This window comes from Mobilicoccus massiliensis (assembly GCF_000826525.2).
Lineage (GTDB): Bacteria > Actinomycetota > Actinomycetes > Actinomycetales > Dermatophilaceae > Mobilicoccus > Mobilicoccus massiliensis.
The window spans coordinates 166189-281531 of sequence record NZ_LN651326.1; the positions used below are offsets into that span (position 1 = coordinate 166189).

Consider the following 115343-nt stretch of genomic DNA (forward strand, 5'->3'; position numbering starts at 1 on the left):
GGGCGTCTCCGTGGGAGTTGGTCAGTTGGGGATGCGTCAGGTGACGGTGTGTCAGGTGAGGGTGAAGCCGGTGTCGGCCGCGTGGTCGAAGGCGTCGTCGATCGCGACGACGTGTCGCCCGGCCGCGGCGAGGAAGGATGCGGCGATCGAGGCCCGGTAGCCGCCGGCGCAGTGGGCCTGCCACTCACGGGCCGCTCCTTCCGTTCGGTCATGGCGATCGTATACCCCTGGGGGTACCCTGCCGAGTTCAGTTCAGGAGGGCAGGGATGTTCTGAGCGGCGATGCCGAGCGCGACGACGACGAGCAGGGCGATGAAGGCGAGGTTGAGAACTCGCTGATCCACGCGGCCCGACAGTCGTGCGCCGAGGAGCGTGCCGATGACGGCGAGGACGGCGAATGGACCGATGACGCCCCAGTCGAGCGGGAGGCCCTGGGCGGCGCGCGAGGCGAGCGAGATCGCCGAGTTGACGGCGATGACGAGCAGCGAGGTGGCGACGGCGCTCGTCATGGACAGGCCCATGACGAGCGTCAGGGCCGGCACGATGACGAATCCGCCTCCCACGCCGAAGAACCCGGTGAGCAGGCCGACCACGGTCGCGGCAGCGACCCGGGCCGGCCAGCCCCGACTCCTGCTCTGCGCTGGGGCGCTCGACATCCGCTTGCGGATCATCACTCCGGCGACGACGAGCATGAGTGCGGCGAACGCGACCATCAGCACGGGTCCCGGCACGGTCGCCGACAGCCGCGAGCCGACCAGGGCGCCCACCGCGCCGAGCACGCCGAAGGTGAGCCCGTCGCGGATGTGGACCCGGCCGGCGCGCAGGTGCGGCACCATGCCGACCAGCGCCGACAGGCCGACGATGACGAGGGAGCCGGCCGTCGCCGCCCGTGGGGACTGACCCACGAGCGTGGTGAGGATCGGGACGGTGAGGATCGCCCCGCTACCACCGAGCGTGCCGAGCAGGATGCCGACGGCGAGAGCCAGCGGCAGGATCCACATGTCCATCAGCAGGCCATCGGGTTCGCTGCGGCCCAGGCGCCGTATCCGCCGATGAGGTCGGAGACGTCGGTGAAGCCGGCGTGACGCAGGTAGCTCGCGGCGACGTTGGAGCGCCATCCGCCGGCGCAGTTGACGATGACGGGACGATGCTCGTCGAGTTCATCGAGCCGGCGGCTCAATTCGGGCAGGGGGATGTTGACGGCGCCGGGGATGACGCCGCCCGCGACCTCGCCGGGGCCGCGCACGTCGACGAGCTGAGCGCCTGCGGGAAGGGACTCGAGCTGGTCCGCGCGCAGGCGGCTGGACTGCTCGGCCCTCTGCGGGTGGGCGACGAGATGCTCATCGAGGTCGGGCAGGTAGCCGACCACGTGGTCGTAGCCGATGCGGGCGAGACGGGTGGCGGTCTCCTGCTCTAGCCCCTCGGGGGCCACGAGGACGATGCGCTGATCGGGGGCGAGGAGCATGCCGACGGTCTCGGCGGTGCGGCCGTCGACCGGCACGCTGACGGAGCCTCGCAGGTGGGCGGCGGTGTACTCGTCGGCCGGGCGGGTGTCGAGCACGATCGCGCCGTCCGTGATCGCGGCCGTGAGATCCGCCTCGTCGAGGGCGGGGACGGTGTCGTCGAGCAGCGTGGCCCGCTGCTGCTTGTTGAGGGTGGCGTTGAAGGTGAAGTAGGAGGGAGCGCTCGGCTGACCTTCGGTGACGACCGCGACGAAGTCTTCCTCGCTCATCGGCCGACAGGCGTAGTTCGTGCGGCGCTGTTCGCCGATCGTCGACTGCTTCTCGGTCGAGAGGTTCTTGCCGCACGCCGATCCGGCGCCGTGGCCGGGGAAGACGCGGACGGCGTCGGGGAGGGCCATGAGCTTGTGCTGGACCGAGTCGTACAGCTTGCGGCCGAGCTCGTCGGCGGTCGCGCCGACGGAGGCGAGCAGGTCGGGGCGACCCACGTCGCCGATGAAGAGGGCGTCTCCGGTGAGGACGCCGTAGGCGACCTCGTCGTCGGCGTGCTCACGGACGAGGACGCTGATCGACTCGGGCGTGTGGCCCGGGGTCGCCATGATCTCGAGCGTCACATCGCCGAGGCCGATCCGTTCACCGTCCTTCAGCGCACGGAACTCGAACTCGGGCGAGGCGGCCTCGCCGTACCCGATCCACGCGCCGGTCTTCTCCGCGAGCTCGAGGTGGCCTGAGACGAAGTCGGCGTGGAAGTGGGTGTTGATGACGCCGACGATCGTCATGCCGTGCTCGGCGACCTCATCGAGGTAGTCGGTGACATCGCGGCGCGGGTCGACGACGACGGCCTGCTTCGTCGTCTCGTCACCGATGACGTACGACGCCTGCGACAGGCAGTCGAGGTAGTGCTGGGTGAAGAGCATGCGTGCGTCCCTCCAGGGGATGGCCGCGTGCTGTGGTGGGTCGCGGCGTGACGACAACACCCAGTAGAGCATACCCCCGGGGGTATGTGCCACCGGGCGGCGGTGAGCCACCTTCGCGGGATCAGTGCGCCCTGCGGGGCGGCAAAAATCACGAGCGTTGCCACATCGGCCCCCGTACCGTCGACGCATGAACCTCGTCATCAGGCGGTTGGCGCCGGAGGAATGGCAGACCTACCGGCAGGTGCGGCTGACGGCCTTGCGTGATTCGCCGTCGGCGTTCTGCGCCACCCTCGGTCAGTCGGAGGCGTACCCCGAGCAGACCTGGCGCGACTGGTGCACGCAGCCGTCGTGGTTCGCGTTCGTCGACGACGAACCCGTCGGCATGGCGCGCACCTTCCGCGACGAGCACCGCGATCTACCGATCCTCGTCTCGATGTGGGTGTCCCCGGCGGTACGCGGCACGTCGGTCGCCACCGACCTCGTCCGCTGCGTCGTCGACCAGGCCCGCGCCGACGGGGATGACGGGGTGCTCCTCGACGTCATCGACACCAACGCGCGGGCCCGGGCGCTCTACGAACGAATGGGATTCACGGAGACCGGCGCCCGCGAACAGCTTCCCGACGGCCGGGTGGAGGTGAGGATGGAACTGATGTTCGCTTGAACCCAGGCAGGGACAACAACTTCGCACGCCTCCGTGCCGGAATTACGCGCCACCGTGAAGGTGGCGAACACCAGCGCCAGGTTCGGATCCCACTTCATGCGGGCCTCGCCGGAATTACGCGCCACCGTGAAGGTGGCGAACACGTCGCGTTCTGCGTTACGCCCCGCAGGAAGTCGTTGCCGGAATTACGCGCCACCGTGAAGGTGGCGAACACGGCCGACAGCCTCGTCGCGCACGCCCAACTCCTCAACGCCGGAATTACGCGCCACCGTGAAGGTGGCGAACACCGGCCGCGGCGTAGATCGTCGCCAGGCGCGGGTCATAGCCGGAATTACGCGCCACCGTGAAGGTGGCGAACACCCGACGAGCGCGCCGGTGGGCGCACAATCCCCTCACTCCGCCGGAATTACGCGCCACCGTGAAGGTGGCGAACACCTTGGGACGGCATGGGACAAGCTGCCTGCTGGTGGTGCCGGAATTACGCGCCACCGTGAAGGTGGCGAACACTTGTCGGGCTTGGCCTCAGAGGCGATGACCTTGGCCTGCCGGAATTACGCGCCACCGTGAAGGTGGCGAACACCTCGTGATGATCTGTCATCAATCCTCTCCTCTCGTGCCGGAATTACGCGCCACCGTGAAGGTGGCGAACACCCGCGGAAGGGTGGTCGGTGACCGTGGAACACCCCCAGGCCGGAATTACGCGCCACCGTGAAGGTGGCGAACACAGGTCCCGAGACTCGTCGGGCTCTACCTGCAGTGGAACACCCCCAGGCCGGAATTACGCGCCACCGTGAAGGTGGCGAACACCCCTCCGACTGCGGCGTGAGCCGCTGGAACATCGTCTTGCCGGAATTACGCGCCACCGTGAAGGTGGCGAACACGGAGATCCCGCACCGCGAGGCGCTTCACACCGGAGCGGCCGGAATTACGCGCCACCGTGAAGGTGGCGAACACGAGGGGCGACGGGTGCCGCCGGCCTATCGGCTCACCCGGCCGGAATTACGCGCCACCGTGAAGGTGGCGAACACCGAGCAGGGCCTGTCCATCCGCGAGATCAGTGCCCGGATCGGGCCGGAATTACGCGCCACCGTGAAGGTGGCGAACACCACGCCGCTACGCCCATGACCACACGCCCCGCGACTGACCGCCGGAATTACGCGCCACCGTGAAGGTGGCGAACACCCGTCGCCACCGCGACCCCGATGGGCGCGTCCCTGTCGCCGGAATTACGCGCCACCGTGAAGGTGGCGAACACGGGACACGGCCTCGAGCTGGTCCAGTGGGAGGCCCGCGAGCCGGAATTACGCGCCACCGTGAAGGTGGCGAACACCGACGTGCCAGCGTCGGAGCCCCGCAAGCCCGCGTTGTTGCCGGAATTACGCGCCACCGTGAAGGTGGCGAACACTCTGCGACGAGTGCCTGACGGATGCCCTGAGCCGGGGCCGGAATTACGCGCCACCGTGAAGGTGGCGAACACCGCCGACCTCCTGCGGGAGCCCGGGGCCCGGGTCGCTCTCGCCGGAATTACGCGCCACCGTGAAGGTGGCGAACACGTTCGGGGATTTCGCGCGCATTCGTGTGACGATGCGCCGCCGGAATTACGCGCCACCGTGAAGGTGGCGAACACCGCCTGGTAGTGGGTGGATGCCAGCACGGAGATGTCTTCGCCGGAATTACGCGCCACCGTGAAGGTGGCGAACACCGCGTCTGTACGCGGCGGCGACGATGACCCGCGCCGAGGCCGGAATTACGCGCCACCGTGAAGGTGGCGAACACATCAGATAGGTGACTTTCATCTGCGCCGCGTTGGCTTGGCCGGAATTACGCGCCACCGTGAAGGTGGCGAACACAGGTCCCGAGACTCGTCGGGCTCTACCTGCAGGGATGCGAGCTGACGCGAGAGGTCGCGCGCAAGCGTGCGTTGATGTCCACTGTTCACGTGTCAAGATGCGGCCCACGGGGCCCTGACCTGCGCGCGAACCCTCCTGCGGGTGACGGGCAGCGCGCGGCCCCTCGCAGCTACACGACGAAGGGCCCCGCTGAGGGGAGGCGACGCGACTTCCCGATCACCTCCATGCGCTGCGTCCCAGGCACCCCCAGGTCGATCACGACCACGGAGTCGTCGCTCAAGTCGAGGAGACCTAGAAGGTCTTGCCGCCACGAAATGAGTTCCGCTCCGCTGAGGTCGCAGAGGAAAACCGAGTACTGGAGACGTTCGCCATATGCCTCCATCACCTTCGCAACCCGCCGCAGACGTTTGTCCTCGGCGATGTCGTAAGCGATGAGGTGGCGTCGGCGTGCCATCAGCGCGTCACCACGGGCACGTAATCGTCGATCTCCCCCACCATCGCGGCCGCCAGAACCCGCGCCTGAACCTCGAAGACCCGTCGGTAGGAGAGCCTGTACTTGTAGACCGGGTGGGTGAGCTCAGACGTCACGCGGCGCTCATACGCAGCGGTCACCTTCTTTCGGCCTTTGGCCGTGAGCTGGACGCCGATCCCCCGCCGGATGAAGTCCGACTCCGTGACCTCGTTGTTGTTGAACACCGAGATCGTCACCGAGTCCGCCACGATCGGCCTGAACTCCTCCATGAGGTCGAGCGCCAGCGACGGCCGCCCGAATCGAGGTCGATGCAGCACCCCGAGGTAGGGATCCAGACCGACCGCCAGGCAGGCCACCACGAGATCCTTGACGAGCAAGGCGTAGCAGTAGCCGAGCACGCAATTGACGGGATCAGGCGGGGGCCGCTTCTCGCGTCCTTGTGCTTCGAACGCGGACCTGATTCGCGGATCGGCGAGCATGCGGGAGAACGCGTCGAAATAGAGCCGCGCCGCCGCTCCCTCGATCCCGAGCAGGTCCGGATAGCGCGGTATCTCGACCGCCCGACGCGCGAGGTCCATCATCGCTGCTGCAGTCGCCGCCTCCACACCCCCACGAGAGAGACGACGCAGCAGCGTCCGCTGGTTGCGGATCTTGGCGTGCACCATCCGAGCCGCGAAGCGTCCGCCTGTCGCGTGCGCGATCACCTGTCGCCGGCGAAGTTCGACGTTCTTGTGCGGCTGTCCGGCCGACCACCCGTTCAGCCACCCACCGGTGCTCAGATACAGAACCGGGGCACCCGCTCCCCACAACCGTGTCAGCGCCTGTGTCGAGACCTGAACATTCCCGAAGACACACAAGGACTGAACGTCGATCAAGCGCAGATCGGCCGACTTCTCGCCATCTTTCGTTACGACGATGCGGCCTCCCCGCGCCGAGACCATCGATCCAGGCTCGGTCACGTACACCGGGCGCGAGTCTGGATCTCGCGGCAAGATTCGCCGCGCTGCCGTCTCCTTCCGGGCGAGAAGCACGTTGATCTCGTCCGGCAGACACAGCCCGGCGAGCGAGCAGCGCGTGCACTTTGCGCTGTCGATCAAAGGCAAGGGCGGCCGAATGCGTGCCGCGACTTCACGGCCTTCCTGAACGACCGAACGAAGCTCGTTCTTCGCCTCGTCGGTCCACGGCACCTCCACGCGGCGGTGAGTTTCGGCGTAGCTGATCACGCCATGCGTCACGACGTACCCCGCCGCCTCCAACAGCGCACATTGGGCCAGCGATTGGATTCGATCCGCGGGCCACGGAACTCCGTCGCGATCCGGATGGCCCCGCTTGTAGTCCACCGGCGAACAAGTGCCGTCGGTGTGGTCGACGCGGTCGACGACACACGTCAGCCCCCAGTCCGCGTCCGACAGGGCCACCGACCGCACGGTCTCCGGTGAGACGCCCTCCGGTGGAGCCAAGGCGCCGTGACGCGCATCGACATCACGATGTACCCAGCGCCCGTGCTCGGTGTCGTCGCTCGCCTCCCACTGACGATCCACCCACTCGAGATAGAAGAGTCGAGGGCAGTAGACGAACTCGTTGAGCATCCGCGCGGGCACCAGCGTGGGCACGTCCGACATGACCTCACCCATGTCTCCCGATCGGCACGAAAAGGCCGAAACCGAAGTGGCTCATCGCCCCGAGGGAGACCGGGCCGGGGAGACCGGGCTCGACACGCAACCGCACCATCGCTTGATAAGCAGGGTCGGCCATGCCGCGCGAGGCTCGGGCCGAGCCGGGCAGCAGCCACCGATTGCGTCGATAGCGCGACGCCCACCGGTTCGGATAGCTCGAGTCGACAACCTCGACATCGACGAGAGAGTGGCCGTCGAGAAACGCCCGCCGATCCCATTCCCGACGAATGTCATCGGCCACGAACTCGGGCATCGACTGCCGACGATGCCGATGGCGCGTCGTCAGGTACGGCGTCGCGGACACCCATTCGGTCGCATCGCGCCCGACGATCTCCGGGAGCACGTCGGCAGCCGACCCCATCCCGACGAGGTGCAAGTCTGCCGGCACGTAGCCCTTCGGCTGGTAGCCGCGACTGCGAAACAGGCCGGTCTGGCCCTGGTATCCCCGAACAAGAGGCAACACCCACGATTCCGGGATGCCGCTCGGGATCCAGACGGCGAGATCCTGAACGACGCGATGCCGCGGCACCTCGACGGCGACCCCCCCGCCTGCGCCGGCACTCCACGAGAAGCACTGGGAGCCCGTGCCCTCGAGCCAGAGCCAGTGCGCCGACTCGTGCCGCCGGAACTGTGTGGGCCTCCCGACGTTGCCGCCGTCACGAGGCAGATGCCCGCTGAGCACCGCATCCACCACGCCTGCGTCCTCAGCGGCCTTGAGGCGGCCGGCACGCAACGCCTCCGCAGCCCAGAGCCCGAACTCGGCGCGAAACGGGATCGGTCCGTGCACCCGCCAGCGAAGCGCCTCGATGACCGACCCGCCCTGCGACGGAGTGGGCCCCGTCTCCGGGAGGCGCCGAACATCCGGAGACCGCACCGGGCTCGTGTACGCCACCCACCGGCTGCCTCGAGGACGCAGCATCTTGGCAGCCCGCATCTCGTCCGGCAGTCGCTCGAGCTCCTCCCGGGTCGTCTCCTCGGTGAGGCACAGCACGCGATGTGCTCCTGCGGGATCAGGGACGCACCAGCCCGCATCATCCAAGCGGTCGCCGCCTACGTCGGCGTCGACGGCAAGACGGGCGTCACACACCGACTCGGCTCGGCCCAGGTACGGCAACGCTCGGACGAGGCGATCGAGCGTCTCTCGCGTCCGATCGTCGATGTCCGCGTCCCAGTGGATGAGGACCTCGGCGCGAGGGTCGACGTATACGGAGGCATCGAGCGTCATCGTCGTCTCCCGCTTCTCACCGCGCAGGTCGGCGGTCTGGGGTAGGTAGTGACGCGTGTGCTCTGACGTGACCGGAGGCAGCCAGTACCTCGGCGGCTCCCGGAGAACGTCGAGGACGGCGTCGACAGCGTCCTCCGGCAGGTCGGACGTTCTCGTGTACCAGACGGCGAGCAGCGCGCGAGCGAGCCGCCAGGGCGACGGCGGCCACTCGACATCGCCGCTGTTCGGCGCGCTATCCCAGCTTGTGGCGTGATAGTGACCGTGCGGGAACCGCACGGCGATCGTGACCGGCATCTCAGGTCGTCTCCGCGCGAACCTTCTTCGACCGGGCACTCTTTCCCGAACCCCGACGCACCGTCGTCATCTGCCCCAGCCCGTCGCGGGCGCCGTCGATCGCCGTCCGAAGTCGCGCCGTCGCCTCGTCGAGGCTCGTCAGCTCGATGCCATCGGTCTCGATGCCCCCGTCGACGACCTCGAATTCGCAGGCCGTACGCAGCCGGAAGCCGCCGAGGCCGAAGAAGGACGCCAGTTCGAAACCGATGATCGCCTCGAGGAGCTCCGTCTCGGCGTCCGTCAGACCGTACGACCGCAGCTGGGCATGGTCGACGGTGACGTACGCCGTGATCTCGCGAGCGGTGTACTCGACGCGGTGGTGCGGCACCATGCCGTAGCCGGTGTCGGCGTGGCCACCCGCGGTGTCGACGCGGTCGGTCTTCACTCCACCCGACACGGCGGGGGCGACGTCGGTCGCGTCGATAAAGGCGGTGACGGCCCGGGCGATCTTCGGCTGTCGCGGCCAGCCGTCACTCTGCTTCTGGGCGAAGAAGACCCCGTGCACCAGCGAGAGCGGGTCCAACTCGTAGACCCCCCGCGCGAGCCGTCGGTGATCCAACGGTTTGGACGCCTCGAGGCCGAGACGTGCGGGCAGCCACTGAGCTCCGGTCTGGCCGGTCTCCTCGACGGTGCCGTCCATGATGTACGCCGAGGCGAGTCGATGGGGTTCGATGCGCGACGCGGTGACGAACTCGCCGTCGGCGTCGACCACCTGGACGTAGGGGATGCCGTCGAACGTGTCGACCTGCGTGTCCGTGGCCTCGTTCCAGGTCGTCTCCTCCATGCGATTCGCCATCGACTGCGGGGATTCCACGTGGAGGCACTCCTGCCAGTCCGACTCGCCGACGGGGCGCCGGAACAGCGCCGCGCCGAGATCCGGAAAGCCGGTGGGCTGGAAGCGGTCGCCCGAAGCGGGCTTGAGCCGGATCTTCAGGTGACTCCGTGGCGGGAGGGTCATGACGAGACTCCTTCGTGGTCGAGGGGGTGAATTGAGCCGTCCGGGTTTGGATCGGGGGCGCCCGTCGGCGCGAGGTCTCCGGCGGTCGAATGCACCACGCCGAGGTGGTGCAGACCTGCGATCGAGACGGGGCAGAGCAGGGCCGCGGCGAGGCGAGTGCCCAAGCGGAGGTCATGGTTCGGGACCATCGGCGTCGTCATCGTGACGCGCCGCTCCGATCCGAGGCGCGACGGCGTTCGGTCCTCGCGCTCGGTGGCAGCGGTCCGTCGAGGTGCGATGCGCGACCGGTTGAGCAGCGCGACCGCGTCGGTGACGACGTCGCGGACGCGGCCCGCCCGCAGTCGCTGGGCCCACCCCTCCGGCCACGACTGGCGTGAGCGGGGCGAGAGGTCGTCGGCAGAGAACCCGGGAAGGAGGATCTCGCCGGAGGCCACGGCGGCGAGCGGAGCCAACGCCAGATCGGGCACGTGACGGTCCTGGCGCGCCCGAGTCGGCACGCGCCAGCCGGTCCAGTCGAGCGCGAGGCAGGCATCGAAGGCGTGCGCGAGCCGCGTCTCGTCGAGGTCGCCACGGACCCATCGGGTCACGTCACTCGGGCGGCATCGATACCCGTGATCGGCGACGAGACGCACGCCTCGCCCGGCGCCCCTGGAGCGGCCCGAGTGGGCGTCGCGCCAGACGGCGACGTCGGCGAGCACCTCGGGCAGCGGACGGACGCCGTAGCCGCGGACCGTCGGTCGGTGCCACTCGCGATCCCGGCCATGCGGCGCCTCTCCGACGAGGAGTCTCCGCATGGGCGCCCGATCACCGTCCCCCTCGTCGATCCAGGCCGAGGCCAAGGTCGCCGCTACTCGGTGCTCGGGTCTCTCGTCCAGCCACGGCGCCAGATACGCCGCGGCATCCACAGCACGCGGCTGCCGCGCCACCCCCGTGATCTCGTCGACTTCTCTGTCGGACAAGGCCGCCGAGTGCTCGCGTGCGGTGAGGGCAGCGAGCCAGTCGACGAGGTGACCACGCGCGGACTGGGGGTCATCGGTGGACACGAACGCCATGTGCAATAGGTCGAGCTCGCGGCGTTGCTCCTCTGCGCGCCCCGACGCGCCCCGGAGGAAACCCCTCATCCGCGCTTCGACCGGGAGCGCGATGTCGATGCCGAGGCGCGGCGCGACGTGGACCTGCTCTCGCAGGGCGGCGACGAACGCGAGGCCGTTGCGCTGGACGATGGCGTAGCGGCAGAACGACTCGATCCGACTGTCGACCCCATGCGATCGGGCTGCGGCATACATCCCTGCAGAAGTCGTCGGCGTGCGTCCACCCCAGGAGGCGCGAGCCTGACCGAACAACTGTGTGAGCTCTCGATGCCGCAACGGGCGGCCCCACAGCGGCGCCCAGAACTCCCCGCGGCCCTCCTCCGCGCTGCTGCCGGCCGTCGGTCCGATCGCCGACGGCTGCACCGTGAACGGCACCGCGGCATAGGAGTACGCCCCCCGCCCTGCGGATCGCGCCAACGATGCGGCCAGGTATCCGCATGCCTCGACCATGAGGACGTAATGCCAGGGATTGACGAGCGCCTTGTCTCCAGCGCTGAGCGTCCAGGTGCTCGGTGAAGGGGTTGCCTGTGGGTCGAACTGGCCGGCGTTTCCGGGTTTCAGTGGCACCGGCCGGTCGGCCGTCAACGCGTCGGTCGCCCAGGCCAGCGAGGTCGCGGGCTTGGCCCCGAGTTCGGGGATGACGTCGAGGAGCCGCTGATGGAAGTTGGACGAGAACTCGAGCCTGCCGTCGTTGCCGCCCGTGCCGTAGACGCCAGGAAAGTGCAGACGCTCCTCCCCCACGACGACGACCGCATCCAGCCACGGCAACGCCGGCTCCGGCACTTCGTTACGGAGGTCGATGACGAGACGCCGCTTGTCTTTGACGTCGGTGGCGCCTTCGGGCAGATGACGGGCCGTGACGGCGCGAACTGCCTCGTACGCGTCCTCGAAGGCCGCCAGCCGAGGCGAGTCGGTGGCCACGATGCGTTCCAGCACCTGCCGCTGGTTCTTGTCCTTCGGTTTGAAACCGCTACCGCCGTTCCACGGACTGAAGGCGGGCGTGGGTCGGTACTCCTCGACGAGGAAGTCGCGTACGTCGTCGAGATCGGTCTCCATGTGCAGGGTTCGTCCCGACCACCAGGTACGAACCTCGGGATCGGCCTGTTCGGCCACGACGCGTGCCAGCCCCAGCCCGGCGAGGTACGTGAGCAGGGAGTCGGCCCGGAGCCCGGGGAACGAGTGGACGGGCATCAGGCGGTCCTCTCCGGGGTGGGGCGGGCGCTGCTCGCGCGCCAATCGCTGACCCGCGTCACGGTCTCGAGGTAGGCGAGCCGGAAGGGTCCGAACTCGTCGAGCAGGTCGGCGGCGAGGAGGCCCCACGAGTCACCGCCCCCGGCGAAGAGGGAGAGATCGGCTTCAAGGCCCGGCAGCGACAGTTCTCCGAGATCGAGGTCCGGAAGCCATTCGCCGTCGACGATTCCGAGCAGCATCGTGCCGTCTCGGCCGTCACTGACCGGGTCGCGCGGAGTCACGCGCAGCACGCCGTGGTGTGCCCCGACGAGGTAGTCGACCAGGGGGTGCCGGTGGTCGGGGACGCCGAGGCGGCTCAGGAGTGCTCGTCCCTCCCGCGAACGCAGGTAGAGCACCGACGCGAGTTCGTGCCTGAACACCGGACGTCGCCGCTCGAGCTTGTGTCGCTTCGTCGCCAGCTCCAGCACCGTCCCTGATTCCCTCACCGGGTCGGCACGGACGACGAGTCGCCGTACGCGGTGGGGTCGTTGCTGGGGTTCGTCGTTCGGCGCCCCGTCGGTGGTGCCCGCATTGGGGTCACGCTTCTTGGAATCCTGCTCGTCGCGCGGGGCCTTGGCGAGCAGCCCGTCGGGTGGTTCATGACCCTGCTCGTGCTGCCCATTCGCGTCCGTCCCGATGCGACGCAGCGCGCTCTGCCATCCGGGGAAGCCCTTGCCGAGGTCGTGCGTCTGGACGGCTGCGGCAACGGCAGCGACGACGTCGTCATCCAATTCGGGCCTCGGGAGGCCGAGCCTGCGCTGGATGTTCTCGGCCTGCACCCGGGCTTCGGCCAGGTGGTCATCGAGGCGTTGCCATCCCGCTGTGAACGAGGCGGGGTCGGACGAAGCCTCGTCGGCGCTGGTGTCGGTCGGTTGGTCCGACTCGGTCTTCTGCGAGTTCGTCTCGTCGTCACCGGACCCTGAGGCGACCGGCACGTCGGTGTGGATCGGTGTGACGCGCGCCCTGAACGCCGCGTCGAAGCCGAACGTGGTGTCGTAACCGCCTGAATCCCGGTCGACAAGAACGAGGTCCTGCGGACGCAACGACGTCCGCGACGTGGCCCCCACCCAACGCTCGGTGAAGGGGTCGTAGATCCACGCGCGCACCCCCGCTCGACCCAGCAGCTTTCGCAACGCGCCGATCGACACCGACACCCTCCACTGCGGATCCGGCCTGGCGAGAACGGTGTCGAGCATGAGGGTCGCGGGATCGATCCACGCCACCTGGATGTCGGTGTCACGATCAGCGCGGATGTAGCGACTCACGTCGAGATCGCCGCCGCTGAGGTCGGGCGAGGTGTCGAAGAGTTGGACGAAGTCAGGGGCGCGAAGGATCGACAACGGTTCTGGCGCCTCGGCCACGTCGGTGCCGAGCAGATCCTCGGACGTCACCGCCCGGCCTTCGAGCTGGGTCAACCGGTCGATGGACGCCATGACGTCGGCGGCTTCGTACGGTTGCGGCTTGCCACGGTCGAACCAGTAGAGACGTGCAGTCGTCTCCTCGCCTGCACCTGCGAGTCCTGCTCGATTGCAGCGGCCGGCTCGCTGGCACACCGACGACCACGGCGCGGCCTCGGTGATGAGGGTCGTGGCATCGAGATCGACACCCGCCTCCACGGCCTGCGTGGCGACGACGATCGTGCCGGGTGTGCCGTCGAGGAGCTCGCGCCCCTTATCGCCGGTCAGGGTGCGGAGCCGGTCATTGAGCTCCTGACGCTCACGGCCGCGGAACCGGGAGTGGACGAGAAGGAGGTCGGGGCGGTCCGCGCGCGTGGTGAGCTGCTTGGACAGCGCCTTGTGAACGGCGACGGCCTCGTCGACGCGGTTGACGACGACGAGGGTCAGCGTGCCGACGCGGTGTTGCTCGAGCGCATGTTGCGCGATTACTGCATCCGTCGTCACGTCGTCGAGGCGGGTGATCCGGCGTGTTCCGGCGAGCCGACGCGCAAGTGGGCCACGTCGGTCGTCGGCCGCCAGGCGGACGAGTGACGAGTCCGCCATCGGATAGGGGTTGTCGACGGTGGCGAGGTAGGTGGAGTCCACCGTGGCGGACATGCAGGTCAGGCCGGTCGGCTCCGCGGTTCCATAGCGGCGCTGAAACGCTGCGATCTGCCGCGTCGTGCTCGTGGCCTGGCCGGCGAGCTGGATCTCGTCGACGACGACGTGCGCACCGTTGGTGACGAGAGCGAAGTCGATCGGGTATGTCCGGCGGCTCGCGCCGTAACCGCGAAGGAGTTGACGGGACACGATCTGATCGACGGTGCCGACGACGACGGACGCCGAATCCATGGCGACTCTCCACCCGGAGACGTCCTCGGCCCCCAGCGACCCACCCATGAGTTGGAGGACGGGGAGTTCGTCGTGCAGCCCGAGACGGTCGCGCATCGCGATGACCTCGTCGGTCACCGACTCGACGAGAACCCGCATCGGCAGCGCGTAGACGAGACGCCGAGGGGTCGCCGCTCGGACGGCAGGGTCGGGGTGAAACAGCCTGCGATACATCCACCCGCCCACGGCCGCGAAGGTCTTACCTGCGCCGGTCGGCACTTCGAGCACGTCCGGCAGCCCGTCACGTGCGACGGCGGCCTGGTAGGCGTACGGCTCGCCGTCCTCACGGCCGGTCGCGAGACGGAAGAAATCGGTGAACTCCATCGGCCACCTCCTGGATGCCATCCCAGCACACAGCAGGGTCGAGATCGGCGGATCGCTTCAGAGAGAAGGTCGTTGGTCACTCGCCTCAACCCAGCCAGGGCCGACGGCGACACAGAGGCATCGCCACCGACGAGCCGGACCCTCTAGGACCGGCCCCCACGCTCACCCGCATCCGACGCTGGATACGACGTAAGCGGGGGCTCTGCCGCGCGGCAGGAGATCCTCGCAATGAAGGGGCGTCAGCAGCATTGGGCCCGGACAGGTCGATCCGGTCGAGGTGCGGATGGAGCTGATGTTCGCGTGAATCACGCTCGATACGCGAACAACTCCGCCCCGTCCTCGCCCCGCACGACGGCGGACCGGGTCGTCGTCTCGAGCTCGACCGTGATCGACCCGTCGCCGTGACGGGCGCGGGAGCGGTAGACGAGGCGTTCGTTGCTGACCTCGGCCGTCTCGGTGATCGCGTCGACGAGCCAGGGGTGACGGCGACGCACGCCGATGAGGCGTTGGTGGATCTCGTACATCCAGCCGCCGAGGGCGAGGTCGTTCGGGGAGTCCGGAAACACGGGGCGCACCTGGTCGTCGCCGCTCCACCCCTCGGTCTTCTCGCCGGCGAACGCGTGCTCGTCTCCGTAGTAGACCGAGGGGATGCCGGCGACGGTCAACAGGATCGTCACGGCGAGGACGGCGAGCCCTTCGTCGCCCACCTTGGTCGCGATGCGCGTCGTGTCGTGGTTGCCGACGAACGTCTGCGGCACGAAGTGCTCGACGAACTCGCCGTGCCGGGTGAGCGACCACGCGAGCTCGTGGAAGTTGGTGTCCAACAGGCTGCTCCAGATCGCCTTCCACAGCTCGTACTGCGTGAGGGAGTCGATGGTGCTGCGCCGCACGATGTCGACGTAGTCGCCGTGGATGACCTCGCCGAGGAACCACGCGCTCGGGAACTCCTCGCGCACCCGCGGCAGCACGCGGGCCCAGAACTCCGGCGGCACCGCGTACGCGGCGTCGAGGCGCCACCCGTCGATGCCCCGGCGAAGCCAGTGCAGCATGACGTCGACGACGAGCTGCTCGACCACCGGCGAAGAGTGATCGAGCGCGACGAGGCCGCCATGACCCTCGAACGTCGCGTACTCCGGCTCGACACCCGGCGCCCACTCCTGCGGCCACGTGAGATGGAACCAGTCGGCCTCGGGCGCACTCGGCCCCTGCTCGAGCACCCGCTGGAACGCCGGGTGTTCGCGACCCACGTGGTTGAACACACCGTCGAGGACGATCCGCAGGCCCTTCTCCTTGGCCGCGGCGATCAACGCGTCGAGGTCGGCGTCGTCGCCCAGCCGCGGATCGAGCCGGAGGTAGTCGGTCGTGTCGTACCCGTGGGAGGTCGACTCGAACACCGGCCCGAGCAGCAACCCCGAGCAGCCGAGGTCGACCGCGTACGGCAACCAGGAGGTCAGATGCGGCAGGCGGTGCGTCGTCTCACGCGAGGTCACGTCGCGGATCGGCGCCCCGCAGAACCCCAGCGGGTACACGTGCCACCAGATCGCGTGATCCACCCAATCGACCGAAGAACGTTGCATCGCCCCATCATCGCAACACCGCACCGCCCGCGCCCCACCGACCGTACGGCGCAGTAACGAGGACCGGGCACGAAGAGCACGAGCCTCGGCGTCTCCTGCCATCATCGATATATGGCGGCCCCGGACGTTCTCGACGAGCTCTACGGAGCCGACCTCGCCGAGTTCGTCGCCACCCGCACCCGGCTCGCCAAGGACGCACGCGAGGCGGGTGACCGTGACCTCGCCGCGCGGATCACCGCGCTGCGCAAGCCCACGGTCGCCGCATGGGCCGTCAATCGGCTCGTGCGCGAGCGCCCCGTCGAGATCGAACGGCTCCTCGACCTCGGACGACGAATGCGCCAGGCCCAGGCCTCCCTCGACGTGGCCACGATGCAGTCGTTGCGGCGCGAACGTGACTCGACCCTCGAATCCTTCACGCGGGCGGCCGGGTTCGTCGCCGACGCCGGCGGACACGGGTTGAGCGTCTCCGCGAGCGATGCCGTCCGCGCGACCTGCGTGGCGGCCCTCGCCGACGAGAAGGCGGCCGAGGCCGTCGCGAGCGGCGCTCTCGTGCGCACCCTCGACTACGCCGGGTTCGGTGAGGTCGACCTCGACGACGCCGTCGCCGAGGGTTTCATCGCCCCGGCCCGACGCGCGGCGCCGGCCCACGAGCAGCAGATCGACACCACCGATGAGTCGGCGACCGCCGTGGCCCCGGGTTCAGGGGACGCACCGCACCCACCCGAGGAGACCGCCCCGGACACGTCGACCGAGCGCAGAGCACGCGACGACTCCGCCGCTCGGCGCGCACTGCGACGACGTCTCGAGGAGCAGGTGACCCTCGCCGATCACGAACTCGCACGCGCGTCGCTCGTCGTCGCCGACCGCGAGCAGAAGGCCGAGAAAGCGGCCGCCCGGGTCGACGAACTCGCCCGCCTGCTCGACGCGGCCCGCGACGAGGCGGCCCGCAAGGAGGACGCGGCGCAGACCGCCCGCGACGATCGGGATGCGGCCTCCGAGGCCTACGAGCAGGTCAGACGCCGCCTCGGCGACCTGCCGACCGTGTAGCTCGCCCATCAACGCCTCGGCGCGAACCCGGCAAGCGCGGATCCCGATGTCGCACAGCCGAGCTCCCACGCCTCGCGGTCGCGGCACGGACCCACCTCGACGTCACCTCCCTGGCCCTGATCGTTCTCCTGCGGGGCGCCGGAACGTCACCCTGCCTTCCTAGCGTCCCCGGGAGTACCACGACTCGGACGCCGATCGCACGTTCGTGCCACTCCAACAACACCGGGTCGGGGGTACGGCCACCCTTCGACCAGCTGAGGACTCCTGCCATGACCGAACAGATCGACATCGACGACATCAGCAGCAATCCGAGCCCCAACCGCCACTTCGGCGAGGTGCTCGAGGCCAACATCTCCCGCCGCAGCGTCCTCGGCGGGACGATCGGCGTCGCGGCCGTCGGCTTCTTCGCCGGCGCCCCCATGGCGCAGGCGGCCACGGTGCCCGCCACGACGACGACCTCCCTCGCCGCCGACAAGCACCGTCGCCCGCTCATGGGCTTCAAGTCCGTTCCGGTGAGCAAGGACGACACGGTCCACGTGCCCGAGGGCTACACGGCCGAGGTCCTCATCCCGTGGGGCACGCCCATCCACTCCGGCGGCCCGGCGTGGAAGAAGAACGCGGCCAACACCAGCCGCGACCAGGCCGTGCAGGTCGGGTTCAACCACGACGGCATGCACTTCTTCCCGTTCGACACCCGCGGCCGCATGAAGAGCCGCGGCGGCAAGCACGACAACAACGGCGCCGGCCTGCTCGTGCTCAACCACGAGTACACCGACCCCGCGCTGCTCACGCCCGACGGCCTCGAGGGCGAGATGACCCTCGAGAAGGCCCGCAAGCACCAGCACGCCCACGGCGTCACCGTGATGTCGGTGCGGCAGAAGCGCGACGGCTCCTGGGCCCACGGCGACTCCCCGTTCAACCGTCGCATCCACGTCAACACCCCCGTCACGTTCTCGGGCCCGGCGGCCGGCGACCCGCGCCTCAAGGCCAAGACCCCGCCCCGCGGCACGCTCAACAACTGCTCCATGGGCCACACGCCGTGGGGCACCTACGTGACGTGCGAGGAGAACTGGAACCAGTACTTCGGCACCACCGCCAAGGACCACAAGGCCACCGACGAGGAGAAGCGCTACGGCCTGCCCACCGGCGGCACCGAGTACCGCTGGGAAGAGGTCGACGAGCGCTTCGACATCGTCAAGGACCCCAACGAGCAGTACCGGTTCGGTTGGTGCGTCGAGATCGACCCCTTCGACCCCGACTCCACGCCCGTCAAGCGCACCGCGCTCGGCCGCGTCAAGCACGAGAACTGCTACTTCGCGGAGTCCCGCGGCCGCGTCGTCTCCTACAACGGTGACGACCAGGACGGCGAGTACATCTACAAGTTCGTCGGCTCCTCGCCCTGGCGTTCGGTGCGGGCCCGCGGCAAGAGCCCCCTCGACGAGGGCACCCTCTACGTCGCCCGGTTCGACGAGGACGGCACGGGCGTCTGGCTGCCCCTCGTCTTCGGCCAGGGCCCCCTCACCAAGGCCAACGGGTGGAAGGACCAGGCCGACGTGCTCGTGCGCACCCGTCGCGCCGCCGACGCCGTGGGCGCCACCAAGATGGACCGCCCCGAGTGGATCACCGAGAACCCCAAGACGGGCCACCTCTTCTGCACCCTCACCAACGGCAAGTCCGGCCCCAGCCCGGCCAACCCGCGCAAGCCCAACCCGTACGGCCACATCATCCGTTGGATGGAGACCGGCGGAGACAAGACCGGCACGACGTTCGAGTGGGACATCTTCGTGCTCGCCGGCGACCCCACCAAGGACCCGATGGTCAACATCAACGGCGACGCCTTCGGCTCCCCCGACGGCCTGTGGGGCGACCCGCTGGGCCGCCTCTGGATCGAGACCGACGTCTCCAACTCCACGCAGAACATCAAGGAGTACGAGAACCTCGGCAACAACCAGATGCTCTGCGCCGACCCCCACACCCGCGAGATCCGCCGGTTCCTCACCGGCCCCCGCGGCTGCGAGATCACCGGCGTCAGCGCCACCCCCGACCTGCGCACGATGTTCGTCAACATCCAGCACCCGGGCGAGGAGACCAAGGCCTGGGGCAAGCCGACCCCGGCGAACCCCAACGCCGTGAGCTCCTGGCCCGAGCACGACAAGTCGAGCCGCCCGCGCTCCGCGACGATCGTCATCCGCCGCAAGGACGGCGAGATCATCGGCTCCTGACGTCGCTGATCGACCACACGACTCGACGTCGCTCACGTCACTGACGTCGGCGCACCGGAGGCGGACCCCCACGGGGGTCCGCCTTCGTCGTGTCGTAGGTCGGTGATGCCGGGTCGCGGGGGCGTACGTGGTGCCCGCCCGCGACGACCCGTGCCGACGTCGCGACCGAGGGTCAGCCGCCGGCCGCGGCGAGGCGGGCGAAGCCCTCGTCGAGACTCACCCGCGGCGTCCAACCGAGTGCGTCGCGGGTGCGGCGCTGGTCGAACCAGTGCGCGGTGGTGACCTGCTCGACGAGAAAGCGCGTCAGCGGAGGATCGTCGTCGTCGCCGAGACCGAAGCGATCACGCACCGCGGTGAGGACGTCGACCGCGCTGCCCGCGACGAGCGCGAGTCGCGTCGGGATTCTCCGAGGCTCGGCGTCGGCACCGCCGGCGCGGGCCCAGGCGGCGAAGATCTCCGAGACCGGGCGCGGCTCTCCGTTGGTGACGACGAACGCCTCACCACGCACCTGCTCACAGCGGTCGAGGGCGGCCACGAATGCATCGACGGCGTTGTCGACGTACGTCGTGTCGACGAGTGCGGCCCCCGACCCGATCACCGGCAGCCGCCCGGCCTGCGCCCGACGGATGACGCGGGCCACGAGCTGGGTGTCACCCGGCCCCCACACGAGGTGCGGACGGACGACCGTGACCGCCGGGCCGCGGCCGTCCCGTCGCGCTCGGGCGTCGGCCGCGAGCGCGATGCGTTCGGAGATCGCCTTGCTCCGGGCGTACGACCCGCGGGCCCGCTCGGGGTCGGCCGGGCCCGCGCCCTCGCCGACGATGGACGCTCCCGCGTGCGCGACCGACGGACTCGACGTGTGGACCAGCCGCGGCACGTCATGACGGACGCAGGCTTCGACGATCGTGCGTGTGCCGACGACGTTGGCGCGCACGTAGTCGGGCCACGCGCCGGTGACGTTGACCTTGGCCGCGAGGTGGATCACCGCCTCCTGACCGGAGACGGCCCGCGAGACGGCATCGGCGTCGGCGACGTCTGCGAGCACCTCGTGCACGCCGATCTGCTGCGCGAGCCCGCTCGTCCGCCGCTGCAGGACCGTGACCTCGTCACCTCGTGACGCGAGAGCACGCGCGACTCCCCCGCCGAGCATCCCCGATGCGCCGGTGACGAGGACCTTCATCGCTCGCTCCGACCGGCGAGGACCGACTCGGCCCACGCCGCGAGTTCGGCGCGGTCGATCTTGCTCTGGTGGCGGATGTCGACGGGCATCGCGGCGCGTACGAGCACCGCGGCGACGGGCACTCCCGCGAGCGCGCGCACCTCGTCGGCGAGTTCGTCGCCCGCGAGGACCCGGCGCGGGTCGCTCTCCCGCTGCGTCACGGCCTCCTCGTCACCCACGGTGACGACCACGACGATCTGCTGCACGCCGGCGGGCCCGACACCCACGACCGCGGCCGAGCCGACCTGCGACGACGTCTCGACCCGCTGCTCGATGCCGACCGGGGTGACCGGCCCGCGCGGGGTGTGGACGACGTGGACCCGGCGGCCCTCGACCCACAGCCGGCCGGCGTCGTCGAGGTGACCGACGTCGCCGGAGCGGTGCCAGCCGCGGGGATGGTCGGCCGCGGCGTGGTCGACGGCCCAGAGCTGGTCGTAACGGTCCTTCATGTGGGCGGCGCGCACGCAGATCTCCCCGGTCACTCCGGGCTCGGTGGTCAGCGGGCCGTCGCCGTCACCGTGCTCACGGGCCAGGGGGGCGATCGCGATCGACACCCCGTCGAGCGGCACACCGACGCACACGCCCTCCTGGGTCTCGCCTGACTCCGCGATCTGTTCGAGCTCGGCGAGCGTCACGTCGGAGACCGGCAGGCACTCGGTCATGCCGTACGGCGTGTGCATCTCGGCGACGGGAAAGACGCTGCGGAGTTCCTGGAGCAACGTGAGCGGCACGGGCGCCCCGGCCGACATGACGATCCCGACCCGTGAGAGCGCCGTGCGCTGGGCCTCGTCCACGTCGGCGGCCGTGCGGAGCACGTTGCGCAGCGCGGCCGGTGAGGCGAAGACCGTCGTCGCGTCGGCGGCGCGGATCGCGTCGGCGAGGGCCGCCGCGGTGAGGGTCGACGGGGCCGTGACCTGCATGTCCGGCACGATGCCGGCCACTCCGAGCGCGGCGCCGTAGAGCGCGAACGGCGCGAAGGCCGCGCCGAGACGATCCCCCGGGCGGAGCCGGTAGATGTGGCCGAAGCCGCCGATCTGCGCACGGATCTGGTCGACGGTGTAGACGACGCCCTTGCTCGGCCCGGTCGCACCGGAGGTGAACAACACGGCCGCGTCCGACGATCCGGCGCGGCCGAGTGCGCCGAGGTCGCCCAGCCGCTCGCCGTGCCCGGCGAGATCCCGGCCTCGGGCGATGAGCTCGCGCAGCGACGACTGCACGCCGAGCATCCGCCGCACGGCGCCCGGCATCTCACCGGCGAGGAATCGCGCTCCCGGCACCCGTAGCGCCGGCAATGCCGTGATCGCCTTGGGAATCCCGATGATGTGGTCCGTGCCCGCGCCACGCAGAGCACGGCCCATCGCCGGCAGCCCGAGCCCGGCATCGGCGACGACGAGAACCGCCCCCGCGCGCCAGCACGCGTAGGCCGCGGTGGTGAGGTCGATGCCCGGCTCGACGAGCAGACCGACGCGATCGCCCGGACGCACACCCGCCTCGCGCAGCCCGAGCGCGAGGTGCTCCACCGTCTCCTCGAGCTGCCCGAACGTCACCGAGGCGACGGTCTCGCCTCCACGGATCTCGGCGACGCACAGGGCGTTCGGCTGCTCGCGCGCCATCTGCGTCAACCCGGCCCACGGGCAGCCGGACGTGCCGACGGCCCAGGCCGCCGGTGGGCGCTCCGATGCCGCTCGCGGGTCACCGTCGCTGACCTCTCCGTCGACCCGCGTGCGAACCCACGTCGCGATGTCGGTGGCGGTGCGCGGTGCGTCCTCGAGCACGAGGTGGGAGGCACCTTCGTAACGGTGGACGTCGGCGTGCGGAAGGCGTCGCCGCAGGTCGCGCAGATGGTCCTCGGAGAACACCGGGTCCTTCGGGCCGCGCAGCAGCAGCGCGGGCACCCGGGTCTCGGCCGGTTCGGCGCCGAGTGCGGCGAGGCCCTCGGCGAGCTCGGCCATCGTCGTCCGCGTCGCATCGGCGGGGTCGGCCGGGATGTCCGCGACGAACTGACCGACGAACTCGCGCTCGGCCCGGCTGCGGTAGGGCGCGGCGTAGGCGCGACGCACGACCCTCGGTGGGCGCGGGCTGCTCACCGCCGTCGCACCGCGGACGAAGGTCGGGGTGTCGACGGTCGCGGCTCGCAGCAGCCCCGCGACCACCGCGAACCGGAGGGGAAGCGGCAGACCCGCCTGGAAGTCGTGCCACACGGTCGTGTTCGCGAGCACGAGCCCCGCGAGCCGGTCGCGGTGCCGCAGCGCCCACCCGCTCGCCACCATGCCACCCCAGTCGTGACCGGCGACGACGACGCGATCCCCCAGGTCGAGCGCGTCGGTGAGCCGCGAGAGGTCCTCGATGCGGTGTGCGAGGGTGCGCGGCGCGCTCATCGACCCGTGTGGCCGATCGGAGAACCCCATCCCGAGCTGGTCGACCGCGACGACTCGCCAGCCCGGCGGCGCGGCCGCGAGCAGCCGTCGCCACAGGTACGACCACGTCGGGTTGCCGTGAATCGCGAGCAGAGTGCCGCGGGGCCGCTCTCCGGCGTCCTCCGTCTCGGCGTGGGTGTCGAGCAGATGCCACGTGCGTCGGATTCCGTCGGCGTCGGGCGCCTCGACGAGTCGCGACCACGACGGGTCGATCCCCGGCATGCCGACGAGCCGGGCTCGGATCGCCTCGGCCCGATCCGCCGCGGCCTCCGACGGTCGGATCACCAACGCACCTCGGTCATGGAGGTGTTGAGGCCGGAGCCGATGCCCATGAGCAGCACACGATCGCCCTTGCGCATCTTGTGCTGATACATCCCGAGCGTGAACGGGAGCGCGACCGGCCCGATGTTGCCGTACGTGTCGACGGTGACGGGGAACTTCTCGGCCGGGAGTTTGAGGGTGTCGCACAGGCACGCGATGTGGGCCGTCGAGGTCTGGTGGGCGACGTACCAGTCCATCTCCTCCCAATCCCACTCGCCCTTGGCCTCGGCCCAGGCGTCGGTGGCGAGCGAGAGCCCCTCGACGAACAACTTGCTCGCGTCGGTACGCATGCCGTCCATGCCACCGATGCACAGCTCGTGATGCTCCGTGCCGGCGCGCGTGATGCCGCCGATGATCTGGTGCCCCTCGGGGTGCCGGTCGGAGCGGCCGAGGACGATGCCGACGGCGCCGCTGCCGAGGGTCATCGTGGCGAACGCGTCCTTGACGTCCTGCCGGCTCCCCCCGTCGACGAGGCGAGCGATCGAGGCCTCCTGCATCTGCCGAGCCCCTTCGGAGGCGACGATCAACGCGTACTCGATCTGACCGGCGTCGATCATCGTGCCCGCGATCTGCAGGCTGTTGACCACGCCGAGGCACGCGTTGGTCACGTCGAACGCGATGCACGAGCGGGGCAGTTCGAGCTCGGCGTGGACCATCGCGGAGATGCCCGGCTCGAGGTGGGGGCGCGTGACCGAGGCGTTGACGATCAGCCCGATGCGATCGGCGTCGATACGCGCGTCGGCGATCGCCTGACGGCCGGCCTCGACGGCACCCCTGGTGTAGTCCGCGTCCTTCGGGAACCAGCGACGCTCCCTGACGCCGGCGAGGCGCTCGATCTGCCCGGCCATCATGCCGGTGGTGTCGTAGGCGGGCTGCAGTAGCTCGTCGAGATGGTCCGAGGTGACGACCTCGGGTGCTTCGACCGTGCTCACCGAGAGGATCGAGCAGTTGGCAAGACGGTACGAGGCGTTCTCGCTCATGGAGTTCCTTCCGAGGGCTGAGCCGGCTTGGGAGGCCGAAGGTCTGCGATCCTAACGGTCGAGGCTGGGCCTACGCTCGGCGTACGCAGGCCCCCGGCAGCCCCGCGGGCTCAGGTGCCCGGGCGCAGGGTGAGGTGCTCCACCGCACCCCAGTCCTGCTCGCGGGTGCTCATCGGCACGTACTCACCATCGCGCCACCGCGGCAGCATGTCGTTCGCGTGCGGGTGGAACGGGCTGCCGCCCTGACCGAGTGAGCCGAGGAACCGGCTCGCGTCGGGATCGGCGAGGTCGACGATCTGCCGATAACCGGGCCCGTTGCGGTTGTCGAGCCGGGTGTTGTCGGGCCGTGCGGGGTCGACCGTGTCGGTGCCGCCATCGGTCGCGATCGAATACGAGAAGACGCGTCCGAGCACGGGGATGCCGGCGAACGCGCCGTGGTCGTGGACCGAGTGATGCACCGAACCCCAGGTCCACCTCTCGATCGGGCCGCGTCGCGCGGCGAGATCCGAGGTCGTCTGCTGCAACGTGCGCGAGAGGGCCTGCGCGCACGTCGTCTCGCCCGTCGCGGCGTCGGGGCAGAACACCCCCTGATCGAGTTGCGACGACACCGCCCGGCTGTGGGTCCGCATGTGCTCACCCAGCTCGTCGGTGGCAAGGCCGCGCAGCCGGAACAGCCAGGCCTCGAAGATCGCCGCCTCGACGGAGTCGCCGGACTCCACACCGTCCCACGCCCGCAACCGGTCGAGCGCCGCCCGCCCGAGATCGTCGCGGGGCTCGGTGGCGAGGAGACGCTCGCGCAGGTCGAGCCACGGCCCGCTGCGCACGTCGACCTGCATCGCGGCCATGTCGTCAGGGCCCAGCCCACGCCCACCGGCGTCGTGCTCGCGCTCCTCGAGCAGATCGAGGATGCGCTGCGCCCGGTACGGGTCGGCCCACACCCGCGGCCCCGCGAGCACCGGCGCATCCGAGTCGAGTGGCACCACGTTGTTGTTGGCCGTGACGATGCGACCCTCCGGCGGGTCGACCACGTGTGGGGTGTCGTCGAACTCGACGTAACCGCGCCACTCGTGCGAGCCGTCGCCGGGCACCGGCAGGTTGCCCTCCCACGTGCGAATCGGCAACTTGCCCGGGGCGACGTACCCCGTCGAACCCGACGTGTCGGCGAGCACGAAGTTCTGGCTCGGGGAGACGTACCGCTTCAACGCGGTAACCGCGTCGTCGACGGTGTGCGCGTAGTTGAGTCCGACGAACGCGTCCATCGTCGTGTCGCCGGGGTCGAGCGCCACCCAGCGCAGGGCGAGCGTTCGCGGCGCCCCCTTCGCGCCCGCGACCTCCGGTGAGTCGGAGACGCCGACGTCGCTGACGATGGGCCCGTGCCGGCTCGACCTCACCGTGATCGGCACGTCGGCGCCACCCTTGACGCGGATGACCTCCTGCCGCGACGCCAGCGGCGTTCCCTCGGGCTCGACGTAGAGATCCTGCACGTCGGCGCCCACGTTGGTGACGCCCCAGGCGAAGGACGCGGTGCGCCCGATGACGATCGCGGGCAGGCCGGGGATGCTCGCGCCGATCGCCCGGAGGTTCTCGCCCTGCACGTCGGCCAGGTACCAGAGCATCGGGGAGTTGAGCGCCAGATGCGGGTCGTTGGCGAGCAGCGGCATTCCGCTGCGGGTGTGGGTGCCGTCGAGGACCCAGTTGTTGCTGCCCTTGCCGGGCGCCGGTGCCATGCCGAGCTCGGTGACGGCGCGCACCGACGCGGCGCCCGCCTCTGCCACCGCGGTCGCCTCCGCACGGGCGGCCGGGGTGTCGACCGGACCCCGCCGCGCTGCGGCCTGTCGCAGGTCGGCGGTCGAGAGGATCGTCGGCATGTCGGACGTCACCGGCGGGTACAGCGCCTCGATCCCGGCCTGGCCGGCCCGGCCGAAGGCGCGGGAGGCGGCGATCTCGTCGACGTAGTTGGTCGCCAGGTCCAAGGACATGAGCTGGCTCCACGACACCGCGTCGACGTCGGTCCACGGCTCGGGCGTGATGCCGAGGATGCGGAACTCCGGAGCCGGGGCGGTGTGCCCCATGGCCGCGTTGACCCCCGCCGTGTAGGCGGAGACGAGCCCCCGAGTGCGTGGCTGCAGCGCCGGCAACGCCTGCGCGGCAACCCGGTGGAAGCCCATCGTGCGCAGGAATCTGTCGCTCTCCACCGCCGCGGAACCGAGCACCTCGGCGAGTCGCCCGGCGGCGATGCGGCGCTGGAACTCCATCTGCCACGCCCGGTCCTGCCAATGCACGAACCCGAGCGCGAACACCGCGTCCTCGTCGCTCGTCGCACGGATGTGCGGGATGCCCCACTGGTCGCGGGTCACCTGCACCCCGGCTCGCAACCCGTCGACCTGCACGTCTCCGGTCGCCGGCCGGTTCTCGTGCCGCAGCCACCCGACCGTGACGAGCCCGAGCACGACCACGACCGCGAGGAGCGTCGCGAGCCCTCGCAGGAGAAGGGAACCGATGCGATGTGCGCTCACGCGCTGATCATGACAGCCAGGTCCGACAATGCCGCTCGCTGCGGCCGACGAAGGAGGCCGTCCCGGTCGCAGCGGCGTGTGGCAGAAGCCGCCGGTCCGACCTCGAGAGGGGCCCGAGAGGGGCCCGAACAGGCACCGTCACCGCTCCCCGGCGAACTCTCGTCGGCCCGCCTGCCGTCAGAGCCGCGTGAAAGGGCCTGTTCGAACGGCGGGCGCGTCTTCACGGGCCCCGCGTCCGCCTGACGGCGGTGGGGGCCGCCCCGGATCGGGACGGCCCCCACCTTTCGTCGGGCGCGTGATCGGCGCGTCGTCGGCGCGCGGTCAGCGCTGGGCCGGCGAGGCCTGTTCGCCGGTCTTGGTGACGAACTCGTACTCGTCGCTCTCGGCCATCTCGAGCGCGAGCTCACGCCGCAGCGCCGCACGCTCCAGGCGCAGCATCTGCCGGTGTTCGCGGTGCAGTGACCGAAGGATCGACGCACACATCGCGATCATCACGAGCGAGAACGGCGCGGCGACGAGGATCGCCATGGTCTGAAGCGCGCCCAGCCCGTCGGTGAGCGCCCCGCCCGTCCAGCCGACGTAGAGCAGGACCGCCGCGATCGCGCCCTGGAGCACGCCCCAGAACACGCGGATCCACACCCGCGGCTGCGGGTCGCCGCCCGCGCTGAGCATGGAGACGACGAACGACCCCGAGTCGGCGCTCGTCACGAAGAACACGACGAGCAGCACGAGGAACAGGCCGATGAGCACCGACGCGCCCGGCATCGTGCGCAGGACCTGGAAGAGCGCGCCCTCGGTCTCGACGGTGCCGTCCGCAGCGATGAGGCCACCCTCGGTGAGCTGGCGGTAGATCGCGGTGCCACCGAGGATGGAGAACCAGCCGAACGTCAACAGCGTCGGCATGAGCAGGACCCCGAGCACGAACTCGCGCACGGTGCGGCCGCGCGAGATGCGCGCGATGAAGATGCCGACGAACGGCGACCAGCTGATCCACCAGCCCCAGTAGTACGTCGTCCACGCCCCCAGCCAGGTCTCGCCCGGCTCGCCGCGATACGGCAGGGTGCGAAAGCTCATCTCGATGAAGTCCGACAGGTAGGTGCCGAGGTTCTGCACCGACTCCCGCAGGATGAACAGCGTGGGGCCGAGCACGAGCATCGCGATCATGAGGCCGGCGGCGAGCAGGAGGTTGCCGTTGGACAGCCACTTGATGCCGATGTCGAGACCGCTGACGACCGAGAGCAGCGCCAGCATCGTGATCCCGGCGGTGAGCACGAGGATGACGCCGATGCCGGTCTCGCCGATGAGGCCGATGTCGGTCAGGCCCGTCGTCAACTGGACGACGCCGAATCCCAGCGAGGTCGCGACTCCGAACAGCGTGCCGACGACCGCGACCACGTCGACGAGGTCACCGAGCCAGCCCTTCATCCGGCGGCCGAACACGGGCTCGAGCGCCCAGCGGATCGACACCGGGTACCCCTTGCGGTGCACCGAGTACGCGACCGCGAGGCCGACGACGACGTAGATGGCCCACGCGTGCAGACCCCAGTGCAGGAAGGTCGTCGCCATGGCGTTCTGCGCGGCCCCGGCGGCGTCCGCGTTCATCATCACGTCACCCGGCGGGGGTTCGGCGAGGTGGTTCAGCGGCTCGGCGACGCCCCAGAACACGAGGCCGATGCCCATGCCCGCGGCGAACAGCATCGCGAACCACGAGAGCACCCCGTACTCGGGCTCCTCGTCGTCGGGGCCGAGCTTGATGTCGCCGTAGTGGGACAGCCCGCAGTACAGACTGAAACCGACGAACGCGGCGACGAGAATGACGTAGTACCAGCCGATGCCGTTGACGACGCTGGTGTTGATGCTCTTGAGGACCTCGTTGAACCACTGCGGCACGATCGCCGCGACGGCCACGAAGGCGAGGATGATGAGGCCCGCGGGCCCGAGCACGGGCCAGTATGCGCGGTGAGCCCGCGCCGGAACCGATGACGGTGGCGTCGACGATTCGGGGTCGGACGACCCGGTCGGGGTGGTCGGTCGGGAACGTTCTGCGGGTGTGGCAGAAGGCATGGTCCTCCTCGGCGCCCGGCGGCGGGCGATCGATGAATCGGATGTGGCCTCCGGTCGGAGGCGTACGGGCGGCGCATCGTCGCCGCGGGACGGGCGGCGAGACGCTCACGTGGCCACGACTTGGTCGGGCGTCCCAGCGTCCCCACCGTACGCGACGATGTACCGACGCGTACGCAGCGGGTCGCCGCCCGCAGTCGCCTACTCTGATCGAACGAAGCCGCGACCTGCGGTCTGCTCTCGATGACTGCCGAGGACCACCATGCCCACCGAAGTCACCTCCATGACCCGTGACGAGTGCTGGGAATCGCTCCAGCGCGAGGAGTTCGGGCGCCTCGCGTACTCCCTCGACGGTGAGGTCAACATCGTCCCGATCAACTACGCCGTCGACGGCTCTCGCCTTGTGTTCCGTACGGCCGAGGGCAGCAAGTTGCTCGCGATCCTGCGCGGCGGCACGGTGGCGTTCGAGATCGACGCGATCGGCGAGGAATGGGCCACGAGCGTCATCGTGCGGGGTGAGGCGGTCGAGCTGCCCGAGGAGGAGGCCCGGTGGGCCGACCAGCTTCGTCTGCGGCCGTGGATCCGTTCCGACAAGCAGCACGTCGTCGCCATCACGCCCGCGGAGATCTCGGGGCTGAGGTTCCGGGTCCACAAGCCGTGGACGTCGATGTTCCCGCGACCCTGAGTTTCCACAACCTCGAGTGACGACCCCTCCGTCGAGGGGTGCCTGTGGACGACGATCCCGGCGTCCGACGCGAGGGACGAGGCTGATTCCACGCCCCGTCCGTACGCGAAGGACTCCCCATGACGCATGGCCGCACGCGCACCGCTCCCGTTCGATCGCGACCGCTCGCCCCCTCGCGCGCACCCGTGCGCGACGGGCGGACCCATCGCAGGCGGGACTCCGGTCGAGCCAGGCGACGACGACCATCCCGAGGAGCGTCGCCGGCCGCCCTGCTCGGCGTCGTCGTGACCGCGGTCGTCGCCCTGCTCGTGCTCGGTGGCGCCAGGCTTGCGGGCGCCGGGCCGGAGGACTCGCGACCGTGCGCCGAGCTCGCGGCCCGCTACGCCGACCAGGTGCCCACCGGCTGGCGCCTCGACTGCCTGGCCGAGCTGCCGGAGTCGTGGCGGGCCGCCGCCGGTGATCGGCCGGCCGCCTCGATGAGCGATCGCGACGAGCGGCGCATCGTCGTCGTCGAAGGGCAGGACCGGGCGTACACCGAGGCCGCGATCGCCCATGAGATCGCGCACGCCGAGGCGTCGTCGTGGCCCGCGCGGCTGCGGGTCGCGGTGGCGCAGGCGATGGGAGCGGCCCGATGGGCGGTCGCCGGCGATCCAGCGTCGGCCGTCGAGGTGTTCGCCGAGAGCAGCGTGCGATGCCGCGGGCTGCCGACGCACTCCGCTCATCCGCTCGTGCCGTGCGACCTCGTCGAAGCCGCACGCACCGCGGGAGGAGCCGTCGCCCCGCTGCCGGTCACCGGCACGCACCCGACATCGTGAACCGGCACAGGCGGGTGTTCCCGGCCCGCAGGGGCTCAAAAGGGCGAGACCCCTCAGAAGATGCGGTAATCGGCGCGGATCGCCTTTTGGATCGCGGTGTAGTCGGCCATCGGATCCTGGCCCAGCACACCGGCCCACAGCGGAACGAGATCCTCCTGGTAGCGGTGGCCCTCCCCGCCGGGCACCCGCACCGAGCGCGGCATGTCGCTCGCGATCTGCGCGAACGTGACGAACGGCAGCCACCGCATCTCGCTCGTCACCTTGGGACTCGCGCGTTCTCGCAGCCAGTCGGGCTCGCGCCACATGAGATCCCACGACCACCACACGATGGGGTCGGTCGGGTTCTGGGCGAAGCCGATCCTCGGCGACCGCCACGGCCCGAGGGGGCGGCCGTAGAAGTCGTTGACCGCGTTCTGCCGTTCGGTGATGAAGCGGATGTGGCGTCCGTCGTCGACGACCGGCGCGACCTCGGGCGAACCGGGGCGGCGGTGGCTCGTGAGCTCCTCCCACATCCGGCTCGAACGCGGCGTACCCGTCCACATCGCCCCGTCGACTCGGGCCAGCAGGTCGGCCTTGTCGCGGAAGACCGCCTGGCCGCCGTAGGCGCCGAGGGACTCCCCGCCGATGTACAGCTCGGGTCGACGGTCGGCCGGAAGACGGCGCACCTCGGCCTCGACTTTCTCGAAGAGCACCGTCGCCGCCCGCTCCGCCGTGACCTTGTCGGTGATGTAGGCGAGCGCGCTCGGCAGATACGTGTACTGCATCGAGGCGATGGCACTGTCGCCTCCGGTGAGGAACTCGACGGAGCTCGGATGCCACTCCGGGATCCATCCTTCGCCAGCGGGCATCATCACGACGAGCACCGATCGGTCGAACGCGTCGGTTCTGTACAACTCGGCGACGACCGCGTCGGCGGTCTGCTCGAGGCCGCGACCGCTGTGCATTCCCGCGTAGACCCGGATCGGGTCCTTGGCCGGACGACCGGTGACCTGCGCGATGCGCGCCCGGCGCGGACCGTCGGCGACGACGGCCTGCCCCTGGCGGCCGAGGGAGTCCCAGGTCTCCGGCGAGCCCGGCCCACCCGAGCGCGTCGCCTCCTTCGGTGGGTGTCGACCGGGCGGGGTCTCGGCGTTGACCTGCACGGCCTTGCGGGTCGCCGATTCGACGAAACGGGCGAACAGCACGTCGTTGGACACGAAGACGACGAGCCATACGACGATCACGAGGGAGATCGCGCCGGAGACGAGGCCCGGCAGGAACGGTCGAGACAGGCGCCCGAGGAGTCGCCACAGGCCGCGCAGGGCCCTGAAGCAGAGGATGAGCACCGAGAAGAGCACGGTTCCGGCGACGACCCCGAAGAGGTGGTCCGTCACCGGGAACGGCTCGGCCCCGATCCGCCGGGCGATGTCGTCCTGCAGCAGGATCCCCCGCCGCACGCCCTCGATCACACCGATGCCCAGGGCGACGAGCAGCAACCGCCCCACGATGCGCGCCGCGCCGGCCCGCATCTGCACCATCAGTCCGGTCGCTCGCGCGAACGCCCGGGCCAAGGCGGTCAGTAGGGATCCGAGTGCGTAACCGAACGTCATCCCCAGGCCCAGGGTGAACGCCGAGACCCACCAGGGCCGAGGAATGAAGCTCGGCGAGAGAGCGGCCAGGCCGAGGATCACCGCACCCACGAGGCCCGGCCACGGCAGCCGTGCGGCCACGAGTCGCCCGTCGCCAGGCCGGGGGCGGGGTCGCGGCAGGGTGATGAGGCGACCCGGGCGTGCCCGGGCCGGCGTCACCGCCGACGAGCCGCCCCGTTCCGTCGCCTGCTGCACGCGAGCATTATCGCGTCCGTTCGGCGAGAGCAGAGACCCGATGGCAGGTCACGTCCATCCCGACGGCGGGCGACGATCAGGTGAACGTGGGTGGGCGCGATCCCGTGATCCGGCAAACCCCCAGGAAGCCGTGCCTACACTGACCACGGACTCGGGAGTCGGCCGGGCGCATCGCCGGCCTCGACCGCCGACATAGCCGCGGCACAGGGGAGGAGACGGCTCTGTTCATCGCCACTGCCGTCGCGCTCGCGACCGTCGCCGCGGTCTTCTTCGCGATCGGCGCCACCGTGCAGTCCCGTGCCGTCGGCCGCGCGGTCACCGACGAACAGCAGCGGTCGCAGAGCCGACCCGACCAGCGGGTCGTCGGCGGACGGGCGATGTTCGCGCTGCTGCGCAACCCCACCTGGCTCGCCTCGGTCGGCATCATCGTGCTCGCCGGGCTGCTGCACGCCGTGGGCCTCGCGCTCGCCCCGATCTCCATCGTCCAACCGATCGGCGTGCTCGCCATCCCCTTCGCGATCCTCATCTCCGCCCGCCGACGCCGTCAGGCCCCGGCAGGCACCGTGCTGCTCGCCGTCACCGTGACGGTGCTCGCCGTGCTCGCCTTCGTGCTCGCAGCGGCGAGCGACGGCAAGAACGCCGAGCGCATCGACGCCGTCGAGATCGCCTGGTCCAGCCTCGGGATCGGCCTGTTGGCCTGTGTCCTCGCCGTGATCGGCTCCGTCGGCCCGATGTGGTCACGCTGCCTGGCGTGGGCGTCGGCGGGCGCCGTCGTCTACGGCCTGGCCTCCGCGATGCTGCGCACCGACACCATGCTCATCGCGCAGGGCGACCTGCTGTCGTTGCACGTGTTCGGCTACACCTCGGCCGTCCTCGCCGCCTACGCCATCGGCGGTTGGCTCGTCCAACACGCCCACGCCAACGGCCCTCCGGCCGTCGTCCTCGGTAGCCTGACCGTGGTCGACCCCATCATCGCGGTGCTCTTCGGCATCGCCTTCCTCGGCGAGGGTGCGCATCTCGCGCCACTGCACGCCGCAGTCATGGCGATATCGGGAACGGTGGCAGCGGTCGGTGTCCTGCTTCTGGCCCGACACCACCCCGAAGGTCACGAGCCTGACGACGTCGCCGGGCCGCCCGTCGCGTCGCACGCCCAGATCCACCCGCATCCACGAGAGGAGCACACCCCGTGAAGATCTTGATCGGGTGTGACACGTACCCCACCGACGTCAACGGGGCCGCCCGCTTCGCCGAACGGCTCGCCGTCGGGCTCGTCGGCCGCGGTCACGAGGTCCACGTCGTCGCACCGTCGACGGTGGGCCCGGTGGGGATCGAGGAGCGCGACGGCGTGACCGTGCACCGGGTGCGCTCGGTGCGCTACCCGTTCCACGAGGAGTTCCGCATCTGCCTGCCGTGGCAGATCCGCTCGCAGGTCAGGGCCGTCATCGAGCGGGTTCGTCCCGACGTGGTGCACGCGCAGGCGCACTTCGTCGTCGGCCGCTACGTGTGCCGCAGCGCCGCCGATCTCGGCATCCCTCTCGTGGCCACCAACCACTTCATGCCGGAGAACCTCACCGACCAGGTGCCCGTTCCCGTGCACGGCAGGATCGAGCGGTTCGCCTGCTCACTGGCGTGGCGCGACCTCGCGCGGGTGTTCCGGCAGGCCGGCATCGTCACCGCGCCCACCCCGCGGGCCACGGAGCTGCTCGCGACGCGGGCCGGGCTCACCGGCGCTCTGCCGATCTCGTGCGGCATCGACGCCGAGCCGTACGCCGCCGCGGCGGCCGCCGCGCCCGCGAACGACGTTCCGCGCATCCTGTTCGTCGGCCGTCTCGACCAGGAGAAGCGGGTCGGCGAACTCATCGACGCGTGCGCATCGTTGCGCGCCGGCACCCCCTTCCACCTCGAGATCGTCGGCGACGGCACCATGCGCGAGCAGTGGAAGGCCCAGGTGCGCAGCCGTGGCATCGCCGATCGCACGACGTTCCGCGGCTTCGTCTCGGAGTCCGAGCTGCTCGAGGCCTACGGCCGCTGTGACGTCTTCTGCATGCCGGGTGTCGCAGAACTGCAGAGCCTCGTCACCCTCGAATCGATGTCGGCGGGCAAGCCGGTCGTCGCCGCCGACGCGATGGCTCTGCCCCACCTCGTCCACCCGGGCCGCAACGGATGGCTGTTCACCCCCGGTGACGTGCCCGAGTTCGCGACCCGCATCCAGGCGCTGCTCGACGACCCCGACATGCGTCGGCGCATGGGTCAGGCCAGCCGGGAGATCGTTCGTCGTCACAGCCTCGACGCCACGCTGGACCGGTTCGAGGAGCTGTACCGGCAGGTCTGCGCCACGGGGGGCCAGGGTCGCCGCGCCGCCTGACGAGGCACCGGCCCGCCCTCGGCGCGCCGTGAGACACGGGGTCGTCGAGCGAGCCGTCTCATTCCCTCGACCTCACGCTCCGAGCCCCACACGATCGGGCTGCACCTAGACTGGGCCGCCGACGATCGGGAGGATCAGCAGTGAGCAGCGAGCACAGGCGCCGAGCACCGTCGACCGCGGGGCCGTCCTCGGGGTATGTCACCCCTCACGAGCGCGCGCTGACCGGTGATGAGCTCCGCTCCGTCGATCTCTCGCCGAGGTTCCGCATCGGGGAGGTCTCCGAGCGGCTCGGGCTCTCGTTGCGCAGCATCCGGTACTACGAAGAGGCCGGGCTGATCACGCCCTCGGCTCGCACGAGCGGGGGATTTCGGATGTACTCCGAGGCCGACGTGCAGCGCATGCTCGGCATCATGCAGATGAAGCCGCTGGGCTTCACCCTCGAACGCATGGGTGAGGTCCTCGCCGACCTCGACGTGCTGCGCGACACCGAGGCACCCGGAAGCGAACGGCGTTCTGCCCGGTCCCGACTCGAGGAGCTGCACGACGAGATGGCCGTCGCGCTCGCCGACCTGCGACAACAGCTCGAGATCGCGGCCCAGTTCACGACGCGCCTCGACGACGAGCTCACGGAGTTCGACCGCGCCAGGCCCTGACCCCCCGATCAGGCCGGTGGCGCCGCTGACGTCGTGCCCCGCGAGGCGAGGTATTCGCGCAACCCCACGTAGGCTCCCGGCTCGGACATGGCCGAGGTCTCCCGGGCCGCGAGTTCGAGCCAGCGTCGCGCCGAGGGCTCACGACCGGCGAGGGCGTCGAGCACGTCGCGCGTGGTCAGAGGGGCGGCGTGGGACTCCGCGTCATGAATCGCCGCCGTCAGGTCGCGGCCGGAGTAACCGCTGGAACGTCGCGCGATCTCGGGGATGTCGACCTCGGGGTGGTCGCCGAGCTGCTGGTGGAGGACGACCTCGCGGGTCGTGCGATCCGGCGGCAGCACGAGCAGCGTCTGCTCGAGGCGGCCGGGACGACGCAGCACCGGGTCGACGCCCCACGGGGCGTTGGTCGTGCCGAGGATCGTCACGCCGAGGTTGCCCTCGGGGCCCTTGTCGAGTTCCGCGGCGAGCGCCGTGACGCTGCGCGTGGAGGCAGCGCGCCGGCCGAGGACGGTCGTGCGGTCGCTGAGGTGCTCGACGCCCACAAGGCAGAGGACGACGGGTGCCTGTTCACGCGCGGCCTGGAAGACGGCACCGATCTCCTCGACCTGCTCGTCCCGGCTGAGGCCGGCGAAATCGACCGAGAGAAAGCGGACGTCGAGCTCACCGGCGGTGGCGCGGGCGAGGAACGTCTTGCCGCACCCGGGTGGGCCGTAGAGCAACACACCGCCGCTGCGACTCTGGCGGTAGAGGCGCCGCAGCTCGGGGTTGCGCATGGGGGCGAGCACCGCGGCCTCGAGGCGCTCCTTGGCGACCTCCATGCCGCCGATGTCGGCGAGGGTGACGTTGGCACGTTGCGCCCACAGATCGTCACGGTCGTCGTCACGGTCGGCCCGTCCACGCACCGACGCGTCCGCAGGGTGCTCGTCGTCGTCAGGGGAGTTCTCGATGGCGGGCGCGTGCCCGGTCTGGGCGCCCCGGCCGTCGTCCCCGCGGCGCTCGAGGGCGGCCGGGCGTGCAGGCGGCCGGTGACCGCGTTCGTCGTCGGCGGCGTCGAGCAGTTCACGCATGAGAGCGCGGGCGTTCTCGTTCTTGGGGTCGACCGAGATGGCGGCACCGCAGTGACGGATGGCCTCGGTCGTCTCGCCGTGCTCGCGGAGAAGCTCCACGAGATGCAGCCGCAGCGTGACGTCCGTGGGCGCGGACTCCGCCGCGGCGAGCAGGCTCACGATGAGCGGTTGCAGGGGCACCTCACCAGGTTACGGCCACCGGGCGCGAACTCCCGCACGTCGAGAAGTGCATCAGGCGGCGTGGCGTCGGGCTCCGGATACGACGAACGGGCCGGCCGGGAGCAGATCCCGGCCGGCCCGTGGGCCCGCCTCAACGACGGATGCGCGTCATTGGCGGCTGCGATGCAGGTCGACGAGCAGCGCTGCGGTGAGGTCGTTGCCGACGCGGCCCAGGGCATCGACGTCGACTGCCTCGTACCGCTGCTGCACCGTGGGCTCCTCCCCCACGGTGAGCGCGGCGTCACCGATCTCGGCCGCGGCCGCCGTCAGCGCGTCCCGCAGTTCGACGGAGAGGACACCCCCGCGGCGGCGGTCGGCCTGAGCGACCTCGAGGGCGCACGGCTCGGCCTTGGCGGCCAGGTGCTGGTCCTCGGTGAGGAACATGTGGGCCGTCCGCTCGAGCAGCGCGATGCCGCGAGCCAGGTCGCCGCCGCCGAGGTCGGCCACCGCCTGCCGCAGCAACGGGTACTCATCGCCCGTCGCGCGCACCGCGAGGTTCTGCAACTGCAGGCCGAGCACCCGCTCCTTGGTGCGCGTGGGGCCGGAGCCGCTGCCCAGCGCGAGCCGGTCCTCGTCGGGGCTGGACTGGCCGAGGCCGTCGAGCAGCTCGCGGCCCGCCTCCTCACCGGAGGTCACGTTGCCCAGGGTGTCGCGCAGCGGCACGGACTTGATGAGGAGCGTCGCGACGAGCACGAGGCCGACGATCGGAAGCCCGACGGTGAAAACCTCGTGCAACGCGTCGGCGAGCCCCATGCGCACCGCGTTCACGATCGGCGTCGGGAGCTTGGCGAGGGTGGCGGGGTCGAGCACCGAACCGGCGTTCATGCCGCCGCTCGGCATCTGGCCCGCGGCCTGAGGAGGCAGGTGGGTCGCGATCGCCTTCGAGGCCTCCGACGTCATGATCGTGCCGAAGACCGCGATGCCGATCGTCGAGCCCACGTTGCGGAAGAACTGGGTGGCTGCCGTGGCGACGCCGAGGTCGGCGCGCGGCACGACGTTCTGCACGACGAGCGTGTACACCTGCATCGCCATGCCGAGGCCGGCACCGAGGACGACCATCGCCAAGGTGAGCTCGAGCGGGTCGGCGCCGTAGTGCAACCGGGTGAGCATCCAGTAGCCGAGGCCCAGGACGAGGATGCCGGCCAGCGTCTGCTCCTTGTACCGGCCGGTGCGGGTGATGAGCAGGCCCGCGATGATCGACAGGCCGATCATCGTCACGCTCATCGGCATGAGGATGAGGCCTGACTGCGTCGCGTCGACCCCGAGCACACCTTGGGCGTAGACGGGGATGTAGATGAGGGCACCGAACATGAGCATCGAGACACCGAAGCTCGCGACGTTGCTGAACGTGAACACCGAGCTGCGGAAGAGGCGCAGGGGGATGACCGGCTCGGCGGCCTTCGTCTCGATCCAGATGAACAGCAGGAGGCCCAGCGTGCCGCCGACGTACAGGCCGATGATCTGGGCGGAGTCCCACGCCCAGGTCGCGCCGCCGAGGGAGGTGGCCAGCAGCAACGCGAGCAGGGTTCCGCTGAGCACGACGATGCCGGCCCAGTCGATTCGCGCGTCGCGGCGCTCGTGGTCGAGGTGGAGGAACCGCCAGATCGCACCGAACGCGATGACGCCCACGGGCAGGCTGATGTAGAACAGCCACCGCCAGCCCCAGTGGTCGGTGACGAACCCACCGACGAGCGGCCCGACGATCGAGCTCACGCCGAAGATCGCACCCATGAGGCCCTGGTACTTGCCGCGGGCCCGGGGCGGGATGATGTCGCCGATGATCGTCTGCGACAACGGCATGAGGGTGCCCATGCCGATGCCCTGCACGGCGCGGCCGAAGACGAGGAACCAGAAGTTCGTCGACATGCCCGACAGCACCGAGCCGAGCATGAAGATGAGCAGACCGGCCAGGTAGAAGGGCCGGCGGCCGTAGAGGTCGGACAGCTTGCCGACGATCGGCACCGTGATGGCAGACACCAGCATCGCCGACGTCGCGAGCCACGAGTAGTGCTCCATACCGCCCAGCTCGGCGACGATGCGCGGCATGGCCGGCGAGACGATGGTCTGGCTGATGGAGGCGACCAGCATGCCGAGCATGAGGCCGACGAAGACGCGCTTGCCCGAGGCATCGAGCGCGAACGGGGCGTCGGGAGCGGCAGCGGTGGAGGCCGCGCCTGCCGAGGCGGTGGTGGATGAGGTACTCGATGTCACGTCACGAGAATACGCTTATACTTGCAGTGACTGCAACTTTGCATGTACTGCATAATGGTCGAGTCCACATCGAGGAGGGCATGTTGTGTCTGGGGCCGCCCGCTTGTCGTCTGACCCAGGTGATTCTGTGTCTGATGTCGATTCGTTCGCATCTCCGGGTGAGGGCGGTCTGCGTGCGCGCAAGAAGAAGCTCACGCGGCGAGCGATCCACCAGGCGGCGCTGACGCTCGTCTCGAGCCGCGGCCTCGACCACGTGACGACCGACGAGATCGCGGCGGCCGCCGACGTCTCCGCGCGCACGTTCTTCAACTACTTCCCCACCAAGGAGGCGGCCGTCCTCGGCCTGCCGCCCGACCTCGACGACCTCCTCGCACGATCGCTCCTCGCGCGGCCGGACTCCGAGGACCTGTTCACCGCCCTGACCGCCGTCACCCGCGCCCTGTTCCTCAAGATCGAGCAGGACCCCCTGCGCGACCTGCGCCGCAGCGTCGTCAAGCGCGACTCACAGCTCGCCGTCGCGATGGTCGGTGCCAACCGCGATCTCGAGGACGCGCTCGTGCGCGCCGCCATCACCCGCCACGGCGAGAGCGAGGCCCTGCGCGCCCGGGTCATGGTCGCCGCCGTCCTCACAACCGCCCGTGCCTGCTACGTCCACGTCGAGCACCGCATCGACGACGGCACCTCCACCACCCGCGCGACCGACCTCGCCGCCGCCCTGCGCGAGGCGTTCGATCTGCTTGGGAGGGGGCTGGCGGCGTGAGGGTGGGTGCAGGACGCGGAGCGCGTGGACAGATGATCGCGCGTGCATGCCTGCCTGACGTCATCCGTGCAGGCCTTCGGCACAGCAGACATCCCTCCTACGCGGTGCATCGTGTGACGCAGACGTGCACGGATTCTCCATGCACCCCGTGACGCACCCGTGCACGGGAGGCGGCATTCATGCATGGTGGCCCCGACGCTCGACCTTGCCGTGGCCCAGGGCACTCTTCGACCATGAGCACCATTCGACCGTGAGTCGCTGCGCCCGAGCGAGGCCCGAAGGCACGAACGATCAGTTCTTCGCTAGGCCAATGGTCTCCCCTCGCCGGCGAATGAGGCCGCGGCTCTCAAGACGGAGGATCGCCCCGAACAATGCCATCTGGATGGTCTTGCCCATCCTGCCGAACCCGAAGAAGCTCATCGCGGTACGCAGAACCCGATCCTCCTCCCGCATCACGAAACCTTCAAGTGCAAGCCGAATCGCGTTCTCCAGTTCCTCCGGGGCGATTTCCTCGACACTACGTAGAGGACCGAGCGATGTTCGCACATAGGCATACTCCGCTGGATCTATGTTCTTAGACCAACAGAACGCCCCCTCACCACGACCACGCAGCACAAAGCCCGAAGGAAGCTGCGACAACATCTGCTCCACGCGCCCGCGGGACGTCCGGCTAAGCCCGAAGCGGGCGCCAGCTATCCGCATAAAGCGTTCGAGCTGAATCGGCGCCTCAGCGTCAAGTATATCGAGCAGCTCACTCCGCACGAGCGACTTGTTCTCGGTCCGCTCGATCGCGTTCAGCACGTCCACAGAGTGGCGCACCGAAGCGCTCGCCGGCTCAAAGGGCGCCTTCGTAATGTGCGGGCCGCGTCCGACCGACTCGTGGTTCCGACCCCCAGTTCGACGCTCGACTCGCGGCGCATCAGCGCGCTCTCGAATCAGCGGCGACGGCGCGTGCACTGTGGGGCTGGGCTCATCGTAAGAGGGAGCCATCGCGACAAGTCCGGTACCAGACGGCCCTGTCCCGGACTCTCCACTCGAACGGGCGGCGATAGGTTCTTGCTCGCTTCCCGTCGGCTTCGCCTCTGCAGCTTCACTGATGGACCGCGAGATGGGCGCCTCGCTGGTCGAACCAAGTGCAGGCTGCTCCGATAGCCGCGCTCCCGGGGACACCTCGGGCGCGTTCTCCGCGAGCTCCACGATCTGGCGGAGAACAGTGTCGGCGTCCGCGATCCACGCCGGCGTCCATACCGTCACCAACGATGGCCACCCCATGTGCGAGGTCAGCATGGACGCCGGTATGTCATCTCGATCGGCGACGATGTCTCGTTTCGCCCATCTCGGCCCGTCGAGAAGGACCGCGATCCACTCTCTTCCCGGTAGTCGGACTGCGAGATCCACCCTGAACGAGGACATACCGAGGTCCTCCGCGACCTCGAGTCCGGCCATCTTCAACCGCTCCGCCACCTCCTCGCGGTGCAGATCATGGTCTGCACCAACGGTCGCGATCGCCGGATGCTCACCCTTCTCAGCGAAGAGCAGGTACTCACGCAGGTGCCTCATGCCCTCCGAACCAGTGCGCGAGAGGTCGATCATGCGGGGATCGAACGAGCTGAAAAGAACGATCTCCTTACGGGCGCGGGTGATGGCCACATTCAAGCGGCGCTCGCCGCCGGCAACAGTCAGTGGGCCGAAATTGAGCCGGAGGCGGCCTGTCTCCGGGTCGGGCGAGAACGCCAGCGAGAAGAGGATGACGTCGCGCTCATCACCCTGGACGTTCTCCAGGTTCTTGACGAACAATGGGTCCTGGTCACGCGTGAGGGCAGCACGAATGGAGGGGTTGTTCATGGCCTCCAGTTCATCCTCGATAAGGGCCCTCTGCTGCGCATTGAATGTGACTACGCCGATGGATGTCCTGGGATCTTCGGAGAGACGACGCAGGATGTCGTCGAGGATCGCCTTCGCCTCCTCTGGGTTGGTACGAGACCCGGCACGCTCGAAGTCGCCGTCGACTCGCCTCAACCGCACGCCAAGACCCTGACGTTCACCAGGCGGAGCGGGAAAAGTGGCTAGGCGACCCTGATAATACTGAGCATTGGAGAAGGCGATGAGTTCCTCGGCCTGGCTACGATAGTGCCACGATAGGGAGAGGCGCTGGAGGTTCGAGTCGACGGCCTCGGAGAGGATCGATTCTTGATCAGCCGGAGCCAGTGCCTGAGCAGCACCCTCTCCCGCCTCATCGAGGTCCTCGTCGATTTCCTCCATCGACGTGGCGAACATCGACGTCGGTGGCATCTGCTTGGAGTCGCCGACGATGATGACGGAACGCGCTCGGCCCATCGCACCGACCGCGTCTGCCACGCGTATCTGAGATGCCTCGTCGAAGATCACTACATCAACGTTCACGGAGCCATGGGGCAGGTTCTTGGCCACGGAATGGGGGCTCATCAGCAGACACGGCGTGAGTTTGAGAACGTCATCACCGTAATTCCTGAACAACTCACGAATCGTACCACCCCGCTTGCGGGATATTTCTCGTTTGAGGCCTCCCATGGATTTGAGCACGGCGCCCCGTTGCCGCGTGACCGTGGCCGGTAGTTCATCGACGAGAAGGTCACGCAACTGATGAATACCGTCGCGGTATGTCGCGATGTCATTCATGTGTCGCCCCGCGTCGAAGGTATCGAGATCATTCGCCTCCAGGCGCTCCGCGAGAATGACGCTGTTGACGCGATGGCGTATCTGGGATTCGAGATCTTCGGCTGATAACTCACCTTCCCGGAGTTTTTGCGCCAGATCCGTGAAACCGTGGGCCTCCAGCCGCTCCAACTCGGTCGCCACCCGCCGAATGCGTTGCACCCGGCCCATTCGACCCTGATCCACATGTTCACGCCAAGTAGGCAAACTATCCGAAATCGCTGTGAGTAGGTTGCGTCCCGCCAACCAACTGCTCAGGGTTTCAGGCGTCACGCCGAATGCTATCGAGACCTCCTCCCATGCATGCAGGATTTCGATCAGATCGGAACGGAAGTCTGTGCCCGGCGCATTCCTCGCCGATTCGACGACCTCCGCCAGCTCAGGGTGGACGCCCGGGAACTTACGAGACGTCTTGTCCGCGATATCGATCATCCGACGGTGCCGCTCGAGACGGCTCTTCACGTCAGGATCGTATGGAGTCACAGCCCGGCCGAGCATTGCTCTCAAACGAGGCAGGAGCGCAGACTCTGCCTCCCGCAGCCGGTCGATGGAGTCGAGCAGGCCTGGCAGACCGTCGTAGTCGATCGGTGCTCCGGGCGCCACGTTGGCGCGCATCGATTCGACGATGGCCGCCTTGGCCTTCTTACGCCCGAAGAATCCATGATCGTCAGCAGCGCGAATATCGAGTCGGACTCTGTCGGTGTCGATCGCCTCGCTCTGTGGAGAGAGCAGTTCCAGGGTCGGCGCGAATCGAACGTGCAAACGTTCGAGATCGATTTCGAGTTCGTCGGCCTCGTCGAGAGCACGCCGGCCCCCCGCCTCCTGGCATTCGTCCGGAGTGAACGCAGAACCCCCGTCCACGTGGGCGAGCCATGACTCCAATGCGCGCCATTCACTGTGATCCACCTTGGCAAGGAGGCGCACGACGGACGCCTCCGTGCGACGTACCGCGCCGTCGAGACGTGCAAGCGTTCCGCGCAGGGCGGCGGGGTCATCGTCGGCATGGGGCCCGACCAGTGCCCAATCGGCGACGTCCTCTGTGGCTTCGAGCTGCCGCATGGCATGACTGAGACCCCGAGCGGACGCGTAGACGGCGCCCATGTCGACCTGGCCCGTCACCACCTGCCCCGGCACTTGGAAGTGGACCGATCCGGTGTTGGGAGCGGGCGTATGCGCGAGGAGTTGCTGGCGGGCGCTCCATACAGATACTCCTGCGCGCCCCTCATGATGAACGCGCTTTGCGTAATTATCGAGGGACTCAATCTTGGCGGCTACTCGATCACGCGTCGCCTGATAGGCAGCCCGGGCGCCATCGCCCTCAAGGGTCAACGCGTGCTCGAGTTGGGAGCGCACGCCCTTGATGGATTGATCGCGGCCATGAACATCGAGACATAGTGGCCCCAGCCCGACCTGATTGAGGCGTTTGCGGACGACGTCGAGCGCGGCCTGCTTCTCTGCGACGAACATGACTCGCTGACCCCGTGCCAGGCAGTCGGCGATGATATTGGTGATCGTCTGGGACTTGCCCGTGCCAGGCGGTCCCTGAAGAACGAAGGTGCGGCCCGCGCTTGCCCACCGAACGGCCGTCAACTGAGAGCCGTCGACGGGCAGGGGCAGGTATGCATTCACCTCATCCGCGGGCACCAGCTCCGGCGCAGCGGCGGGGTCGACGAATGTCTCCGTCGGACTGTGTACCAAATGGTGCACTACGGGATTCGCCAGGAACGCTTGCCAATTCTCGGTGAGATCGCGCCACATCTCCAACGTAGAGAATTGAAGAAGAGCCAGGCGACAATGAGGCTCGACACTGAAGTGGAGCTGTTGCTCGAGCAACGTCTCGCGAACTTGCTGGAAGATTCCCGGTAGGTCGATCCCGGACTCGTCCGAAGGCGGATTGGCGAGAACAGGAATTGTGACGCCATCTCGACGCAGCTTTTCGAGGAGGCAGTAGTTGGGAAGTACCTGGGCCCCGGGCTCTGCCTGCATGGTGTAGCGCCGTCCCTTGCGACCGTCGACGGTCATAGGTAGAAGGAACAAGGGAGCCAGGGCCGGGCTGCCCTTGGCGTCACGCCATGACAGAGCGCCTAGGGTCAGAAAGAGACTGCTTGCGCCGGTTTCTTCCATGACCACTCTGCGCCGACGCCGAAGTCGATCGAGAACGCCGTCGTGCCGAGCCGCAGTTGTGTCGAGGTAGACGGCTTGTTCGGACTCGAGGATGCTCTCAAGTGTCCGGTCATCGAGTTGCCGGGCAGTGCGCTTGCCCTGCGCCACGTGGATCTGATCGATATCGTCACCGGAGCGAACGGTTATTTGGGCACCTTGCATGACAAGGTCTTCGAGCACCGGGAGGGACCGTTCACTGGTCGCGACGATCACGCCACTGGTCTTCTTGAGCTTCAGCAACGGGTTTCGAAGCGAGAGGTCGAGCAGCGCAGACCTCCACTTCTCCACTCGCGGTGGACGGCGAGGCTCTTGGGGGACTGGGGAGTCCGATCGAAGGTGTCGGGCACGGTACGGCACCGGGGGCGGCGCGGTGTTCTCAAGCTGTATCTCGATGACGTCGCCTCGAACGGTCATCTGGGACAGCGGCTTGATCCGGCGGTGAGCGGCCCTGACGTCCAGCAGGTGCTCGATGCGCTTCGTGGTATTCCCATCGACCCCCTCCGCACGCCATTGGCGGGTGGCCGCGACAGCGTCGTCGAAGGGCCTGTCCTCCCCGGCCGCGGCGAGGGTCAGCTCCACTCCGACGAAGAGTTGAGAGTGGATGAGGTTGTGGATCATCGCTCGGTCATCGAGAGCAACGTCGCTCAACTGACTGTCTTCGGTAAGAAAGCCGGCGTAAGCATGACCCGGGACATGCACGACGATCGGATTGAGACCGGCTTGCTCCAGGGCGGAGCAGTAGAGGACGACGAGATCGAGGCATGTCCCGAGCCCCTCCTCCAGCACGCGAGTAGCCCCCCGAACCTTCTGGCCGTCGTCTTCGAAGGAAGCGGGCGGCGGAACATAGCGGATCTGTCGAGCACGGATTGCGTCGTAGACCGCGCGCCCGATCGCCACGGCTCGTTCGCGATCGCCCTGGTACCCCTGAATCGAGGGGTCACCGGTATCTTGCTCAAGAATGTCGGACGTCTTGAGAAGGAGTTCGGCAATCCCGTTGGCGTTTGGGGTGACGAAGGCGGCGAGAAGCTCAGGGATGGACCGCGCGGTCCACTCGTTCCGGGCCAGGAGTCGGACGGGAACACTCCCTCGTCGTGAGGTGCCGTCGATGCTACAGGCGACCTCCACGGACGCGCTTCTCGCCTCATCGAGCTCGGCGAAGGCGGCCCGCTCGAGCTCCCAGTGGAGCTGTGAGCGGCCGAGCTCCTCCAGCGTGTCAGCCTTTACACGGATGTTGCTGATACGACGCGGATCCGCATAGCTGCGGTTCGCACCCCGCAGAGTCAGGCTGAAGTCGGTGACGAGCGCATCCGACGCGCTGCGGTTCTCGACGGAGATGTCGACGATGGGGCTGACGCCGTTCTCGGCGAGAGCGAGGCTGATGGTCTCTCGAAGTGTGACAGCAACGGTGACATCACCCTTGACGAGTGAAACACGTCGGAGCCCGTCCTCGAGATCGTCGTCACCGGCCGGGTCACCTATCGCGTCAGGATCATCCTGAACGGGCACGAAAGGATCGGCTGCTTCACTGTCGATGGCCGACTGCGCCCGGTCTGTGCTTGTCGTCTCATCAGCCGATGCATGCGGATCCAGCGCGAGTCGGCGGAGCAAGGCTGCGAGTTCACGGTCGGCTTCCTCCGCCTGCCAGGGACGGACTAGCAGCCGCATCGTGGAAAGGACGCGTTCGGCCGAATCCGTCGTCTGATTCTGGGGCTCATGCGCAACGTGGTTGAGCGTCTCCCGAATCTCGCGCGCATAGTTGGCCTGAGCCCGCCCCACGAATGAGCCCAGTTCTCGGTGTTGTTCGTAGAGGACGCGCAGCAGAAAGCGCGGATCGTCCATCGAGTAGGTGCGACCGCTGACGCCGTTGTTGTGGTCCCGCTGGACGTAGACATCGGCCCACGAGCGGCCGTTGATCGGGCGCGACTCCGCGAACACCCGCAGGACACCGGCGAGCACGGTCGCCCCGCGTTGGATGTACTCACTCGGCAACAGATCCGGCACGAGCTTCCCCCTCATCACCTGGCGCCGCCTCGAAGAAGGAATTTGCGACACACAGGTTTACATCCTACGAAACCCGACGTTCTCGAGGAAGGATCGCCTCCTGAGGCGGCGGACACCGACGTCCGCTTGAGCCTCCACGCAAGGCGGTCTGCAGGTCAGCGCGCTTGTGGATCACACCACCGCGGCCTCGCAGATCCATCCATGCCGCATCAGGGCGTTCCAAGCGGTGCCGACGTGAGCACTCGAGAACAGTTCAGCCTTGCGTTTGGTCCACAGACGGATGACGCGGCTCGCCTCATCGGGCGTGCGGGCGTCTGCGTGCACCGCCGCCCAATGCACGGACGCGAGAAGCTCGATGTCATAGGTGCCTTCGAAGCCGCTGACAAGCTCGAGCACCCGAACCGTGCGAGCGGCAGTCTCAGGCGAGGAAGCCACGACGTCGCTCAGCGCCTCGCGTGACTCGTCCATCACCTGCAGCGGCTCGGCGTCCCAAGGACGAGCAGAACCGTCACCGAACCCCGTGATGAAGTGGCCTCCCATCTGACGAAGCGTCTTGCGAAGGTCGTCGGCATAGGGTCCGTAAGGGCCTTTGACGAAGGTCAGTCGCAGCGGTTCTCCAGCCTCTTGCAAGAAATAGGCCAACTTTTGGGTGTCGACCAGGCCCGGCCACTCCCAGGCGACCTCGCGGTACGCGTTCATCAGGCGAAGGAGTGCAGCACGCGTCGGCGTCAACGCCGGCGCCGTCTCACGGTTGACCATGTCGCTCGCCGCCGGTGCACCCGCGGGCACGTACAGCCTGATGTCGACCGTCGTGGCCAGTGGCTGCAGAGCAGCATGCATGAGTGGGGCCACGTCGGCCCAATCAAGTCCGCCGTTGCCGCAACCGAGCGGCGGTACAGCGACCGACGTGATGCCATGTTCCTGCACCACTCGGACGAGGTCATCGAGGCCCGCTCCGATGTCCTCGATGCGCGAGCCGCCCTTCCAGTGACGCTTGGTCGGAAAGTTGATGATGAAGCGAGGGCCGGTCAGGCCCGAGGTCTCCCACACATGCATCCGGCCCGTCTCCAGCCTGCCGTTCTTGGCTTCACGAGCGTAGTTCTTGAACATGTCTGGGTAGGCGCGCTTGAACTGCAGGGCGATGCCCTTACCCATGACCCCAACCGTGTTCACCGTGTTGACCAGGGCGTCTGCGTCATCCGACAGCAGATTGCCCCGCAGTTCGCGGATCACCGGGGCTCGCCGCTCTTCTGACCAGATGAGCGCACCTGCCGAGTGGCACCTGACTCATCCGCACCGGCGAGGACCTGCGAGAACGCGCCCATCAGGTACTCAACTGCTTTCTGTCCCTGCGCATGATCACCGTATGAATACATATCCTGTAGAGACTTGATCGCCAGTGTGGATGCAGGAGAAAAGAACGCCAGATCCCTCTCGGGAATTAGCTTCATGACATCTGTGATGAGTTCAGCAATAAGTTCGACGTGGAGGAAAAGAACGTTCCGCTGGGCCACTCGCGATCGACCCAAGGTTTGCCTAACCCCTGAGGCCCGCTGCAGGGCCCACAAAAGGGTGAACACATCATCGCGAACCAGCTCCACCCGTCCTCGCCGCACATTTCCACTCCTGGAAATCGCTTGAGGCACGGGCTTGTAGGCGAACGCTGCGAGCCTGGAGCGCGCGGCCGCTACCTCGCCAGCCGACAGTGACCCAACTATATCGGCTATGATCAGTTCAGCGTCCCTCTTGGCTGAACTCTCAAATGTCTTCCCCGTGACGAAGACGGCAAGACCTGCTGCCACAAAACCGAGCCAGGTAGGTACATCTCCCCAGTCCACCACGGAAGACACATCCCGCAGCCAGGCAAGAGCCCCCGTGACGCCAGTCATCTCTCGTCTCCTTCCACGTACTTCGGGGCCAGGGCTTCCATCTGCTCGATGACGAGGCGGATGGCTTCGGGTTGCTTGTCGGGTGGGTAGTCGTACTTGACGAGGAGCCGTTTGACGGAGACGCGGAGTTTGGCGCGGACGTCTTCACGGACGGTCCAGTCGGTCTTGACGTCGCGACGCATGATGGCGACGAGCTCGCGGGCGATCTGGGCGAGGGTGTCTTCGCCTTGGAGGAGCACGGCGGAGTCGTTCTGGCTGACGGCGTCGAAGAAGGCCAGCTCGTCGCGGTGCAGCGGCGGGGTGAACTGTTCGCCACGGCGGGCCTCGGCGGCGATGTCACTCGCGACCCGAAGCAGCTCCTCGATGACTTCGGCGGCGGTGAGTTGCGAGTTCACGTAACGGTTCATCAGCGCAGCAAGCCGCTCGGAGAACTGGCGTTCGCGGCTGAGGTTGCCGCCGGTCACAGCGTGCGAGTCCTCCGTGAGGGCGGATCGCAACGCCTCGATGGCCAGGTTGGGCGCGGGTGTCCTTCGCAGCGCCTCGATGGCACCGGGCGTCAGGCGGCCGAGGTCGGGTCGTTCGATGCCGGCGACGGCGTAGATGTCGACGACCTCCCCCGGAGTCGTCGTGTCGACGATGAGCGACCGCAGCAGGCGCGCGATGTCCTCGGGCACCGGCTTGCCCGAGGCTCGACGTTCGCCGGCCTCGAGCTTGGCCAGGTAGACGCGGACCTCGCTGTGGAACCGGAAGTCGTCCCGCTTGGCCGCCAGGGTCTCGCCTCCGCCGCCGATCGCCCAGGCCCGGTTCAACTGCCCGACCAGGCGCCGATAGCGGGCGTAGGTCGACTCGGGCTGGTCCTCGTCCGCCTCGCCGCCGCCGAGGTCCGCGGTGCTGCGGCACTCCGGAGACACGAGCCGGTTGGCCGCGGCGATGACGGTCCTGAGGTACGCGACCTGCGCCGGGTGCTTCTTCATCTCCTCGGAACGATCGAACGGCAGGAGCGCGTCGAGCTGGGCCAGCAGGTCGAGCGCGAGCCCGACGGCCTCGTCGGCGTGACGGCCCTGCGGCTTTTCGCGCCGGTCGGTGTCGCTGTACTCGGCGAGCGCGGCTTCGAGGTTGTCGGCCAGCGGGGCGTACCCGACGAGGAGGCCGTTGTCCTTGCCGCGGTAGGTGCGGTTGACGCGGGCGAGGGTCTGCATGAGCAGCGCCCCCTTGAGGGGCCGGTCGACGTAGAGCGTGTGCAGGCTCGGGGCATCGAAGCCGGTGAGCAGCATGTCCTTGACGATGACGAGTTCGAGTTCGTCGTCCGGCTTCTTGATACGGCTCTGGATCGTCTGCTGTTCGTGACCGCGACGCACGTGGTGGCTGATGGGGTCGGGGTCGGTGGTGGTGCCGGAATAGACGACCTTGACCTTGCCCCGCTCGATCGCGTCGGAGTGCCACGTGTCGTCGCCGGCAGCGCGGCGCTGGGCGACGATCTCGTCGTAGAGACGGGCGGCGATCTCGCGGGTGGCGCAGACGATCATCGCCTTGCCGCCGGTCTCGATCTGCGGCAGCATCGCGGTCTTGCGCCGATCCCAGTGTTCGAGCAGGTCGGCGGCCAGCGTTCGGATGCGGTCGGGGTGGCCGTAGAGCTCGTTGATGACGGCGACGGACTTCTCGACCTTGGCCCGTTCGAGAGTGTCGAGGCCCTCGGTGGCCTCGTCGGCGGCGCGATCGATGTCCTCTTCGGTCGCCTCCTCCATGCGGGCGAGCGGGATGAGTCGCGGCTCGAAGTAGACGGGCACGGTGGCGCCGTCCTCGACGGCGCGGGTGAGGTCGTACACGTCGACGTAGCCGCCGAACGTGGCGCGGGTGTCGCGTTCGGTGAAGCTGATCGGCGTGCCGGTGAAGGCGATGAACGAGGCACCGGGCAGCGCGTGCCGCAGGTGGGCGGCGTACCCGTCGAGGTCGTCGTAGTGACTGCGATGCGCCTCGTCGACGACGACGAGCACGTTTCGCCGGTCGGTCAGCTCGGGGTGGGTCGCCCCGGCGTCCTTCTCGGCCTTGGACAGGCCGAATTTCTGCAGGGTCGTGAAGTAGATGCCGCCGGTGCGACGCCCGGTGAGTTCGGCGCGGAGTTGGGCGCGGGTCGCGATCTGGACGGGTGCCTCGGGCAGCAGCCTGGAGTCGCGGAAGGTCTGGAACAGTTGCCCGTCGAGTTCGCGGCGGTCGGTGACGACGACGATCGTCGGGTTGGCGAGCTCGGGGGTGCGGTGGACGGCGGCGGCGTAGAGCTCCATCTCCATCGACTTGCCCGAGCCCTGCGTGTGCCAGACGACGCCGGCGCGGCCGTCACTGCGGATGGCCTCGACCGTGGAGCCGACCGCCGCGGTGACGGCAAAGTACTGGTGCGGCTTGGCGATGCGCTTGGTCAGCACACCGTCGCGCTCGGAGAACGCGGTGTACCCGCGCATGAGCTGCCCGAATCGTTCCTGGTTGAACAGCCCGTGGAGGAGCACGCCGAGCGGCGTCGTGTACTCCTCGTCGCCGAATGCCTCACCCGCGCGGACGACGGTGCCGTCGTCGTCGACGTTCCACGGGCTGAAGTGCTCGTAGGGCGTGAACGGTGTGCCGTACTGGGCCGTGGCACCGTCGCTGGCGACGGTGAGGAGCACGGTCCGGAACACCATGGGGAACTCGCGCAGGTAGAGCTCGAGTTGGGCGTGGGCGCCCGCCGAGCTGGCCTTGCTGTCGCCGGACCGCTTGAGCTCGACGATCGCGACGGGCAGCCCGTTGCTATAGAGGACGACGTCGAACCGGCGGTGGTGCTCACCGTCGCGGATCGTCACCTGGTTGACAGCGAGCCAGTCGTTGTCGTCGACGGTCGTCGACATGAGCCGGATCGTCGGCGTGCGTTCGACGCCGGCCGAGTCGAGGTAGGTGACGCCGTGGTAGCCCTGGGTCAGCACCTCGTGGAGACGGTAGTTCTCCGCGAGCGCGTCGTTGGATCGGGGCCGCAGGATCTCGGCCTGCGCCTGCTGCAGGTACGTCTGCGGCACGTCGGGGTTGAGCCGGGTCAACGCCGCCGCCACCCGAGACGGGATGACGAGGTCCTTCCACGACTCCCGCTCCCCCGTCCCCGGCGCGATCTGCTCACCCTTGAGCGGCGTCCACTGCAACTCAGCGAGGACGTTCATCGCCATGTCCTCCCACATGGCCTCCGACCCGGCCCGGCCCATCAGAGCACCTCCTCCACGGTTGATTCCGCATCCTTCACGCGCAGCCGACCCGACATGAGCTCGGGGAGGAGGGCGTCGCGCAACGCGGTCAAGGCTCGCGACTCCGCCGTGGTCTCCCGGATCACGCCGCCCAGAACAGTGAGCTGACCACCCAAAGAGGCCAGGCGCTCATCCGTGGGCACGAGCAGAGGGAGCGCGCTCAGCCGCGCCATACTCAGCTTGGGTTGCACAGCGCCCGTGACCGCATCGGCGACCGAGAGTCGTCTCAGGGCGACGCGCAGGACATCTGTCGAAACGCCCTTGCCGACCAGCACGTGTGCGTGATTGTTGACCCAGGAAAGGCCCCAGACGTACTGCACGACCGCCCTGCCATCCCCCGTCTGCACCGTCCCGTCCTCGCCGACCAAAACGATGGGCTCGTCGAAGAGTGCCGAGTCGACCGTATCGATTTGGCCAGCTGCCCCGTAGTAGGGAACGACCCCTTGACGCTCTGACCGTTCACGGGAGGACAAAGGGATGCGACGGCGATTCAAAAACTCCGCGGCTGCACCCACTGGGATCGTTCGGACGTCAGCGCATGCCGAGAGGTAGATTGCGTCCTCAAGGTCGTTCACCGTCCCCAACTTTCGGTCGTTGGCGGCGATCTTGTCGTCGAGCGCGCCCAGCACCTCCGCAATCGCCCGCTGCGTATTGGTGTCAGGCAGCGTCACGTTCATGCGCCCGAGGTCGCGGAGGCTGATGTAGGCGGCCATGTCGGTGTTGTTCATGAAATAGGCGGCCTGCTGCCAGAATTCCGACGAACGGAACCATGCCTTCAAGTAACCCGGGACGATGACGCCCCCGTCTAGTACCCGGAAGAAGCACAGTTGAGGGCTGTAGACGGCGTTCCCTTCTGCCTCGGGCATCACAGCCACGCGTCCGACCGTTCCCTTGGTCGTGAGCAGAATGTCACCCGCCTGCGCCGCCTTCGCCCCGATCGCAGCAGTCTGCTCGGCCGAGACGAAGTCAGGGCTGTCGAAACGCACCACGTCGGCGCCAACGTCCGCGACGCGAATGATCCGGTAGCCGGTGGCGGCGAGCTGGTCCCTGCGTGTTCGGTAACCATCGCTGTAGATCAGGTGCCCGTCTCGCGCAAGCTCCTGAAACGTCGTGGTCACGACACCCTCCTCAACTGCTTGCGGACCTCGCTCTGGAGTCGGTCTGACTCGTCGAAGGCGGCGGTGAGCTCACCCGTGAGCCGGGCGATCTTCTCGTCGATGGGTTCGCCGTCGTCGGCGATGGCAGCGGCACCCACGTAGCGGCCCGGGGTGAGCGCGTAGCCGGCCTCCTTGATCCGGGCGACGGGCACCGAGGCGCAGAAGCCGGGCACGTCTTCGTACTCCGCGCCCTCGGCAGAGGCCGTGCCGCGCCAGGCGCGGTAGGTGTCGGCGATGCGCTGAATGTCCTCTGGCGCGAGGTCGCGCAGAGCGCGTTCGGCCATGAACCCGAGGTTGCGGGCGTCGATGAACAGCACCTCACCGCGGCGGTCGATGCTCCCCTGCGCGCCGGCGCTCTTGTCCTTGGCGAAGAACCACAGGCACGCAGGAATCCCCGTCGACCGGAACAGCTTGTCGGGCAACGCCACCATGCACGTCACGAGGTCGGCCTCGACGAGGTTGGCGCGAATGTCGCCCTCACCGTTGCTCGTCGAACTCATCGACCCGTTGGCCATGACCACCCCGGCCATGCCGTGCGGCGTGAGCTTGCTGATGATGTGCTGCATCCACGCGTAGTTGGCGTTCCGTACCGGCGGCACGCCGTACACCCAGCGGGCGTCCTCCTCGCTGCGCGCCCAGTCCTTGATGTTGAACGGCGGGTTCGCCATCACGTAGTCCATCTGCAGGTTCGGGTGCAGATCGAGCGCGAACGTGTCACCCCACCGGTCGGCGAGGTTGCCGTTGAGGCCGTGAATGGCGAGGTTCATCGTCGCCATCCGCCACGTGCGCTCGTTGAGCTCCTGACCGAAGATCGACAGGGCCGTCTTGTCCTTGTCGTGCGCGGCGAGAAACTTCTCGGCCTGGACGAACATGCCGGCCGAGCCGCAACACGGGTCGTACACGCGGCCCTCCGTCGGCTCGAGAATCTCGACGATGGTCCGCACCACCGACGGCGGCGTGTAGAACTCCCCACCCCGCTTGCCCTCGGCCCGGGCGAACTGCTCGAGAAAGTACTCGTACACCTCACCCATGAGGTCACGCGCGCGACTCGCCCCCTCGCCGAAGAACCGGATGTTGTTGAGCAGGTCGACGAGCTCACCGAGGCGCCGCTGGTCGACGTTCTCTCGGTTGAACCCGTGCGGCAGCGAGTTGCGCAGGCTCGGGTTGGCCCCGATGAGCAGATCCATCGCGTCGTCGACGAGCCGCCCGACGCTCTTGGGACCGTTCGGCTCGCTCTCGCTCAGCCCCTTGCTGTGCTCGGCGAGGTAGTCCCAGCGCGCGGTCGGCGGGACGACGAACACGCCACGCCCCCGGTAGTCGTCCTGGTCACCGACGAGCTGCTCGATCTGGTCCTCGCGATACCCCTCGGCGCGGAGCTCCTCGGCGATGGCGACCGTCGCGGCGTCGTACGCCTCCGAGACGTACTTGAGAAACACGAGACCCAGGACGACGTCCTTGTACTGCGACGCGTCCATCGAGCCGCGCAGTTTGTCCGCCGCCTTCCACAGGGTGTCCTTGAGCTCCTTCATGGTGCTGGGCACCGCGGGGGCGGTGGTCTTACGAGTGCGAGGTGGCACGTCAGTGTCCTTCCGGTTCGATCGAGTTCATCATGGCGGTGATCCGGCCGGCGACCGCGCCGTCGGCGAGAAGCTGGGTCAATCGGTCGAGGTCGTCCACACGTTGCTGCGTCTCTGCCCGGGCGACGGTGATGGACTCGAAGACCTCGGTGAGCGTGTCGGCGGTGGCCACCGACACGAGTCGGGCCGGGAACGACCGCCACTCGGTCCCCTTCCCGCGGGCGAGGTCGGCCGCGAGGACGTGGGGGATGACGCGAGCCGACGCACTCGCGGGGTCAGTGGCCTGTACCCGAAGGGAACGGGCGGGGAACTCGACCACCGTGCCGCCACGGGCATCCACCCACGCCCCCGGCCGAGGACCGGTGCAGAAGAGCACATCCCCGGCCTCCGTGCGATGAGCCTTGGGGTGCGCGGCGGTGAACGCCAACAGATCGACGACCCGCTCCCCCGGCCGCTCGTCGCCACTCAACTCGGGTACGCCCATGACGGTGATCGGCACGCCCCTCCCCTCCACCTCCTCGCGACGCCGGACCTCCGTGGCGGACAGCCTCGTTCCCGGCACGACGGTCACCCGATCGGCCGCGATGAGCTCCCGCACCGTCGTGACGCCACCGGTCGGCACATCGTTGCGGGCCGCCTCCACCCGAACGGCCACTCCACCCACCGGGCTCGCCACCCGCGCCGCCACGGCATCAGCGGCGACGTCGTCGACGGGAGGAAGCTCCGGACGCACGATCCCCAGGTCACGAGGGACGAGATCGCGGCGCTCGGCGAGGATCGCGAACGTGCGCTGGTAGCGCGCCACCCGGAACACGTGGGCCCGGGCCTCCGACTCGTCGTCGCCGACGCCGAGCACCGGACGGTCCTCGATGGCGGCGACGATGTCGGCCACGAGGTCGTCACGCACCTCGGCGAGGTCGGCACCCGCGAGATCGACGACCGCCGTGCGCCCCTGACGGACATTGCCCACCGGCGCAGGTCCGATGACCCACAGCGCCAGGCGACGCTGCGGCACGGCCACCGAACTCCCCGGACCGAAGCGCACCAGGGCGCGCAGCCGGCCGGTCGACAGCACCTCGTGCCGGATGCGATCCACACTCGGACTGCCCAGATTGTCGGTGAGGACCGACGCCGGCCCGACGATCACTGCGGTCTGACGTGGATCGAGCTGGACGAGCACGTCGTCGACCGCGTCGAGTAGCCGCTTCGGCGTCATATCCGGCGCTCCCGGATGCGGGTAGGCGGCCACGACGACCGCCGACCCGGTGATCGTGACGTGCCCCTCGTCGTCGGTCTCCATGTCCTCGGGAACGACGCCATGGATGACGAGCCTCCGCCACGCGTCCCGCACCGCCCAGCGCACCGATTCGGTATCCGCAGTCACGACCGGCCGCATCGACGCCCGCGCCGCCGCCTCCGCGCCCGAGGCCCGCACGGCCGCCATGACCAGCGCCGAGCTGCAGCCCGTGGGATCGGCGACGACGGCCAACTCCCCCGACTCCAATACGCCCAACGCGACGGCAAGCGCACCGACGAGGTCGAGCACGCCTTCGGCGACGGCCGTGCCATCTGGCCCGAGGCCGAAGCGAGACGGATCGCGCCGCAGGTAGGTCAGCGCGTCCTCTCCGCCGCGAGCCGCGCCGACCAGGTCGTCGACGTAGGCGGCGGTGGCACGCAGCGCGGCCTCGTCCGCGACAGCGATCTCCGAGAACGCGAACCGGTCGTCGGGGTCGGCCTCCTCGGCGACATCGAGGAGATCCTCACGCTCCAGCGCGGCGCAGGTCTCCCCCGAGAGGACCTGCACCGCGAGGAGCGCCGTCACAAGGGCCCACCCGTCGGGCGTCGGCAGTGGCGGACGCGTGTGCAGTGCGGCGTCGAGCGCGAGCTCCGGGTTGTTGCCTCGGCCACTCGCCCGCAACCATTCGACCACCGCCCGACGCTCGAACCGGTCGGCCCCGTTGGCGCGACCCACCGGCGCTGGGAACGCGCCTGCGACCGCGTGCGGCCGCTTGCGCCACATCGACACCACCGGCCGCTGCACGCCGGCGAGGACGGCGACATCGGCCAGGGTGACGAGCCCCGTGGCGTCGGCTGTGGCGTGATCGGTCATGACGAGAACTGTAGAGCCAGAGCGCATCGACTAGCAGGACATTCGTGATAACCCCCGTTATCGCCGCATTACTAGGTCATACCGACGGTGGAGTTGCACGGTGAACTCATTAACCCCGGCAGGCGCTCGACGGGCCGTGGCCTCAGAGCGAATGTCACTCGTCTCACCAGGAGTTCGCCATGCAGAAAAAGCACGTGTTCGCGTACCCGCTCACCGCCCTGTTCGCGTTCGGAATCGGCGCGGCCGGTGCAAGCGGCACGGCCATGACCACCGCGTCGGCCCCCGCCCCGACCGCCACGGTCACCGTCACGCCCGACTCGCAGCCGGCCCAGACCGTGACCGTGACCAAGGCCGCCGCCGAGCCTCCCCCGGCCCAGGCCTCGGAGCCCAGTGCCCAGCCCGAGTCGTTCCCCGGCGACGGCACCTACGAGGTCGGTGTCGACATCCAGCCCGGCAAGTACGCCTCCGACACCCCCGTCAGCGGCAACTGCTACTGGGCACGCCTCAAGAGCGACGACCCGTTCGACGGGATCCTCGCGAACAACAACTCGTCCGGCAAGTCCGTCGTCGTCATCAAGAAGTCCGACAAGTACTTCCAGTCCAGCGGTTGCGCGGACTGGACCAAGCGCTGAGGACGACCATGGATCTCCCCTCCACCCTCCTCAACGCACCGTGGGCCCAGCCGCTCGTGGGCCTCGTGGTCACCGCGCTCGGAAGCTGGCTCGGCAGCCGCCACGGCCCTGACTCCCGGGGCATCTCGCAGAACGCTACGACGCACGGCTCGAACTCACGAATCACTCAGACGGTGAACCAAAACACCTGGCACATCTCGCCGCGGCTGCCCGCGCCCAAGCCCGAAGCGCAATCCTCTGGTAGCACCAGCTCTGCACCGACCAACGATGACGACGACGTGGCCAAGATGATCGGCCTGTGTTTCGCCGTCGTGGCGGGCGTTTCGGCACTCACCTGGGCGATCGCGGCTCACTGGGGTCTCGTCCTCTTGATCACCCGAATCGTCACGATGATCGCCCTGTTCATCACGGCCCTGACGTGGTGGCGTTGGCCGGCGGGCGTCCGGGGAGCCGGTGGCATGCGGGTCGCCATCACCGCGATCGGCTCAGCGGTGCTGTGGGCACTGAGCGCCCTGCCGATACCGGTCCGCCACGAGCCGAGCCTCCGCGAGATCGAGCGGGCAACGTCCGGGATGAGCATCGTCGAATCGGTCACCGCCACATGGAACGCCCTGGGCCTTGATGGCGTCTTCGCCTACGAGATGCGGCTGGCCGGAGTCGCGCTCCTCCTACTCCTCCTGTACACCACCACCTCACGCGGGCTGGGGGCGGTGATCGCGGAGAGCGCTGCTCGCCGCACCCCGCCTTGGCTGGGTCTCGTCCGACTCGGAAACTGGTTGATCGGTCCGGCGACCATGGGATTCGGCTACTTCGCCTGGGTGGCGTTCATGGCGGCGATCGCGATTCTCCTCGTCCATCCCGGCAGCACCGGTTGGCTCATCGATCACTTCTCTCGCGCCCCCGCCCTGATGGCGCCTTGACGCCGGGCCGCCACCCACAGACTTTCGCTCGTCCGGGCACGTCATACACAGATGACACGCCTCCTACGACGTGCGCCGTGTGACGTAGACGTGCACGGATCCCCCGAACTCCCCCTCACGACGAACGCCCGGCTCGTCAGGAGACATCTCCTGACGAGCCGGGCGTCGTCGTATCGAGCTGGGATCAGTCCGGGATCAGGCGCGGGGGGCCTGGTGCGCTCCGCCGACCTCACCCTCGGGCCGACCCTCGTGCTCGTGCGGCCGGTCACCGTGGGCGATCTCCTCGGCCACGCGTTCACCGGCGCTCTCCCCGGCGCGGGCCTGCGGATCACGGTAGCCGTCGCGGTCGCGGTCCTGCTCGTACTCGCCGGTGGGCGACTTCTCGCGGCTCGGGACCGCGCGGCTGCCCTGGATCGGCGACTCCATCTCGTCCGGGCTCGGACGCGGGATGCCGGCCGCGGCGTAGACCTCGGCCTCGTCGAGGGTCTCCTTCTCGAGCACGGCCGCGGTGATGTTCTCCAGCTTGTCGCGGTGCTCGCGCAGGAGCCGGATGGCCTCGCGGTAGCACTCGTCGACGATGCGGCGGACCTCGTCGTCGGCGCGGCCGAGGATGTCTTCGGAGAACCCGGCCGACCGCGGATCGCCCTCGCTGGGGTAGATCTGCACCGGGCCGACCTTCTCGCTCATGCCCCAACGCCCCACCATGCTGCGGGCGATGTTCGTGCTCGAGTCGAGGTCGGACTCCGCGCCGGTGGTGATGACGCCGAAGATGAGCTCCTCGGCCGCCATGCCGCCGAGCGCGCCGATGATGCGCCCGCGCAGGTACTCCTCGTCGTAGCCGTAACGGTCGTCGTCGGGGGTCGACAGCGTGACACCGAGCGCGCGACCGCGGGGGATGATCGAGACCTTGCGCACCGGGTCGGCACCCGCCTGCAGCATGCCGAGCAGCGCGTGACCGGCCTCGTGATAGGCCGTCCGACGACGCTCCTCCGGCGGCATGATGACGTTGCGCGCCGCGCCGAGCTGCACCTTCTCGAGCGCCTCGAACATGTCGGACTGCGTGACGTCGTCGGCGTCCTGTCGGGCGGCGAGCAGCGCGGCCTCGTTGACGAGGTTGGCGAGTTCGGCGCCGGTCATGCCCGGGGTGGCCTTGGCGAGCGCCATGAGGTCGACGTCGGAGTCCAGCGGCACCCCGCGGCTGTGCACCTCGAGAATCTGCTCGCGGCCCTTGGCGTCGGGCGCGTGCACCTGGATGGTGCGGTCGAACCGGCCGGGGCGCAGCAGCGCCGGGTCGAGCACGTCGGCGCGGTTGGTCGCGGCGAGAACGACGACGCCCTCGCTGCCGGAGAACCCGTCCATCTCGGTGAGGATCTGGTTGAGGGTCTGCTCGCGTTCGTCGTGGCCACCCATCGCGCGGGAGCCCCCGCGGGCGCGGCCGATGGTGTCGATCTCGTCGATGAAGATGATCGAGGGCGCGACCTTGCGGGCCTCCTCGAACAGCTCACGCACGCGCTGGGCTCCGACACCGACGATCATCTCGATGAACTCACTCGCGCTCGCCGAGAAGAACGGCACCTCCGCCTCGCCGGCGGTGGCGCGGGCGAGCAGCGTCTTGCCGGTGCCGGGCTGGCCGGCGAGCAGCACACCCTTCGGGGCACGCGCACCGAGGCGGCGGTACTTGTCGGGGTTCTTGAGAAAGTCGACGATCTCGTAGATCTCGTTCTCGACCTCGTCGATGCCGGCGACGTCATCGAACGTGACGCGCACCGTCTCGGGATCGACGGGGCCCTTCTTCTTGCCGCCGCCCATGAGCCCGCCGGTCATCATCGATCGGCTCTTGCGCATGATGAAGATCCACAGGGCGACGATCAGCAGGATCGGCCCGAACGAGAACAGGGCGGTCATCAGCAGACTGCGTTGCTCGAGGACCGACTCGGCGCTCACCGTCGCACCACTCGCCTGCAGGGCCTTGAGCGGATCGTCCTTGGCCCAGGTGGGGCGTTCGGTGGTGAAGTTCTTGTAGCTGACGCCCTCCTCACCGGGGTAGGGCTTCTCGGTCTTGAGCGTGCCGGTGAACGTGTCGCCCTTGGTCTGGACCTTCTCGACGTTCTTCGCCTGCAGCTGCTGGGTGAACTCGGTGTAGGTGATGTCACGCGGCGCGGTGGCCGCGTTCTGCATCTGCATGATCCCGAACATGAGCAGCCACAACACGGCGATGACCGCGGCGAGCCACTTCCAGCTCGAGTTCTGCTTGGAGCCGTCGTCCTTGCCCTGCCCGGGCATGCCCTCGGTGCGCCACGGCTTGGGCGCCTGATCGTCGCGCCCGTCCTGCCGGCGCGCGGTGTCGCGGAGTCCGTCGTCGGCGTAACCGCCGTGGGAGTCGCGTCGACCCGGGCGACGACCGCGGCGGTCGCGGTCCTGAGGTGATGTGGCCGATGCTGGCATCAGTGTCCTTCTACGCTGGGCGCGCGTCGCGCGCTCGTCCACAGGGTCAACGCTCCGGGACCGTCATTCTTTCCCGATTCGGGTCTTCGGTGTGCCGTCGCGCCTCCACCCGGTCGACCCGGCGGCCGTCGAGCTCCAGCACACGCAGGGTGAGCACCCCCCAGTCGACCTCGTCACCGACCTCCGGCAACCGGCCGAGCAGGTGCATGACGAGGCCGCCGAGAGTGTCGAAGGGGCCCTCGGGCAATTCGACGCCGAGGATCTTGCCGGCCTCGGCGCGCCCGAGCAGACCGGAGACCTCGCGCCGGCCGGGCCGCACGATGCGCACCGGCTCGTCCTGGTCGTATTCGTCCTGGATGTCGCCGACGAACTCCTCCATGACGTCTTCGAGCGTGACGATGCCATCGGTGCCGCCGTACTCGTCGACGACGAGCGCGAGGTGCGAGCGCGACTCCCGCATGAGCGAGAACGCGGCGAACAACGGCTTGCTGCCGGGCACGACGAGGATCTCGCGCACGAGGTCACCGACCCGGAGAGCGTCGCCGGCGATGGTCTGCGACTCGTCGATGAGCAGGTCACGGATGTGGAGGAACCCGAGCACGTCGTCGACGCCCTTACCCGTGACGGGGTAGCGGGAACGTTCGAGCGACTGCACCACGGTGCGGGCCTCGGAGACCGGCATCGTGGCCTCGAGGAAGTCGACCTCGGTGCGGGGTGTCATGACCTCCGACACCGTGCGGCCGCCCGCGGCGAGGATGTCGACGACCATGCCGCGCTCGTCCTCGCCGAGGTCCTCCTGTTCGGCGACGATGGCCCGCAGCTCGGCGGCGTCCATCGACTCCTTCTGTTCCTCGGGGTTGCGGCCGAGCAGACGCATGACGACGTTGGTCGAGAGGCCGAGGAACCAGATGACCGGCCGCAGCACGGTGGCGATCGTGTCGAGCGGGCGAGCGACGATGAGGGCGAAGCTCTCGGCACTCTGCATGGCGAGCCGCTTGGGCGCGAGCTCGCCGAGCACGAGGGAGAGGTAGGAGATGATGAGCGTCGTGATGACGAACGCGGTCGTCGCCGCCATCGACTGCGGGATCCCCCACCCCACGAGCACCGGCGTGAGGTAGGGCGCGATCGTCGCCGCACCGAACGAGGCCGAGAAGAACCCCGCGAGCGTCACTCCGACCTGCACCGCCGAGAGAAACCGGTTGCTGTCCTGGGTGAGCCGCTGCACCACCAGACCCGCGCCGCCACGCTCGGCGGCCGCGTTCACCTGGCTCTCGCGCAACGAGACGAGCGCGATCTCCGACGCCGAGAACACGCCTCCGACGAGGATGAAGGCGAGCACCAGGGCAACGTTGATCAGGAGACCTTCCACTCCCCCATTGTGCCGTCGCGATGCGTCAGGCCGGAGGCGGCGGTACCGGAGCGCCTTCGGGTGGGGCGACCTTGCGGAAGCCGCGGGAGCCGTCGCCTCGGGACGCGCGACCGTTCACGTCATCGGAACGGCTGCCGGTCGTGCCGGGTGCGGCGCCCGCGACCCGGCGCGGAGCCGGGTCCCACCCGCCGTCGACGACCCGCCGCTGCACGAGGATCGCGGCGGCGAGGACGACGACGCCGATGATCGCCAGGATCACCGCTCCCGCGGCCCCACCGGCGCGCGCGCCGTAACCGATGAGGATGCCGAACCAGCCGAAGTCGGTGTCGCCGAACGTCGTGTTCGCGTCGCCGAAGTCGCCCATGACGAGCATGAGCATTGCGGGCAGGAACGTGATGAGCAGGCCGTTGACGAACGCGCCGACGACCGCGCCACGCCGGCCACCGGTGGCGTTGCCGTAGACGCCGGCGGCGCCGCCGGTGAAGAAGTGGGGCACGAGGCCGGGCAGGATGAGCGCGAGTCCGAACACCGGGCCGAGCCACACGGCGAGCAGCAGTAGGCCCGTCAGGCCCCCGACGAAGCTCGCGATGAAGCCGATGAGCACGGCGTTCTGCGCGTACGGGAAGACGATCGGCGCGTCGAGCGCGGGGATGGCTCCCGGCACGACCTTCTCGGCGATGCCCTGGAACGCCGGGACGAGCTCACCGAGGATCGTGCGTACGCCGAAGAGGATGACCGCCACCGAGATTCCGAACTGCAGACCCTGGGTCACCGACTGCATGAGGTAGTTGCCGACGCCCGTGGCTCCGCCCTCGAAGGCGTCGAAGGCCGTCTGCTCGCCGGCGCGGGCGAGGTAGGCGACGGCGACGACGAGATACATGACCACCATCGACAGGGCCGTGGCCACCATCGAGTCCCGCAGGAAGCGCAACCCCTCCGGCACCTTGACGTCCTCGGTGGACGGGCTCGTGCCGGCCGGGTCGACGGCCCGGCCCACGGCCCCGGAGGCGATGTAGCCGGCGGTGCCGAAGTGACCGATCGCGATCGAGTCGTCACCGGTGATCTTGCGCGTCCACGGATGCGCGAGGGCGGGCAGGGAGACCATGAGCACGCCGAGCAGCGCCGCCCCGAGGACCACGACGACGCCGGAGGCCATACCCGCCGACATCATGACGATCGTGATGAGCGTCGCCATGAACAACAGGTGGTGGCCGGTGAGAAAGACGTAGCGCAGCGGCGTGAACCGGGCGAGCAGCAGCGCGACGACGAACCCGAGGATCATCAGCCACGACACCTGCGCGCCGAACCTCTCCTGCGCGATGCCGACGATGGCCTCGTTGGTCGGGACGACGCCGTGTGCGCCGAGCGCGCCCTGGATCATCACCCCGAGCGGTTCGAGCGAGGCGACGACCATTCCGGCACCGGCGCCGATGAGCAGGAACCCGAGCGTCGCCTTGATGGCACTGCCGACGACCTGCGAGAACGGGCGCCGCAGGGCGACCAGACCGACCGCGGTGATGATGCCGATGAGGAACGCCGGGACGGCGAGGATCTCGTTGACGAGGAACTGGGCAACGGTGACGAGGGGATTCATGAGGGGCTCCGTCAGACGGCGTAGACGCGGCGCAACGCGGCGTCGACCTGGCGTGTGGACGTGAAGTCGTCGACGACCTCGACAGGGGTGCCGACGTCGCCGATGGCCTGCGCGATGGCGTCGGAGGTGAGCAGCACGTCGGCCTCGTTCGCACGGCCGCGCGCCGAGATCGTGTCGGTGGCCTCGACGCGCACGAACGGGGTCCAACCCCACGTGTCGAGGACCTGCTCGAGGGTGTTCTTGAGGAAGAGGCTCGTGCCGAGCCCGTTGCCGCACACGGTGAGGATGAATCCCTTGCTGGGCACGGTGTCCGCGGTTGCGTCGTTCGAGGCCGCCCCCATGGCGCCACCGACGGCCCCGGACGTTCCCGCCTTCGGGTTCGGCGTCTGATCAGCCGTCGCACCCATCGAACTCGCCGCCGCCTCATGCCGATCCGCGCTCTCGGACCGGCCGTCCTCGGCCTCCCCGAGCGCCGCGCGCAGCGCCTCCGCGCTGGTGGCCTCGTCGAGTCGGCGACGACGGTCGGGGTCGGAGAGGAGTTTGGCGAGGGTGGCGAGGGCGTCCTGGTGCGCGTCGGCGTCGACCGCCGCGAGCGCGAGGACGAGCGTCACCGGGTCGTTGGTCGGGCTGCCGAACTCCACGGGGGTGCGTAGGCGGACGATGCTCATGCCGGTGCGCGTCACCGACGCGTCGGGCCGTGAGTGCGCGAACGCGAATCCGGGAGCGATGACGATGTACGGGCCGTGCTGCTCGACGTTGGCGATCATCGCCTCGCTGTAGGACTCGCCGGACACCCCGGTGGCGACGAGGAGGTCACCGGCGGCCCGGATCCCGGCTCGCCAGTCGGACGCGTCCACGTCGACCCGCGCCGCGCGGGGATCGACGAGTTCGACGAGTGACGACATGTCGGTGCCTCCTCAAGGGCTGCGATCGAGGTCACCAGCCTATGACGCCCTCACGCCCGCACCGACGAGCCCCGATCGTCGAGCGCGTCGACGAGCGCCGGCAGAGCAGTGGCCGCGGTGGCGCGCCAGACATGGTCGACGCCGAGGGAGAGGTCGGTCTCGCTGGGGTTGATCTCGACGACGGGAACGCCGTGGCCGCGGGCGATGTCGGGCAACGAGGCGAAGGGGTAGACGATGCCCGACGTGCCGACGACGAGCACGAGATCGGCGTCGAGGCAGGCGTCGAGCGCGGCGTCGAAGGCCCCTTCGGGCAGCATCTCGCCGAACCACACGACGCCGGGACGCACGTACTCGCCGCACTCCTCGCACAGCGGCGGCTCGAGGCGTTGCACGGGCTCGTCGGGGATGCCCGGATCGCCCTCGTACGGCGCGCCGCACGCAGAGCACCGCATGTCGAACAGGCTGCCGTGGACGTGGGCGATGACCTCGCTGCCGGCACGTTCGTGCAGGTCGTCGACGTTCTGGGTGGCGATGCGGATCTCGGTGTCGCCCCGGCTCGCCCACCGGGCAAGGGCAACGTGTCCGGCGTTCGGTTCGACCCCGCGCACGAGGCCCATGCGCCACGCGTACCACGCCCACACGAGCTCGGGGTCGGCGTCCCAGCCCTTCGGCGAGGCGAGGGTCGTCGGGTCGAACTCCTCCCACAGGCTGCCCTCGGCGCCGCGAAAGGTCGGGACGCCGCTCTCGGCGGAGACACCGGCGCCGGTGAGCACCGTGACGCGACGGGCGCGGCGGGCGGCCTCGAGCACGTCGGCGGGCACGTCGATCGCCGGCGTCGACGGCGGGTTCGGCGAGGTGTCGAGAGAGTCGCTCCTGCCCGGTTCATCCGTGTTCGTCATGACTCCATCATGGATGGTCAGGAGCGGGTCAAGAGTCTCTCCCCTACCGGCATGTAGGGGCCGTCCAAGACGGTCGCCCGTCATGAGCCCGCCTACCGTGGCTCACATGGAACCGGGGCGACAGATCACAGGTCGTCGCGCCTCGGGGAGTGCCCTGTGGATCTTCATCGCGATCACCGCCCTGTCGCTCGCCGGCACGCGGCTGGCTGCCATCGCGGTGCCCTGGTACGTCCTCACGACCACCGGGAGCCCGACGCTGACCGGGGTCGTCGCCTTCGCCGAGCTCGCCCCCTACGTCGTGGTCAAAGCACTGTGCGGGCCGCTCATCGACCGGATCGGCCCGGTGCGCGTCGCGGTCCTCGGCGACGCGCTCAGCATGCTCGCCGTCGCAGCCGTTCCTCTGCTTCACGGCGCCGGCCTGCTCTCGTACCCGGCGCTCATCGCGCTCGTCGCGCTCATCGGTGTGCTGCGCGCTCCCGGAGACGGGGCCAAGACGACGCTCATCCCGCTCGTGGCCAAGGCCGCCGACGCGTCGCTCGAGCGGGTCAGTGGCGCGTTCGGCGCGGTCGACCGGCTCGCCGCCACGTTCGGTGCGGCCTTCGGTGGCCTGGTCATCGCGGCGGTCGGGGGCGCCACGGCGCTATGGCTGACGGCCGCCACCCTCGCACTCACCGTCATCCTCCTCGCTCTCGCGTTGCGTCCACGCCTTGCCGGGGTGAGCCTCACCGGGGCGGGCGCCGTCCCGGTGACCGCACTCGCGAGCGGGCCCCAGGCTCCCCCGGCGGGTCGACCCGGTGGTGCGCCCGCGAAGCGGCCCTCATACCTGTCGGAACTGCGGGAGGGCTGGACCTTCCTGCGTGGCGACCACGTGCTCGTCGCGCTCGTCACGGTGCTCGCCGTGACGAACATGCTCGAGCAGGCCTTCGGCGTCGCACTCCTCCCGATGTGGGCGCTGGTGACCGGCGGCGGCCCGGCCGCGATCGGATTCCTCCTCGCGACCTCGGCCGCGTTCTCGGTGATCGGCGCGATCGTCGCCGCCGGCCTCGGCGAACGGCTGCCACGCCGGCCGATCTACGTCGTCGCCTACCTACTCGTCGGACTGCCACGCTTCGGCATCCTCGCGCTCGCCGCTCCGATGCCGGTGACACTCGGCGTGCTCGCGGTCGGCGGGTTCGCCGCCGGATTCATCAACCCGATCATCGGCGCCGTCATCGTCGAGCGGATACCCGGCCGGCTCATGGGCCGGGTCAACACGCTGGCCATGGCCTGTGCGTGGGCCCTGCTGCCCATCGGCGGCCTCCTCGGCGGCGTCCTCGTCTCTGCCGTCGGCCTGGCGAACGCGTTGTGGATCGTCGGCGGCACCTACGTGCTCGTGACGATGGCCCCGACCCTCATGCCGGCGTGGCGCTACATCGAGCGAAACACCCTCACGCGGGATCCGGTCGTGCGACCGCGGCCCGCCACGGCCGCCGCCCTCCCGGAATCGTCTCGCGGGCGGGCAGCCAGGCGAGGGCGGCGAGTACGGTCACGGCACCGGTGATCGCGAACGCCGGGCCGAAGCCTGCCGCGTCGGCGACGACGCCGGTGAGCACCGGCCCGACGATCGTGCCGACGTCCTGCGACATCTGGAAGTAGGCGAGCACCTTTCCGCCGTTGCGTCCGTTGCCGACGACGTCGGCGACCGCGGCTTGCTGTGCGGGGTTGAGCAGGCCGGCGCCCATGCCGGCGACGGCCGAGAGCACCAAGAACGGCAGGAGGTTCTCTACGTAGCCGAACACGACGGTCGCCGCCGAGGAGACGACGAGTCCGACGATGAGCACCCGCTTTCGTCCTCGGGAGTCGACGAGCCGTCCGCCCGCCTGGAGAGCCAGGGCGTTGCCGGCGGCGAACACCGTGAGGGCGACGCCCGCGGTCCAGTCGCCGAGGGTCGGCACGGCCGCGGCGAACATGGGCAGCAGTGCATTGCGCACGCCGAAGTTCGTCCAGCCGTTGGCGAACCCCGAGACGAGTGCGGCACGGTAGGCACTGTCGCGCAGCGCCTCACGAAACGTCATGATCGGCAAGGGAACCGCACCGGGCTCCGGGCGCAGCGAGGCACCGGAGAGGAAGAGCGCGACGACTCCCGAGGCGATGACGAGCGCCACCGCGTAGATGAAGAACGGCACGCGATACCCGAACGGCGCGAGCGCCCCGCCGAGCGCCGGACCGAGGATGTTGCCGGTGAGGAACGCCGTGGCGTAGTAGCCGGAGACCCGGCCGCGGATCGTCGGCGGCGAGAGCCGCACGATGAGTCCCATCGCCGAGACCGTGAACATCGTCGAGCCGATTCCGCCGAGGCCGCGAAAGATCAGCAGTTGGGGGTAGGTCTGGGCGAACCCCGTGGCGGCGGTCGAGACCGCGACGATGAGCAGGCCGGCGATGTAGACCGGCCGTTCGCCGAACTTCGCGATGAGCGCGCCGCCGCCCGGAGCGAACACGAGCCGCGCGAACGCGAAGGCGCTGACGATGATCGAGGCAGCGGTGACCCCGACACCGAAGCTGCGCGCGTACTGCGGCAACACGGGCGCGACGATGCCGAAGCCGAGGGCGATGACGAAGGCGGCCCCGATGAGGACGCGGATCTCGGCGGGCACGGGCGGGCGCGCCGACGTGGAGGACATGGAAGGCATGGCGCGGTCCAGTATCCACCGCCCGCCTCGGCCGCTCGAACAGGCGTTTCCACCCGCCACGACCGCTCGAACAGGCGCTTCCACCCGCCACGACCGCTCGAACAGGCGCTTCCACCGCACGACGCCGGGTAGAACCGCCTGTCTGAGCGAGGACGAAGAGACGGGACACCGCTGACACAGGCACTTCCACCCGCCGCCACCGCTCAAACAGGCCTTTCGACCGCACGAGGTCGGGTGGAAACGCCTGTCTCAGCAAGAACGAGGAGACCGGAGACCGCCCACACAGGCACTTCCACCCGCCCCGACCGCTCGAACAGGCGGTTTCACCCCGCGAGGTCGGGTGAAAACGCCTGTTCGAGCGTGGCCGGCCCCCACGCCGGGTGGAAACGCCTGTTCGAGCGTGTCGCCGGTCGCCGCGAATCCTGCTCGGGGCCAAGGGAATCACCGACTTAAGAGCCCGAGAAGCGCTCAGGGCCTCGCCGGTCGGGTCGATGGGAGGGTGTCCGACGTCGAGGGAGCTGCCATGCGCATCACGCCGAACCCGGTGCCCGTCCGGGTCCCGTCCACGCCTGCGCCCGCGGCGCCGCCCAAGCCCGAGTTCGGCGTGCTCAACGACTTTCGCTACCTCACCGACGGCGACAAGGACATGCTGCGGTACGCGACCGGCGAGGTCGTCGAGCCCGGGCTCATCGACCGCCGCGGTGAGGCCAGCGCGTTCGCCCAGCAGCTCGCGCTCGACCGGCGCACCGGCGAACTCGCCCCGCACCAGGAGCTGACGAGCGTCTACCTGCGCAACGCCGCCACGGCGCTGGAGGACTTCGGCGCCGGTCGGCCGGGGTTCAAGAACCCGTACTCCGGCATGGTGTTCGACCGTGCCGTGGCGTGGCTCGACGCGAACGGGCACTCCCGCGCCGACATCCGGATGTGAGGTTCAGCCGCCGAACAGCGGCATGCGGGCGATGCGGTCGAAGGCCTCGTCGATCCGTTCACGTCCCACGGTCATCGCGAGGCGCAGGTAGCCCTCGCCGCAGTCGCCGAACGCGTTGCCGGGCAGGGTGAGCACGTGGGCCTCGTCGAAGATCCGGTCGGCGACCTCGGCACTCGTGAGACCCGTCTCCTTGACGTTCACCCACAGGTAGATCGAGCCGCCCGGCTCGAGCGTGCTCATGTTCGGCGTCGCGCACACGCGCTCGTAGGCCCGCATGAGCCGGGCCCGATAGCGCTCGGTGATCGGCGGGACGATCTCGTGGCGCATCCGCAGGGCGTGCAGCGCGGCCCGTTGGGAGACGGAGGGGGCGGTAAAGACGTTGTTCTCGTTGACGTCCTTCATCGTGCGAACGACCTCGGCCGGCCCCAGCGCGTAGCCGATGCGCCACCCGGTCATGACGTAGTCCTTGGACAACGAGTTGAGGGTGATCGTGCGCTCGACCATGCCGGGGATCGTCACGAACGGTTCGAACGGCTCCGCGTAGCTGAACGCGGTGTAGATCTCGTCGGCGATGACGACGAGGTCGTGATCGGCGGCGAGGCGGGCGATCCGTTCGGAGGTCTCCCGCCGCAGGCACGCCCCCGTCGGGTTGGAGGGGGTGTTGAGGATGATCGCGCGCGTCCGGTCGGTGATCGCCGCCTCGAGTGCCTCGGCGCGCGGCTGGTAGCCGTCCTCCTCGTGCGTCTCGACGACCACCGGCACCCCACGCGCGAGCCGGATCTGGTGCGGGTAGGGCGTGAAGTAGGGCGCGAGAACGATGACCTCGTCACCGTCGTCGAGGATGCTCTCCAGCGCGAGCCACATGCCGTGGCAGGCCGACGTCGTCACCATGACCCCGGCCGGGTCGTGGTGATGGTCGTGGTCCTCGGCGTAGACGCGCAGGATCTCCTCGCGCAGATCGGGGTAGCCGTAGGTGTCGGTGTAATGCGTGTAGCCGGCGTGGGCGTCGGCCATCGCGGCGTCGATGATGCGCGCGTCGGTCGTGAGCTCGGGGTCGCCGAGGCTGAAGTTGATGACGTCGTCGAACCGGGAGGCCCGGTCGACCGAGCTGCTCATCGGCGTCGAGGCCTGGCCCCGGTACCGGGAGGAGACGAACCGGTCGCTCATGTCCGCCCTCGTCTCAGTCCTGCGGAAGCCGGTCGAGCCGGGACTCGTCGACCTTGGTATTGGCCGCGGTCTTGCGCGGGTCGAGCGCGGTGACGACGACGTACACGGCGATGCCGATGGCCATGCCCACCATGATCGGGTAGTTGCCGCCGATGACCCAGTCGGCCGCGACGTCCGGGCCGAACATCGCCTCGGCGCGGCCCGACTCGCCGAACCACATCGACCCGGCGACGCCGATCGCGCTGAGCAGCAGCGCCCACAGGCCCGCACGCGGCGAGACCCGGCGCAGGAAGAACGCGGCGATCACCGGCACGAACACGCAGCCGGAGAGGAACCCGTACGCGAGGTCGAGCGCCTTGAAGATGTCCTCGATCGCGAGCGCGAGCACGATGACGAGAAGACCGATGACGAGCGCGATACCGCGGTTGATCCACACGTCGCGCGAGGTGTCGCGATGCTCGGCGGGAACGACGCGCTCGACGGCGGAGGTCTCAAGGGCGAGTCGGTCGGGGTCGTGGTCGTCGTGGTGGTCGGCGGACACAGTCGTCGCCTCGTCGGTGCGCAGGTCCGCCGCGGCCTCGACTCCGGAGGTGCGCTGGCCGCGCACGAGCCGCAGGTAGATGTCGTTGTAGATGACGGTCGAGCAGGCGAGGATCGTGCCGGAGGCCACCGACATCGCGGCGGCCATGGCGGCGGCGAGCAGCAATCCGGCGACGCCCGGCGGCAGGAACAGTTCGACACCGAGGGCGAAGGTCTCCGACGGCGCGTCGGGAGTGGCCCCCACCGCGAGCACGGCCATGCCGAGGAGCACCGCGGCCAGCCCGTAGAGGATCGAGTAGACGCCGGCGAGGATCGTGCCGGTGCGGGCGACGCGCTCGTTGCGTGCGGTGAACATGCGCTGCCAGATGTCCTGGCCGATGACGAGACCCGGCACGTAGAGCAGGATCCAGTACAACGTGCCGGAGAACCCGAGCGCGAACGGGTCCCAGTACTCCGCGGGCAGCCTGCTCATGAGGCTCGGGACGTCGCCGTGGGCGGTGCTCGTGAAGATGAAGATCGGGACGAGGATCATGATGCCGAGTGTCTTGATGACGAACTGGACGATGTCGGTCATCGTCACCGCCCACATGCCGCCGAGGAACGTGTAGAACACGACGACCGCGCCGCTGATGATCATCGCCATCGAGGTCGACAGGTCGGGGAAGATCAGCGCGAGGATGCTGCCCATCGCGATGACCTGCACCACCGTGAGCGAGACGGTGTAGATGATCGTCAGCACCGCGCCGAGCAGACGCGCCGCGGCGCCGTAGTTGCGCTCGATGACCTCGTTGATCGACAGCGCGCGCAGCCGGGCCAGCTTGGAGCTGATGAGCACGCCGAGCATGATGAGCCCCAGGCCGAGGCTGCCGCCGACCCACAGCCCGGCGATGCCGACCTTGTAGCCGCGCTGCGCGCCACCGACCGTCACCGCGCCGCCGACCGCCATCGCCGCCATGCAACCGAAGAAGAGGGGGAACTTCAGACGCCGGCCGGCGAGGAGAAAGTCGTCGCGGTCCTTGGCGAAGAACGCCGACGCGACCCCGATGCCGAGCATCGCGAGCACGTACAGAGCGATCACGGTGTAGTCGAGGGAATGGATCGTGCCCAAGGTCACTCCTGCTGAACGGGCCGCGGCATCGCGGCCGGCTCGTCACGGCGGGCGCCGCGGCGCGCGTTCACCATGCCGCACGGGCCCGGTGCCGACAACGACGACGCGCGGTACCGGGACCACGGTCCTCATCCGACGTCCGCCGTGGTCAGCGCGGTGATCGGGACTACCTTCGGGGAGTGAGCCTCTTGCCCGCCCACCGCGAACCGATCACCGTCATGGCCGACGGCACCGTCAAGCAGATCAACCCGTTGTCGGGCACCGAGGTCTGGACCGTGCCCGGCCGCGGTCACCGGCCCCTCGTCGCCGGCCGGGCGTCGCACATGGCCGAGGGACCGCGCGGCCGCGGGGTTCCGTGCGCGTTCTGCCTCGAACGCGCCGACGAGGTGCCACCGGAGAAGGCGCGGGTGGTGCGCTCGCGCGGAGTCACGGGAGCCACGGGAGCCGAGGAGGGCGGGTTCGTCACTCTCACCGCCGTACCGCCGGAGGAACTGCACTCGACGACACCGGAGTTCCGCCGGCTGCCCAACCTCTTCGAGATCGTTTCGTACGAGTACTGGCGTGAGAACCACGGCCTCACGCCCATCGCCGAGGCACGGGCGAACCACGACCGGTGGCTCGCCTCCCCGCGCGGGCGGGAGCTCGTGCTCGGAGTTCTGCGGGCGCGGTTCCTCTCTGCGGGCGGCTCGTCCGAGACCTGGGGGGCCCTGGACGACGACGCCCGTCTCGCGAGGTCGATGGCGTTCTTCGCCGGCGGCCACGACCTCGTCGTCCCGCGGCGGCACGTCACCGACGACGACCCCGAGGCACTCGCGTCCTCCGCCACTCTCACCCCGTCCGAGCACACCGCCTACGTGCGGTTCACCGTCGCGTCGATCGAGCGGCTCTACGCCGACATTCCGGCGGCGCGGTACGTGGCCGCGTTCCAGAACTGGCTCGCCCCTGCCGGGGCGTCGTTCGACCACCTGCACAAGCAACTCGTCGCCATCGACGAGCACGGCGATCAGGTGCAGCGCGAGTTGACGCGGCTCACCGCCCGATCCGGCCTCTACGCCGGTCACCTGCAGTACGCCCGCGACCAGGGGCTCGTCATCGCCGAGAACGATCACGCCGTCGCCTTCGCGGGATTCGGCCACCGCTACCCGACGCTGGAGGTCTGGGCCAAGGACACGGATCGGCGCCCGTTCGAGATGACCCGCACCCAGATAGACGGCGTCTCCGACGTGCTGCACGCCCTGCACGTCGCCACCGGCTCCGACATCCCCTGCAACGAGGAATGGCACCACCGCCCCGCCGACGTCGACCGGGCCATGCCGTGGCGCATCGAACTGAAGTGGCGCATCTCGACGCTCGCCGGCTTCGAGGGCGGCACGCGCATCTTCGTCACGACGCTCACGCCGTGGGCCCTGCGCGACCGGGCTCTCGAGACTCTCGTCGCCGCTCAGCGCGACGGCCGTCTGGCCGCAGGTCTGCGTCTCGCGCGAACGTGAACGGCCGTATTCATCCGTCGGTGTCGCTCGCACAGGCGTTTCCACCCCGTGCGTGCCGGTGAAAACGCCTGTTCGAGCGAAGTTGGGGCGGGACGGAGTCGGGGCCGGGTCGTTCGGATCAGAGCCAGCCGACGCGGTCGGCGAGGAGGGTGTAGCCGACGAAGGCGACGACGTCGAGGATCGTGTGGGCGACGACGAGCGGACCCACCCGGCCCCAGCGTCGATAGCCGAGCGCGACGATGAGGCCCATCGCGAGGTTGCCGACGAACCCGCCGAACCCCTGGTACAGGTGATAGGTGCCGCGGATGACGGCGGAGGTCAGCACGATCGCGATCCACGACCAGCCGGCCTGTGACCAGCGGGTGAACAGGTAGCCGATCATGACGACCTCTTCGAGGATCGCGTTCTGGGCCGCGGCGAGCACGAGAACGGGGATCGCCCACCACACGTGCTCGAGTCCGGCGGCGGCGATCGTCGTGTTGAGACCCATCGCCCGGGCCGCGAAGTACAGCGCGAGGCCGGGGATGCCGATGACCGCCGCGAGCAGGGCTCCGCGAGCGAGGTCGGACACCGGACGCCGCAGGTCGGCGCCGATACGCCGGGCCGCGGAGACGTCGTCGCGGGTGAGCAGGTACACGGCGAGCAACGCCGGCACGACCCCGAACCCCACCCCGACGAGCTGGTAGGCGAGATCGAGCCACGGCCGGTCGGGCGTGACGGCCTCGTTCATCGTCGTGGTCTGTGCCGAGAGCGGCACCTGCGCCGTGAGCTTGCGAACGATCGACAACACCGCGTAGATCGCCGAACTCCCCAACGAGACTCCGAGAACGAGCACCGTCTCGTAGACCAGCGCCCGCGGCGGGGCAGGCGAGGTGGGTGCGGCGGCACGAGACGCGCTGCGTTCACTGGCTCCACTCACCCGGGGAGGGTAACGCCGCTGCCGACGCGCACGTGACGAGACGGCAGGCGAGGTGGGGGCCGAGGCGGCAGGCGACGTGGCAGATGGGATGGAAGGCGACGTGGAAGACGGGATGGCATCGAGGGTGGGGTGATCACCCCCGGCCCGCTTCCATCCCATCTGCCATCTCGTGGCGAGCGACGTCCCCACTACGATCACGCTCATGAGCGCGCAGACGGATGCGAACCCCCTCGGCCTCGAGTCGGATTCCCCGAGCTACTACCGGCGGATCGACGACGACACCTACATGCCGACGCTGCACGCGCAGGGGGCGTGGAATCCGGCCGAGCAGCACATGGCGCCGGTGTCCGGGCTCATCGCCCACTGTATGGAGACGTTCAACGGGCGCGACGACATGCAGCTCTCGCGCATCACCTACGAGATCCTCGGGATGATCCCCGCCGCACCGTCGCTCGTGAAGTGCCACACGTTGCGGCCGGGACGCACGATCGAGCTCGACGAGGCCGTGATGACGGTCGAGGGCCGGCCGGTCGTGCGCGCCCGCGGCTGGCGGCTGTCCAAGCAGGACACGAGCGATGTCGCCGGCGGGTTGCCCGAGCCGATGCCGGCGCCCGATTCCATCGAGGCGTGGAACGGATCCTCGCTCTGGGCGGGCGGGTACATCGCGTCCCTGGAGTTCCGCCGCGACCCCGGCTCGGTTCCCGGTGACGGGCGCATGTGGTTGCGCTCGACCAAGTCCCTCATCGAGGACACCGACGTCAGCGACATGGCCACCTACCTCGGCCTCGTCGACACGGCCAACGGCGTCGCCACCCGCGCGCATCCGAACGAGTGGATGTTCCCCAACCTCGACCTCACGATCCACCTGTTCCGCTCGCCGCAGGCGGGGTGGGTCGGGTTCGACACCAACGTCGTCTTCGGTGATTCGGGCGTCGGGCTCACGTCGTCGGTGCTGCACGACATCCGCGGCCCGGTCGGTCGCGCCGAGCAGATCCTCACGGTCCGCGAGTCCCCGTGGCGAGGCTGATCGCCCCGCGACCGCGCGGCCTCACCGGACGACCCCTGCGCAGACCCGGCTCGCCCCGCGTGGTGTCCACCACTTGTGCCCCGTGAGAGCGCCGCTCCGCATAGGCTCGGAGAATGGACCTCACGTATCGGATCATCAACGTCTTCGCCAAGAAGGACGACCCGTTCTCCGGCAATGCGCTGTGCGTCTTCGACGACGCCGGCAACATGGAGGACGAGCTCATGCAGCAACTGGCGCAGCAGGCCAACCTCGAGACGGTGTTCATCCGCGAGTCCTCACCCGAGGGCGGCCGGATCCGTGTGTTCTCGGCCGGTGGCGAGGGCCGCTTCGCCGGTAGTGCGACGCTCGGCGCCGCGCACGTCATCAGCTGCATGTACGGCAACCGCCGTGAGGAGCTGCACCTCACCTCGCGCAGCGTGGATGACGTCACCGTCGCCCCCGAGGGCAAGGACAACTGGATGATCAGGGCGACGGGGGCCGAGGTGCGTCACCTCACCTCGACGCCGCAGATCCTCGCCTCCCTCGTGGGGTTGCGTCTGGAGTCGATCCACGGCGAGGTCATGGTCGTCGACTCGGGGCGTTCGGGCATCGTGCTGCCGGTCAAGACCCCGGAGGACGTGCGCAAGGCCCACCTCGACGCCCGCATGCTCCACTCCTACGCGATGCTGCTCAACACCGAGCCGCAGGTCTACGTCTGGGCCGACAGCGGTGACGGTCAGATCGAGTCCCGCATGTTCTACGGCCCCTCCGGCGGTGTCGTCGAGGTCGCGGCCACCGGTTCGGGTGCGGCCAACCTCGGTCACTGGATGGCGGCCAACGGTCGTCACGGCCGCATGCGCATCTCGCAGGGTGCCGCCGTCGGCCGGCCGTCGTTCACCGACCTCGTCGTCGAGGAGAGCGGCGAGGTGTTCGTCGGCGGTCACGTCAACGAGATCGCGCACGGCCACTACGTGTTCGAGCTCTCCTGAGCGACCCGTCCCACGAGGTTCGAGGCGGTCCCGAGCAGTGCTCGGGGCCGCCTCTCGTCGTCTCCGGCCGATGCCGACGGGGTCAGCCCACCCGGCACGGTTCTTACTCGTAGTGGGTCCACATCCTCAGGACGTGGACGACGTGCTCGTCGGGCAGAACCTCGTAGACGAGCCGGTGCTGGATGTTGATCCGACGCGAATAGCAGCCTGCGAGTTCGCCGACGAGCTTCTCGTACCGAGGAGGCATGGCGAACGGATCCTGGGCCAGGACGTCAAGAAGGGCCTGCGCCTTCGTCTTCAGCCCCGACGATGCGAGCTTCTTGGCATCCGTCTGCGCCTGACGCGAATAGACCAGCGTCCAGGGGGTGGTGCTCACCAGTCCAGCTCGGTGGAGCCGGCCTCGACGCCCTCGGTTCGGGCGTCGCGGATCGACTCGGACAACCCGGGCACGGACTCGAGGAAAAGGGTCTCCTGGATCGCCCGCCAGTCGTTCTCGCCGATGAGCACGGCGTTGCCTCGCTGACCGGTGATGGTCAACGGCTCGGATTCCGTGTTGACCTGGTCGATCAGCCGATACAGATTGGCTCGGGCCGAGGTTGCGGATACTGCGGTCATCGTTCTTCACCTCCCATAGCACGTACGGTATCACGTACGTCTCTGTCCTGAATCCGCGACGAGGGCAGCCGGTCACCGGCGCGCCACCGACGAGAGGGCAACGCAGCGTCGCCCACGACGAACCCCGCGGCAGCTCGACCACATTCGCCCCGGGCCAGGGCGCGCGGCGGCGGCTAGGGTGAAGTCGACAGTCCGAAGCGGCCGCGTGCGCCCGCAGCGCGGCCGAACGGATGGGCAGCAGTCTCCGTCGACAGCCGGAAGGTCCGCCATGGCAAACCCCGATGTCACCACGATGATCAACCTCCGCCTGACCCTCCTCGGGTTGCCCGGTGTCGCGGGCGCCGATTCGAGCACTGTCGAGGAGCTCGTGGCGCCGGTCCTCGCCCGTCAGCGCGAGTTCTCCCGCCGCCTCTCCGAGCGGCTCTGCCACGTCGACCAGCGCATCGAGGACTTCCTCACCGACTACCTCGACGGCACCGGCATCACGCCCACCCTGCCGCGGCGCACGCTCGTCCTCGACAGCCCCGGCCTCGCCCGCGAGCTCTCGCTGCCGGTGCACGGCGACCGCTTCACCTCGCCCCTCGTCAGCAGCTACCGGGTGGCCAACGGCGTGCTGCACAACCCGGCCAGCGACCGGCGCACCACCGCCGGCGTCTTCCACATCGTCGAGGGCGGCCTGCCGGTGCCGGACGACAAGAAGGCCGTGCCGGTCGCCGTCTTCGGGCGTCTGTTGGAGGCGGCCGTCACGCCCCCGCAGGAGGCGATGCTGCTGCCGTACACCGCCGAGGAGTCCGCACCGGCGGCCTGTTTCGTCTCGTTGCTGCTGCACCCGCTCGTCGTGCCCGCCGTACCGGGCTTCTGTCGCGAGAAGCGTATGGAGATCCGGTTCATCGCGCCCGGGGGCCTCGTCTCCAACCTCGACTTCGTCGAGGGCATCTTCGGCAACGGCGGCGACCCCTACCTGCCCGAGAACGACGCCGCTCTCGACCCGTCGGGATGGACCGGCACGACCGGCTGCGTCATCCTCGCCCCGCACCTCGTGCGTCTCACCAAGAAGGAGCTCGGCCTCCCCCACCACGACGAGGCCACCGAGCGGCAGCGGCGCGACGGCATGTGCTGGCGGCGGGAGGACGAGCGGTACAACGACGGCGGCGCGTTCAAGATCTGCGCCCGCGACGAGCGCGGCGTGATCGTCACGATCATCGCCGACAACTACTTCGGCTACTGCAAGAAGGAGGTCAAGACCCAGATCGGTTACTCCGCCAACCTCTACGGCGGGGTCGAGGAGGAGCACGCCGGCGGGGCGCTCGTGTTCCCCAGCTACGACCTCGGGCGCGCGTTCACCGACACGTTCCTCGATCCCGACCAGTCGGTCGAGGAGGTCGTCGCGCGCGACCCCGACCGGTTCGAGGTGCAGCCCGAGGGCCACGCCCTCGACCGTGCGCACCCGGAGTTCGTCCTCGTTCCCGGGCACGCCACCTACCGGCTGCGCGAGCAGTCGATCACGTGGGAGGGGCCCGGCGGCGAGACGCGCACGATCCCGCTGCTCGCCGGCCACGTCTATTTCGGCCCCGGTGGCTACCGGGTGCACCTGCACCAGGATCCGGAGTCCCGCACCGAGTGGAGCCTCATCGGCACCTCCGCCCGCGCGACGAGCTGTCACAAGCCGAGCACGGTCTCCGGCGGCGGCAAGTCGGAGATCTCCAAGGCGATCTCGGACGCGTTCGTCGCCGGCACGAGCTACACCGCCGACCTCACCGCCGACCTCGACGTCGTGCAGGAGATCCTCGAGCGCGACTACTCCGACCGGTTCGCCGACCCCGCGCGCAACGGTGAGGACCACCGCTCGGTGCTCTCGAGCCGTCGCAGCGCGGGCAGCGTCATCAAGCTCCTCACCCCGCGCGCCGACTACTCCGACGAGTACAACGCGTGGCTCGAGTCGATCCCCCAGCACGTCAAGGAGCTCGTCTACGTCGTCAAAGACGCCTACGACCCCGAGTGGGGCGAGGACTGGCGCAGCCACTTCACCGTCGGCATCATCAACGGCCGCAGTGGAAACCAGGTGCGCCTCGACACCGAGAAGATCCGCATCCACATGCTGCGCGTCGGGTTCGACCCCGACGGCTCGTGGCGTCTCTTCGGCCTGCGCCCCGACTTCAGCCCGGCCGTCAAGGTGCAGACCGAGGACGACATCACGGCGAGCATCGTCGTGCCGCCGGGCACGGTGCTCGACGGGGTCGACGACGAGGCCGGTGCACCGCACTTCTCGCGCAAGGTCGTCGAGAACTGCGAGAACCTGCTGTTCCAGCGTCCCGACGACGCGATCCACCGCGGATACGACACCCAGGCGGAGGCCGACATCGCCCGGCCCGGCACGTTCCTGTCGAACTTCGAACCGCTCACCCGCCCCGACGTCGCCGCGATGATGAGGGACGCGATCGACTTCAGCCGGTACAGCGCGCCGATGCGGCACCTGCTCGAGCGGTTCGACGCCGACGACGCACCCGACTACGTCGTCTCGTCCTCCGAGCCCCGCATCGTCGACGGCAAGCGCTCGAAGAATCCGCGCTACCTGCAGGTGCGTCCCGACCACGCCGATCCGCTCAACACCGCGGCGGCCGACATCGCCCGCCACCTGCACGACGACGTTCCGCTGCGACGGCCCCTGCCCCACCCGGTCGACGTCGTCGCCGCGGGGCGTCGCAACAACCCGCCGGAACCCGGCGTTCCCCCACTGTGCGCCTTCAACCCGCTGCACTACCTCGAGCTGCCCGAGCTGTTCATGGAGTTCATCAGCTCGATGACCGGCAAGTCCCCGTCGACGACGGGCGCCGGCTCGGAGGGGGCCCTCACCAAGGCGCCGTTCAACGCGATGCCGGCGACGATCGACCTCAACGCCGCGTTCCTCTCCTACGCCCTCTGCGGCTACGACGGGTGGATCTCGGCCGCGGGATACGTCGGCCCCAAGGCGCGCGTGGACCACGACATCAGCCTGCTCGTGCCCGAGGTGTTCGCCCGGATGACACCCGACGAGCGCGACGCCGGGCGGCTCGTCGCCGGTGGTTACCTGGAGAAGCTCGAGGACTTCGAGTTCGACGGCCGACCCGTGCTCGCGAGCCGGCTGGGCTACCGCATGACGGCGGCGTTCTCGTCGAGTTACTTCGGCCGGGTGTTCATGCATCCGCAGGTCGTGTTCACCCCCGAGATGCTGCGGCCGGAGGAGCAGGACCCGGCGGTGTTCGCCGAGTCCATGGCGACGATGGTCACGACCCACGAACGCGTCGCCCGCGCGTATTTCGACGACGGCACGATCAGCTACGCCGTCCCGCCCCTGCGGGCCCTGCTCGAGATCATGGCGAACGGCTCCACGAGCGAGGGCTGGACGCTGGGCAGCGCCGAGCTGCGCGAGATGTTCACGCGCGACAGCGTCCTCGCCTCCGACTGGTACGCGGCCCGACTCGACGCCTTCCGCGCCGGCGAGGTCGCCCGCACCGGCCGGGCCGTCGACACCCTGCGCGACTTCGCCTCTCAGCGCGGCAACGAGTCGGTCGTGAGCCGCCTCGGCCTCGTCGGGCGCCTACGCAAGGCCGAGGAGTCACTCACGCGCTTCGAGGCCCCCGGTTATCGCCGCAGTCTCGTCGGCACCCTCGGTCGGCAACCGGAGCTGTGAGACGCGAGAATGCGCCCGTCCCGCAGGGGGTGGGCGCGTTCTCGCGTGAGCGGCTGGTCGCCGGCGTCAGGCGGCGTGCTCGCAGGTGGGACAGGTGCAGTTCTCGCACGTGCACGTGGCGCAGAGGTCGTCGCAGTCGTTGCACTGGCACGAGGTGGACGACCTTCTCGTGGCCGCAGCCGTCACCGTGGCGGTGGTCGGTGTGCTCTTCGGCGAGGGTGTGCGTCATGACGGATCCTTCGGATCGGTGTGCCGCGAATGGGGTTGGTGCGGGTCGTGCTCGGAGACGTGCGCCACGGCGTCCCGCACGATGTGGGCCACGTGGTCGTCCATGAGCGCGTACGACATCTCCCGGCCACTGCGCGTGGCGTGCACGAGGCAGAGGTCGCGCAGCACCTTGAGGTGCTGGGAGACCAGCGGCTGGGAGACGCCGAGCGCGTCGACGAGTTCGGTGACCGTGTGCGGACGCTCGACGAGCGACATGACGATTCCGATACGCAGAGGCGAGGACAACGCCTTGAACAGAGCCGACGCACCCATCCAGGGCGTCGGCTGTCGCGGCGTGATCCATGCACCAATCTTCATATGAGCGGCTACGCATATGTCAGCCCGTCCACACTCCGCAGCGGCGGATCTGCATGACGACGGCCTTGGGATCGGTGAAGAACTCCCGGCTGAAGTCGCCCCCTCACGCCCGACGCCGGAGTCGCCGACCCCCCGAACGGCGTGCGCAGGTCGCGGATGAAGAAGCAGTCGACGCCCCACACCGTGCCCGCGCGCAGGCGGCTCGAGACGAGGTGGGCCGTCGAGAGGTTCTCGGTGAACAGCATCGCTTTGAGGCCGTAGCGGGTGTCGTTGGCGAGGTGTACGGCCTCATTCTCGGTGGAGAACCGGTTGACGATGCAGACCGGCCCGAAGATCTCCTCGCAGTACGGCGCGGCGTCGAGCGGCAGCCCGTCGACGATCGTCGGCCGCACCACCCACGAGCCGTCGTCGGCGACGCCGCCGGTGTGGGCGGTGTCAGGGCGCACCGGGGCGAGGGGCCAGCGCGAGTCGCGCGATCAGGGGCCGACGCGGGATTGTCACTCATCGTGCACCTCACCATCTCGTCGACGACTGTCGTCGTCGCGGGGTCTTGGTGACGGCCTCGGCCCGGGCCACGATGATCCGCGGAGAGGGACGACGTGGATCGGTGCGGGAGGATTCGGCGACAGCCGATCGGCGCAGACGGTTGCGCAGGCCGTCAGCGCATGATCGAGACGAGCGCCGGAGTGGCCGCGAGCAGGACGGCGAGGACGAGCAGCGCCGTGTCGGGGCGTGTCCACGGCGCCGGTTCGGCCCAGGTGCGGCGCCCCGGGGCGGAGTAGCCGCGGGCCTGCATCGCGACGGTCATCTGCGCGGCGCGGCGCACGGCCTCGACGAGCAGCGCGAGGGCGAGCGACGCCGTGTGCCTGACGCGGGAGATGGGCCCACGGCCTGGTCCGAGTCCGCGGGCGCGGCGAGCACGATCGAGGGTGTTCCAGTCGTCGGCGAAGGAGTCGAGTTGTTGCAGCGCTGCGACGCCTGCGAGCACCGGGCGTGCGGGCAGCCGCAGCCGCTGGCCGAGGTGGTCGCCGAACGTGAACGGGTCGATGTACGAGACGAGCACGAGCCCCGGCAGCACGAAGAACGCGACCCGCCCGGCCGCGAAGGCCGCGACCTCGAGGGAACGGGGATCGGCGAGCAGCCAGTTCGACCACGCGAGCGAGGCCACCGCGATGAGCCCGGGCACCTGACGGATCAGCGGGTAACCGGTGCGCATCGCGAGCACGACGAACACGGGCACCTCTACCGCGAGACCGACGAGGAGGCCCTGGAAGGTCGGCGCGGTGAGTCCGCCGACGGCGAGAACGAACCCCGCCGCCAGCAGTGACAACGGCCCGCACCGGCGCAGCATCCCGATCATGCGGTCACCGACCCCACGAGCCGGCCCGCTTCGAGGGTGTGGGTGGCATCGGCGTGGCGCGCGAGCGCGTCGTCGTGGGTGCTGACGAGCACGGCGGAACCGGCGCGCACGCTCGCGGCGCAGACTCCGGCGACGGCGGCCCAGGTGTGCCGGTCCTGACCGACGCTCGGCTCGTCGAGGGCAAGCAGCGCCGGCCCGTGAACGAGCGCGGCGGCGAGCGCGAGGCGGCGAAGCTGCCCGCCGGAGAGGGTGTAGGGGTTGCGCTCCTCGAGCCCGCTCAGGTGCAACTGCGTGGCGAGGGACTCGGCCCGCGAACGGGCTTCGCCCTCCGGATCACCGAGAGCGCGACACGTGGCGAGGAGACAGTCGAGCACGGTGCGACCGACGATCGCCAGCGACGCCTGCTGCGGCACCCACGCGCCGCGTTCGGCGAGTTGAGGGGACGTCCACCGCCCCGGCGCCGAGCCGGCTCCCTCTGCGAGCGCAGGTGCGGCGACGACCCGTCCCGACGTGGGCCGGTCGAGTCCGATCGCGACACCGAGCAGCGAGGACTTGCCGGCACCGCTGCGACCGCGCAGGACGGTCATCGTCGCCGCGTCGACGGCGAGGTCGACGTCGCTGAGCGCAGACACGGGCGGCTGCCGGCGCGAGACCGCGAGGCCGCGGCGTGGGGTGCGCACGAGCCCGACATCGGTGCACGTGAGTGCCGGCTCCGAGGCTGCGACGGCCAGACGCGGGGGCGGCACCGTGACCTCGTCGGGCCGGGGCGCGGGCTCGCCGGGCAGCCAGATGCCGGCCGCGAGCAACTCGTCACGGTTGGTCGACAGCACGCGCTCCGGACGACCGTCGGCGATGACGACCCCCTGCTCGCCGAGGACGACGAGACGGTCGATGAGGTCGAGCCGCTCCGGGACGAAGGCGCGGGTCGGCTCATTCGTTCCCGATGTCGCGTGGCCCGGCTCCCCCAGCCACCGGTCCAGCCGGTGCTCGACGACGACGAGAGCGACGCGCCGATCGGCGACGACCCGGGCGACGGCCTCGCGCACGTCGGCGGCGGACTCGTCGTCGAGCATCGCCGTGGGCTCGTCGAGCAGCAGCACTCGCGGGTGCATCGCGAGGACGCCCGCGAGGGCGAGGCGTTGGGTCTCGCCGCCGGAGAGCGCGGAGGTGCGGTGTTCGGTGTCGTACGGAAACCCCACGGCGGCAAGGGCATCGGCGACGCGCTCGTGAATCCGTCCGCGCGGGACGCCGAGGTTCTCCGGCCCGAACGCGACGTCACGGCCCACCCGCCCGGCGACGAGCGAGGACTGCGGATCCTGCAACAGCAGGCCGACCCGCCCGTCCCCGGGGCGCAACGGTTCACCGTCGACGTGCACCTCGCCCGTGAGGTCACCGGCCTCCGCCTCACCGAGCACCCCGGCCAGCGCGCGCAGCAGCGTCGACTTGCCGGCGCCACTCGCGCCCACGAGCAGCACCCGTTCGCCCGGCTCGATCCGCAGCTCCGCGCCGTCGAGGACCGGGGTGCGCCGGCCGAGTGGGATCCACGTGACGCCGCGGGCCTCCAGCGCAGGGTGCGCGCCGCTGCTCACCCGCGCGGGGCTCGGTGCGGCCCGACGAGGTACTCCTCGCCGGGCGGGAAGTGCGAGATCGCACCGCTGGCGGCGAGCGCCTTGACGAGGGCGAGCCCGCCCAGACCGGCGACGACGATGCCCGACAGCACGCCGGCACCGAGGTAGACGAGCTTCCACGCCCACGAGTACTCCGGCACGTAGGCCCACCATTCGTAGATCACGATCTCGAACACCGCCGCGAGCGCGCCACCGAGCACGGCCGTCATGGCGCCGTGCCGGCGCCAACGCCATAGCGCGGCCGCGACCTCGACGCCGAGAGCCTGCAACAACCCCGAGAGCAGCACCATCGCCCCCCACTGGTTTCCGAGCAGCATCTCGACGTTGGCGGCGACCATCTCGCAGAGCAGCGCGGCACCCGGGCGGCGGACGAGCAGCGCACCGACGACGGCCGGCAGCAGCCACACACCGAGCATGAGCTCCTGCGCCGGCGGAAAACCGGCGAGCGCGATCTTGAGCGGCTCGTAGAGGAACACGTCGAATCCCCAGAACACGACACCGAGGGCGACGCCGAGCACGGCGAGCGTGACGAGGTCGACGGCGCGCCAGGCGAAGGGGCCACCCTTGGCCTGGCGACGACCCGGCCGCGTGAGCCCCTGGAGGTCGGCGATGTCGTTGCGCGGTGCGGTCATTGGAACTCCCGTGGTCGGCCGTCGATGCGGTCACCTCGCACAGGGGTGGACACATGGGTACCCGAGAAGCTCGACTCCCTACGCCGGTGTGAACCGGATCAGGTTCGAGGGTCTGCGGACGAACCGCACTCTCAGCGCCGGGGCGCTCCCCTGTCGAAGTGCCGCCACTGTAGCGCGTCGGGCCTGGTGACGGCGCGTCGGCGACCGGCGCGCGATCTCCGGTGGGCGGCCGGGCGCCCGATCGTCGACGACCGGCAGGGGCGCGGGAGAAGCGTCAGCGCCCCGAGGCGGCTCAGCCGTCGCCGAGATGCTCCACGCCTGGCAGACTGCCTCCCATGGGTGAAAAGGTGTTCAAGATCCTGGGAACGGCCGCGGCCGTCGGCGCCGGTGTTCTCGCGAAGAAGATCTCCGAGGGCGGCTGGAAGGCCGTGATGGCGAGCGATCCGCCCGCCAACCCCGAGGACCCCGACACGAAGATGTACGAGGCCATCCTCTGGGCCGCGTTCTCGGGTGCGGTCATCGCGCTTGCTCGCATGCTCGCCACGCGCCAGTGGACGAAGTACTACGCGAAGTCCACGGGTCGCAAGCCCGCCAACCCCAACGACGTCAGCTGACGTGCGGGTCGCACTCGACGAGACGGCTCCGGTCGTCGCCGAGGACGCGTGGTGCGCACCGACCTCGGTGATCGTCGGCGCGGTGAGCATCGCCTCGCAGGCGAGCCTCTGGTTCGGCACGGTCGCGCGCGGTGACGGTGACGAGATCCGCGTCGGGGCCCGCAGCAACGTCCAGGACAACGCGGTGCTGCACACCGATCCCGGATTTGCGTGCGTGCTCGGCGAGGACGTCACCGTCGGCCACGCCGCGGTCGTCCACGGCTGCACGATCGAGGACCGGGTCATCGTCGGCATGGGGGCCACGGTGATGAACGGCGCCCGCGTGGGCTCCGACTCCATCGTCGCCGCCGGCACCCTCGTCTCCGAGGGCGTCGAGATCCCGCCGCGCTCCCTCGTCATGGGCGTCCCCGGCAAGGTGCGCCGCGAACTCACCGACGACGAACTCGCCAAGGTGACCCGCAACGCTCAGATCTACGTCGACAAGGCCCGGCGCTACGCGACGTCCGCGAGAGTGCTGGATGCGCCCGGCGCGTCGGGCGGGACTCCGCGCCCCTGACCCGATCCGAGTCATCCGAACCGGTAAGAGAGGCCCCTCTCGACATCGGCGGCCAACGTCCCTGAGTGGGCTCCTTCCGGCTGCGGGAGGTGCCCACTCTCGCGTCCACCCGGTGCGACGAGAACCACACGTGGCGCGGGACCTTCTCCCCCACCGCACCGGCGATTTGCGGACTACCGTCGTGCTATGACCACTCACATCGTCGCCCTGGGCGGTGGCGGCTTCTCCTCCTCGGAGGGCTTCCGGCCCACCAGCCTCGACCGGTACATCATGTCCCTCACCGACGCGACCAACCCCCTGGTCTGCTTCGTGCCGACCGCCTCGGCGGACGACGGTCTGTACGTCTCACGGTTCATCAACGCCTACAGCTCCAAGGTGCGCACGAGCGTCCTCACGCTGTGGAGCGGCGCGGCCGATGCCATCGACCGCATGGACGAGGTCGACGTGTTCCTCGTCGGCGGCGGCAACACCCTCAACACCCTCGCCCTCTGGGGCGCGCACGGCATCGGGCAGCGGTTCCGCTCGTACGCCCAGGACTCGAGCCGCGATGTGGTCCTCGCCGGGGTGAGCGCCGGCGGCGCCGTCTGGCACGAGGGATGCACCACCGACGCCTCCGGCCGCGGCATCACCCCACTGTCGCTCGGGCTCGGGCTCGTGCCCGGCAGCTTCTGCCCGCACTACGACTCCGAGGCCGACCGCGCGCCGCAGTACAAGGAGTTCATCGACACCAACCAGCTTCCGGGCGGATACGGCGTCGACGACGGCGCGGCGCTGCACTACATCGACGGGCAGCTCGAGGCATGCGTCGCCGAACGCGCCGGCGCCCAGGTGCACCGACTCGAACAGCACGAGAACGGCGTCTCCGTCACCGACCTCGACACCCGCCTCCTCTGACGCCTCCGAGACAGCCGCCGAACCCCCACGAGACCGCAAACTCCCGCTCAAACAGGCGGTTCCACCCCCCGGCATAAGCCGAAACCCGCCGGAACCCGCCGACACCCGGCCTCCCCCGCGGGTGAAACCGCCTGTCCGAGCGGTCTCATCCGCGCCAAACCGCCTGGCCGAGCACCCACGAAACCGCACACTCCCACTCAAACAGGCGGTTCCACCCCAGGCACGAGCCAGAGTCCGTCGGCACTCGCCCACACCCGGCCTCCCCGCGGACGAAACCGCCCGTCCCATCGCTCTCCCGGCCGAAACCGCCTGTTCGAGCGGACTCTCCGGCGCCAAACCGCCTGTCTGAGCACCCACGACACCCCAAACGCCCGCTCGAACATGCGGTTCCACCCACGGCACGAGCCGGAATCCGTCGGCACTCCCGCTCACGCGGGTGAAACCGCCTGTCCGAGCGGCCTTCCCCGCGCCAAACCGCCTGTCCGGGCGGTCTTTCCGGGCCGAACCGCCTGTTCGGGCGCGTCGTCACTCGGAGGCGAGACCCTGGGCCGGGGCGATGGTCGCGGCACGGCGGGCCGGGAGGACCGAGGCGAGGAGTCCGGCGCCGAGAGCGACCGCCGCGATGAGGGCGATGCGCGGCCACGGGACGACAAGTGGCACGCCGTCGTTCGGGATGTCACCGAAGAGCGTCGTGATCCCGGCCCAGCCGTAGCCGATGCCCAGGGCGACGCCGATGACGACGGCCACCGCCGAGACCACGACGGCCTCGACCGCGAGCATCCCCCGCAACTGACCGGCGGTGAGGCCGAGAGCACGCAACAGTGCCGACTCCCGCGTGCGTTCGAGCACGGAGAGGCCGAGCGTGTTGCCCACTCCGACGAGCGCGATGAGCACGGCCACGGCGAGCAACGCGATCGCGACGAGGAGCACGGCGTCGACGGCGCGATCGATCTCGGCACGCTGCTGCGCCCCGCTCGTGATCTGCCCACCCTCCATCCCGGCGGCCGCCGTGTTGAGGGCCGCCGCCACGTCGGCGGGATCGGCGTCGTCGCCGAAGCGCAGCCACAGGGTGGTCGACCACTCATGCGACTTCGGAACGTCGCCGACGAGGACGACCGGACCACCCACACCGGTCACGCGCGCCGTCGCCCGACCCCAGGGCAACGTGACGGTGCCCCCGTCACCGATGCCCAGCATGCCGGCCGTGCCACGGTCGAGGAGCACGACTCCCGGGGCGAGGCCGTCGAGCATCCGCGGCGCGCGTACCACCGCGTGAACCGAGTCGTCGACGGCTGTGATCGTGGTCTCGCTCCCGCCGTCGCGGTCGGAGCCGACGAGCGAGACTCCGTCGCGGGTGCGCACCTGCGCGGCCGCGGCCACGCCTTCGGTGGCGCTCAGTCGCCGTACCTGCTCCGGCGTGAGCCCGGCGCCCGGGCCGAAGACCGAGGCGGTGGCGTCGACGGGGAGCTGGCTCGAGATCTCGTCGGCGACGACCTGCCGGGCGATCGTCGCGCCGACGGTCATCATCGTGATGAGCGTGACGCCCACCAGCAGGGCCGATGTCGTCGCTGCGGCCCGCTGTGGGTTCCGGCGGGCGTTCTCGACCGCGAGCACGCCCGGGGCGCCGACGACGCGCCGGGCGAGGCCTCGAGCGCGACCGACCAACACGGGGACGAGGACCGGGCCGAGCGCGAGCACCCCGACGAACGAGAGGCACCCGCCGGCGATCCCGAACTCGAGTCGCCCGTCACGGACCCCGAGGGCGAGCAGCGCCCCTCCCGCGATCAGCACGGTCAGGCCGAGCACGACGCGAATCCCGCGCACCCGCCCGGTGGGCGGCAGCTCCGGACGCAACGCCGCCAGCGGCGACGTGCGGGTGGCGCGCACCGCGGGCATGAGCGCCGCGGCGAGCGTGAGCACCACCCCGACCCCCAGCGGGACGAGCACCGCCGTCGGTGTGATCTCGAGGCGGTCGATGCTCACGATGTCGCCCGCGTACCGATGAGCCGCCATGACCCCGAGTTGCCCGAGCACGAGGGCAACGAGGATCCCGGCCAGCGACGCGACGACACCGAGCAGGAGGGCCTCGACGAGCACCGCTCGGACGAGCTGACCCCGCCCGGCGCCGACGCAGCGCAGCAACGCGAGCTGCCGCTGCCGTTGGGCGAGCAGGATCCGGAACGTGTTGGAGACGACGATCATGCAGGTCATGAGGGCGACCGCCGCGAACACGAGCAGCACCTGGGCGAACACGTCGTGACCACCGGCGAGCTCCTGGACGCGGCGATCGACGTCGTCGCGGCCGGTCAGCACGACCAGCCCGGGATCGACGACCGCGGCGACGGCGTCGCGAACCTGCTCCGGAGTCGACCCGGGCGCGGCGACGACCCGCACCTCGGTGTAGCCGGCCTCCGGCCCGGCGACCGAGGCGATGGTGGCGTTCGTCGCGATCGCCGCAGGCATCGAGGCGGGAACCGCGATCTCCGGTCCGTGTTCGAACACCCCGACGACCGTGAGTCTCACCGGCGTTTGCGAACCTTGCGCCCCCGGCGTCTCCGGCATCCCCGGTGCGGTCACCGTGCGCCCGACCTCGGTCTGCAACGCGGCGAGGGCGTTCTCGTCCAGCGCGATCTCACCGTTGCCGCCCGGCTCCCGGCCGCGCACGTAGGTCCCGGCGCCCGGGGGCGGTGCCGTGGCGAGCATGACGAACGTGTCCTGCCCGAGCGCGAGCCCGGTCTGCATGACGGGCTCGACCGACGCGACTCCGGGCGCGTGCCGCACCTTCTCCACCTGGGCGTCGTCGATCTCACCGCCGCCGTCTCGCGGGAGGGACACGACGGTGGCGTAGTCGCCGACCGCGCCGGCGGCCTCCTGCTCGACACTCGCGGCGAGCGTCGCCGAGAGCAGCAGGGTGACGGCCAGGAACATGATGCCGAGTGCCACCGCCGATCCGGCCGAGAGGAGTCGTCGCCCCTGGCCGCGCAGACCCGCCCGTACCAGCGCACCCACGTCAGGCCCCCAGCTCGCGCAGGGCGTCGAGGACGGCGTCGCGGTCGGGATCACGCAGGTCACCGGCGATGCGGCCGTCGGAGAGGAGCACGACGCGGTCGGCGTACGCGGCGGCCGAGGGGTCGTGGGTGACCATGACGATCGACTGGCCGTACTCCCGGGCCGAGCGCTGGAGGAACGCGAGCAGATCGGCACCGGTGACCGAGTCGAGCGCCCCGGTCGGCTCGTCGGCGAACACGACGTCGGGCCGCGTGACGAGCGCCCGCGCCACCGCCACCCGCTGCTGCTGCCCACCGGAGAGCTCGCTCGGCCGATGCGTCAGCCGGTCGCCCAGACCGAGCACACCGACGACCTCGTCGTACCAGGCCGCGTCGGGCCGACTCCCGGCCAGCTGCAACGGCAGGAGGATGTTGTCGGCCGCGCTGAGCGTGGGCAGCAGGTTGAAGGACTGGAAGACGAATCCCACCCGGGTACGCCGAACCCGGGTGAGCGCCGCCTCGGAGAGGTCGGTGAGCTCGGTGTCGCCGAGCCACACCTGCCCGGAGGTCGGGGTATCGAGCCCGGCGAGCAGGTGCATGAGCGTCGACTTTCCCGAGCCCGACGGGCCCATGATCGCCGTGAAGGCCCCACGCTCCACGTCGAGGTCGACGCCGGCGAGCGCGGTGATCGTGGCTCCCTTCGTGCCATAGGTCCTCGTCAGGGCGCGGGCTCGGCACGCCGTGTCGCGGCCGAGGTCGTCGAGCCGGGTGAGGCTCGCGTCTGTGCTGGTCATCGTTCTCCTCTCGGATGACGACGACGCTATCGGCGGTTGACCTGCGCGCGGATCCTCCTGAGGTCTCGACCGGTCTCCGACTCAGGTCGCAGCAGCTCCACGGCGTCTCCGCCCACGCGGTCGCGCGCGTCGACGCTGGTTCCACCCCCCTCTCCCCCGGTCCGCCGCGCCCCCACGGGCTGCGACAGGATGAGGTCGGACGCCCGACCCGAACCGACCGAAGGGGGACGACATGTCATCGGCGAGGCGAATCGCCGTCACCATCTCCGCACTCGTGACCGCGACCGCGACCACGATCGCTCCTGCCGTGGGCGCGACACCCGCATCCGCGACACCGGCGAGCGCGACGACGGCGGCAGCCGCGCCCACAGCCTCCAAACCTCGGCCGGCGAAGAAGCGCGCCGCGCCCAAGGTCGCCTACCTCACGTTCGACGACGGGCCCACGGCGACCTACACCCCTCAGGTCCTCGCCGTGCTCGACCGGTACGACGCCAAGGCCACGTTCTTCATGATCGGCCGACAGGCGGCGGCGCGCCCCGAACTCGTCGAGCAGGTGCGCCAACGTGGCCACGTCATCGGCAACCACACGTGGGACCACCCGAACCTCGTCCCCCTCCCCGCGGCGGAGATCTCGGCGCAGGTGACGCGCACGAACGCGACCGTCCAGCGGATGACCGGACGACGAGTCACGTGCCTGCGACCGCCCGGCGGCGGGACGAGCCCACGCGTCCAGAAGCTCGCGCACCGGCACCGCCTCGAGGTCGTGTTGTGGAACGTCGACACCCGCGACTGGACCCGGCCGGGCGCGGCCGCGATCCAGCGGGCGGCGACGGCGAATCCTCACGGCGGAGGGCCGCGGCTCATCCTCATGCATGACGGCGGAGGCGACCGCAGCCAGAGCGTCGCCGCGCTGCCGGGGGTGCTCTCCACGCTGAAGAAGCAGGGATACCGCTTCGAAACCCTCCCGGCCTGCCGATGAGGCCGGTGGTGAGTTTCTCTCACCACCAGTGACTCTCAGGTTCTCGGCGATTCGGGCACCGCGGGGCGACCGCGGCCGACGCCCGACTCGAAGGGATTGGCATGCCGTCGGTGCGCTCGATCGCCGCATTGACGCTCGGCGTGCTCGCCGCGGGTGTCATCGCCTCCGGCCCCTTCGGATGGTGGAGCACCGCGCTCGACGCCCAGGCGTACTCGATCCCGACGCCGTCGGAGCTGCTCGGAACCGCGCCGGCCGCTCCGACACCGTCCGCTCCCGTGCCGCCCGCCGAGACGTGGACCGTGCGCGCCGAGCCGCAGGCCGTCCCCTCCTCGAGCGCCTCGACCACAACGGCGCCCACCGCGAATCCCGTTGCCACCCCGTCGGCGTCGCCGACGACCGCTGCGGGTACCCGCGCGGCGAGCGACTCGGGCGCGCCTCTGCCCTCGAGCTCGAAGGTCGTCTATCTCACGATCGACGACGGTCCTGATCCGCGGTACACGCCTCAGGTTCTCCGGATCCTCGACGCGTACGGCGCCAAGGCGACGTTCTTCATGGTCGGGCAGGAGGCGGCGCGTCACCCCGCCCTCCTCCGTCGGGTGCGAGCGGCGGGTCACGCGATCGGCAACCACACGTACACCCACCCGTGGCTGGCCGAGCTTCCCGAGGCGCAGGCACGCGCGGAGGTCGACCGGACGAACCGCGTCCTCGGCGGAGAGGTTCGGTGTCTTCGTGCGCCCGGCGGCCTCGAGGGCGGTCCGGTCAAGAAGATCGCGCACGAGTTCGACCTCGCCCTCACCGACTGGACCGTCGACACCTCCGACTGGCGCCGACCCGGCACGAACGCGATCGTCACCTCCGCGCTCGGGGCCCCGGCCGGCGGCGGCGCCGCCCCCAAGGTCGTCCTCATGCACGACGGCGGCGGCGACCGCAGCCAGAGCGTCGCCGCCCTTCCGGCGATCCTGCAGAAGCTCGGCGACGCGGGCTACACCTTCGAGGCCCTGCCCACCTGCTCCTGACCCGGGCCGACGAGCGCCCCCGCGACGAGCAACCACACCGGCAGGCCGGTGAAGACGCACGCGATCATCCACACGGCGAACGCCGTGACCACGGCGGCGACCAACGGGGAGCCGTCGGACCCGAGGAGCGCCGCGGAGGACGTGGGATCGACGATCCACCCGATCGCCGCCGACGCGAGCGCGAGTACGAACGCCGTGGCCAGTCCGACGCCGGCGTGTGCGCCCGCGAAGATCCACCGTCGTTCGCGTGCCGCCGCCCATCGCCGTCCTCGCCCGCCGCGGTAGAGCGTCGTCACGCCCACCGGAGTGAGCACGACGAACCCGACGAGCCACGCCGGGGGCGGCAACGTTCGCCAGTCGATCTCGGCGAAGCCGCCGCCGATGACGAGGACGAGCACCGACGCCGCCATCGCAACGAGGGTCGCGACGAGCGACCGCGCGAACACCGCACGGAGATCGACGGAGTTCGCGATCGCGTCGAACCCGCGGCCTCGCCCTGGCGTGGCCCCGTCATGACCCGGCCGCGACACCCTCTCCATGTCTTCAGCATCTCCCACGTCGTGGAGCAGCCGCGGCCGGACAGGACGAGACACGACGAGACGACGGACGGGACGAAACACGACGAGACACGGCGCGCCCCCGCGACGCGGGATGCGTGCGGGGACGGACGCCGGCTCGGGTCGGGTGGGGTCACTGCTGGGGCGTGAACCGCTCCCAGACGCGGTGGGTGGCGAGCAGCGCCTCGAGTGCGCCGATCGCGTTCTTCGGGTCGTCGGCGTGGACGACGCCGGGGGCGTCGGTCGAGATCCCGGCCGCGGCGAGCGCGATCTCGCCGCCCGGCAGGTAGCCGATGGCCTTGCAGTGCCGGTACATCTCGTCGAGCAGCAGGACGAGGCGCGGGTCGACCTGCGCCGCCGGATCCGAACTCGACGCGCTGCTGACGTCGCTCGCCTTCGCGTCGAGGTCGGAACGGGCATCGGGGGCGGGAGCGATGCTCGAGACGAGCAGCACGGCGTCGTACTCGATCGAGCGCGTCGTCAACAGGGTCCGGTCGATCGTCGGCCCGCTCTCGCCACCGAGGTGGCCACCGTGGGCCGCGAGGACGAACGGCGTCATGCCCGCCTTCTCGACCGCCTTCTGCGCGGCCTCGACAGCCGCGATGTCGGCGTCGTCGTCGGCGACGATGCCGACCTTGCGGGCCGCCACCGGCCAGCTCGCTCCCGGCTTGACCTGCGACAGCGCGGGGCTGGCCGTGACCTCCGGCACGCTCGTCGAGGGCTCGGGCACCGGCAGCCCGAGACCGGTCGCCACGGTCTGCGCGAGACCGGCGTCGATCGCCGCGAGGTGAGCGAGCTGGCGCTCACGGATCGGCGTCTCGTAGCACTTGCCCAACTCGAACGTGTACGCCGCGGCGAGGTGATCCTGCTCGACCGGGGTGAGGCTGCGGTAGAACATCCGCGCCTGGCTGAAGTGGTCGTCGAACGACTCGGGGGCCTCCCGCGTCTTGTGACCGCTCACCGGCGTCGCCACCTCGACGAACGGACGCTCCTGCGCCGGGGTCTCGGCCGGGTTGCCCTGGTCGAGGGAGTTGGGTCGGTAGGGGGCCACCCCGGTGTGGACGGCGTCCTGGTGCCAGCCGTCGCGCAGCATGTCGTTGACCGGCGCGTGGGTCCGGTTGATCGGGATCTGCTGCCAGTTGGGCCCCGCGAGACGCGTGATCTGCGTGTCGACGTAGCTGAACAGGCGCGCCTGCAGCAGCGGGTCGTTGGTCACGTCGATGCCGGGCACGAGGTGGCCGGGGTTGAACGCCACCTGCTCGGTCTCGGCGAAGTAGTTCGTCGGGTTGGCGTTGAGCACCATCTTGCCGATGGGCTGCACCGGGCACAGTTCCTCCGGCACGATCTTGGTGGGGTCGAGCAGGTCGATGCCCTCGAACATCTCGTCCTCGGTGTCGGGCATGACCTGCACGCCGAGCTCCCATTCGGGGAAGGCGCCGGCCTCGATCGCGTCGGCGAGGTCGCGCCGGTGGAAGTCCGGGTCGTTGCCTGCCGTGAGCTGCGCCTCCTCCCAAACCTGGGAGTGCACGCCGGCCGCGGGCTTCCAGTGGAACTTGACGAGATGGGTCTCACCGGCGGCGTTGGTGAGCCGGAACGTGTGGACGCCGAAGCCCTCCATCGCGCGGAACGAGGCGGGGATACCGCGGTCCGACATGTTCCACATCGTGTGGTGCTGGGCCTCGGTGTGCAGCGAGACGAAGTCCCAGAACGTGTCGTGCGCGCTCTGGGCCTGCGGGATCTCGAGGTCGGGGTGCGGCTTGACCGAGTGCACGACGTCGGGGAACTTGATGCCGTCCTGGATGAAGAACACCGGGATGTTGTTGCCGACGAGGTCGTAGACGCCCTCGGAGGTGTAGAACTTCGTCGCGAAACCGCGGGTGTCGCGCACCGTGTCGGCCGAGCCCCGCGAGCCCGCGACCGTCGAGAACCGCACGTACACCGGGGTCTTCACGTCCTTGGCGAGGAACGCCGCGCTCGTGATGTTCTCGGCCGTGCCGTACGAGGTGAACTCACCGTGCGCTCCGGCGCCGCGGGCGTGGACGACGCGCTCGGGAATGCGCTCGTGGTCGAAGTGGGTGATCTTCTCGCGCAGATGGTGATCCTGCAGCAGCGTCGGGCCACGGCGGCCCGCCTTGAGCGAGTGGTCGGAGTCGCGCAGGCGCGTGCCTCCGCTCGTCGTGAGGAACTCCCCCGCCTGACCGCGGCCCGGGCCGGAGAACGGGCAGCCGCCGGCCGTGACCTGCGCCGGGGCCCCCTGGTCGGGGCGCGGTGCCGGCGGGTCGGTGGGGGTGNCGGGCCACGGCGGCCCGCCTTGAGCGAGTGGTCGGAGTCGCGCAGGCGCGTGCCTCCGCTCGTCGTGAGGAACTCCCCCGCCTGACCGCGGCCCGGGCCGGAGAACGGGCAGCCGCCGGCCGTGACCTGCGCCGGGGCCCCCTGGTCGGGGCGCGGTGCCGGCGGGTCGGTGGGGGTGGTCGGCTCGTCGACGGGGGGCGGGGTCATGTCGCGCTTGCTCATGGAGTCCTCCTGGGTCCTGGGTGAGTCGAGGGCGGACGGTCACCCTCCTCCTACCCGAATCCAGACAAATTCATCCTGCCCCGCGCCCCGTGCACCCGCCCGACGCGTCGACAACGCTGGTTGTGCCGCCGGGGGCTGGGTAAGGCAGACAGGGAGACGACATCCCGGCGAGCACGGGCGGTGGGCAGCATCGCCCTCGAGGAGTTCTTATGAACCACAACGGCACCGACGCCCCGGCCACGCCCACCCGGGCCACCGAGACCGTCGACGCGGTGATCGTCGGAGCCGGGCATCACGGCCTCGTCGCCGCCGCCACGCTCGCCGACGCCGGCTGGGACGTGCTCGTCCTCGAAGAACGCGACGTCGTCGGCGGCGCGGTCGACTCGGTCGACGAGGACGGCTGGGTCATGGACGCGTTCAGCTCCTGCCACCCCCTCGCTCACGCCTCGCCCGTGCTGCGGGGTCTCGAGCTCGAGAATCACGGGCTGCAGTGGGCGCGGGCCGACACCCAGCTCGCCCACCTGTCGCGGCCCCGGGAGACGAGCGTTCCGGGCATCCTGCGCACGACCGAGCAGACCGCGGCGTTGCTCGCCGAGGAGGACCCCGCCGACGGCCGGGCGTGGACCCGCCTCGTCGACCGGTACGAGGAGATCAAGGAGCCGCTGCTTCGGGCGCTGCTCACCCGCTGGCCTCCGGTGGCCGACGCCGGCCGACTGCTCGCTCTCGTCGGCCTGCGCAATCTGCCCGACTTCCTGCGGTTCGCCCTGTTGCCGACGACCCGGATGGGCGAGGAGCTCTTCCGCGGCCGCGGTGGCCGCGAGATCCTCGCCGGCAACGCCATGCACGCGGACGCGCCGCCGACCTCGCCGGTCAGCGGGATCTACGGGTGGCTCATGTCGATGCTCGCCCAGGACGTCGGCTTTCCCTCACCTGTCGGCGGCACCCGGGAACTCGCGCGGGCTCTCGCACGCCGAGCGACCTCGGCGGGGGCCCGGATCGACGTCGGTGTTCTCGCCACCCGCATCGTCGTCCGCGACGGTCGGGCCCGTGGCGTCGAGACGGCCGACGGACGCCGCATCGCCGTGCGTCGTGCGGTCCTCGCCGACACGAGCGCCCCGGCCCTCTACGAGCAGTTGCTCGACGAGGACGACGTCCCCGCCGGTCTGCGCGCGCGGCTGCGCCACTTCGTCTGGGACCTGCCGACGGTCAAGCTCAACTACCGGCTCTCCGCCCCCATGCCGTGGACGGCACAACAGGCCCGTGGCGCCGGTGTCGTCCACATCGGACGCGACGTGCCCGGGATCGTGCGCTGGTCGGCCGAACTCGAGAGCGGCGTCGTGCCCGAGAGCCCGTTCGCGCTCATCGGGCAGATGACGAGCATCGACCCGAGCCGTTCGCCCGCCGGCACCGAGTCGATGTGGCTCTACACCCACCTGCCCCGTGGCCTCACCGACGACGGCGCCGCACGCCGGCTCACCGAGCACGTCGAGACCATGCTCGACGCGTACGCACCGCAGTGGCGTGATCTCGTCGTCGGCCGCTGGGTGCAGACGCCCGCCGGCCTGCAGGACTCCGATCGCAACCTCGGCGAGGGCGCGGTCGGCGGCGGCACCCAGCAACTCCTGCAGCAGGCGATCTGGCGCCCGGTGCCCGGACTCGGCGGCCCGTACACGCACGTGCGCGGTCTCTACCTCGGCAGCGCGGCGATCCACCCCGGAGGTGGGGTGCACGGCGCCGCCGGTCACCTCGCTGCCCGCGCCGCCCTGCTCGACTCCGGAGCCGGGCGTCTCGCCAACGCCGGTCGCGTCGCCGCGAACCGTGCGATCTATCGCAACCCCACCCCGCCCTGGGTCGGGCGCGGCTGAGCAAGCGGCCGACGGCCCCCGACCCAGGCACCTCGGTCAGGCACCTCGGTCAGGTCGATCAAGCGCCTCGATCAAGGTTGAGTGCGTCGCTCGGCGAGCAGCGACAGGCGCAGGAGCGTCTCCTTGTTGCGGGGCGCGAGGGCGGCCTGGCGAATCGGCTGCGGGGCGGAGGTGGCCGGTCCGGAGACGACGTCCTCCCACATCGCGATCCGCGTACCCGAACCGTCGGGGCGCAGCGTGATGTCGACGCGTGCCTGGCCGAACGGGCGCAGCCGCGCCTGCATGAGCACTCGGCGACCCGGCTCGGCCTCGATCACCTCGGTGTTGTCGTCGAGCACGGCCGGCCACGCGCCCACCGAATGGTGGATGCGGCTGCCCGCCGCCGGCCACTCCGGCTCGACCGCGCGGACCCGGGAGGCCCCCACGACCCAGGCGGCGAAGGTCCACCCGTCGGCGAGAACTCGCCAGACCTGCTCCGGCGTGGCGTAGGTGTGTCGTTCGATGGTGCCCATGGCTGCCCTTCCGGCCGTCTCGGTTCCGCAGCTCTCGCGAGTTCCCGCGGGTGCCACGACATGTCGTCAATGTCGTGGCACCTCCTGCCGTTACCCGGCCCGTCCCACGTCAATCGCCGACTCCGTCACCGGATCCGGCTTCACCCCCGGTCACGCCTGGTGTGCGCAGCGGTCGCGCTCGTGTGACACTCGGTCCCGATGAAGCTCTTCGGCCGGGGAAAAGACGCCCCTCACCACGACAGCCGCTCCCGCATCCGCCTACCCGCCCCGCGCGAGGTCGAGGTGGTCAGTGGCCCCAGCCCATTCGCCTACAGCGATCCCCGCCCGGCCGAGCCGGCGGTGCCGTTTGCACTCAAGGTCGCGGCCGGCATCGCATGGCGGATCGTCATCGTCGCGGTGGCCCTCTACGGTCTCGGCATCCTCATCGCGAAGACGAGCACCGTCGTCATCCCCGTGGCCGTGGCCCTGCTGCTCACCGCCCTCGTCATGCCGCTGGCCGTGTTCCTCAACCACCGACTGAAGTTCCCGCGGGCCCTGGCCGCCGCGACCACGCTGCTGCTCAGCATCGCGGTCGTCGTCGGACTGCTCACCCTCGCCGGCAACCAGGTCGTCATCGGCGTCCAGGGTCTCAGCGCGAGCGCGGGTCTCGGCCTCAACCAGATCCAGGAATGGCTGCGCAACGGCCCGTTCGGCGGGCAGATCGACCAGGCGATCAGCCAGGGCCGCACGTGGTTGGAGACCCACGCGGACAACCTCACGAGCGGAGCACTCTCGGCAGGCCAGACCGCCGGCAACATCGCCATCGGCACGATCATGTCGCTCTTCGCGATGTTCTTCTTCCTCTCCGACGGCGACCGCATGTGGGCGTGGTGCGTACGCCTCGCGCCCGCGCAGGTGCGCGGCCCCGTCCACCAGGCGGGTCGGCGAGCATGGGTGACCCTGAGCTCCTACGTCAAGACGCAGGTCATCGTCGCCGCGGTGGACGCCACGTTCATCGCTCTCGGTGCGTTCCTGCTCGGGTTGCCCCTCGTCATCCCCCTCGGCCTCATCGTGTTCTTCGCCTCGGCCATCCCGATCGTCGGCGCCGTGGCCTCGGGCGCGCTGGCCGTGCTGCTCGGCCTCGTCGTCAAGGGCCCGGTCGTCGCCCTCATCATGCTCGGCATCGTCATCGCCGTGCAGCAGATCGAGAGCAACCTCCTGCAGCCGATCCTCATGAGCAAGGCCGTCTCGCTCCACCCGCTCGTCACGCTGCTCGGCGTCGCCGCCGGCTCCTACCTCTTCGGCATCGTCGGCGCCCTGTTCGCCGTGCCGCTCATGGCGATCGTCAACACCGTCGTGCTCTACCTCAACGGTCACGACAAGTTCCCGATGCTCGGGGAGGACGCGTCGGTGTTGACCAACTCGGCCAAGGCACTGACCGGCGACAAGCACGCTCCCCACGACGAGGGCGGCACCGACGAGCCCGGGGAGAACGACAAGCGCCTCGGCGACGTCACCCCCGAGCGTTACGGCCGCGAACAGGCGCAGATGGACGCGACGATGGAGGAACGCGCCCGGCGCGAGCACGTCGAGAACGGCAAGGTCACCGGCGTCGACGAGGACTGAGCAGGCACCGACCGGCTCGACGTCCGACTCACCGCCGACTCGACGACGGAATCGACAGCCGATTCACCACGGCCTCGTCGTCCGATTCAGCGACCGATGCGCACGAGCCCGGTCTCGTAGGCGATGACGACCATCTGCACCCGGTCGCGCAGGTCGAGCTTGGCGAGGATGCGCCCGATGTGCGTCTTGACGGTCGCCTCGGCGAGGTAGAGGGTCGCGGCGATCTCGCCGTTGGTCAGTCCTTTGGCCACGGCCTCGAGCACCTCGCGCTCGCGGTCGGTGAGAACGTCGAGGCGGGCGTCCGCTCGCTCACCGGAGTCGGGCAGGCCGGGTACGACCCGCTCGAGCAGGCGTCGCGTCGTGCTCGGAGCGACGACCGCGTCACCACGGTGCACGGCCCGGATCGCGGTGAGCAGCTCCGCGGGACCGGCGTCCTTGAGCAGGAACGCCGCGGCGCCGGCCTTGAGCGCGGCGAACACGTACTCGTCGAGATCGAACGTCGTGAGCACGACGACGCGCGGCGCGTTCGGCAGGGCGCAGACGCGACGAGTGGCCTCGACGCCGTCGAGGCGCGGCATGCGGATGTCCATGAGCACGACGTCGACCTCGTGGGTCTTCGCGGCCTCGACCGCGACGAGGCCGTCGGAGGCCTCCGCGACGACGGTCATGTCGGCCGTGGCGTCGAGGACCATGCGGAACCCGGCGCGCACGAGTTCCTGGTCGTCGACGAGGAGCAGGCGGATCGGCTCGGTCATCGCATCTCCTTCACTCGAGGCCGTGCGGTCGCCCGTCGAATTCCCCGAGGTCGCCTGCCCCACGCGGGCTGCCAGCATCGTAAGGAATACGGGCCTCGACGACGAAGCCGCCTCCGGGCGCGCCGCCCGCCCACAATCCCCCGCCGACCGCCGCCAGACGCTCCTTCATGCCGACGAGGCCGTGGCCGGCCCCGTCGGCATGAAGGAGCGTCTGGCGGCCGCCCGCCCACAATCCCCCGCCGACCGCCGCCAGACGCTCCTTCATGCCGACGAGGCCGTGGCCGGCCCCGTCGGGTGGGCTCGTCACCCCGGCCCCGTCGTCGCGGATCGTCAGCAGCAGGCACTCGGCGAGGTAGTCCAGCGACACCCAGACCCGCGCGTCGCCGGCGTGCTTGATGACGTTGGTGAGCGCCTCCTGCACGACGCGGTAGACGGCGAGGTCGCAGGTGCGCGACAACGGGCGGGGACGCCCGGTGACATCGGTCGCGATGGACAGACCGGCAGCCCGCAACGGGTCGAGAAGATCGCCGAGGGAGTCGACGCCCCCGGTGGGCGCGTACTCGGCGTCTCCCTCGTCCTGCCGCAGCACCGAGACGAGACGCCGGGTGTCGGCGAGCGACTCGCGGGCGGTGGTGCCGATGGTGCCGAGCACGGCCGACGCGTTGCGCAAGGCGTCGGCGAGTACCTGCGGATCGTCGCTCGCGGCCGCCCGCTCCAGAGCCGTGTCGAGGGCGTAGGCCCCGCCGTCGGACTGGACGACGATGACCGACAGCGAGTGCGCGACGACATCGTGCATCTCCCGCGCGATGCGGGCGCGTTCCTCCTGCGCGGCGATCTGGATGTTCTGGACGCGCCCGCGTTCGACGGCCAACGCCTTCTCCCGCGTCTGCTCCACCGCCTGGGCCCGCTGCCGCACGAGCGCACCGAAGAGCCACGAGGAGCCCGTGATCGCGAGGCACATCATCGCGATGAACGCGGCGCTGCCGAGCACCTCCGTCGGGGATCCGTATCCGCCGAGGATCTCCGCGGCCCACTGCACCCCGGCGATGAGGCTGCCTGCCAGAGCGAGAAGGAGAGCGCCCCGGCGCAGGCCGCGCGAGTCCGACCACCTGGCCACCGTGTAGACGGCGATCGGCGCCGAGACGTTCGCCACGGTCGGTTCGGGAACCAGGCTCACCTGCAACAGATGCGCGGCCGCCACGGCCATCGCCGCACCCATCGGATGCGCACGCCGCCACAGGAAGGGCAGGGCGAACAGTGCGACGCAGAAGCAGGAAAGGGCGACCGTCGCTCCGTCGTGGCCGCGACCCGCCACCTGGGCGGGGAAGATGATGCCGACCAGCCCCAGCGCCACGACGAGCAGCACGTCCTCGGGGGGCGGGGACGGACGGTGCGCGCGCCAGAACGCGCGAAGGTCATGACCGGTGAGGTCGAGGAGAGCCCGGGCACCTCCGGGACCAGAGTGCCCCCTCCGCTGCCCCGCACCGGGTTCACCGGAGTGCAGGCTGCCGAATCGACCCCCGGCGCCAGGCGTCGTGCCGTCGCCCGGAACCTCGCTCGTCATGTCATCGACTGTAGGAGCAGACGGCTGCGCTGTCGTCAGACCGCGGAGTGAACGGGCCTACGACCAGGGGCGCACTGTCGTGTCGGCACCCGAAGCCGGCAGGCGTGCTCACCCGCGGACGCCCTGCAGGGCCTGCTCGAAGAGCGTCGGCCAGAGCGAGACCTCCTCGGCCGAGACGGCGACCCACCCCCGGTTCGCCCGCGAGACCGCGTGCTGATGGAGGGCGTCGCCGCGGGCGGGGCTGCCGGCCGGCAGATAGACCTCGGCGCCGTCGCCCGCCAGCCGAGCGAAGGGGGTGCCGTCGACGGTGAGGGTGCGGGTCGGTGCGGCCTCGTCCTCCACGGCACCGGAGGTCGCGAGTTCGCTTGCGATGCGGTCGAAGAGGTCGTCGGTGTCCATGACCCCAGTCTGCCCGCCGGCGGGGCTCGTGGGAACGTCCGCCTCGCGTGACGGGGTCGTACGTGAGCCGTTTCGTCAGTGACGGGGGTCGTCGTGCAGCACGGTCTCGGAATCCGTCGCCACGTCGTGCATCTCGGCGACCACCGCCTCGGCGGCCGCGGCAGACTCCCCAGGCTCCCCGGACTCCCCGGACGCGCTGGGCTCGTTCCGGGACTCGCGCTGTGCGTCGTGGCGGTAGGAGGCACGCACCGCGGTGTAGATCCAGAACGGCAGGAACACCAGCTCGACGGCCGCGAGCGCCCAGCCCGCACCGACCGCCCCGAATTTCAGGGCGCCGAAGCACATGAGGCCGAGCAGGAGGGGGGCGCGGGTGATGTTGAGGTGGAACGTCTTCTTGGCCAGGCCCATGCCGTAGAGCGTCACGGCGGCCCCGATCCCGAGGCAGGAGGCGATCGAGTTGAGGCCCATGGGCAGTAGCACCGGCTGCGCGCCGGTCCAGGAGTCGCGGAACAGCCAGCGACCCACCGGATCGGGCAGCCACAGCAGCACGAGGACGTAGGTGGTCGCCATCACGCCCATGACGAGCGAGGCGGCGAGCATCGCCTTGATGCGGCCCGGGGCACGCAGGTGAGCGCGTCGGGAGAGCTCGGGCACCGCGAACGCCAGAGCGGCGGTGCCGAGGATGTTGAGCGGGCCGAGCAGGGTCTGCACCGCACGGATGGCCCCGACGTCGGCCGGCGAGGAGAGCGGCGCGATGAGCAGGATGCCGAACTGCGCTGCGCCGAGGCCGAGGACGTACTCGGCCAGGAGGAATCCGGTGATGTCCTTCTGCTCGCGCACCCATTCCCCGGCGCGTCCGAGGGCCGGCGCGGCACGGAGCAGCCAGAGCCCGACCGCCGCCGAGACGAGGCCGGCGATACCCCAGGTGAGGGTGAGCAGACCGACGTTGGTCCATCCGAGGGCGATCGCGCCGAAGAGCAGCCCGAACTGCAGCACCATGCGGACGAAGTCGATGAGCGCCGCCTGGTCGGCCCGGCCGCAGGCGAAGAACGCCATGCGGCAGGAGTCCTGCAGCACGAGGGCGGGCAGGCAGGGCGCGAGAGCGAGGAACGCCGCGCCGACCGGGCCGCCGACGACGAGCGCCACCCCGACGCAGATGACGGCACCGACGACACCGAGCCACGCGGCCGTGGCCTGCGAGGTGCGCACGGCGTCACGGAACGTCTCGGGCGAGTCGGCGCTGTGTCGCATCTGCAACGGCTGGCCGACCATGGCCTTGGCCACGGCCACGGCCACGCCGTAGACGACGAACGCCATCGCGAAGGCACCGAAGCCCGCCGCGTCGTTCAACGCCTGGGCCACGAAGACCATGAGCAGCATGTTGCTCAAGGCCGACATCACCTGGTCGACCACGTTCCAGCCGGCCCGCCTGGCCAGCCCGAGAACGTTCGCCATCGCGGTCACACTCCCCACATCCGTCGATCGTCACGGCCGTCGCGGCACCCTGTTCGGGCACGGCACGTCCCCACGGACGACCGAGACGAGCTTACGTGGCGTCAGGGTTGTAGTCGAACGGTCGACCCGGTCGTACGTCCACAACACGCCAACGCCGCTCGGGGGGAGCGACGTTCCCACGACGCGATGTGCACGGAGCCGCCGAGCGTCCCGGTCCGCGGACGCACGGCGGTTGCGCCTAGCATGACCGGACACGCAGGCGAAGACGAAGGGTGGATCGGTGATCGAGCTACGGACGCCGCGGGAGATCGAACAGATGCGGCCGGCCGGGCGGTTCGTCGGCGAGGTCCTCGCCGATCTCGTCGAGCGCGTGAGAGTGGGCACGAACCTCCTCGAGATCGACGAGTGGGCCCATGCACACATCCGGCGCCGTGGGGCCGAGAGCTGCTACATCGACTATCACCCCTCGTTCGGCGCGTCCCCGTTCGGGCACGTCATCTGCACCTCGGTCAACGACGCGGTGCTGCACGGGCTGCCGCACGACTACGCCCTGAAGGACGGAGACCTGCTGAGCCTCGACTTCGCCGTCGCGGTCGACGGGTGGGTGTCGGACTCGGCGATCAGCGTCGTCGTCGGCGACCACCGTGACCAGGCCGACCTCGAGCTCATCGACCTCACACGGCGTGCCCTCGACCGGGCGATCTCGGTCGCCCGCCCCGGTAAACGCATCGGTGACATCTCCGCGGCCATCGGTGGCGTGGCCCGGTCGGGGGGCCTGCGCGTCAACACCCAGTTCGGCGGTCACGGCGTCGGGCGCACGATGCACGGCGAACCGCACGTGCCCAACGACGGTCGCGCCGGGCGGGGCCTCAAGCTGCGTCCGGGGCTCGTCATCGCCATTGAGCCGTGGTTCATGGCCGGCACCGACGAGCTGCGCACCGACCCCGACGGATGGACGCTGCGCAGCGTCGACGGCTCCCGGGGCGCGCACTCCGAGCACACCGTCGCCATCACCGACGGCGACCCGATCGTCCTCACCGCCCGGAACTGATCCGCGGTGTTGTCGATCGTCGTCGCCTCGATGTGGGTGACCCTCGCCGCCGGGGTCGTGCTGCTGCTCGCCGCCGTCGTCGGACGCCTGCCCCGGCCCGTCACGCTCGGGGTGCTCGCCGTCGGCGAACTCGCCACCCTCGTCGCGGTCGGCGCCGACATCGCCTATGTCGTCACCGGGCATCAGGGCCCCTCGCTCGTCACCCACATCAGCTACCTGCTGTCGACGCCCCTGCTCATTCCGGCCGGGTTCGCGCTCACCTACAAGAAGTTCGACCGGTGGGGGCTGCTCATCGTCGCCGTCGCCACGCTCATCGCGGCGATCATGATCGTGCGCCAGCTCCAGACCCTCGGCATCCCGTTCGGGTACCTCAATGTCTGACGGGCCGGGTGTCGCCGGCGCGTCGGGCGGCGCCACGACCGGCGACGGAGCCGCGACCGGCGGCGCGGCCCCCGTCGTCTCCGCGCCGTCGGCGGGGCCGGGGCGGTTCTTCACGCTGCTGTACGGCATCTTCGCCGTCGGCGCGACGTCCCGGGCGACCCTCGAGCTCGTGACCAAGTTCGGCGAGGCGCCGATCGCCTACTCGCTCTCGGCGTTCTCCGCTGCCGTGTACGTCGTGGGCCTCGTGCTGCTGCTGCGATGGGGACACCGCGGCTCACGCGAGGCGATGCGGGTGCTGTGCCTCGTCGAGCTCGCGGGCGTGCTCGTCGTCGGCACGCTGAGCCTGGCCATGCCGCAGTGGTTTCCGCACAACTCGGTGTGGAGCTACTACGGCGTGGGCTACCTGTTGCTGCCCGCGATCCTGCCGGTGCTCGTGCTGCGCTGGTTGAAGAGGACCGGCGGGCGCGCCGACTGAGGACCGCTCACGCCGGCGGGATCGCGGCGCACAGACGGTCGAGCAGCTCCCGCTGCCCGACGATGAGACGGGGACGGGCCTGGTCGACCGTCATCCACTCGGCACGATCGACCTCGGGAATCGACATCGTGCGCCCCGACCGCGGTGGCCAGTCGATCTCGATGAGGTTGCTCTCCACGTAGGTCAACGACGCCGGCGCCTCGACGGCGAAGGCACGAACGATCTTGCTCGACGACTGGCGCACCTCGCCGAGGTCGATCCGCTCACCCGCCGGGGCGGGCACGCCGATCTCCTCGGTGAACTCCCGGGCTGCCGCGACCTGCGGGTCCTCGGTCGCGGGGTCGTACTCGCCCTTGACCACCGACCAGCACGCCTCGTCCTTCTTCGCCCAGAACGGGCCGCCCGGGTGGGCGACGAAGACGAGCACCTCACCGGAATCGACGCGATAGGGCAGCAGTCCGGCGCTGAATCGAGGCATGCGACGAGGGTGTCACGGGCGACCTCGCGCAACAAAGACCGGTCAGGCACGGGAGGATCACGGCGGGGTTCTGCGTCACCGCAGGTCAGCGGGCCGAAGGGTGCGCAGCCGCCGCACGGTGACCGGTCTTTGTTGCGCGAGATCTGGTGCCACCGTCAGGCAGGGACGGCATCCCCGTCGACGCGGCGGCGAGAAAGGGGCCCGCGCAGGACCACCCACACCAGGGGCGCCACGCACGCGGTGAGGACGAGCTCGACGACGACCGGCGAGCCGAGCTGCGCGGCGGCCGTGACCGCGATCGCGTTGAACCCGCAGTGCAGCGCCATCGCGAGCAGCAACAGCACCGGTCGCCGGGTGCGCACCGACTGCAACACGACGAGCGAGCACACGACGTGGAAGGTGACCGCGAGCGCGCGCTCCCAGATTCCCGGCACGAGGTCGGCCGGGGTGAGGTGCTGGAGCGCCTGGATCTGCGCTGCGAGCGCGGCCGACTGTTCCGGCGCCGAGGCTCCGACGGTGGACGTGATCAGGTCCGGCACGGTGAGCAGCACGGCCCCCGTGACCGTCGCGATGCCGAAGACGAGGATCGCCTCGATGCCGCCGTGGCCGAGGCCGAACGCGACGCCCTCGCGCCAGGCGCGCACGCCCTTGGCCCAGTAACGCATGACGATCCAGCGGGTGCCCTCCTCGAAGAGTCCCGAGGTGAGCACGGCGAGAACGAGGGAGGCCGTCGTGAGCGCCGCCGACCCCGCACCGAGCCACGCGGTGAGGCCCATGCCGGCGGGAATCATGAGCGCCATGCGCGCGACCTGAGACAACGGGAAGGCGAGCACACCCCACCCGATGGCCGACCAGGGCGCCGGCAGCCGCCGGTGCGAGACGACCCACGCGACGACGACACCGGCGGCGATGAGGCCGAACTGGATGACGAGCAACGCGATCGGAGTCATGAGGTCCTCCCGGGACGAGACCGTCGTGGCCGACCCCCGTGCCGACCACGGCTGACCAGGCTAGTGGCCACGGCACGGGGCCGACCCTTGCGGGCGTGCACACGGCGCACTACCGTCAGATATCTCGATGTCGAGATATCTGGAGGCGGCATGACGACGGCACCCGAGTGGAAGCCCGACGTGTACGCGCGATTCGCACGGGAGCGGAGGCGTCCCTTCGACGATCTTCTCGCTCGGATCGGTGACATCGATCCGCGCATCGTCGTCGACCTCGGCTGCGGCGACGGGTCGCTCACCGTCGAGCTCGCGCGGCGGTGGCCGCAGGCACGCGTCATCGGCATCGAGCCGTCGCCGCAGATGCTCGCGAAGGCCCGCGCGCACACCGACGCGAACGTCGAGTGGCGCGAGCAGCCGGCCGAGGACTGGCGGGCCGGGGGCGACGGTCCGATCGACCTGCTCGTCACGAACGCCGTGCTGCAGTGGGTGCCGACGCACCGCGAGCTGCTGCTCCGCTGGCTCGAGGCGCTCGCGCCCGGCGGTGTGTTCGCGATGCAGGTGCCGGGCAACACCGCGGCCCCGTCACACGAGCTCATGCGACAGGTGGCGGCCGAACACCCTCGGCGCGCCGAGCTCGTCCCCGCCCTGAGCCGCGCACGGGCCGCCGGCGGCCCCGAGGAGTACATCGAGATCCTCACCGCCGCCGGGCTGACGGTCGACGCCTGGGAGACGACGTACCTGCACCTGCTCCCGGCCGGCGAGGCCGAGCACCCGGTGCTCACGTGGATCCGCTCGACCGGGCTGCGGCCGGTCGAGCAGACGTTGAGCACCGACGAGTTCGCCGCGTTCACGCGCGAGTACGAGGCGCGGCTGCGCCAGGCCTACCCGGAACGCCCGTACGGGGTCGCGTTGCCGTTCCGCCGGGTGTTCGCCATCGGCCGCCGGGCCGGGGGCGACGCCGGGACGCGCCCGCGGGTCGTCGGCCTCGACCACGTGCAGGTCGCGTGCGCGGCCGGTGACGAAGACGCCCAGCGCGCGTTCTACGTCGGCTTGCTCGGGATGACGGAGATCCCGAAGCCGTCGCTCCTCGCCGCGCGCGGTGGGTGTTGGTTCGCCGGCGGGGAGGCGGTGATCCACGTCGGCGTCGAAGCCGGGTTCACGCCGGCGCGCAAGGCGCACCCGTGTCTTCTCGTCCCCGACCTCGACACTCTGGCCGACCGCCTCGCCGACGCGCACCTGCCGGTCGAGTGGGACACCTCCATCCCGGGCATCCGCCGCTTCCACACCCGCGACGGCAGCGGCAACCGGGTGGAGATCCAGCAGGTCGACTGACGCGTACCACGTCGCCGTGACGCTGATCCGTTCGCTCGGTCACAGCCGCTCGAAGGCCGGGGCGTAACGGAACTGCCCGCGCGGTGAGCCCCACGCCGTGAGGGGGCGGAGCAGGAAGTTGGCGTCGGGCCAGGAGGGGTCGGGCGGCATGATGCCCTGCGGCACGGCCGGCTCGAACCCGAATCGTGGGTAGTAGGACTCGTGCCCGAGAAGGACGACGCCCTCGATGTCCGCGGCGTCGGCGGCGGCGAGCGTCGCGTGCATGAGCGCGCTACCGATCCCCCGGCCCTGCCATTCGGGCAGCACCCCGATCGGCCCGAGCCCGACGAGGCGCGGCACCCCGTCGACCGTTCCGAGGCTCACCGCGACGTGTCCGACGATCTCGCCCTCGACCTCGGCGACGAGACAACACGGCTCGATGAGGGATCCGTCGGCGCGCAGCCCGTCGAGCAACGCCACCTCGACCGGCTCGGCGCCCGGCTCCGGCGCGGTGAACGCCTCCCGGTGAACGCGGCGGATCGCCTCGAGATCGGCGGGACGTTCGCGGCGGACGAGCATGGCGCTCATCGTCGCACGGCCTCACAGACGGCCGTTCCCGCCCAGCGACCGGGGCACGAGGACGATTCGCGGGCCAGGGAGCCGGCCGGCGAGCGCAACACACGCCGAACGGACGGACACGCGGCGTCGGCAGCGAGGCGCGCCTCCGCCCGCCGACGTGCCGCAGAGCCGGCAGGCTTCGCGCGGAACCGACCGGCAAGGCTGGGGCGGGGGTGTGTTCGCGACGACTGGCTGGGCCTGGCGGTAGCACTCCGAGCCGCTAGGCGAGGAGTGCGGATGGTAGGCGTCGCGAACACACCCCCGCCCCAGCCGCACCGCGACGTCAAAGCCAGCCCCCGCATCACCCGGTCGCAGTGTCGCGTCTCTTCGCTCAGTGCAGCAGCAGACGGTCGAGGCGACGGCGGGCCAGCAGCATGCCGGCGACACCCATCGTGACGAGGTAGATCACCGAGACTCCCGAGGCGGCGGTGACGAGCCCGGTCGTGAGCTCACGGCACAGCACGACGCCGCGGTACAGCGGCGTGGCCTCGACGATCCACCGCACGAGCGGCGGGAACCCGGTGATCGGAAAGAACGTGCCGCTGAACAACGTCATCGGCATGAGCGCGAGCGTGACGAACTCGAAGTCCTGCCAGGAGCGCATGAACGTGGTCAGCCACATGCCCATGCCGGCGAAGGCCAGCCCGATGAGCAGGCACGCGGGGAGCGCGAACACCGCCGTCCACGAGTGCACGAGCCCCATCGCGACCATGAGCAGCAGGAACCCGGCCGCGTAGATGCCGCCTCGCAGCAACGCCCAGGTGACCTCGCCGATCGCGACGTCGCGAGTGGTCATCGGCGTGACGAGAAGCGCGTCGTAGAGCTTGGCGTACTTGAGGCGATGAAAGATGTTGAAGGTCGAGTCCATGACCGCGCCGTTCATCGCCGAGGTGGCGAGCATCGCCGGTGCGACGAACGCCGCGTACGGCACGAGCACTCCGCCGACGTCGAACCCTCGGATCATCGCGCCCACGCCGACCCCGATGGAGAACAGGTAGAACACCGGCTCGAGAAAGCCCGTGACGAACACGAACCAACTGCGGCGGTACACCCGTAGGTGTCGCAGGACGAGCTGCCAGGCCATCATGCGAGCAGCCTGTTCGCGAGGATGCGGACGCACAGCCACCAGCCGAGCACGGTGAGCCCGACCAGCACACCGACGTGCAGCAGCACCGCGGCGATCGGCAGGGGTGTGCCGAGCATGAGCGCGCGCGTGAGCTCGACGCCGTGCCAGAGCGGGCTCAGGGTGACGAGGCGTTCGAGCGCCGGCCCGAGGTTGGAGGTGGGAAAGAACGCGCCCGAGAACAGGTAGAGCGGGATGAGCACGACGCGAAAGATCACGGCGAACGCGGCGTCGCTCCTGGTCCACATCGCGAACGCACACACCGGAGCGGCGAACGCGAGCGCGATGAGCAACTGCACGACGAACGCCGCCAGGGCACCCGGCAGGCTCGCGTACACCCCGAACGGTGCGAGGACGAGCATGAACACCGCACACGACAATGCGACTCGCGCGAGGATCGCGGCGAGCTGGGCGGTGACGAGATCGCCGACCCGCAGCGGCGTGGCGAGCATGGCGATGTACGTCTTGTCCCACTTGATGGCGCCGTAGATCGGGTACGTCGAGTCGCCGATCGCGAGCGTCATCGCCTGCCCGGCGAGCAGGCCGGGAGCGATGAAGTGCAGATAGGACGGTGCCCCGGCCGGCCCGGTACCCGCCTGGTCGATGTTCCGACCGAGGACGAGGCCCATGGCGAGCACGTAGAGCAGCGGATTGACGAGCGCGGTGACGATCGAGCCCTTCCACGTACGTCGCAGACGCGTCCAGTGATAGTCGGCCTGCCGGAGCACGAGCGTGAGACGCCCCGGCGCCGCGTCGCGAGGTCGCGCGGAGGCGGGAGAGGACGTGGGCGAGGACATCAGTCGACCAGCGTTCGGCCGGTGAGGCGCAGGAAGACGTCCTCGAGCGTGGAGCGGCGCACGAGCACCTGCCCCGGCGCGAGCCCCCGCGCGTGCACGGCGGCGACCGCGTCCTCGCCCGAGTCGGCGTAGAGGAGGAGGCGGTCGGGCAGCACCTCGACGCGCTCGGCGCACCCCGCGACCTGGTGTTCGTACTCGCCGTGGTCGACGACGCCGAATCTCAGCTCGGCGACCTCGCGAGTGGAGTACCGGGCGATGAGCTCCGCCGGACTGCCGAGCGCCGAGATGACCCCGTCGTGCATGACGACCAACCGGTCGCAGAGCTGCTCGGCCTCGTCCATGTAGTGGGTGGTGAGGATCTGGGTGACCCCGGCGTGCTTGAGCCGGTAGAGCTGGTCCCACAGGGTGTGTCGCGCCTGGGGGTCCAGACCGGTGGTGGGTTCGTCGAGGATGAGCAGGTCGGGCCGGTTGACGAGCGACCGGGCGATGGTGAGTCGCCGCTTCATGCCACCGGAGAGATCGTCGACCTTGGCGGCCGCCTTGTCGGTGAGCCTGACGAACTCCAGCAGCTCGTCGGCGCGGGCCCGCACGTCGGCCCGGCTCATGCCGAAGAACCGGCCGTACACGGTGAGGTTCTCGCGAACCGAGAGCTCGAGGTCGAGCGTGTCCTCCTGCGGGCACACGCCCAGCCGGGCGCGGATGCGCGACCCGTCGGTGACCGGGTCGAGCCCGAGCACCCGGAGTGTGCCGCCGGTCGGCGGAGACACGGTGGCGATCATGCGCATCGTCGTCGACTTGCCCGCGCCGTTGGGGCCGAGGAAGCCGAAGACCTCTCCCTCACGAACCTCGACGTCGATGCCGCGGACGGCCTCGAAGTCGCCGTACGTCTTGCGCAGATCGTGCGCCTCGACCATGGATGTGCTCACGGCTTCGCACGCTATCCCAGGTCTCCGACAGCCCTTCTGATCGTCATGGAGCCCCACGGCTCGGTGACCAGTGCGTGAAGAGTTCACCTTCTGACGGCGATATGGCGTCGGATGCGGGACACGTCCGACATGATGTGGGGCGCCGCCACGACCGGATCTCCCGTTCGGCCGTGGCGGGTTCGTGCCCGCCCCTCGTGAAGGTCGTCCTCATGCGTCGTGTCGCCGTCGGCTGTGCCCTCCTCGCCGGCTCCGCCCTGTTCACCGCCCCTCCGACCGCCGCGACGGCGGCTCCCACGGTCTCCACACCCCAGCCCGCAGTCGCCGCAGCAGCCACCACCACGGCAACCGCCACGGCCACCACCGCGGCAACCACAGCGGCCGGGAACACGGATCGGCGCGTCGCGTTCCGGCCCGTCACGGCCTCGCTGACCGGCCGGCCGGGTGCCGTGGGCGCGACCATCGCCCGCGCCGGCAGAGCCCAGAGCCTCGACACCGGGGTCGTGGCCGTACCGACGGGCCTCGCCGTCATCGGCGCCACCTGGGCCGAGGGCACCGGCTCCGGCATCCGACTCTCCTACCGCGAGAAGCGTGCCGGCGTCTGGAGTGCCTGGAAGAGCGTCGACGTCGAGACCTGCGACGACTGCGCGAGTCCCTCCGCCCCCACGCGGGCCGGCTCCGCGCCCGTGACGATCACCGGCGCCACCCACGTCCAGGCCCGCCTCGTGGCCGACACCCCGGTGAGCGACGCGCGTCTCAGCGTCATCGACCCGGCCGACCCCGGCACCACCCAGGCGGCCACCCCGGCGGCGACGTCGGGCGCCGCGCCTGCCGCCGCCCCGGTGAACGGCGCGGTCGCCGCACCCCTCCCCGCGATCACGGCCTCACGCGGCGGGCTCGTCTCGGCGTCGCCGACGCTCGGTGTGCCCGGTGTTCGCGGTGCGCGCGCCGCCTCCCTGCCCGCGGCGCCGCAGGGCCTCCCCGGCCCCCGCAGGATGCCCGCCAAGCGCGAGGTGTGGCGCGCCACCGAGACCGACGCCGCGCACCAGCTCGACATCGTCGTCCCGCGCGGCATCGTCGTGCACCACACCGCCGGCACCAACAACTACACCCGCTCCCAGGTGCCGGCGATCCTGCGCGGCATCCAACGCTTCCACACCCGCGACCGGGGCTGGAGCGACATCGGCTACAACGTGCTCGTCGACCGCTACGGGCGGGTCTGGGAGGGACGCTGGGGTGGCATCGGCCTGCCGCACCGCGGCGCCCACGCGAGCGGCGTCAACCAGACCTACCTGGGCGTCTCCTACATCGGTGACACCTCGGCGCGTAAGGCGAGCGCCGCCGGCGTGCGCGCCATCGTCGACGTCGTCGCATGGACGTCGGTGCGCTACGGGTTCGACGTCGGCGACACGATGCGCGTCAACTCCCGGACCGCCCCCGTCGTCCCCGGCCACTACCAGGTGGGCAACACCCCGACGTCGTGCCCGGGTGTCGACCTGCGCCGGCGCCTGCCGGAGATCCGCGAGCGGGCCGAGCGACTCGCCCAGGAGTACCGCGACGAGACCGCGGCCAACGTCGCGCGAGGAACGGAGTGAGTCCCGTTCACCCGTCGAGCGGGTCGGTGTCGGTGCCCACCACTACGATCGAGCCATGAGCGACGAGGCCCTCCAGCACGCACAGGAGAAGATGGCGCAGGCCGGGGTCGGACAGACCGCGATCGACGTCTTCGGTCACTACTACCGCGAACTCGAGGCCGGTGCCACCGGCCTCATCCGCGAGGACGACATCCGTCCCATGACGCAACCGGCGATGCTCGAGAGCATCGAGATCGACGACGAGACGGCGCGCGAGGCGTTGTCGAAGACGGTCGTCATCAAGCTCAACGGCGGCCTGGGCACCTCGATGGGCATGGCCAAGGCCAAGTCGTTGCTTCCGGTGCGCGACGGCAAGAGCTTTCTCGACCTCATCGTCGAGCAGGTCCTCGCTGCCCGCGCGCAGTACGGGGTGCGGTTGCCGCTGCTGCTCATGAACAGCTTCAACACGCAGGCCGACACGCTCGAGGCGCTGCGGGCACACCCCGAGCTCCCGGTCGAGGGTCTGCCGCTGGACTTCCTGCAGAGTCGCGAGCCCAAGCTGCGCACCGACGACCTCACGGCGGTCGAGTGGCCGGAGAACCCCCACCTCGAGTGGTGCCCGCCGGGGCACGGCGACCTCTACCCCTCGCTGCTCGGCAGCGGGGTGCTCGACGCCCTCATCGAGGCGGGCTTCCGGTACGCCACCGTGAGCAACTCCGACAACCTCGGCGCCGGGCCCGACGCCCGCCTCGCCGGGTGGTTCGCGAGCTCCGGAGCGCCGTACGCGGCCGAGGTGTGCCTGCGTACTCCGATGGACCGCAAGGGCGGTCACCTCGCGGTGCGCGTCAGCGACGGTCAGCTCATCCTCCGCGAGACCGCGCAGACCGCGCCGGAGGAGATGGACTACTTCACCGACGAGCACCGGCACCCCTACTTCCACACGAACAACCTGTGGTTCGACCTCGAGAAGCTCGCCGAGGTGTTGCGCGAACGGCACGGGGTGCTGCGGCTGCCGCTCATCCGCAACGTCAAGACGGTCGATCCCAAGAACCCGGATTCCCCCGAGGTCTTCCAGATCGAGTCGGCGATGGGGGCGGCCGTCGAGGTGTTCGAGGGGGCGCAGGCCATCTGCGTGCCGCGCAGCCGGTTCCTCCCCGTCAAGACCACGAACGAGCTGCTGCTGCTGCGTTCCGACGCGTACGACGTGGCCGGTGACGGCCGCCTCGAACTCGTTCCCGACGCGACTCCCTCGGTGAGCCTCGACCCCACGTACTACAAGAAGATCGGCGACTTCGACGAGCGGTTCCCCCACGGAGCTCCGTCGCTGCGGCGGGCGCGTTCGCTGTCGGTCGAGGGTGACTGGACCTTCGGTGCCGGCGTGATCGTCGATGGCGAGGCCACGCTCGACGATGCCGGCGAGCCACGCACGGTGGCCGACGGCACGACGCTCTGAGGGTGTCGTGGTGACCGGCGGCGGGCCGGGTTCCGATGCGCGCACCGCGGGGGCGCCGATGCTGATCCGGCCCAGCCGCGGGCGGCGACGCGTCCTCGCCGCCGGCGCCGCGGGTGCGGCCCTGCTCGCGGTGGCGCTCGTCGGTAGCAACCTGTGGGTGCACCTGGGCGCGCACGATCGGGTCACCACGGCCGCCGAGGCGCCCTACCGGCCGGTGGCGCTCGTGCTCGGCGCGGGGGTGCAGCCGGACGGCCGGCCGACGCCGTTCCTCGCCGCGCGTCTCGACGTCGCCGCCGACCTGTTGCGTCGTGGCAAGGTCGACCTGTTGCTCGTCTCGGGGGACGACCGCGCCGAGGCCCGCCGGGAGTCGACGACGATGCAGCGCTACCTCGTCGAGCAGCGTGGCGTCGATCCCGACCGCATCGTGCTCGACGACTCCGGTCGCGACACGTACGACTCGTGCGTCCGCGCACGGCGTGTCTTCGGGGTGACCGAGGTGACGCTCGTCAGCCAGGCCTATCATCTGCCCCGCGCGCTGGCCGTCTGCCGGGCCGTCGGCCTCGACGCCGTCGCGGTGGGCGACCAGACGATGCGTGACTACGCCCCGCCGGTCTGGGCCGAGGGCGCGACGCGCGAGAGGTTCGCCGCGGTCAAGGCCGTCGTCGACGTGCTCTCCCGCCGCGACCCGGTGCTCGGACCTCCGCAGTCGGCCGTCACCGAGCGCCTCGCCCGTCACGGATCCCGCTG

The 115343-nt window shown here is 69.9% G+C and carries 86 protein-coding genes, 1 CRISPR repeat array and 1 riboswitch (1 of these 88 running past the window's edge); of the genes, 31 read left to right on the top strand and 55 right to left on the bottom strand.

The genetic code is table 11. From position 1 onward, the window contains the following. Positions 1-247: 247 nt before the first annotated feature. Positions 248-1006, bottom strand: a complete 759-nt coding sequence (locus BN1197_RS03460; protein WP_217991142.1) for a sulfite exporter TauE/SafE family protein — start codon at positions 1004-1006, stop codon at positions 248-250. Further along, entirely contained in the window at positions 1006-2376 is a 1371-nt protein-coding gene (locus tag BN1197_RS03465; protein ID WP_040156186.1) for an MBL fold metallo-hydrolase, read from the bottom strand. Before BN1197_RS03465 ends, BN1197_RS03460 begins: the two co-directional genes overlap by 1 nt. Before the next feature lie 187 nt (positions 2377-2563). Between BN1197_RS03465 and BN1197_RS03470 the strand changes: the two genes are divergently transcribed. Beyond that, entirely contained in the window at positions 2564-3037 is a 474-nt protein-coding gene (locus BN1197_RS03470) for a GNAT family N-acetyltransferase (protein WP_052465942.1), read from the top strand. 35 nt (positions 3038-3072) lie between these two features. Further along, positions 3073-4887: direct repeats of the CRISPR family, unit length 36 nt; unit sequence GCCGGAATTACGCGCCACCGTGAAGGTGGCGAACAC. A gap of 169 nt (positions 4888-5056) precedes the next feature. Here BN1197_RS03470 and cas2 read toward each other — a convergent pair. The 7 genes from cas2 to BN1197_RS03505 all read right to left on the bottom strand — a co-directional run bounded on the left by cas2 (position 5057) and on the right by BN1197_RS03505 (position 16100). After that, on the bottom strand, positions 5057-5341 hold the full coding sequence (gene cas2, locus BN1197_RS03475; protein WP_040156187.1) for a CRISPR-associated endonuclease Cas2: 285 nt from the start codon (positions 5339-5341) through the stop codon (positions 5057-5059). Beyond that, positions 5341-6993 carry a CRISPR-associated endonuclease Cas4g/Cas1g gene (gene cas4g/cas1g / locus BN1197_RS03480; RefSeq protein WP_217991143.1) on the bottom strand — a complete coding sequence of 551 codons (1653 nt, stop codon included), beginning with the start codon at positions 6991-6993 and terminating at the stop codon, positions 5341-5343. The genes cas2 and cas4g/cas1g overlap by 1 nt, the downstream gene beginning before the upstream one ends. Then, a complete protein-coding gene (gene csb2 / locus BN1197_RS03485) occupies positions 6986-8554 on the bottom strand; it encodes a type I-G CRISPR-associated protein Csb2 (RefSeq protein ID WP_040156189.1) in 1569 nt (522 codons plus the stop codon). The genes cas4g/cas1g and csb2 overlap by 8 nt, the downstream gene beginning before the upstream one ends. A 1-nt stretch (position 8555) precedes the next feature. Further along, the gene (gene cas7g, locus BN1197_RS03490; protein WP_052465943.1) at positions 8556-9551 is read right to left on the bottom strand and encodes a type I-G CRISPR-associated RAMP protein Csb1/Cas7g; all 996 of its coding nucleotides are present in this window, start codon (positions 9549-9551) and stop codon (positions 8556-8558) included. Further along, entirely contained in the window at positions 9548-11833 is a 2286-nt protein-coding gene (gene cas8g1 / locus BN1197_RS03495; protein ID WP_141397196.1) for a type I-G CRISPR-associated protein Cas8g1/Csx17, read from the bottom strand. Before cas8g1 ends, cas7g begins: the two co-directional genes overlap by 4 nt. Continuing rightward, a complete protein-coding gene (cas3g, locus tag BN1197_RS03500; protein WP_040156192.1) occupies positions 11833-14523 on the bottom strand; it encodes a type I-G CRISPR-associated helicase/endonuclease Cas3g in 2691 nt (896 codons plus the stop codon). The genes cas8g1 and cas3g overlap by 1 nt, the downstream gene beginning before the upstream one ends. Before the next feature lie 305 nt (positions 14524-14828). Continuing rightward, complete coding sequence (locus BN1197_RS03505) at positions 14829-16100, bottom strand: alpha-amylase family protein (protein WP_040156194.1); 1272 nt, start codon at positions 16098-16100, stop codon at positions 14829-14831. 111 nt (positions 16101-16211) lie between these two features. On the opposite strand from BN1197_RS03505, the gene BN1197_RS03510 reads away from it, so the two are divergent. Further along, positions 16212-17147, top strand: a complete 936-nt coding sequence (locus tag BN1197_RS03510) for a hypothetical protein (RefSeq protein WP_052465944.1) — start codon at positions 16212-16214, stop codon at positions 17145-17147. A gap of 269 nt (positions 17148-17416) precedes the next feature. After that, positions 17417-19369 (top strand): PhoX family protein, encoded by a 1953-nt coding sequence (locus tag BN1197_RS03515; protein WP_040156195.1) that lies wholly within the window; start codon positions 17417-17419, stop codon positions 19367-19369. 172 nt (positions 19370-19541) lie between these two features. Here BN1197_RS03515 and BN1197_RS03520 read toward each other — a convergent pair whose 3' ends face one another. The 5 genes from BN1197_RS03520 to BN1197_RS03540 all read right to left on the bottom strand — a co-directional run bounded on the left by BN1197_RS03520 (position 19542) and on the right by BN1197_RS03540 (position 28766). Further along, positions 19542-20549, bottom strand: a complete 1008-nt coding sequence (locus BN1197_RS03520) for an NAD-dependent epimerase/dehydratase family protein (RefSeq protein WP_082043623.1) — start codon at positions 20547-20549, stop codon at positions 19542-19544. Continuing rightward, positions 20546-23290: an alpha/beta fold hydrolase gene (locus tag BN1197_RS03525; protein ID WP_315969800.1), complete on the bottom strand. Its 2745-nt coding sequence runs from the start codon at positions 23288-23290 to the stop codon at positions 20546-20548. The genes BN1197_RS03520 and BN1197_RS03525 overlap by 4 nt, the downstream gene beginning before the upstream one ends. Then, a complete protein-coding gene (locus tag BN1197_RS03530) occupies positions 23287-24306 on the bottom strand; it encodes a 3-oxoacyl-ACP synthase III (protein WP_040156198.1) in 1020 nt (339 codons plus the stop codon). Before BN1197_RS03530 ends, BN1197_RS03525 begins: the two co-directional genes overlap by 4 nt. A gap of 110 nt (positions 24307-24416) precedes the next feature. Continuing rightward, positions 24417-26822, bottom strand: a complete 2406-nt coding sequence (locus tag BN1197_RS03535) for a penicillin acylase family protein (protein ID WP_052465945.1) — start codon at positions 26820-26822, stop codon at positions 24417-24419. 321 nt (positions 26823-27143) lie between these two features. Beyond that, a complete protein-coding gene (locus BN1197_RS03540; protein WP_245851807.1) occupies positions 27144-28766 on the bottom strand; it encodes a BCCT family transporter in 1623 nt (540 codons plus the stop codon). Between the two features lie 379 nt (positions 28767-29145). Between BN1197_RS03540 and BN1197_RS03545 the strand changes: the two genes are divergently transcribed. After that, entirely contained in the window at positions 29146-29568 is a 423-nt protein-coding gene (locus BN1197_RS03545) for a pyridoxamine 5'-phosphate oxidase family protein (protein ID WP_040156200.1), read from the top strand. A 284-nt stretch (positions 29569-29852) separates the two neighbouring features. Then, complete coding sequence (locus tag BN1197_RS03550; RefSeq protein WP_040156201.1) at positions 29853-30383, top strand: hypothetical protein; 531 nt, start codon at positions 29853-29855, stop codon at positions 30381-30383. 53 nt (positions 30384-30436) lie between these two features. Here the strand turns inward: BN1197_RS03550 and BN1197_RS03555 are convergent, their stop codons facing one another. Next, the gene (locus BN1197_RS03555; RefSeq protein WP_052465946.1) at positions 30437-32206 is read right to left on the bottom strand and encodes an alpha/beta hydrolase; all 1770 of its coding nucleotides are present in this window, start codon (positions 32204-32206) and stop codon (positions 30437-30439) included. A 287-nt stretch (positions 32207-32493) separates the two neighbouring features. On the opposite strand from BN1197_RS03555, the gene BN1197_RS03560 reads away from it, so the two are divergent. The 3 genes from BN1197_RS03560 (at position 32494) to BN1197_RS03570 (ending at position 35224) form a co-directional block, all read left to right on the top strand. Continuing rightward, positions 32494-33396 (top strand): DMT family protein, encoded by a 903-nt coding sequence (locus tag BN1197_RS03560; RefSeq protein ID WP_040156202.1) that lies wholly within the window; start codon positions 32494-32496, stop codon positions 33394-33396. Next, on the top strand, positions 33393-34571 hold the full coding sequence (locus BN1197_RS03565; protein ID WP_040156203.1) for a glycosyltransferase: 1179 nt from the start codon (positions 33393-33395) through the stop codon (positions 34569-34571). The genes BN1197_RS03560 and BN1197_RS03565 overlap by 4 nt, the downstream gene beginning before the upstream one ends. Before the next feature lie 140 nt (positions 34572-34711). Continuing rightward, positions 34712-35224 carry a MerR family transcriptional regulator gene (locus BN1197_RS03570; protein WP_245851808.1) on the top strand — a complete coding sequence of 171 codons (513 nt, stop codon included), beginning with the start codon at positions 34712-34714 and terminating at the stop codon, positions 35222-35224. A gap of 8 nt (positions 35225-35232) precedes the next feature. On the opposite strand, the gene BN1197_RS03575 is transcribed toward BN1197_RS03570, so the two are convergent. Next, entirely contained in the window at positions 35233-36468 is a 1236-nt protein-coding gene (locus tag BN1197_RS03575) for an AAA family ATPase (RefSeq protein ID WP_052465947.1), read from the bottom strand. A 147-nt stretch (positions 36469-36615) separates the two neighbouring features. Then, positions 36616-38604, bottom strand: a complete 1989-nt coding sequence (locus BN1197_RS03580; protein WP_095999844.1) for an MDR family MFS transporter — start codon at positions 38602-38604, stop codon at positions 36616-36618. Between the two features lie 241 nt (positions 38605-38845). On the opposite strand from BN1197_RS03580, the gene BN1197_RS03585 reads away from it, so the two are divergent. Continuing rightward, positions 38846-39478, top strand: a complete 633-nt coding sequence (locus BN1197_RS03585) for a TetR family transcriptional regulator (RefSeq protein WP_052465948.1) — start codon at positions 38846-38848, stop codon at positions 39476-39478. Positions 39479-39769: 291 nt separating this feature from the next. Here BN1197_RS03585 and BN1197_RS03590 read toward each other — a convergent pair whose 3' ends face one another. The 7 genes from BN1197_RS03590 to BN1197_RS03620 all read right to left on the bottom strand — a co-directional run bounded on the left by BN1197_RS03590 (position 39770) and on the right by BN1197_RS03620 (position 56329). Continuing rightward, positions 39770-46336, bottom strand: a complete 6567-nt coding sequence (locus BN1197_RS03590; RefSeq protein ID WP_176489704.1) for a DUF4011 domain-containing protein — start codon at positions 46334-46336, stop codon at positions 39770-39772. 171 nt (positions 46337-46507) lie between these two features. Then, the gene (gene darG, locus BN1197_RS03595) at positions 46508-47569 is read right to left on the bottom strand and encodes a type II toxin-antitoxin system antitoxin DNA ADP-ribosyl glycohydrolase DarG (protein WP_040156206.1); all 1062 of its coding nucleotides are present in this window, start codon (positions 47567-47569) and stop codon (positions 46508-46510) included. After that, positions 47566-48225, bottom strand: coding sequence for a hypothetical protein (locus BN1197_RS17025; protein WP_141397197.1), 660 nt, complete (start codon positions 48223-48225; stop codon positions 47566-47568). Before BN1197_RS17025 ends, darG begins: the two co-directional genes overlap by 4 nt. Next, on the bottom strand, positions 48222-51446 hold the full coding sequence (locus BN1197_RS03605) for a type I restriction endonuclease subunit R (protein ID WP_040156210.1): 3225 nt from the start codon (positions 51444-51446) through the stop codon (positions 48222-48224). The genes BN1197_RS17025 and BN1197_RS03605 overlap by 4 nt, the downstream gene beginning before the upstream one ends. Then, positions 51446-52603 carry a restriction endonuclease subunit S domain-containing protein gene (locus BN1197_RS03610; protein WP_052465949.1) on the bottom strand — a complete coding sequence of 386 codons (1158 nt, stop codon included), beginning with the start codon at positions 52601-52603 and terminating at the stop codon, positions 51446-51448. Before BN1197_RS03610 ends, BN1197_RS03605 begins: the two co-directional genes overlap by 1 nt. Next, positions 52600-54219: a class I SAM-dependent DNA methyltransferase gene (locus BN1197_RS03615; protein ID WP_040156211.1), complete on the bottom strand. Its 1620-nt coding sequence runs from the start codon at positions 54217-54219 to the stop codon at positions 52600-52602. The genes BN1197_RS03610 and BN1197_RS03615 overlap by 4 nt, the downstream gene beginning before the upstream one ends. Before the next feature lies 1 nt (position 54220). Continuing rightward, the gene (locus BN1197_RS03620; protein WP_040156214.1) at positions 54221-56329 is read right to left on the bottom strand and encodes a hypothetical protein; all 2109 of its coding nucleotides are present in this window, start codon (positions 56327-56329) and stop codon (positions 54221-54223) included. 179 nt (positions 56330-56508) lie between these two features. Between BN1197_RS03620 and BN1197_RS03625 the strand changes: the two genes are divergently transcribed. Next, a complete protein-coding gene (locus tag BN1197_RS03625; protein WP_052465950.1) occupies positions 56509-56961 on the top strand; it encodes an Rv1352/Rv1906c domain-containing protein in 453 nt (150 codons plus the stop codon). Positions 56962-57026: 65 nt separating this feature from the next. After that, entirely contained in the window at positions 57027-57881 is an 855-nt protein-coding gene (locus tag BN1197_RS03630; RefSeq protein ID WP_141397198.1) for a hypothetical protein, read from the top strand. A 195-nt stretch (positions 57882-58076) separates the two neighbouring features. Here the strand turns inward: BN1197_RS03630 and ftsH are convergent, their stop codons facing one another. Genes ftsH through BN1197_RS03655 form a run of 5 tightly spaced genes read right to left on the bottom strand, consistent with a single transcriptional unit; the run spans position 58077 to position 65093 of the window. Continuing rightward, positions 58077-60326 carry an ATP-dependent zinc metalloprotease FtsH gene (gene ftsH / locus BN1197_RS03635; protein ID WP_082043594.1) on the bottom strand — a complete coding sequence of 750 codons (2250 nt, stop codon included), beginning with the start codon at positions 60324-60326 and terminating at the stop codon, positions 58077-58079. 46 nt (positions 60327-60372) lie between these two features. After that, positions 60373-61695, bottom strand: a complete 1323-nt coding sequence (locus BN1197_RS03640) for a hemolysin family protein (RefSeq protein WP_040156218.1) — start codon at positions 61693-61695, stop codon at positions 60373-60375. 25 nt (positions 61696-61720) lie between these two features. Next, positions 61721-63289: a PTS ascorbate transporter subunit IIC gene (locus BN1197_RS03645; protein ID WP_040156219.1), complete on the bottom strand. Its 1569-nt coding sequence runs from the start codon at positions 63287-63289 to the stop codon at positions 61721-61723. Between the two features lie 11 nt (positions 63290-63300). Then, positions 63301-64194 carry a PTS sugar transporter subunit IIAB gene (locus BN1197_RS03650; protein ID WP_040156221.1) on the bottom strand — a complete coding sequence of 298 codons (894 nt, stop codon included), beginning with the start codon at positions 64192-64194 and terminating at the stop codon, positions 63301-63303. 50 nt (positions 64195-64244) lie between these two features. Further along, positions 64245-65093, bottom strand: coding sequence for an SIR2 family NAD-dependent protein deacylase (locus BN1197_RS03655; protein ID WP_082043595.1), 849 nt, complete (start codon positions 65091-65093; stop codon positions 64245-64247). 106 nt (positions 65094-65199) lie between these two features. On the opposite strand from BN1197_RS03655, the gene BN1197_RS03660 reads away from it, so the two are divergent. Next, the gene (locus BN1197_RS03660) at positions 65200-66633 is read left to right on the top strand and encodes an MFS transporter (RefSeq protein ID WP_040156224.1); all 1434 of its coding nucleotides are present in this window, start codon (positions 65200-65202) and stop codon (positions 66631-66633) included. On the opposite strand, the gene BN1197_RS03665 is transcribed toward BN1197_RS03660, so the two are convergent. After that, complete coding sequence (locus BN1197_RS03665) at positions 66521-67762, bottom strand: MFS transporter (RefSeq protein ID WP_040156225.1); 1242 nt, start codon at positions 67760-67762, stop codon at positions 66521-66523. The genes BN1197_RS03660 and BN1197_RS03665 overlap by 113 nt on opposite strands. A gap of 523 nt (positions 67763-68285) precedes the next feature. Here BN1197_RS03665 and BN1197_RS03670 point away from each other — a divergent pair. Continuing rightward, positions 68286-68690 carry a hypothetical protein gene (locus BN1197_RS03670; protein WP_040156634.1) on the top strand — a complete coding sequence of 135 codons (405 nt, stop codon included), beginning with the start codon at positions 68286-68288 and terminating at the stop codon, positions 68688-68690. Between the two features lie 3 nt (positions 68691-68693). Here the strand turns inward: BN1197_RS03670 and BN1197_RS03675 are convergent, their stop codons facing one another. Together BN1197_RS03675 and BN1197_RS03680 are read right to left on the bottom strand one after the other, a co-directional pair. After that, on the bottom strand, positions 68694-69857 hold the full coding sequence (locus BN1197_RS03675; protein ID WP_040156228.1) for an aminotransferase class I/II-fold pyridoxal phosphate-dependent enzyme: 1164 nt from the start codon (positions 69855-69857) through the stop codon (positions 68694-68696). Positions 69858-69870: 13 nt separating this feature from the next. Then, positions 69871-71505: a sodium:solute symporter family transporter gene (locus BN1197_RS03680; protein ID WP_245851810.1), complete on the bottom strand. Its 1635-nt coding sequence runs from the start codon at positions 71503-71505 to the stop codon at positions 69871-69873. A 179-nt stretch (positions 71506-71684) separates the two neighbouring features. On the opposite strand from BN1197_RS03680, the gene BN1197_RS03685 reads away from it, so the two are divergent. Further along, entirely contained in the window at positions 71685-72995 is a 1311-nt protein-coding gene (locus tag BN1197_RS03685; protein ID WP_245851811.1) for a DUF4921 family protein, read from the top strand. 118 nt (positions 72996-73113) lie between these two features. On the opposite strand, the gene BN1197_RS03690 is transcribed toward BN1197_RS03685, so the two are convergent. Further along, positions 73114-73914 carry a CPBP family intramembrane glutamic endopeptidase gene (locus BN1197_RS03690; RefSeq protein ID WP_082043596.1) on the bottom strand — a complete coding sequence of 267 codons (801 nt, stop codon included), beginning with the start codon at positions 73912-73914 and terminating at the stop codon, positions 73114-73116. 202 nt (positions 73915-74116) lie between these two features. On the opposite strand from BN1197_RS03690, the gene BN1197_RS03695 reads away from it, so the two are divergent. Then, positions 74117-74941 (top strand): thioesterase family protein, encoded by an 825-nt coding sequence (locus BN1197_RS03695; RefSeq protein ID WP_040156230.1) that lies wholly within the window; start codon positions 74117-74119, stop codon positions 74939-74941. 113 nt (positions 74942-75054) lie between these two features. Next, positions 75055-75909, top strand: coding sequence for a PhzF family phenazine biosynthesis protein (locus BN1197_RS03700; RefSeq protein WP_040156232.1), 855 nt, complete (start codon positions 75055-75057; stop codon positions 75907-75909). A gap of 103 nt (positions 75910-76012) precedes the next feature. On the opposite strand, the gene BN1197_RS03705 is transcribed toward BN1197_RS03700, so the two are convergent. Next, positions 76013-76285 carry a Txe/YoeB family addiction module toxin gene (locus BN1197_RS03705; protein WP_040156234.1) on the bottom strand — a complete coding sequence of 91 codons (273 nt, stop codon included), beginning with the start codon at positions 76283-76285 and terminating at the stop codon, positions 76013-76015. Next, positions 76282-76524: a type II toxin-antitoxin system Phd/YefM family antitoxin gene (locus tag BN1197_RS03710; protein WP_040156236.1), complete on the bottom strand. Its 243-nt coding sequence runs from the start codon at positions 76522-76524 to the stop codon at positions 76282-76284. The genes BN1197_RS03705 and BN1197_RS03710 overlap by 4 nt, the downstream gene beginning before the upstream one ends. A 268-nt stretch (positions 76525-76792) precedes the next feature. Between BN1197_RS03710 and BN1197_RS03715 the strand changes: the two genes are divergently transcribed. Then, complete coding sequence (locus tag BN1197_RS03715) at positions 76793-80194, top strand: PPi-type phosphoenolpyruvate carboxykinase family protein (protein WP_040156237.1); 3402 nt, start codon at positions 76793-76795, stop codon at positions 80192-80194. Between the two features lie 225 nt (positions 80195-80419). On the opposite strand, the gene BN1197_RS03720 is transcribed toward BN1197_RS03715, so the two are convergent. The 5 genes from BN1197_RS03720 to BN1197_RS03740 form a co-directional block, all read right to left on the bottom strand. Further along, entirely contained in the window at positions 80420-80734 is a 315-nt protein-coding gene (locus tag BN1197_RS03720; protein WP_245851812.1) for an ArsR/SmtB family transcription factor, read from the bottom strand. A 53-nt stretch (positions 80735-80787) separates the two neighbouring features. After that, on the bottom strand, positions 80788-81225 hold the full coding sequence (locus BN1197_RS03725) for an aldehyde dehydrogenase family protein (protein ID WP_040156239.1): 438 nt from the start codon (positions 81223-81225) through the stop codon (positions 80788-80790). A gap of 212 nt (positions 81226-81437) precedes the next feature. Next, a complete protein-coding gene (locus tag BN1197_RS03730; protein WP_040156240.1) occupies positions 81438-82139 on the bottom strand; it encodes an energy-coupling factor transporter transmembrane component T family protein in 702 nt (233 codons plus the stop codon). Further along, on the bottom strand, positions 82136-83728 hold the full coding sequence (locus BN1197_RS03735; protein WP_040156242.1) for an ATP-binding cassette domain-containing protein: 1593 nt from the start codon (positions 83726-83728) through the stop codon (positions 82136-82138). Before BN1197_RS03735 ends, BN1197_RS03730 begins: the two co-directional genes overlap by 4 nt. Continuing rightward, a complete protein-coding gene (locus BN1197_RS03740; RefSeq protein WP_040156244.1) occupies positions 83725-84399 on the bottom strand; it encodes an ECF transporter S component in 675 nt (224 codons plus the stop codon). The genes BN1197_RS03735 and BN1197_RS03740 overlap by 4 nt, the downstream gene beginning before the upstream one ends. Before the next feature lie 58 nt (positions 84400-84457). Beyond that, positions 84458-84561, bottom strand: a riboswitch (TPP riboswitch). A gap of 173 nt (positions 84562-84734) precedes the next feature. Between BN1197_RS03740 and BN1197_RS03745 the strand changes: the two genes are divergently transcribed. From BN1197_RS03745 to BN1197_RS03755, 3 genes are all read left to right on the top strand, one after another. Beyond that, a complete protein-coding gene (locus tag BN1197_RS03745) occupies positions 84735-85013 on the top strand; it encodes a DUF4235 domain-containing protein (protein WP_040156246.1) in 279 nt (92 codons plus the stop codon). A 1-nt stretch (position 85014) separates the two neighbouring features. Next, positions 85015-85569, top strand: coding sequence for a gamma carbonic anhydrase family protein (locus BN1197_RS03750; RefSeq protein WP_040156249.1), 555 nt, complete (start codon positions 85015-85017; stop codon positions 85567-85569). 186 nt (positions 85570-85755) lie between these two features. After that, entirely contained in the window at positions 85756-86463 is a 708-nt protein-coding gene (locus BN1197_RS03755; RefSeq protein ID WP_040156252.1) for a Type 1 glutamine amidotransferase-like domain-containing protein, read from the top strand. A 525-nt stretch (positions 86464-86988) separates the two neighbouring features. Here the strand turns inward: BN1197_RS03755 and BN1197_RS03760 are convergent. Beyond that, the gene (locus tag BN1197_RS03760) at positions 86989-89472 is read right to left on the bottom strand and encodes an ABC transporter permease (protein WP_052465952.1); all 2484 of its coding nucleotides are present in this window, start codon (positions 89470-89472) and stop codon (positions 86989-86991) included. A 1-nt stretch (position 89473) separates the two neighbouring features. After that, positions 89474-90244 carry an ABC transporter ATP-binding protein gene (locus BN1197_RS03765; RefSeq protein WP_052465953.1) on the bottom strand — a complete coding sequence of 257 codons (771 nt, stop codon included), beginning with the start codon at positions 90242-90244 and terminating at the stop codon, positions 89474-89476. A gap of 274 nt (positions 90245-90518) precedes the next feature. Here BN1197_RS03765 and BN1197_RS03770 point away from each other — a divergent pair, with 274 nt between their 5' ends. Then, positions 90519-91223, top strand: a complete 705-nt coding sequence (locus BN1197_RS03770) for a polysaccharide deacetylase family protein (RefSeq protein ID WP_245851813.1) — start codon at positions 90519-90521, stop codon at positions 91221-91223. A gap of 101 nt (positions 91224-91324) precedes the next feature. After that, on the top strand, positions 91325-92239 hold the full coding sequence (locus tag BN1197_RS03775) for a polysaccharide deacetylase family protein (protein WP_082043598.1): 915 nt from the start codon (positions 91325-91327) through the stop codon (positions 92237-92239). Here the strand turns inward: BN1197_RS03775 and BN1197_RS03780 are convergent. Further along, positions 92206-92778 carry a hypothetical protein gene (locus BN1197_RS03780; protein ID WP_040156254.1) on the bottom strand — a complete coding sequence of 191 codons (573 nt, stop codon included), beginning with the start codon at positions 92776-92778 and terminating at the stop codon, positions 92206-92208. The two genes, BN1197_RS03775 and BN1197_RS03780, sit on opposite strands and share 34 nt — an antisense overlap. 151 nt (positions 92779-92929) lie before the next feature. Next, positions 92930-95200 (bottom strand): catalase, encoded by a 2271-nt coding sequence (locus BN1197_RS03785; protein ID WP_082043624.1) that lies wholly within the window; start codon positions 95198-95200, stop codon positions 92930-92932. Between the two features lie 319 nt (positions 95201-95519). Here BN1197_RS03785 and BN1197_RS03790 point away from each other — a divergent pair, with 319 nt between their 5' ends. Continuing rightward, positions 95520-97175 (top strand): phytoene desaturase family protein, encoded by a 1656-nt coding sequence (locus BN1197_RS03790; RefSeq protein WP_052465954.1) that lies wholly within the window; start codon positions 95520-95522, stop codon positions 97173-97175. A 71-nt stretch (positions 97176-97246) separates the two neighbouring features. On the opposite strand, the gene BN1197_RS03795 is transcribed toward BN1197_RS03790, so the two are convergent. Continuing rightward, a complete protein-coding gene (locus tag BN1197_RS03795; RefSeq protein WP_040156255.1) occupies positions 97247-97687 on the bottom strand; it encodes an SRPBCC family protein in 441 nt (146 codons plus the stop codon). A 198-nt stretch (positions 97688-97885) separates the two neighbouring features. Between BN1197_RS03795 and BN1197_RS03800 the strand changes: the two genes are divergently transcribed. Continuing rightward, positions 97886-99292 (top strand): AI-2E family transporter, encoded by a 1407-nt coding sequence (locus tag BN1197_RS03800; protein ID WP_040156256.1) that lies wholly within the window; start codon positions 97886-97888, stop codon positions 99290-99292. An 86-nt stretch (positions 99293-99378) separates the two neighbouring features. Here the strand turns inward: BN1197_RS03800 and BN1197_RS03805 are convergent, their stop codons facing one another. The 4 genes from BN1197_RS03805 to BN1197_RS03820 all read right to left on the bottom strand — a co-directional run bounded on the left by BN1197_RS03805 (position 99379) and on the right by BN1197_RS03820 (position 103465). Further along, a complete protein-coding gene (locus tag BN1197_RS03805) occupies positions 99379-100047 on the bottom strand; it encodes a response regulator transcription factor (protein WP_040156258.1) in 669 nt (222 codons plus the stop codon). Between the two features lie 10 nt (positions 100048-100057). Then, positions 100058-101611 carry a sensor histidine kinase gene (locus BN1197_RS03810; protein WP_052465955.1) on the bottom strand — a complete coding sequence of 518 codons (1554 nt, stop codon included), beginning with the start codon at positions 101609-101611 and terminating at the stop codon, positions 100058-100060. A 108-nt stretch (positions 101612-101719) separates the two neighbouring features. Continuing rightward, positions 101720-102010, bottom strand: coding sequence for a hypothetical protein (locus tag BN1197_RS03815; protein WP_040156261.1), 291 nt, complete (start codon positions 102008-102010; stop codon positions 101720-101722). A gap of 75 nt (positions 102011-102085) precedes the next feature. Next, entirely contained in the window at positions 102086-103465 is a 1380-nt protein-coding gene (locus tag BN1197_RS03820) for an MATE family efflux transporter (RefSeq protein ID WP_141397199.1), read from the bottom strand. Between the two features lie 280 nt (positions 103466-103745). Here BN1197_RS03820 and map point away from each other — a divergent pair, with 280 nt between their 5' ends. The 3 genes from map to BN1197_RS03835 are packed head-to-tail and all read left to right on the top strand — an operon-like array spanning position 103746 to position 105372. Next, on the top strand, positions 103746-104516 hold the full coding sequence (gene map / locus BN1197_RS03825) for a type I methionyl aminopeptidase (protein WP_040156265.1): 771 nt from the start codon (positions 103746-103748) through the stop codon (positions 104514-104516). A 6-nt stretch (positions 104517-104522) separates the two neighbouring features. After that, positions 104523-104897 (top strand): hypothetical protein, encoded by a 375-nt coding sequence (locus tag BN1197_RS03830; RefSeq protein ID WP_040156268.1) that lies wholly within the window; start codon positions 104523-104525, stop codon positions 104895-104897. Further along, complete coding sequence (locus BN1197_RS03835; RefSeq protein WP_245851815.1) at positions 104890-105372, top strand: hypothetical protein; 483 nt, start codon at positions 104890-104892, stop codon at positions 105370-105372. The genes BN1197_RS03830 and BN1197_RS03835 overlap by 8 nt, the downstream gene beginning before the upstream one ends. A 7-nt stretch (positions 105373-105379) precedes the next feature. Here the strand turns inward: BN1197_RS03835 and BN1197_RS03840 are convergent, their stop codons facing one another. Together BN1197_RS03840 and BN1197_RS03845 are read right to left on the bottom strand one after the other, a co-directional pair. Next, on the bottom strand, positions 105380-105850 hold the full coding sequence (locus tag BN1197_RS03840) for an NUDIX hydrolase (protein ID WP_040156271.1): 471 nt from the start codon (positions 105848-105850) through the stop codon (positions 105380-105382). 155 nt (positions 105851-106005) lie between these two features. Further along, positions 106006-106800 carry a YhfC family glutamic-type intramembrane protease gene (locus BN1197_RS03845; RefSeq protein ID WP_052465956.1) on the bottom strand — a complete coding sequence of 265 codons (795 nt, stop codon included), beginning with the start codon at positions 106798-106800 and terminating at the stop codon, positions 106006-106008. Positions 106801-106950: 150 nt separating this feature from the next. Between BN1197_RS03845 and BN1197_RS03850 the strand changes: the two genes are divergently transcribed. Further along, positions 106951-108129, top strand: a complete 1179-nt coding sequence (locus tag BN1197_RS03850) for a methyltransferase domain-containing protein (protein ID WP_082043599.1) — start codon at positions 106951-106953, stop codon at positions 108127-108129. Positions 108130-108168: 39 nt separating this feature from the next. Here the strand turns inward: BN1197_RS03850 and BN1197_RS03855 are convergent, their stop codons facing one another. The 4 genes from BN1197_RS03855 to BN1197_RS03870 all read right to left on the bottom strand — a co-directional run bounded on the left by BN1197_RS03855 (position 108169) and on the right by BN1197_RS03870 (position 111560). Then, positions 108169-108696 carry a GNAT family N-acetyltransferase gene (locus BN1197_RS03855; protein WP_217991144.1) on the bottom strand — a complete coding sequence of 176 codons (528 nt, stop codon included), beginning with the start codon at positions 108694-108696 and terminating at the stop codon, positions 108169-108171. Between the two features lie 361 nt (positions 108697-109057). Further along, positions 109058-109813 (bottom strand): ABC transporter permease, encoded by a 756-nt coding sequence (locus tag BN1197_RS03860; protein ID WP_040156275.1) that lies wholly within the window; start codon positions 109811-109813, stop codon positions 109058-109060. Beyond that, positions 109810-110646: an ABC transporter permease gene (locus tag BN1197_RS03865; RefSeq protein ID WP_082043600.1), complete on the bottom strand. Its 837-nt coding sequence runs from the start codon at positions 110644-110646 to the stop codon at positions 109810-109812. The genes BN1197_RS03860 and BN1197_RS03865 overlap by 4 nt, the downstream gene beginning before the upstream one ends. Next, positions 110646-111560: an ABC transporter ATP-binding protein gene (locus BN1197_RS03870; RefSeq protein WP_052465957.1), complete on the bottom strand. Its 915-nt coding sequence runs from the start codon at positions 111558-111560 to the stop codon at positions 110646-110648. The genes BN1197_RS03865 and BN1197_RS03870 overlap by 1 nt, the downstream gene beginning before the upstream one ends. A gap of 221 nt (positions 111561-111781) precedes the next feature. Between BN1197_RS03870 and BN1197_RS03875 the strand changes: the two genes are divergently transcribed. The 3 genes in view from BN1197_RS03875 to BN1197_RS03885 are tightly spaced (at most 58 nt apart) and all read left to right on the top strand, a layout consistent with a single transcriptional unit that may run on beyond the window. After that, positions 111782-113164: an N-acetylmuramoyl-L-alanine amidase gene (locus BN1197_RS03875; protein ID WP_141397200.1), complete on the top strand. Its 1383-nt coding sequence runs from the start codon at positions 111782-111784 to the stop codon at positions 113162-113164. 55 nt (positions 113165-113219) lie between these two features. Beyond that, the gene (locus tag BN1197_RS03880) at positions 113220-114596 is read left to right on the top strand and encodes a UTP--glucose-1-phosphate uridylyltransferase (protein WP_040156277.1); all 1377 of its coding nucleotides are present in this window, start codon (positions 113220-113222) and stop codon (positions 114594-114596) included. Between the two features lie 58 nt (positions 114597-114654). Continuing rightward, positions 114655-115343, top strand: partial view of a SanA/YdcF family protein gene (locus tag BN1197_RS03885; RefSeq protein ID WP_082043625.1) — the 5' portion only. It continues 1 nt past the right edge of the window; 689 of the gene's 690 nt are visible here — the first part of the coding sequence; its start codon is at positions 114655-114657; the stop codon is cut by the window's right edge — 2 of its three bases fall inside, at positions 115342-115343.

Coding starts and splice junctions, on each gene's coding strand:
- BN1197_RS03875 (WP_141397200.1), top strand. CDS start 111,782: ATGCGTCGTGTCGCCGTCGGCTGTGCCCTCCTCGCCGGCTCCGCCCTG.
- BN1197_RS03765 (WP_052465953.1), bottom strand. CDS start 90,244: ATGACCAGCACAGACGCGAGCCTCACCCGGCTCGACGACCTCGGCCGC.
- BN1197_RS03520 (WP_082043623.1), bottom strand. CDS start 20,549: ATGAAGGTCCTCGTCACCGGCGCATCGGGGATGCTCGGCGGGGGAGTC.
- BN1197_RS03660 (WP_040156224.1), top strand. CDS start 65,200: ATGGAACCGGGGCGACAGATCACAGGTCGTCGCGCCTCGGGGAGTGCC.
- BN1197_RS03715 (WP_040156237.1), top strand. CDS start 76,793: ATGGCAAACCCCGATGTCACCACGATGATCAACCTCCGCCTGACCCTC.
- BN1197_RS03730 (WP_040156240.1), bottom strand. CDS start 82,139: ATGATCGGGATGCTGCGCCGGTGCGGGCCGTTGTCACTGCTGGCGGCG.
- BN1197_RS03865 (WP_082043600.1), bottom strand. CDS start 110,646: ATGTCCTCGCCCACGTCCTCTCCCGCCTCCGCGCGACCTCGCGACGCG.
- BN1197_RS03670 (WP_040156634.1), top strand. CDS start 68,286: ATGCGCATCACGCCGAACCCGGTGCCCGTCCGGGTCCCGTCCACGCCT.
- BN1197_RS03620 (WP_040156214.1), bottom strand. CDS start 56,329: ATGACCGATCACGCCACAGCCGACGCCACGGGGCTCGTCACCCTGGCC.
- BN1197_RS03720 (WP_245851812.1), bottom strand. CDS start 80,734: ATGGGTGCGTCGGCTCTGTTCAAGGCGTTGTCCTCGCCTCTGCGTATC.
- cas3g (WP_040156192.1), bottom strand. CDS start 14,523: ATGGAGTTCACCGATTTCTTCCGTCTCGCGACCGGCCGTGAGGACGGC.
- BN1197_RS03795 (WP_040156255.1), bottom strand. CDS start 97,687: ATGGGCACCATCGAACGACACACCTACGCCACGCCGGAGCAGGTCTGG.
- BN1197_RS03860 (WP_040156275.1), bottom strand. CDS start 109,813: ATGATGGCCTGGCAGCTCGTCCTGCGACACCTACGGGTGTACCGCCGC.
- BN1197_RS03840 (WP_040156271.1), bottom strand. CDS start 105,850: ATGCCTCGATTCAGCGCCGGACTGCTGCCCTATCGCGTCGATTCCGGT.
- BN1197_RS03460 (WP_217991142.1), bottom strand. CDS start 1,006: ATGGACATGTGGATCCTGCCGCTGGCTCTCGCCGTCGGCATCCTGCTC.
- BN1197_RS03870 (WP_052465957.1), bottom strand. CDS start 111,560: ATGGTCGAGGCGCACGATCTGCGCAAGACGTACGGCGACTTCGAGGCC.
- BN1197_RS03605 (WP_040156210.1), bottom strand. CDS start 51,446: ATGGGCCGGGCCGGGTCGGAGGCCATGTGGGAGGACATGGCGATGAAC.
- BN1197_RS03675 (WP_040156228.1), bottom strand. CDS start 69,857: ATGAGCGACCGGTTCGTCTCCTCCCGGTACCGGGGCCAGGCCTCGACG.
- BN1197_RS17025 (WP_141397197.1), bottom strand. CDS start 48,225: ATGACTGGCGTCACGGGGGCTCTTGCCTGGCTGCGGGATGTGTCTTCC.
- BN1197_RS03510 (WP_052465944.1), top strand. CDS start 16,212: ATGGCGGCCCCGGACGTTCTCGACGAGCTCTACGGAGCCGACCTCGCC.
- BN1197_RS03530 (WP_040156198.1), bottom strand. CDS start 24,306: ATGAGCGAGAACGCCTCGTACCGTCTTGCCAACTGCTCGATCCTCTCG.
- BN1197_RS03650 (WP_040156221.1), bottom strand. CDS start 64,194: ATGTCGTCACTCGTCGAACTCGTCGATCCCCGCGCGGCGCGGGTCGAC.
- BN1197_RS03505 (WP_040156194.1), bottom strand. CDS start 16,100: ATGCAACGTTCTTCGGTCGATTGGGTGGATCACGCGATCTGGTGGCAC.
- BN1197_RS03745 (WP_040156246.1), top strand. CDS start 84,735: ATGGGTGAAAAGGTGTTCAAGATCCTGGGAACGGCCGCGGCCGTCGGC.
- BN1197_RS03740 (WP_040156244.1), bottom strand. CDS start 84,399: ATGACCGCACCGCGCAACGACATCGCCGACCTCCAGGGGCTCACGCGG.
- BN1197_RS03665 (WP_040156225.1), bottom strand. CDS start 67,762: ATGCCTTCCATGTCCTCCACGTCGGCGCGCCCGCCCGTGCCCGCCGAG.
- BN1197_RS03855 (WP_217991144.1), bottom strand. CDS start 108,696: ATGAGCGCCATGCTCGTCCGCCGCGAACGTCCCGCCGATCTCGAGGCG.
- BN1197_RS03700 (WP_040156232.1), top strand. CDS start 75,055: ATGGACCTCACGTATCGGATCATCAACGTCTTCGCCAAGAAGGACGAC.
- BN1197_RS03580 (WP_095999844.1), bottom strand. CDS start 38,604: ATGCTCGGCATGCTGGTCGCCTCCATCAGCCAGACCATCGTCTCGCCG.
- BN1197_RS03880 (WP_040156277.1), top strand. CDS start 113,220: ATGAGCGACGAGGCCCTCCAGCACGCACAGGAGAAGATGGCGCAGGCC.
- BN1197_RS03835 (WP_245851815.1), top strand. CDS start 104,890: ATGTCTGACGGGCCGGGTGTCGCCGGCGCGTCGGGCGGCGCCACGACC.
- BN1197_RS03810 (WP_052465955.1), bottom strand. CDS start 101,611: ATGACGAGCGAGGTTCCGGGCGACGGCACGACGCCTGGCGCCGGGGGT.
- BN1197_RS03755 (WP_040156252.1), top strand. CDS start 85,756: ATGACCACTCACATCGTCGCCCTGGGCGGTGGCGGCTTCTCCTCCTCG.
- BN1197_RS03820 (WP_141397199.1), bottom strand. CDS start 103,465: ATGGCGAACGTTCTCGGGCTGGCCAGGCGGGCCGGCTGGAACGTGGTC.
- BN1197_RS03805 (WP_040156258.1), bottom strand. CDS start 100,047: ATGACCGAGCCGATCCGCCTGCTCCTCGTCGACGACCAGGAACTCGTG.
- BN1197_RS03800 (WP_040156256.1), top strand. CDS start 97,886: ATGAAGCTCTTCGGCCGGGGAAAAGACGCCCCTCACCACGACAGCCGC.
- cas2 (WP_040156187.1), bottom strand. CDS start 5,341: ATGGCACGCCGACGCCACCTCATCGCTTACGACATCGCCGAGGACAAA.
- BN1197_RS03790 (WP_052465954.1), top strand. CDS start 95,520: ATGAACCACAACGGCACCGACGCCCCGGCCACGCCCACCCGGGCCACC.
- BN1197_RS03780 (WP_040156254.1), bottom strand. CDS start 92,778: ATGGAGAGGGTGTCGCGGCCGGGTCATGACGGGGCCACGCCAGGGCGA.
- BN1197_RS03655 (WP_082043595.1), bottom strand. CDS start 65,093: ATGACGAACACGGATGAACCGGGCAGGAGCGACTCTCTCGACACCTCG.
- BN1197_RS03645 (WP_040156219.1), bottom strand. CDS start 63,289: ATGAATCCCCTCGTCACCGTTGCCCAGTTCCTCGTCAACGAGATCCTC.
- BN1197_RS03465 (WP_040156186.1), bottom strand. CDS start 2,376: ATGCTCTTCACCCAGCACTACCTCGACTGCCTGTCGCAGGCGTCGTAC.
- cas4g/cas1g (WP_217991143.1), bottom strand. CDS start 6,993: ATGGGTGAGGTCATGTCGGACGTGCCCACGCTGGTGCCCGCGCGGATG.
- ftsH (WP_082043594.1), bottom strand. CDS start 60,326: ATGCCAGCATCGGCCACATCACCTCAGGACCGCGACCGCCGCGGTCGT.
- BN1197_RS03815 (WP_040156261.1), bottom strand. CDS start 102,010: ATGGACACCGACGACCTCTTCGACCGCATCGCAAGCGAACTCGCGACC.
- BN1197_RS03695 (WP_040156230.1), top strand. CDS start 74,117: ATGAGCGCGCAGACGGATGCGAACCCCCTCGGCCTCGAGTCGGATTCC.
- BN1197_RS03845 (WP_052465956.1), bottom strand. CDS start 106,800: ATGACTCCGATCGCGTTGCTCGTCATCCAGTTCGGCCTCATCGCCGCC.
- cas8g1 (WP_141397196.1), bottom strand. CDS start 11,833: ATGCCCGTCCACTCGTTCCCCGGGCTCCGGGCCGACTCCCTGCTCACG.
- BN1197_RS03470 (WP_052465942.1), top strand. CDS start 2,564: ATGAACCTCGTCATCAGGCGGTTGGCGCCGGAGGAATGGCAGACCTAC.
- BN1197_RS03710 (WP_040156236.1), bottom strand. CDS start 76,524: ATGACCGCAGTATCCGCAACCTCGGCCCGAGCCAATCTGTATCGGCTG.
- BN1197_RS03625 (WP_052465950.1), top strand. CDS start 56,509: ATGCAGAAAAAGCACGTGTTCGCGTACCCGCTCACCGCCCTGTTCGCG.
- cas7g (WP_052465943.1), bottom strand. CDS start 9,551: ATGACCCTCCCGCCACGGAGTCACCTGAAGATCCGGCTCAAGCCCGCT.
- BN1197_RS03775 (WP_082043598.1), top strand. CDS start 91,325: ATGCCGTCGGTGCGCTCGATCGCCGCATTGACGCTCGGCGTGCTCGCC.
- BN1197_RS03515 (WP_040156195.1), top strand. CDS start 17,417: ATGACCGAACAGATCGACATCGACGACATCAGCAGCAATCCGAGCCCC.
- BN1197_RS03850 (WP_082043599.1), top strand. CDS start 106,951: ATGACGACGGCACCCGAGTGGAAGCCCGACGTGTACGCGCGATTCGCA.
- csb2 (WP_040156189.1), bottom strand. CDS start 8,554: ATGCCGGTCACGATCGCCGTGCGGTTCCCGCACGGTCACTATCACGCC.
- BN1197_RS03545 (WP_040156200.1), top strand. CDS start 29,146: ATGCCCACCGAAGTCACCTCCATGACCCGTGACGAGTGCTGGGAATCG.